The organism is Actinopolymorpha sp. B17G11, assembly GCF_040196095.1.
GTDB lineage: Bacteria > Actinomycetota > Actinomycetes > Propionibacteriales > Actinopolymorphaceae > Thermasporomyces.
The window spans coordinates 115,343-197,384 of sequence record NZ_JBEFTW010000010.1 but is presented as its reverse complement, the minus strand read 5'-3'; the positions used below and the strand labels follow the sequence as shown (position 1 = coordinate 197,384).

74 protein-coding genes and 1 pseudogene (1 of these 75 only partly in view) are annotated in these 82,042 nt (G+C 69.2%); 54 read left to right on the top strand and 21 right to left on the bottom strand.

From position 1 onward, the window contains the following. Nucleotides 1–517 precede the first annotated feature (517 nt). Both ABN028_RS13665 and ABN028_RS13660 read left to right on the top strand, forming a co-directional pair. Complete coding sequence (locus ABN028_RS13665) at nucleotides 518–1,396, top strand: type III pantothenate kinase (RefSeq protein WP_349330003.1); 879 nt, start codon at nucleotides 518–520, stop codon at nucleotides 1,394–1,396. 102 nt (nucleotides 1,397–1,498) lie between these two features. Beyond that, on the top strand, nucleotides 1,499–2,266 hold the full coding sequence (locus ABN028_RS13660; RefSeq protein WP_349330004.1) for an SDR family NAD(P)-dependent oxidoreductase: 768 nt from the start codon (nucleotides 1,499–1,501) through the stop codon (nucleotides 2,264–2,266). Nucleotides 2,267–2,352: 86 nt separating this feature from the next. Here ABN028_RS13660 and ABN028_RS13655 read toward each other — a convergent pair whose 3' ends face one another. Continuing rightward, complete coding sequence (locus ABN028_RS13655; RefSeq protein ID WP_349696854.1) at nucleotides 2,353–3,078, bottom strand: glycerophosphodiester phosphodiesterase; 726 nt, start codon at nucleotides 3,076–3,078, stop codon at nucleotides 2,353–2,355. A gap of 284 nt (nucleotides 3,079–3,362) precedes the next feature. Between ABN028_RS13655 and lysS the strand changes: the two genes are divergently transcribed. From lysS to ABN028_RS13640, 3 genes are all read left to right on the top strand, one after another. After that, nucleotides 3,363–4,874, top strand: coding sequence for a lysine--tRNA ligase (lysS, locus tag ABN028_RS13650; RefSeq protein WP_349696853.1), 1,512 nt, complete (start codon nucleotides 3,363–3,365; stop codon nucleotides 4,872–4,874). A gap of 303 nt (nucleotides 4,875–5,177) precedes the next feature. Further along, the gene (locus ABN028_RS13645) at nucleotides 5,178–5,516 is read left to right on the top strand and encodes a histone-like nucleoid-structuring protein Lsr2 (protein WP_349330007.1); all 339 of its coding nucleotides are present in this window, start codon (nucleotides 5,178–5,180) and stop codon (nucleotides 5,514–5,516) included. 550 nt (nucleotides 5,517–6,066) lie between these two features. Further along, nucleotides 6,067–8,571 carry an ATP-dependent Clp protease ATP-binding subunit gene (locus tag ABN028_RS13640; RefSeq protein ID WP_349330008.1) on the top strand — a complete coding sequence of 835 codons (2,505 nt, stop codon included), beginning with the start codon at nucleotides 6,067–6,069 and terminating at the stop codon, nucleotides 8,569–8,571. A gap of 99 nt (nucleotides 8,572–8,670) precedes the next feature. On the opposite strand, the gene ABN028_RS13635 is transcribed toward ABN028_RS13640, so the two are convergent. Then, nucleotides 8,671–9,633 (bottom strand): iron-sulfur binding domain-containing protein, encoded by a 963-nt coding sequence (locus ABN028_RS13635; RefSeq protein ID WP_349330009.1) that lies wholly within the window; start codon nucleotides 9,631–9,633, stop codon nucleotides 8,671–8,673. Between the two features lie 114 nt (nucleotides 9,634–9,747). Here ABN028_RS13635 and ABN028_RS13630 point away from each other — a divergent pair, with 114 nt between their 5' ends. The 3 genes from ABN028_RS13630 to ABN028_RS13620 all read left to right on the top strand — a co-directional run bounded on the left by ABN028_RS13630 (nucleotide 9,748) and on the right by ABN028_RS13620 (nucleotide 12,766). Then, a complete protein-coding gene (locus ABN028_RS13630; RefSeq protein WP_349330010.1) occupies nucleotides 9,748–10,482 on the top strand; it encodes a hypothetical protein in 735 nt (244 codons plus the stop codon). A gap of 270 nt (nucleotides 10,483–10,752) precedes the next feature. Then, complete coding sequence (locus tag ABN028_RS13625) at nucleotides 10,753–11,913, top strand: Gfo/Idh/MocA family protein (RefSeq protein ID WP_349330011.1); 1,161 nt, start codon at nucleotides 10,753–10,755, stop codon at nucleotides 11,911–11,913. 400 nt (nucleotides 11,914–12,313) lie between these two features. Next, entirely contained in the window at nucleotides 12,314–12,766 is a 453-nt protein-coding gene (locus ABN028_RS13620) for a lamin tail domain-containing protein (protein ID WP_349696852.1), read from the top strand. 257 nt (nucleotides 12,767–13,023) lie between these two features. On the opposite strand, the gene disA is transcribed toward ABN028_RS13620, so the two are convergent. Next, nucleotides 13,024–14,109: a DNA integrity scanning diadenylate cyclase DisA gene (gene disA, locus ABN028_RS13615; protein ID WP_349330013.1), complete on the bottom strand. Its 1,086-nt coding sequence runs from the start codon at nucleotides 14,107–14,109 to the stop codon at nucleotides 13,024–13,026. A gap of 231 nt (nucleotides 14,110–14,340) precedes the next feature. Here disA and ABN028_RS13610 point away from each other — a divergent pair, with 231 nt between their 5' ends. Then, on the top strand, nucleotides 14,341–17,112 hold the full coding sequence (locus ABN028_RS13610; RefSeq protein ID WP_349696851.1) for a family 78 glycoside hydrolase catalytic domain: 2,772 nt from the start codon (nucleotides 14,341–14,343) through the stop codon (nucleotides 17,110–17,112). On the opposite strand, the gene ABN028_RS13605 is transcribed toward ABN028_RS13610, so the two are convergent. The 5 genes from ABN028_RS13605 to ABN028_RS13585 form a co-directional block, all read right to left on the bottom strand. Beyond that, a complete protein-coding gene (locus ABN028_RS13605; RefSeq protein ID WP_349696850.1) occupies nucleotides 17,113–17,628 on the bottom strand; it encodes a GNAT family N-acetyltransferase in 516 nt (171 codons plus the stop codon). A 2-nt stretch (nucleotides 17,629–17,630) separates the two neighbouring features. Next, nucleotides 17,631–18,341 (bottom strand): hypothetical protein, encoded by a 711-nt coding sequence (locus ABN028_RS13600; protein ID WP_349696849.1) that lies wholly within the window; start codon nucleotides 18,339–18,341, stop codon nucleotides 17,631–17,633. A 167-nt stretch (nucleotides 18,342–18,508) separates the two neighbouring features. Further along, a complete protein-coding gene (locus ABN028_RS13595) occupies nucleotides 18,509–19,117 on the bottom strand; it encodes a DUF6318 family protein (RefSeq protein WP_349696848.1) in 609 nt (202 codons plus the stop codon). 120 nt (nucleotides 19,118–19,237) lie between these two features. Continuing rightward, nucleotides 19,238–19,639 carry a type II toxin-antitoxin system VapC family toxin gene (locus tag ABN028_RS13590; protein WP_349696847.1) on the bottom strand — a complete coding sequence of 134 codons (402 nt, stop codon included), beginning with the start codon at nucleotides 19,637–19,639 and terminating at the stop codon, nucleotides 19,238–19,240. Further along, nucleotides 19,636–19,866, bottom strand: coding sequence for a hypothetical protein (locus ABN028_RS13585; RefSeq protein ID WP_349696846.1), 231 nt, complete (start codon nucleotides 19,864–19,866; stop codon nucleotides 19,636–19,638). Before ABN028_RS13585 ends, ABN028_RS13590 begins: the two co-directional genes overlap by 4 nt. Nucleotides 19,867–20,016: 150 nt before the next feature. Between ABN028_RS13585 and ABN028_RS13580 the strand changes: the two genes are divergently transcribed. Continuing rightward, complete coding sequence (locus tag ABN028_RS13580; protein WP_349696845.1) at nucleotides 20,017–20,415, top strand: hypothetical protein; 399 nt, start codon at nucleotides 20,017–20,019, stop codon at nucleotides 20,413–20,415. 834 nt (nucleotides 20,416–21,249) lie between these two features. Here ABN028_RS13580 and radA read toward each other — a convergent pair. Further along, nucleotides 21,250–22,620, bottom strand: coding sequence for a DNA repair protein RadA (gene radA, locus ABN028_RS13575; RefSeq protein ID WP_349330019.1), 1,371 nt, complete (start codon nucleotides 22,618–22,620; stop codon nucleotides 21,250–21,252). A gap of 273 nt (nucleotides 22,621–22,893) precedes the next feature. On the opposite strand from radA, the gene ABN028_RS13570 reads away from it, so the two are divergent. After that, the gene (locus tag ABN028_RS13570) at nucleotides 22,894–23,379 is read left to right on the top strand and encodes an SAM-dependent methyltransferase (RefSeq protein WP_349696844.1); all 486 of its coding nucleotides are present in this window, start codon (nucleotides 22,894–22,896) and stop codon (nucleotides 23,377–23,379) included. Nucleotides 23,380–23,416: 37 nt separating this feature from the next. On the opposite strand, the gene ABN028_RS13565 is transcribed toward ABN028_RS13570, so the two are convergent. Then, nucleotides 23,417–24,115 carry a class I SAM-dependent methyltransferase gene (locus tag ABN028_RS13565; RefSeq protein ID WP_349330021.1) on the bottom strand — a complete coding sequence of 233 codons (699 nt, stop codon included), beginning with the start codon at nucleotides 24,113–24,115 and terminating at the stop codon, nucleotides 23,417–23,419. A 73-nt stretch (nucleotides 24,116–24,188) separates the two neighbouring features. Then, nucleotides 24,189–25,025 (bottom strand): DUF3109 family protein, encoded by an 837-nt coding sequence (locus ABN028_RS13560; RefSeq protein WP_349696843.1) that lies wholly within the window; start codon nucleotides 25,023–25,025, stop codon nucleotides 24,189–24,191. 314 nt (nucleotides 25,026–25,339) lie between these two features. Between ABN028_RS13560 and ABN028_RS13555 the strand changes: the two genes are divergently transcribed. The 5 genes from ABN028_RS13555 (at nucleotide 25,340) to ABN028_RS13535 (ending at nucleotide 30,355) form a co-directional block, all read left to right on the top strand. Beyond that, nucleotides 25,340–26,281 carry a Ppx/GppA family phosphatase gene (locus ABN028_RS13555; protein WP_349330023.1) on the top strand — a complete coding sequence of 314 codons (942 nt, stop codon included), beginning with the start codon at nucleotides 25,340–25,342 and terminating at the stop codon, nucleotides 26,279–26,281. Nucleotides 26,282–26,336: 55 nt separating this feature from the next. Beyond that, entirely contained in the window at nucleotides 26,337–27,347 is a 1,011-nt protein-coding gene (locus ABN028_RS13550; protein WP_349330024.1) for an N-acetylglucosamine kinase, read from the top strand. Next, a complete protein-coding gene (locus tag ABN028_RS13545; protein ID WP_349696842.1) occupies nucleotides 27,344–28,228 on the top strand; it encodes a sugar isomerase domain-containing protein in 885 nt (294 codons plus the stop codon). The genes ABN028_RS13550 and ABN028_RS13545 overlap by 4 nt, the downstream gene beginning before the upstream one ends. Before the next feature lie 248 nt (nucleotides 28,229–28,476). After that, entirely contained in the window at nucleotides 28,477–29,316 is an 840-nt protein-coding gene (locus tag ABN028_RS13540; protein WP_349330117.1) for a sugar phosphate isomerase/epimerase family protein, read from the top strand. 193 nt (nucleotides 29,317–29,509) lie between these two features. After that, complete coding sequence (locus tag ABN028_RS13535; protein WP_349330026.1) at nucleotides 29,510–30,355, top strand: SGNH/GDSL hydrolase family protein; 846 nt, start codon at nucleotides 29,510–29,512, stop codon at nucleotides 30,353–30,355. Between the two features lie 228 nt (nucleotides 30,356–30,583). Here the strand turns inward: ABN028_RS13535 and aceA are convergent, their stop codons facing one another. After that, a complete protein-coding gene (gene aceA / locus ABN028_RS13530) occupies nucleotides 30,584–32,104 on the bottom strand; it encodes an isocitrate lyase (RefSeq protein WP_349696841.1) in 1,521 nt (506 codons plus the stop codon). A 145-nt stretch (nucleotides 32,105–32,249) separates the two neighbouring features. Between aceA and ABN028_RS13525 the strand changes: the two genes are divergently transcribed. The 3 genes from ABN028_RS13525 to proC all read left to right on the top strand — a co-directional run bounded on the left by ABN028_RS13525 (nucleotide 32,250) and on the right by proC (nucleotide 35,963). After that, a complete protein-coding gene (locus tag ABN028_RS13525) occupies nucleotides 32,250–33,695 on the top strand; it encodes a helix-turn-helix domain-containing protein (protein ID WP_349330028.1) in 1,446 nt (481 codons plus the stop codon). A 322-nt stretch (nucleotides 33,696–34,017) separates the two neighbouring features. Then, nucleotides 34,018–34,950, top strand: a complete 933-nt coding sequence (locus tag ABN028_RS13520) for a proline dehydrogenase family protein (RefSeq protein ID WP_349330029.1) — start codon at nucleotides 34,018–34,020, stop codon at nucleotides 34,948–34,950. 194 nt (nucleotides 34,951–35,144) lie between these two features. Beyond that, nucleotides 35,145–35,963 (top strand): pyrroline-5-carboxylate reductase, encoded by an 819-nt coding sequence (gene proC / locus ABN028_RS13515; RefSeq protein WP_349330030.1) that lies wholly within the window; start codon nucleotides 35,145–35,147, stop codon nucleotides 35,961–35,963. A gap of 88 nt (nucleotides 35,964–36,051) precedes the next feature. Here proC and trpS read toward each other — a convergent pair whose 3' ends face one another. Next, nucleotides 36,052–37,095: a tryptophan--tRNA ligase gene (gene trpS / locus ABN028_RS13510; protein ID WP_349696840.1), complete on the bottom strand. Its 1,044-nt coding sequence runs from the start codon at nucleotides 37,093–37,095 to the stop codon at nucleotides 36,052–36,054. A gap of 222 nt (nucleotides 37,096–37,317) precedes the next feature. On the opposite strand from trpS, the gene ABN028_RS13505 reads away from it, so the two are divergent. Together ABN028_RS13505 and ABN028_RS13500 are read left to right on the top strand one after the other, a co-directional pair. Beyond that, entirely contained in the window at nucleotides 37,318–37,878 is a 561-nt protein-coding gene (locus ABN028_RS13505) for a GNAT family N-acetyltransferase (protein ID WP_349696839.1), read from the top strand. A gap of 75 nt (nucleotides 37,879–37,953) precedes the next feature. Next, entirely contained in the window at nucleotides 37,954–38,538 is a 585-nt protein-coding gene (locus ABN028_RS13500; protein ID WP_349696838.1) for a GNAT family N-acetyltransferase, read from the top strand. A 70-nt stretch (nucleotides 38,539–38,608) separates the two neighbouring features. Here the strand turns inward: ABN028_RS13500 and ABN028_RS13495 are convergent, their stop codons facing one another. Next, nucleotides 38,609–39,205 (bottom strand): NUDIX domain-containing protein, encoded by a 597-nt coding sequence (locus tag ABN028_RS13495; RefSeq protein ID WP_349696837.1) that lies wholly within the window; start codon nucleotides 39,203–39,205, stop codon nucleotides 38,609–38,611. Nucleotides 39,206–39,372: 167 nt separating this feature from the next. Between ABN028_RS13495 and ABN028_RS13490 the strand changes: the two genes are divergently transcribed. From ABN028_RS13490 to ABN028_RS13470, 5 genes are all read left to right on the top strand, one after another. Further along, nucleotides 39,373–40,296: an ROK family protein gene (locus tag ABN028_RS13490; protein WP_349696836.1), complete on the top strand. Its 924-nt coding sequence runs from the start codon at nucleotides 39,373–39,375 to the stop codon at nucleotides 40,294–40,296. Between the two features lie 79 nt (nucleotides 40,297–40,375). Then, nucleotides 40,376–41,605: an acetoin utilization protein AcuC gene (locus ABN028_RS13485; protein ID WP_349696835.1), complete on the top strand. Its 1,230-nt coding sequence runs from the start codon at nucleotides 40,376–40,378 to the stop codon at nucleotides 41,603–41,605. Nucleotides 41,606–41,970: 365 nt separating this feature from the next. After that, nucleotides 41,971–42,072, top strand: a complete 102-nt coding sequence (locus tag ABN028_RS13480; protein WP_081683056.1) for a 30S ribosomal protein bS22 — start codon at nucleotides 41,971–41,973, stop codon at nucleotides 42,070–42,072. A gap of 76 nt (nucleotides 42,073–42,148) precedes the next feature. Continuing rightward, nucleotides 42,149–43,198 carry an NAD-dependent epimerase/dehydratase family protein gene (locus ABN028_RS13475; RefSeq protein ID WP_349696834.1) on the top strand — a complete coding sequence of 350 codons (1,050 nt, stop codon included), beginning with the start codon at nucleotides 42,149–42,151 and terminating at the stop codon, nucleotides 43,196–43,198. Next, nucleotides 43,191–44,216 (top strand): lysophospholipid acyltransferase family protein, encoded by a 1,026-nt coding sequence (locus tag ABN028_RS13470; RefSeq protein WP_349696833.1) that lies wholly within the window; start codon nucleotides 43,191–43,193, stop codon nucleotides 44,214–44,216. The genes ABN028_RS13475 and ABN028_RS13470 overlap by 8 nt, the downstream gene beginning before the upstream one ends. 65 nt (nucleotides 44,217–44,281) lie before the next feature. Here ABN028_RS13470 and ABN028_RS13465 read toward each other — a convergent pair whose 3' ends face one another. From ABN028_RS13465 to ABN028_RS13455, 3 genes are all read right to left on the bottom strand, one after another. Beyond that, the gene (locus ABN028_RS13465) at nucleotides 44,282–45,718 is read right to left on the bottom strand and encodes a DUF5667 domain-containing protein (protein WP_349696832.1); all 1,437 of its coding nucleotides are present in this window, start codon (nucleotides 45,716–45,718) and stop codon (nucleotides 44,282–44,284) included. Between the two features lie 160 nt (nucleotides 45,719–45,878). Continuing rightward, nucleotides 45,879–46,751, bottom strand: a complete 873-nt coding sequence (locus ABN028_RS13460; protein WP_349330040.1) for an ECF subfamily RNA polymerase sigma factor, BldN family — start codon at nucleotides 46,749–46,751, stop codon at nucleotides 45,879–45,881. Nucleotides 46,752–46,902: 151 nt separating this feature from the next. Continuing rightward, nucleotides 46,903–47,916 carry an HAD family hydrolase gene (locus ABN028_RS13455; RefSeq protein WP_349696831.1) on the bottom strand — a complete coding sequence of 338 codons (1,014 nt, stop codon included), beginning with the start codon at nucleotides 47,914–47,916 and terminating at the stop codon, nucleotides 46,903–46,905. A 324-nt stretch (nucleotides 47,917–48,240) separates the two neighbouring features. On the opposite strand from ABN028_RS13455, the gene ABN028_RS13450 reads away from it, so the two are divergent. The 14 genes and pseudogenes from ABN028_RS13450 (at nucleotide 48,241) to ccsB (ending at nucleotide 64,530) form a co-directional block, all read left to right on the top strand. Beyond that, a complete protein-coding gene (locus ABN028_RS13450; protein WP_349696830.1) occupies nucleotides 48,241–49,881 on the top strand; it encodes an AMP-binding protein in 1,641 nt (546 codons plus the stop codon). A gap of 267 nt (nucleotides 49,882–50,148) precedes the next feature. Then, entirely contained in the window at nucleotides 50,149–50,382 is a 234-nt protein-coding gene (locus tag ABN028_RS13445) for a glutaredoxin family protein (RefSeq protein WP_349330043.1), read from the top strand. A 431-nt stretch (nucleotides 50,383–50,813) separates the two neighbouring features. Further along, nucleotides 50,814–51,491, top strand: a pseudogene (locus ABN028_RS13440) (redox-sensing transcriptional repressor Rex); the annotation flags it as partial. Nucleotides 51,492–51,685: 194 nt separating this feature from the next. Continuing rightward, nucleotides 51,686–53,125, top strand: a complete 1,440-nt coding sequence (locus ABN028_RS13435; RefSeq protein ID WP_349696829.1) for a glutamyl-tRNA reductase — start codon at nucleotides 51,686–51,688, stop codon at nucleotides 53,123–53,125. After that, a complete protein-coding gene (gene hemC, locus ABN028_RS13430) occupies nucleotides 53,122–54,051 on the top strand; it encodes a hydroxymethylbilane synthase (RefSeq protein WP_349696828.1) in 930 nt (309 codons plus the stop codon). The genes ABN028_RS13435 and hemC overlap by 4 nt, the downstream gene beginning before the upstream one ends. Further along, on the top strand, nucleotides 54,048–55,688 hold the full coding sequence (locus ABN028_RS13425; protein WP_502879180.1) for a bifunctional uroporphyrinogen-III C-methyltransferase/uroporphyrinogen-III synthase: 1,641 nt from the start codon (nucleotides 54,048–54,050) through the stop codon (nucleotides 55,686–55,688). The genes hemC and ABN028_RS13425 overlap by 4 nt, the downstream gene beginning before the upstream one ends. A 266-nt stretch (nucleotides 55,689–55,954) precedes the next feature. Further along, a complete protein-coding gene (gene hemB / locus ABN028_RS13420) occupies nucleotides 55,955–56,935 on the top strand; it encodes a porphobilinogen synthase (RefSeq protein WP_349696827.1) in 981 nt (326 codons plus the stop codon). A gap of 19 nt (nucleotides 56,936–56,954) precedes the next feature. After that, nucleotides 56,955–57,320 carry a nuclear transport factor 2 family protein gene (locus ABN028_RS13415; RefSeq protein WP_349696826.1) on the top strand — a complete coding sequence of 122 codons (366 nt, stop codon included), beginning with the start codon at nucleotides 56,955–56,957 and terminating at the stop codon, nucleotides 57,318–57,320. 860 nt (nucleotides 57,321–58,180) lie between these two features. Then, on the top strand, nucleotides 58,181–59,470 hold the full coding sequence (hemL, locus tag ABN028_RS13410) for a glutamate-1-semialdehyde 2,1-aminomutase (protein ID WP_349330119.1): 1,290 nt from the start codon (nucleotides 58,181–58,183) through the stop codon (nucleotides 59,468–59,470). Between the two features lie 91 nt (nucleotides 59,471–59,561). Further along, a complete protein-coding gene (locus tag ABN028_RS13405; RefSeq protein ID WP_349691302.1) occupies nucleotides 59,562–60,218 on the top strand; it encodes a histidine phosphatase family protein in 657 nt (218 codons plus the stop codon). 86 nt (nucleotides 60,219–60,304) lie between these two features. Further along, entirely contained in the window at nucleotides 60,305–60,889 is a 585-nt protein-coding gene (locus ABN028_RS13400) for a TlpA disulfide reductase family protein (protein WP_502877606.1), read from the top strand. An 89-nt stretch (nucleotides 60,890–60,978) separates the two neighbouring features. Further along, nucleotides 60,979–61,698, top strand: a complete 720-nt coding sequence (locus ABN028_RS13395) for a cytochrome c biogenesis CcdA family protein (protein ID WP_502879181.1) — start codon at nucleotides 60,979–60,981, stop codon at nucleotides 61,696–61,698. Nucleotides 61,699–61,753: 55 nt separating this feature from the next. After that, entirely contained in the window at nucleotides 61,754–63,439 is a 1,686-nt protein-coding gene (gene resB, locus ABN028_RS13390; protein WP_349696825.1) for a cytochrome c biogenesis protein ResB, read from the top strand. Further along, nucleotides 63,436–64,530, top strand: a complete 1,095-nt coding sequence (gene ccsB, locus ABN028_RS13385; RefSeq protein WP_349696824.1) for a c-type cytochrome biogenesis protein CcsB — start codon at nucleotides 63,436–63,438, stop codon at nucleotides 64,528–64,530. The genes resB and ccsB overlap by 4 nt, the downstream gene beginning before the upstream one ends. Before the next feature lie 66 nt (nucleotides 64,531–64,596). Here the strand turns inward: ccsB and ABN028_RS13380 are convergent, their stop codons facing one another. Beyond that, nucleotides 64,597–65,835, bottom strand: a complete 1,239-nt coding sequence (locus ABN028_RS13380) for a hypothetical protein (RefSeq protein WP_349696823.1) — start codon at nucleotides 65,833–65,835, stop codon at nucleotides 64,597–64,599. A gap of 48 nt (nucleotides 65,836–65,883) precedes the next feature. Further along, on the bottom strand, nucleotides 65,884–66,258 hold the full coding sequence (locus ABN028_RS13375) for a PLD nuclease N-terminal domain-containing protein (RefSeq protein WP_349330053.1): 375 nt from the start codon (nucleotides 66,256–66,258) through the stop codon (nucleotides 65,884–65,886). A 119-nt stretch (nucleotides 66,259–66,377) separates the two neighbouring features. Here ABN028_RS13375 and ABN028_RS13370 point away from each other — a divergent pair, with 119 nt between their 5' ends. From ABN028_RS13370 to ABN028_RS13355, 4 genes are all read left to right on the top strand, one after another. Next, complete coding sequence (locus tag ABN028_RS13370) at nucleotides 66,378–67,361, top strand: threonine ammonia-lyase (RefSeq protein WP_349330054.1); 984 nt, start codon at nucleotides 66,378–66,380, stop codon at nucleotides 67,359–67,361. 109 nt (nucleotides 67,362–67,470) lie between these two features. Next, nucleotides 67,471–67,722: a DUF4229 domain-containing protein gene (locus ABN028_RS13365; protein WP_349330055.1), complete on the top strand. Its 252-nt coding sequence runs from the start codon at nucleotides 67,471–67,473 to the stop codon at nucleotides 67,720–67,722. Nucleotides 67,723–68,395: 673 nt separating this feature from the next. Beyond that, nucleotides 68,396–69,499: an L-cysteine desulfhydrase Cds1 gene (cds1, locus tag ABN028_RS13360; protein WP_349696822.1), complete on the top strand. Its 1,104-nt coding sequence runs from the start codon at nucleotides 68,396–68,398 to the stop codon at nucleotides 69,497–69,499. A gap of 185 nt (nucleotides 69,500–69,684) precedes the next feature. Continuing rightward, nucleotides 69,685–69,909 (top strand): hypothetical protein, encoded by a 225-nt coding sequence (locus tag ABN028_RS13355; protein WP_349330057.1) that lies wholly within the window; start codon nucleotides 69,685–69,687, stop codon nucleotides 69,907–69,909. A 174-nt stretch (nucleotides 69,910–70,083) separates the two neighbouring features. On the opposite strand, the gene ABN028_RS13350 is transcribed toward ABN028_RS13355, so the two are convergent. Next, on the bottom strand, nucleotides 70,084–70,968 hold the full coding sequence (locus ABN028_RS13350) for a 1,4-dihydroxy-2-naphthoate polyprenyltransferase (RefSeq protein WP_349696821.1): 885 nt from the start codon (nucleotides 70,966–70,968) through the stop codon (nucleotides 70,084–70,086). A gap of 102 nt (nucleotides 70,969–71,070) precedes the next feature. Between ABN028_RS13350 and ABN028_RS13345 the strand changes: the two genes are divergently transcribed. From ABN028_RS13345 to ABN028_RS13330, 4 genes are read left to right on the top strand one after another with little or no spacing between them, the layout of a single operon-like run. Then, on the top strand, nucleotides 71,071–71,949 hold the full coding sequence (locus tag ABN028_RS13345; protein ID WP_349696820.1) for a GNAT family N-acetyltransferase: 879 nt from the start codon (nucleotides 71,071–71,073) through the stop codon (nucleotides 71,947–71,949). Next, nucleotides 71,946–72,809 (top strand): arylamine N-acetyltransferase family protein, encoded by an 864-nt coding sequence (locus ABN028_RS13340; protein ID WP_349696819.1) that lies wholly within the window; start codon nucleotides 71,946–71,948, stop codon nucleotides 72,807–72,809. Before ABN028_RS13345 ends, ABN028_RS13340 begins: the two co-directional genes overlap by 4 nt. A gap of 52 nt (nucleotides 72,810–72,861) precedes the next feature. Then, entirely contained in the window at nucleotides 72,862–73,122 is a 261-nt protein-coding gene (locus ABN028_RS13335) for a hypothetical protein (protein ID WP_349330061.1), read from the top strand. Next, nucleotides 73,119–73,553, top strand: a complete 435-nt coding sequence (locus tag ABN028_RS13330; protein ID WP_349696818.1) for a type II toxin-antitoxin system VapC family toxin — start codon at nucleotides 73,119–73,121, stop codon at nucleotides 73,551–73,553. The genes ABN028_RS13335 and ABN028_RS13330 overlap by 4 nt, the downstream gene beginning before the upstream one ends. 118 nt (nucleotides 73,554–73,671) lie before the next feature. On the opposite strand, the gene ABN028_RS13325 is transcribed toward ABN028_RS13330, so the two are convergent. Next, nucleotides 73,672–74,871 carry an AMP-binding protein gene (locus ABN028_RS13325; protein WP_349696817.1) on the bottom strand — a complete coding sequence of 400 codons (1,200 nt, stop codon included), beginning with the start codon at nucleotides 74,869–74,871 and terminating at the stop codon, nucleotides 73,672–73,674. A 97-nt stretch (nucleotides 74,872–74,968) separates the two neighbouring features. Here ABN028_RS13325 and ABN028_RS13320 point away from each other — a divergent pair, with 97 nt between their 5' ends. From ABN028_RS13320 to ABN028_RS13295, 6 genes are all read left to right on the top strand, one after another. After that, the gene (locus ABN028_RS13320; RefSeq protein ID WP_349696816.1) at nucleotides 74,969–75,931 is read left to right on the top strand and encodes an o-succinylbenzoate synthase; all 963 of its coding nucleotides are present in this window, start codon (nucleotides 74,969–74,971) and stop codon (nucleotides 75,929–75,931) included. Beyond that, nucleotides 75,928–77,700, top strand: coding sequence for a 2-succinyl-5-enolpyruvyl-6-hydroxy-3-cyclohexene-1-carboxylic-acid synthase (gene menD / locus ABN028_RS13315; protein ID WP_349330065.1), 1,773 nt, complete (start codon nucleotides 75,928–75,930; stop codon nucleotides 77,698–77,700). Before ABN028_RS13320 ends, menD begins: the two co-directional genes overlap by 4 nt. Nucleotides 77,701–77,808: 108 nt before the next feature. Next, on the top strand, nucleotides 77,809–78,723 hold the full coding sequence (locus tag ABN028_RS13310) for a GNAT family N-acetyltransferase (protein WP_349330066.1): 915 nt from the start codon (nucleotides 77,809–77,811) through the stop codon (nucleotides 78,721–78,723). Between the two features lie 366 nt (nucleotides 78,724–79,089). Further along, nucleotides 79,090–80,733: a ribosomal protection-like ABC-F family protein gene (abc-f, locus tag ABN028_RS13305; protein WP_349696815.1), complete on the top strand. Its 1,644-nt coding sequence runs from the start codon at nucleotides 79,090–79,092 to the stop codon at nucleotides 80,731–80,733. A 160-nt stretch (nucleotides 80,734–80,893) separates the two neighbouring features. Beyond that, the gene (gene trhA / locus ABN028_RS13300; protein WP_349330068.1) at nucleotides 80,894–81,577 is read left to right on the top strand and encodes a PAQR family membrane homeostasis protein TrhA; all 684 of its coding nucleotides are present in this window, start codon (nucleotides 80,894–80,896) and stop codon (nucleotides 81,575–81,577) included. A 154-nt stretch (nucleotides 81,578–81,731) separates the two neighbouring features. Continuing rightward, on the top strand, nucleotides 81,732–82,042 hold the beginning of the coding sequence (locus ABN028_RS13295; RefSeq protein WP_349696814.1) for a hypothetical protein. The gene runs 1,399 nt beyond the window's last position; 311 of the gene's 1,710 nt are visible here — the first part of the coding sequence; its start codon is at nucleotides 81,732–81,734; its stop codon lies off the right edge, out of view.

The window sequence follows — 82,042 nt, the reverse complement described above, 5'->3', positions numbered from 1 at the left end:
GGCCGGAGCTGCGCGATGGATGGTGCGTTGGAAGCCAGTGATCAACGCATTCGCCATCACCTTCGGTGACCGCTGGCCGGTGACCGAGACCTACTAACACCAACCGCCGGAAACACCGTTCGTGTTACGGACCCGGCCCGGGACATGATCGGTCGACCGGTGATGACCGGATGACCGCCGGAGCTGGAGGACCGCGGTCGGCAGAGGTGCCGGTGGTGGCAGAGGGACGAGTGGTGGCAGAGGGACGAGTGGTGGCAGAGGGACGAGTGGTGGCAGAGGGACGAGTGGTGGCTGAGGGACGAGTGGTGGCTGAGGGACGAGTGGTGGCTGAGGGACGAGTGGTGGCTGAGGGACGAGTGGTGGCTGAGGGACGAGTGGTGGCTGAGGGACGAGTGGTGGCAGAGACGCCGGCGCTTTGCCCGGGGACAAGTAGGGTGGCGGAGCCGGGGGCAGCCGTATGCGCCTTGTCCCTCGTACCGCCCCGACTGGACACTCACGCGAGGAAAGGCGACGGCCGATGCTGTTCGCGATCGACGTCGGCAACACCCAGACGGTGCTCGGCCTCTTCGCCGGCGCCGAGCTGGTCGATCACTGGCGGGTGGCCACCGATGACCGGCGTACGGCCGACGAACTGGCCGTGTTGGTCGCCGGGCTGCTGGCCGGCCGGTCGGGCACGGCCGCGGCTTCGGCCGCAACCTCCGCCGCGCCGCCGGGTGCGGCCCCAACCTCGGCCCCAACTTCCGCGTCAGCCGAGAGATCCGGTGTGGGGCCGGGCGGTGTGACCGGGGTCGCGGTCTGTTCCACCGTGCCGGCGGTCCTGTACGAACTCCGCGAAATGCTGCGCCGGTACTACGCGGACGTGCCCGGTGTGGTGGTCGAACCGGGCGTACGTACGGGCGTCCCGGTCCTCATGGACAATCCGCGGGAAGTGGGCGCGGACCGGATCGTCAACGCACTTGCGGTTTTCGAACGCCACGGCCGACCCTGCATCGTCGTCGACTTCGGCACCGCCACCACGTTCGACGTCGTGAGCGCGCGGGGAGAGTACATCGGCGGCGCGATCGCGCCGGGCATCGAGATCTCGCTCGAAGCCCTCGGCCGCCGTGGCGCCCAACTGCGTCGGGTAGAGCTGCTCCGTCCCCGCACGGTGATCGCCAAGAACACGGTCGAAGCCCTGCAGTCCGGCGCCGTCTACGGTTTCGCCGGCCAGGTCGACGGACTTGTCGAGCGTATGGTTGCCGAACTCGGACTCACCCTCGACGACGTCACGATCGTCGCCACCGGCGGGCTCGCTCCGCTCGTGATCGAGCAGTGCCGCACCGTCGATCACCACGAGCCCTGGCTGACCCTGCATGGACTCCGTCTGGTCTATGAGCGCAACCGACCTGGAGAATGAGTCGCCCGTCGATCCGAGTCGAACCGACCTGAGTCGCCCAACCGAATCTGACTGGCCCGCGACTCCCGGCGGGACCACGGATCTCTACCTGGAGGTGCGAGAGTGAGCGTTCTGAAGGCGTTCGACCTGTCCGGCAAGACCGCTCTGGTCACGGGCGGCAACCGCGGCCTGGGGCGGGCATTCGCGCTCGCTCTCGCCGAGGCCGGCGCAGACGTCGCGATCGGCGCGCGTGATGCCACCCGGTCGAGCAAGGTCGTGGCGGAGATCGCCGAACGGTCTGTCCGCGGGTTCGCGGTGCCCGCCGACATCACCCAACGCGCCGACGTCGAACGCATGACAGACGCGGTGATCGCCGAGTTCGGCAGGATCGACATTCTCGTCAACAATGCCGGTGACTGTGTTCATCGCGCGGCCCTCGACGTGCCCGACGAGGAATGGCACCGGGTGATCGACGTCAACCTGCACGGTGTCTGGTTGTGCAGCACGATCGCCGCGCGCCACATGATCGCGTCCGGTGGTGGAGCCATTGTCAATATCGGCTCGATCTCCTCACTCATCGTCAACCGCCCGCAGTGGCAGCCGGCCTACAACGCGTCGAAGGCGGCGGTGCACCAGCTCACCAAGTCTCTCGCCGCCGAGTGGGCGCCGCACAATATCCGGGTCAATGCGTTGGCTCCCGGATATGTCAAAACCGAGATGGCTCCCGTCGACCGGCCGGAGTTCCGCCGGCACTGGATTGAGGACGCTCCGATGCAGCGGTACGCCGTACCGGAGGAAATCGCGCCGAGTGTCGTCTATCTCGCGAGCGACGCGTCGTCGTTCATGACCGGAACCGTCCTCGTCATCGACGGCGGCTACACGCTCTGGTAAATCGCGCCGTGCCGCGGTGAATGCGTACGTCCCGCCAGGGCTGGGCGGGCGGGTTCGTGCCGTTTCCGGGCCGCCCGTGGTGCTGCTCAGGACGTGGGTGCCCGGCCGGCGAGGAGATCACGTACCTCGGGAACGTGCCGCGTGGCGTTCACGAGTACGTCGGGAAAGTCCGTCGTCACGGCGTCGGCACCCGCACGGAGGGCGCGGAGCAGCCCTTCGGCGTCGTTGACCGGCCAGGTGTAGACCTCGAACCCTTCGGCGTGGCACGTCCTGGCGAATTCCTCGTCCAGTTCGGCCAGTCCGGGACACACCGCGCTGACGCCGAGGGAGCGGCCCTTTTCGACGAGTTCGGGGCGCGCGTGGGACGCGATGAGCCCCGTCTTCATGGTCGGGAGATAACTGCGCGTCTCCTGGATGGTCTCGGCGGAGAACGACGTCACCGTGATCCGGTCGGCGAGGCCACGTCCGCGGATCATGTCGAGGGCCGGACGGCATGCCTCGGCCGCCTTGATCTCCGCCTGCAGCGGTAGGTCGATCTCGTCCAACACTTCAGCGAACGTGGGAATCTTCTCGCCCGCTCCCGCGTCAAGCGTCTTGACCTCGTCGAGGGTCATGGCCGCGATCGGCCCCTTTCCGTCGGTCGTCCTCTCGACATCGGCGTCGTGCAGGATCACCAGGTGTTCGTCACTGGTGAGGCGCAGATCGAGCTCGACCGCGTGGGCTCCTTCGGCGACCGCCCGCCGAAAGGAACGAAGAGTGTTCTCGGGTTCGAGTCCCAAGGCGCCGCGGTGTCCGACGAGGGCGAAGGTCACTGGTGGCCTACCTACTTCTCGAGTCGGCGTTCGGAGTGGACATTCGTTCCGGCAGGTGATGAGCCTCTCACAGCCGCGTGGCCATGTGCGCAACCGGCCGGGAGGCCGACGGCGTACCATCGGCTCCGATTGTGGTGACCCTGATTGTGCTGACCCCGATTGTGGCGGCCCGGCGTTGTGGGCCACCCGGCATTGTGGGCCACCCGGCATTGTGGTGGCGAGCTTCGTTCGCCGGGCCACCCCGATAAGCACAGTGTTGTTCGTACCTAATAATCTGGGAAGCCATGACCGATACGCCTGCGGCTGATCCTGCGCGAGAAGACGATCTTCCGGAGCAGATGCGGATCAGGCGCGACAAGCGTTCCCGGTTGATCGAACGCGGAATCGATCCCTATCCGGTCTCCATCGCACGTACGCATACACTCGCCGAGCTTCGCGCGACGTTCCACGACCTTCCGCCGGACCACTCGACCGGTGAAACGGTGACCGTTGTCGGCCGCGTCATCTTCCTCCGGATCACCGGCAAGCTCTGCTTCGCGAGGCTCCGTGACGGCGACGGCACCGAGGTGCAGGCCATGGTCTCTCTCGACCGGCTAGGTGCTGAGTCGCTCGCCGACTGGAAGTCCCAGGTCGATATCGGTGACCACGTGGGTGTCGAGGGGGAAGTCATCACCAGCCGGCGTGGTGAGCTCTCGGTTGCCGCCACGCGGTGGTTCATCGCCGCCAAGGCTCTCCGGCCTCTTCCGGTCGAACACAAGGAACTGTCCGACGAGCACCGGGTCCGGCAGCGCTATCTCGACCTCATCGCCCGGCCGGAAGCGCGCGAGCAGCTGCTCGCCCGGTCGGCCGCGACCGCGTCCATCCGGAACACTCTCACCGCACGTGGCTATGTCGAAGTCGAAACCCCTGTGCTGCAGGCCATCCACGGCGGTGCCGCGGCCCGGCCGTTCGCCACCCATTTCCATGCGTTCGACCGGGAGTACTACCTGCGGATCGCGATCGAGCTGTACCTCAAGCGACTGGTTGTCGGCGGCGTCCACAAGGTTTTCGAGATCGGACGCAACTTCCGCAACGAGGGCCTCGACAGCACGCATTCGCCGGAGTTCACGATGCTCGAGGCGTACGAAGCATATGGCGACTATCACACGATGGCCGAACTCGTCCGCACCCTGATCCTCGATGCCGCCAGGGCGCTGGGGTCCACCGTCGTACCAGACGGTGAGGGTGGAGAGATCGACCTCGAGTCCGAATGGCGCTGGCTTCCCGTCCATGAGGCGGTTTCCGCGGCGGTCGGCGAAGAGATCACGCCGGACACGAAGGAGCCGGAGCTGCGGCGGTACGCCGACCGGCTCGATGTCGCCCTGCAACCCGGCTGGACATCGGGCGAGATCGTGCTGGAGCTGTTCGAGAAGCTCGTCGAGCACACGATCGTCGAGCCGACATATGTCTGCGACTATCCAGCCGACGTACGCCCGCTCGCCCGGCCACATCGAAAGGACCCGCGCCTCGCCGAGGCTTTCGACCTGATAGCGGCGGGAGTCGAGCTGTCACCGGCATATTCCGAGCTCGTCGATCCGGTCGAGCAACGCGAGCGACTCCTCCAGCAGTCGATCCGGGCGGCTGGCGGCGATCCGGACGCGATGCAACTCGACGAGGATTTCCTGCGTGCCCTCGAATACGGCATGCCACCCACTGGCGGCATGGGCCTGGGAATTGATCGGCTGGTCATGCTGCTGACCGGCACCCGCTCCATTCGCGACACCATCCTCTTCCCCCTGGTCAAGCCCGAGTTCTGAGGAAGCTCCGGGAGCTCAGGTGGTGCCGCACTCGAAACGCAATGGATCGGCTGCATTGCGTCAGGACCCATTGCGGACGTGTTTCGGCGATGTCGCCACCTCGATTGAACAGGGACACCACGGTCGGCAGGTTTGGCGGCGTCGCATTGGGCGGCAGCTTTCCGAGGTCCCTGTCATTCGCTGGTCGCTTCCCCGATGTCACCTGAGATAGTGCAATGAAGTAGCTATTCCCCGTTTGCCCGAGCCCCAATTTGGCTCTATTGTTGTGCCAGCCCGCGAGTATTCGAGAAGGGAACCCCCGTAGTGGCGACAAAGACTAACGTCGTTCTTATCGACGACCTTGATGGGTCGGAGGCCGAGGAGAGCGTGAAGTTTGCGCTTGACGGTGTCTCCTACGAGATCGATCTCTCCGCCAAGAATGCCGCGAAGCTGCGGAAGGAACTTGGCTCCTACGTCGGCTCCGCCCGCCGGGTTGGTGGACGCGCTGCTCGAGGTCGGGCCGCCAAGCCGGTTCGTGGTGCGGCCCGCAAGCCCGAAACCGCGGACATCCGCGCTTGGGCCAAGGACCAGGGTTATGACGTGAGTGACCGTGGTCGGATTCCGGCCGAGATCATCGAGGCTTACCAGAAGGGTCGCCGATAGGGCGGCAAGTGGTTCCGCCCGGTGGCGTCGCTCCACGGCCTGAGCCGGGCAGATCCTGACGACGGTTTGCTTCCCACTTCCTGAGATCACCTAGGATGCGCCGCACCATCCGCTTCCGACGATCCCAAGATGCCTGGGGGGATTGAGTGGATGAAGGCGGGATCGTAACAAGGCGTCATTGATGTCTACGCTGAGTGACATTCCTTGGTAAGACGCGAAGGCCCCTGAGGATCGTCCTTGGGGGCCTTGTCGTACCTCCCTGAACGTTCATGTGAGGGACGTCGGCTTACGGAGCGTTACGCCATCCGCGACATGCGGGGTACTTCCGGTGTTCGCTTCGGGCGTAACACCTCGTCAGATGCGGCACCCAGGGAACAGAGTAGGAAGACCTGACAGTTGCATGTTGCGTACCGTTCACAGCCCGCAGCCGATTGATCTCATGTCGAAACCTGGTGGGATCGGGATAGGTCGTCGGTGGGGTCTAGCATGAAACGCAGGGGCCGGGGATTCGTCCCGACCCCTCGAGCCGTCTCCAGCCCGGGGAGCAAAGATGTTTGAGAGGTTCACCGACCGCGCGAGGCGGGTTGTCGTCCTGGCCCAGGAAGAGGCCCGGATGCTCAGCCACAACTACATCGGCACCGAGCACATCCTTCTGGGTCTGATCCACGAGGGCGAGGGCGTCGCCGCCAAGGCGCTCGAGAGCCTCGGTATCTCGCTGGAGGCCGTCCGCGCCCAGGTCGAGGAGATCATCGGCCAGGGTCAGCAGGCGCCCAGCGGGCACATCCCGTTCACGCCGCGGGCCAAGAAGGTCCTCGAGTTGTCCCTTCGCGAGGCCCTCCAGCTCGGCCACAACTACATCGGCACCGAACACATCCTTCTCGGTCTGATCCGCGAGGGTGAGGGCGTGGCTGCCCAGGTGCTGGTCAAGTTGGGTGCCGACCTCGGTCGGGTCCGCCAGCAGGTCATCCAGCTGCTCTCGGGCTACCAGGGCAAGGAGACCGCGAGCGCCGGTGCGAGTGGCAGTGGCGAGGGTTCGCCGCAGGGTTCGCTCGTCCTGGACCAGTTCGGACGCAACTACACACAAGGTGCACGCGAGGGCAAGCTCGACCCGGTGATCGGCCGGGAGAAAGAAATCGAGCGGGTCATGCAGGTGCTGTCCCGACGCACAAAGAACAACCCGGTGCTCATCGGAGAGCCAGGCGTCGGCAAGACCGCGATCGTCGAGGGCCTCGCCCAGCAGATCGTCCGCGGCGACGTGCCCGAGACGCTCAAGGACAAGCAGATCTACAGCCTCGACCTGGGCGCCCTCGTCGCCGGGTCGCGTTACCGCGGTGACTTCGAGGAACGCCTGAAGAAGGTCCTCAAGGAGATCCGCACCCGCGGCGACATCATCCTGTTCATCGACGAGCTGCACACCCTCGTGGGTGCCGGCGCCGCCGAGGGCGCGATCGACGCGGCGAGCATCCTCAAGCCGATGCTGGCCCGCGGCGAGCTGCAGACCATCGGTGCGACCACACTCGACGAATACCGCAAATACCTCGAGAAGGATGCCGCGCTCGAACGCCGGTTCCAGCCGATCCACGTGCAGGAGCCGTCCATCGCCCTGACCATCGAGATGCTCAAGGGCCAGCGCGACCGGTACGAAGCGCACCACCGGGTGACGATCACCGACCAGGCGATCGTGGCCGCGGCGGAGCTCTCCGAGCGCTACATCTCCGACCGTTACCTCCCCGACAAGGCGATCGACCTGATCGACGAGGCCGGCTCGAGGCTGCGGATCCGGCGGATGACCGCGCCGCCTGACCTGCGGGAGTTCGACGAGCGGATCGCCAACGTCCGTCGCGACAAGGAAGCCGCGATCGACGCTCAGGACTTCGAGCGTGCCGCCTCCCTGCGCGACGAGGAGAAGAAGCTCATCGCGCAGAAGGCCGAGCGGGAGAAGCAGTGGAAGGCCGGCGACATGGACGTCGTGGCCGAGGTCGACGAGGAGCTCATCGCCGAGGTCCTCGCGATCGCCACCGGCATCCCCGTCTTCCGTCTCACCGAGGAGGAGTCGCAGCGCCTGCTCCGCATGGAGGATGAGCTGCACAAGCACTACATCGGCCAGGAAGACGCGGTGCACGCTCTGGCGAAGTCGATCCGGCGGACCCGGGCGGGCCTGAAGGACCCGAAGCGGCCGAGCGGTTCGTTCATCTTCGCCGGACCGTCCGGTGTCGGTAAGACCTACCTGTCGAAGACGCTCGCGGAGTTCCTCTTCGGTGACGAGTCGGCGCTGATCGCACTCGACATGAGCGAGTACTCCGAGAAGCACACCGTCTCGCGGCTGTTCGGTTCGCCTCCTGGCTACGTCGGCTACGACGAGGGCGGCCAGCTGACCGAGAAGGTGCGGCGCAAGCCGTTCTCGGTCGTCCTCTTCGACGAGATCGAGAAGGCCCACCCCGAGATCTTCAACTCGCTGTTGCAGATTCTCGAAGAAGGCCGGCTCACCGACGCCCAGGGTCGGGTCGTCGACTTCAAGAACACGGTCATCATCATGACGACCAACCTCGGTACGAAGGACATCGCCAAGGGTGTCCACCTCGGGTTCTCGCAGGCCCAGGACAACCGTGGTTCGTACGAACGGATGAAGAACAAGGTGCAGGAAGAGCTGAAGCAGCACTTCCGGCCGGAGTTCCTCAACCGGGTCGACGAGATCATCGTCTTCCCGCCGTTCACCGAGGACGAGGTTCTGGAGATCGTCGATCTGCAGATCGCCGAGGTCGAGAACCGGCTGAAGAACAAGGACATGGGCATCGAGGTGACCCAGCCGGCGAAGCAGCTGCTGGCCAAGCGTGGTTGGGACCCGGTGATGGGCGCCCGGCCGCTGCGCCGGACGATCCAGCGCGAGATCGAGGACGCACTGGCCGAGAAGTTGCTGTTCGGCGAGCTCACGCCTGGCCAGATCGTGTTGGTCGACGTCGAAGGCGAGGGCAAGGCGGCGACGCTGACCTTCCGCGGTACGCCGAAGGCTGCCGTGCCTGACCTGCCGACGATCACCGCCACGACCCAGGAGTAGTCACCCACACTGCTCACACGCAGAGAGGGGCGGCCACGGTCATCCGTGGCCGCCCCCTCCCTTTTCCCTACGCCGCGCGTCCCATGATCATGATCGTGATCACGAAGCGTATGGGGAACTATGGCCCCGTTTCCCTTCATGGCTCTGTTTGCCTTCATGATCATTGGCGGGCTCGGCTCGCTCTGATCGGGCCGGGAGTTGGAACGCGTCACTGGTCACGGGCTCGACGAGACCGTCGGCGACGAGGCTGTCGAGGGCCCGTTCGCGTTGGATCGAGTCGGACCAGGCGGCGTCCAGCTCCGGTCTGGCGACCGGGCCGGGTGCTTCACGGAGGACCCTCAGCAGCCGGCCCCGGCACTGGCGGTCTGTGCCCTCGTACGTCTGTCGCCGCCGCGCGGGTCCGTCGTACGCCGGCCGACCGGCGATTCGCCAGGCGCACATCCGGCTGAGCGGGCAGGCCGCACACCGCGGCGACCGCGCCGTGCACACGAGCGCGCCGACCTCCATGACGGCGACCGCCCAGGATGCGGCTGTCTCGGCCTCGTCCGGTAGCAGGCTCGCAGCGGTCCGGCGTTCGCCCGCAGTGGTGGCTGTCGGCGGGTATTCCACCCCTTCGACGACCCGTCCGAAGACGCGCCGGACGTTCGTGTCCAGCACGGCATGCCGCTGCCGGAAGGCGAACGACGCGACCGCGGCCGCGGTGTAGTCGCCGATGCCGGGGAGCGCGCGAAGATCGTCGTACGCCGCCGGGACGTCGCCGTCGTGGCTGCGCGCGATCGTTGTCGCGGCCGCGTGCAGTCGCAGCGCCCGACGCGGATAGCCGAGCCGACCCCACTGCCGCACCGCCTCGCCGGGAGCGTCGTCGGCGAGCGCACGCGGCTCTGGCCAGCGTCGCAGCCATGAGTCGTACGCCGGAAGGACGCGGTTCACGGGAGTCTGCTGGAGCATGATCTCGCTGACGAGGATGCCCCACGGGCTGGCTTCGGGCCGTCGCCAGGGCAGGTCGCGGGCGTTGGCGGCGTACCAGCGCAGGACCGGCGCGTGCAGAGGTGACGTCGGCATGACAAGACCGATCTTCCCACGCGCTGGTATCGGTGTCGGGTTAGCGGTCTCCGGCCGTGAGGAGTACGGCGTGGGGGCGGGATATCGCGCGGCCGGCTCGTTACGCTCCGTGTCATGGGCTCGCTGCTCCGGCCGGTCGGGCCGCTGCCGGCGTGGGTCTACTGGGCACGGCGGGCGGTCCTCTTCGTCCTGCTCGCACTCCTCATCTGGCTCGTCGCCAGCTCGCTGACCCCGAACGATCCGAAAGGTGCCGCCGCGCCCGCCCGCGGCGACGGGGCGGGTCCCACGTCGAACGCATCTGATCGGCCGCAGTCGCGGAACACCCCGTCGGCTCCGTCGGCCCCGCGCCCAACCTCCGGCGGGGGGAAGGAGTCGCATATGCCAGAAGTGAAGGTGCCAGCGACCTCACCCGCGCACACGAAGCAGCCGGGTGCGCGACCGGTGGCGAGTCCGAGCGCCTGTCCCGCGAGCTGGCTCGAGGTACGTACGGACGCCGCGAAGGACGGCCCGGCGATGGCCGGATCTGAGGTGGATGTCGTCGTCGAGATCGTGAACGACGGTGCGGATCCGTGCGTCCTTACCGTCGACGCGGAGTCGTTCCAGGTCCAGGTCACCTCTGGGAACGACCTGATCTGGGACACGAGTCACTGCCCGTCGGTCGTACCTTCGGGCACGTTCACCCTCGGCCCGGCGAAGGCGCAGAGGGTCGCGATCGCGTGGCCGGGGATGCGTTCGCGCGAAGGGTGCCCCTCCGGGCAGCCGAAGGCACTGCCCGGCTACTACGCGGCGGGTGCCTCCGTGCACGGTCGGGCTTCCGCGACCGATCGCTTCCAGCTGACCGCCATCTGACCGCAGCATTCACTGTCGTCGCCGTGCCCGAGCGGTTCGAGTGGTGCTCAAGCGGAACCGCTGACCGGGAGCCCCGGGCCGGCTCTCAGGACGTGAGATGGCCGATTCCGCACCGTGACAGCGCTCGCGGCGAGGGACTAGCGTGCGAGCGGTGCTTGCGTAGATGCGACCGTCGTTCCGGGGTTTCAAGCACCAATGGGCACATCGTCGTGCGCTGGTTCAGGCCAACCTCGCCACCGGAGCGACGGCATGCGAACGGAGCGGCTCTCGATGACAGATCTGGCGATCGGCGTGATCGGATACGGCCTCCGCGGTGGGCTGTCGAGGCATGCGCACCGGCCCGACGAGGGCTCCAGGGTCGTCGCCCTCTACGACCCGGACACCTCGGCGCATGACCGGTTCCGCAACGATTTCGGTTCAGGCGTACGCACGACAAAGGATCTCGACGAGTTCCTCGCGTACGGTCTGGACGCGGTGTTTGTCGTGAGTCCCGACTACCTGCATGAGGAACACGCGCTCGCCATGCTGGGCGCCGGAATTTCGATCTACCTGGAAAAGCCGATGGCGATCACCACCGAGGGCTGCGACCGGATTCTCGCCGCGGCCCAGAAGTCGGATGGCCGGCTTTACCTCGGGCACAACATGCGCCACATGCCGTTCGTACGGGAAATGAAACGGCTGATCGACGACGGCGCCATCGGCGAACCGAAGGTGGCGTGGTGCCGGCATTTCGTCGGGAACGGCGGCGACTTCTACTTCGCCGACTGGCACGCCGAACGACGGTATGGTACGAGCCTGCTGCTCCAGAAGGGCGCGCACGACATCGATGTGCTGCACTGGCTGTGCGGGTCGTACGCCCAAGAGGTGACGGGTATGGGCGACCGCATGGTGTATTCGCCGGAGCAGGGCGGTGGCGAAGCCACGGCGTGGTGGAAGAGTGCCGATCGCCTGAAGCGCTGGCCGCCGAAATCGTTGACCGGGCTCAATCCGGCCATGGATGTCGAGGACGTGTCGATGCTGACGATGCGGCTCGGCAACGGCATTCTCGCGTCGTACCAGCAGTGTCATTTCACGCCGGACTACTGGCGCAACTACACGATCATCGGTACCGAGGGGCGGATCGAGAACTTCGGCAATGGCGAGCCCGGCACGGCGATCCGGGTGTGGAACCAGCGGCACGACTACCACGCCGAGGGAGATGTCGCGGTTCCGCTGGAGCCGGAGACCGGTGGTCACGGTGGTGCGGACCCGCGGATCGTGGGGGAGTTCCTGCGGTACGCCCGCGAGGGTGGTGACACCGAGACGTCGCCGGTCGCGGCGAGGTACGCGGTGGCGGCCGGATGTGCGGGAGCGGAGTCGCTGCGGTCCGGCGGGGTCCCGGTGCGGGTTCCTGACGTGGACCCGGCGGCTGCGGCCCACTTCGGCGGGTGAGCTCAACCCACTGAGAGGTCGCTCCGCCGGCCTGCGTTGTTCGTCGCTCCGCGGGGGTCCGTGGCTCGGGCGGGACTCGCCGGGTTTCCCGCGTTCGTCGCGTGCGCGCAACGGGGATTTCTGACGCTGGATGGTCCGGCCCGTGGTGAATCTGATGGCCTTCCAGCCGACCTGCGTAATCTATTGCGTATACGCAATACTCAATGGCGCACGCGCACCAACACGGGGATGTAGGAGCTCGCGTGCCGGGTCCATCACCGCGGACTCGGACTCGTGGGCCGGGCACACGCACGTCGGCGGTCTTCCTGCTTCGGAGGGGGCGGCAGGACGACCGTCGGCGGTGCCGTCTACCAGCTTCGCCGACGCCGCTGTCATCGCAGGAACGCAATGAGGGGGAGAGGTGAAGGCAAGGTTCATCGGATTCGTGTCGGCGTTGGCGCTCGCGGCAGGGGTTGCGCTCTTCGCCGCTGGCCCGGGTCACGCGGCAACGCCCGCCGTACAGATCACCAAGGTCTACTACAACTCGCCGGGCACGGACACCCGGTCGAACAAGAGTCTGAACGCGGAGTACGTACGCCTGACCAACCGGCGGACGTCCGCCATCAAGCTCAAGGGCTGGACCCTGCGAGACAAGGCGAATCACGTCTACACCTTCGCCACCTACACGCTCGGCGCCGGCAAGAGTGTCTACATCCACACTGGGAAGGGCACCAACACCACCTCCCACCGGTACTGGGGGCAGGGCGACTACGTCTGGAACAACACCGGCGACACCGCCTACCTTCGTACGCCCGCACGGACACTCGTCGACAGCTGCTCGTGGGGAAGCAAGGGCAGCTACACCACCTGTTGACGTCATACGTTCACCGGCCGGTGGCGTCGGCACTTCTGAAGCGGTTGGTCAGGGGCGCCCTTCATGCAAAGCATCTTTGTATGAAGGGCGCCCCTGATGCGTCCCTATGGGATCAGGGTGCCCATCATGTGAAGGCTCCCTGGGTGGGGTGCCCCTCACGCAAAAGGCTCCCTGGGTGCTGATGCCTTTCATGCAAAAGGCTCCCGGGTGCTGCCTTGCATGCGTACGTACAAACCAGCAAGGGCGCCAGTGCAGGCTCAGACGTAGCGTTCGAGGATGCTCGACTCGGCGAGCCGGGACAGTCCTTCGCGGACCGAGCGGGCGCGGTGTTCTCCCACCCCACCCACCGCCTGCAGGTCGTCGATGCTCGCAGCGAGCAGCTTCTGCAGGCTGCCGAAGTGGTCGACGAGCCGGTCGATGACCGCACCGGGGAGGCGGGGCACCTTGGCCAGGAGCCGGTAGCCGCGCGGGCTCACCGCCGCGTCGAGGGCGTCGCCACCGTGGCCGAGAGCGCGGGCGACCGAGCCGATGTCCAACAGATCCGTGGCGGAGATGGCGTCCAGCTCGTCGAGGGCTTCGTTCACGTTGCGGGGTCGCCGGCTGGGAGCGGCGGGGAGATAGTCGCGCGCGACGAGTTCGCGCTCCGGCCCGACGCCTGCGACGAGCTCGTCCAGCTGGAGGGACAGCAGCCGGCCGTCGACGCCGAGCTCGACGACGTACCCCTGGATCTCGTTGGCGATCCGGCGCACCATTTCCAGCCGCTGGGCGACCGCGGCGACGTCGCGAACGGTCACCAGGTCCTCGATCTCCAGTGCGGACAGCGTGCCCGACACCTCGTCGAGCCGGAGCTTGTAGCGCTCGAGCGTCGCGAGGGCCTGGTTGGCGCGGGACAGGATCTGGCCGGTGTCCTCGAGGACGTACCTGATGTCATCGACGTACAGCCCGATAATCCGCATCGACTGTGACACCGAGACGACCGGGAATCCGGTCTGCTTGGCGACCCGCTCGGCGGTGCGGTGGCGGGTGCCCGTCTCGACCGTCGGGATCGAGGAGTCGGGCATCAGGTGGACGGCGGCCCGCAGGATCCGGGTGCAGTCGCGGTCGGCGATGATCGCGCCGTCCATCTTGGCGAGCTCGCGGAGCCCGGTGGCACTGAACTCGACATCCAGAGCGAAGCCGCCGGTGCACAACGTGTCCACGGTGCGGTCGTATCCGAGCACGATGAGGGCGCCGGTACGGCCGCGGAGGACGCGCTCGAGCCCGTCGCGCAACGCCGTTCCCGGCGCGACCGCGGCGAGCGTCGCCCGGAGTCGGGCGTCCGGGCCCTTGTCACTTGCAGCCACAACTCTCCAGGATTGGTCAAGCCTGCTCTGCAGCAGTCTACGTGGGGGGCCCCGGCGTCGGCGCCGCACGCCATGCCCGGTGCCTTGCGTGAGTGGTAAGTCAGGAGTCTGACGGTGTTGGGCCCCTGCCGGAGGCCAAAAGTCGCTCAACGTGACCGGTAGTGGACACAGCGGTGCGGCTGGGCGGGCGAGACGGCATCTTCGTACCCGCTCAGACTCTGGGAGGGGCCGATGACCGCAGCTGTCCGACCACACACCCTGCGCACGGAGTACGCCGAGAACCCCGTGGGCCTCGAGGAGCCGGCCCCGAGGTTCTCCTGGCTCCTCGCGACCACACCTGCGGCGACCACACCCGCGGCGACCGGGACGAGGCGCACCGACTACGGCTCCCAGGAACGAGGTTCGCGGGGTTCAGCGGCCGGTCAGTCGGCGTACCAGATCAGGGTGGCGTCCTCGGTCGACGTGCTCCTCGCCGGCGGGTCCGATGTCTGGGACTCCGGGCCCGTCGAGTCGAGGCGTTCGGCGCAGGTGGAGTACGCAGGTCAGCCCCTCCGGTCGGCCACGCCGTATCTCTGGACGGTCCGTGTCTGGGATGCGGCCGGCGAGGCGTCGGAGTGGTCGGATCCGGCGTCGTTCGAGATGGGTCTGCTCTCGCCCGACGACTGGGGCGGTGCCACGTGGATCGGACACCCGGCGAGCTGGTCGGCGGGCGGCCTGCCGAACGGCGGAGCGGCCGAAGCCCTGCCCGCGCCGCTCCTGCGTACGGCGTTCAGGTTGTCGCGTGGGGACTCGACCGGCAGCCCGCCTGTGCGGGCGCGGCTCTACGCCTGCGGGTTGGGATATGGCGAGTACTACCTCGACGGCCACCGGATCGGGCGTGCGGTGCTGGACCCGGCGCCCACCAACTACGACGCCACCGTCCTCTACTCGACGTATGACGTGACCGACCTCCTCGCGGCCGGGCCGCCCGGCGCCGAGCACGTACTCGCCGCCCACCTCGGGCGGGGCCGGTACGGCGAGCCGACGACGAGCGTGTGGTACTGGGAGCAGGCACCCTGGTGGGACCACCCGAAACTGCTGGCCCAGTTGGTCGTGTCGTACGCCGATGGCCGTGTGCAGCGGATCGTGACCGACCCGACCTGGCGCAGCATCGACGGTCCGGTCCGCGTGGACTCGCTGTTCGCCGGTGAACGCTACGACGCCCGCCACGAGCAGCCGGGATGGACCGAGCGCGGCTTTGACGACTCCGGGTGGTCGCCCGCGGCCGCGGTGGCGCCGCCGAAGGGTGCGCTGCGCGCGCAGCAGGTCGAACCGATCGAGCCGGTGGCAGAGATCGCACCAGTCGCGCTCACCTCGCCGCGGCCAGGGGTGTTCGTCTTCGACGTGGGCCAGCAGATCGCCGGGTGGGCCCGGCTGCGCCTGTCGGGGCCGGCGGGTACGGAGGTGACGATCAGCTACGGCGAGAAGCTGCGTGCCGATGGCACGGTCGAAACCGACCAGCAGTTGCGGCTGATCGATGCCGATATCCAGACCGACGCGTACGTTCTCCGGGGCGGTGACGTCGAAACGTACGAGCCGCGCTTTTCGTACAAGGGATTTCAGTTCGTCCAGGTCGAGTATCCGGTGGATGGCGTCGACAGCCACGGCAAGGGCAGCGAGCCTTACCGGCCCGCGCTCGCGGACCTGCGCGCTATCGTCGTCCACACGTCGGTCGCGTCGACGGGCGAGTTCTTGTGCGACGACGAGTTGGTCAATCGACTGCATTCGGCGACCCGCTGGGCGATTCTCAACAACCTGCACGGCGTGCCGACGGATACGCCGGTGTTCGAGAAGAACGGCTGGACCGGTGACGCCCACCTCACTGCCGGCGCGGCCGCGCACAACTTTCACATGCCGCGCTTCTATACCAAGTGGCTGCAGGACTGGGTTGACGCGCAGATGCTGAGTGGCGAGTTTCCTCCCATCATTCCGACCAGTGGGTGGGGCTATCACGGCGACTCGCGGTCGGCGATCGCCGGTCCGATTCCGGCGTGGGAAGTGGCGTACGTCGAAATCCTGTGGACGATGTACATGTCCTACGGTGATGAACGGATTCTCTCCCGACACTACGATCACGCGCGACGCTATCTCGACTATCTGGTCGACGGTTACGTCGACGATGATGTCGTCCTGGTGGGACTCGGGGACTGGCTGCCGCCGGATGTGGGTGGGGCACCGCCGGAGGGTCCGGGCATCTATGAGACGGCGTACACCTGGCGTTACGCCGCACTGCTCGCCGCCATCGCCGCGGTGATCGGCCGGGACGGCGACATTCCTGCGTACGAAGAGCTTCAGGGCAGGTTGAGGTCCGGATTCAACCGCGCCTTCTTCGATGCCGCGGCGGGGATCTATCACGGCGAGAAGCCGGCGGGGTACCGTCAGGCGGCCAATGTCATCGCGCTGTCGTTCGGCCTGGTGCCGCACGACGTGCGTCCAAGAGTGTTCGGCAATCTCGTCGCGGACATCCATGCCCGTCAAGATCACCTTGACACCGGTGTGATCGGTACGAAGCTGCTCTTTCCGTTGTTGACCGCGAACGGCGAGGTGGACCTGGCATTCAGGGCGGCCACCCAGCGTACCTACCCTGGTTACGGTTTCTGGATCGAACAGGGCGCGACCTCGCTGTACGAGCACTGGGGTGCGGACTCGCGTTCGCGGAACCACCATTTCTTCGGCCATGTCGACCAGTGGTTCGTCGAGGACCTCGCCGGGCTGTCACCGTCCGCGCCCGGGTATGCAACGGTGCGGGTCCGGCCGGTGCCACCCCAGGCGCTCGGTCATGCGTACGCCTCCATCGACACCATCCGCGGCAGGGTGGCGACGTCATGGCGGCGGCGTGACGACGGATACGAACTCCGCGTGGAACTTCCACCCGGCGTAACCGGCGAGGTGTACCTCCCACGAGCGGCAGGTGGCCACGAAGACGCCCGCGAGTGCGGCGAAGGCGTCCACATCTTCACCTGATCAGGTTGGCCGATCATGGAGGGCGCGAGAGAGGAAGAGCAGGGCTCCCTTGTCGTCGTCCTCGCGGCGGTCGAGTTCCATACCGATCCGCTGCAGGACCCGCACCGATGCCAGGTTGCCCGGACGGACCGTTGCCCACACACGCCCCAGCCGGGCACGGGCGCACTCCGCGAGGACCTCCTCCGCTGCCTCGGTGGCGTATCCGAGACGTTGGCTGTCCCGCCTGATCATGTAGCCGATCTCTGGTTCGTTCGCGCCGGTCCGTCCGACAAAGATGCCGCAGTTGCCAACGAGCCGGCCCGTCGCCTTCAGCCGCACTCCGTACCAACAAAGACTCAGGTCTGTTCGGGTCGCGATTCGACGCTCGACCCATGCTTCGGTCTGCTCGATCCGGGTGAACGGACCACCGCCGATCGTGTGTGTATGCGGATCGGCGAAGATCTCGTGTAACGCCGGTGCGTCATCGCGCCGAAATGCCCGCAGGCGCAGGCGTTTCGTCGAAAGGAAAGGCCGCATCGCTATCGGCGGAGGACTGGGCTGAGTTCGACGACGTCGAGGGCGATGTCGTAGGGGCCTTGGGTGGCGGGGGTTTCGATGTCGTACGGGCCGCGGTCGCCGATGGTGAAGCTGCCCCACCAGCGGGTGGTGAGCGTGATGGTGCGTGGGCCGGTGGTCTCGTAGGTGTGGACGACCTGCGGGTTGGGGTCGGTGTAGGTGTTTCCCGGGATGTTGAACTCACGCGTGAGTCCGGGTTCGAAGGTCCATTCCCACTCGCCGCGAGCCGTCACGGTGACCTCGAAGTTGAAGACGGGAACGGTGGCGGCGGGCATGAGCCGTGGCTGGCCGGAGTGGAAGAACGTGGGGAGTTCGGTGACGGCCTGACCATCGGGTGGCTGCAGCTTGGGTGCCTGGGCGGGTACGAGTGTGCGCCAGCGGGTCTGGACCTGGTTCCAGACGTCGTCGGGAGTGAGGGCATCGTCGGGATCGCCGAGGCACAGGGTGCCGACCTGGTTCCAACCGCCTCCGCCCGGTCGGAGCAGGAACACGTCGTGGACCCAGCGGGGCGATCCGTCGTCGTTGTCGCCGCATCTCATGAGCTCGTGGCAGAGGACGTTGCCGCCGAGTTCGCAGGTCTTCTCGAGCCGCCATTCGCATCCCGGGCAGGAGGAGCCGCCGGAATCGACAACCTGGCCGTCCTGGTTGAACAACGCGGCCTGCCCGACAAACACATCACCCTCACCGCGAGGCTCCGGATCCGGCGGCGGCGGCGGAGGCGGAGGAGGGTCCCCACATCCTCTACAGGGGTCGTCGCTCTGATCGGCGTAGGCATAGTTTGCCGTTGAGATACTCAGGGCAAGGCACAGGATCGTCAGCACTACGACAGCAGTGCGCAGGACTATGAGACTTGACGTTGCCTGAGTACCAGCCATAGGTCCCCCTTTTTCTGGAATTCGACGCGATACCTCCAGGAATCCGGCGGAAACTTCTCGGCGGCCTTCCCGTTCCCGTCAACTTCAGTCGCGCCAGCGTCCATCAGCGTGAACGTTGCGGATTCGAACTGATCATCCGCATCGCGTGGATCTAATTTGAAGTTGCGAACTGTGAGGCCCTCGCCAACTATCTCGAAGCGGCGGCCCTTTGACTTCACGGACTCGATGTAGTCGATGTAGCGCTGGCCGGCGCCTGAACCAGGAACCGTGAGCGCTTCGATCGGCGCGGAGTCCAGCGTCTCGTATGCCTCGTTGACCGCGTCGTAGAAGGCGACTGTCGCGGCGTGGATCTGCTCCTCGACTGATCCGGCGGCAGCGGACTGGCTCGGCGAAGGGCTGGGTGTCTCGGACGCGGCCGGCGACTTGCTGGTGGGCTCCTTCGACGCGGTGTCGACGGGCGTGGGCTCAGGGTTGTTCGCGCATGCGACCGGCATGACGGCGAGGAGAAGACCCGTGCAGGCGAGCGCGATCCGATGCAGGGGTGGCGGTGTTCCGGCACGACCAGGCGTGAGCATGGGAGTACATTAGGCGATTCGCCACATTTCGGAAGTCCTCATCCACAGGCCGTTCGGCATGGCGCGAGCGGAATCGTCTGTCGTCCGAGTCCGACGGGAGCACACCGGATCCGCACCCCATCACATGATCAGGTCGATGTGGCATCTCGCCTCACCCGCGTGCGCGAGCTTGGCGTCGCAGGTCATGAGGGTGCATCCGAGCCCTTCGGCCAGGGCGACATAGGCGGCGTCATACGGGGTGACGTTGTTGCGGAGCTCCCACATTCGGTCCAGCAACGGCGCGAGTGGCATACGCCGGATGGGGAAGCTCGCCAAATGGCGCAAAGCGCCCGGCACAGCCTCGGTCAGGGCTGCACTGTGCCGGCTCATCCGTCGTAGTGCGGAGACGACCTCGGCATCAAGGTGCGCCGGAGCGTAGAGCGCACTTCCCGACGAGATCCGCTCCACCGTCTGCTGGCGTCGCGCATCATCGGCAGCGTAGAAAGCCGCAAGGACAGATGCGTCGATGACCGCCAGGCTCACGACGCCTCGCGCACGTCTCGTACGGCGGCAACCGCGTCGTCAAGGCTGATCCCGGTCCCGTGCGGCGGTTCGTACGTGGCGGCATAGTCCGCCAGGTCCAGAGTCCGAGCCAACTCCTCTAGACGTTCGACGACGAACGCGTTGAGCGACTGGTGGCTGGCATCCGCGCCTCTGCTGAGTCTGGCGTAAACGTCGTCCGGCACATCCCTGAGATTCATCCGCCTCATGGCACCATTATGGCACCGTCGAGGGCGTGTGCGGTCCGCCGTCGGCCCTTTGTCTGAAATGCACGGGTTATCCACAGTTGGGCCGTCTGACCCACTGATCTTGCCTAGAGTCGGCCGAAGATCGTTACGCGTTGGCCACGGGAGGGGCGTATGGCGAAGGAGTACAACCCCGATGTGATCCGGTTCATGGTAGGTCAGCTGGAGATGGCCGCCGGCGAGCTCGACGAATCTGGCAACTCGCTGCCCGCCGAGGTGGACGCGAGCGTCCTCGGCCCGCCGATCCGAGACCTGGTCGAGAGCGTGGCCGCGAACGTGACCGCACTGGTAACGGGCCTTGATGCCGTAGCTGGCGAGCCGAGGGAGGCGGCACGTCAGTACTACGCTACGGAGGCTGCCAACCAGGAACGGATGAACGAGCTGGCCCGGAACCTGTTCCAGATCGATCCGGACGCAGGACTCCAAGCGACATGCTCGGGACCTGCGTGGGCGGCGACCTGGGGGTCGATCGATGCCCTGAAGCAGTGGTCCACCGAACATCCGTCACGGTGAGCGATGCCACTCGGACGATGCGGGGAGTCCAGGAAGGCACCGAGGAGTCCTGGACTGACGACGCGGGTGAGTTGTTTGCCGCGAAGCTGGAGCTCGGTGTGGCTTACGCCCGGAGGCTGGCAGATGCACTCGATCGGCTCGAGCGCTTGCTGGATGACTGTCGGGGCAGTGTTGCGCGCGCCCAGGAACTGATGGCCGATGCCGAACGAATCGCTGACGACGGTGGTCTCGCGATCGTCGACCACCGGATCGTGCCGCCTACCAAGGGAGAGAGAGGTGCGCTTGGATCTGCGACGACGATGTTGTGCGCGAGAGGTCCTGGGTTTGTGTTTTACGGCGTTTACCTGTCCTTGGCTATACCGCTAGCACTGGCGCCGTTCCTCGCCCCGAGGATCCCGGATGACGGTACCCGGTGGAGCGCATGGTTTCATTTGTGGGCTCCGTTCATGCCAATCGCTGCGATGGTCGCTCTGGCATATCGTTCTAGACGTCCACGAGCCTGCGGGGCGACCCGCCAACGAGGGAGGAAAACTGGATCGCCGACCTTGACTTCTTTCGTAAGAAGCGCCGCGTACTTACGGCTGGCTACCTCGCGGTGAGTCCTGTGCTTCCATATCTCGCGTTGAACTTCTATCTACGGCATCCCGAATTCCGCAAGGAGCTGGGCACCGAGTTGGCATCAGATCGGATGAAGCGACTGGACTTTCCCGATGTCATTTCGGAAAGTGCGCCGATTCGGTGCAGTCCGGCCGGTGGATTCCCCGCGAGGTCAGTCAACCTGAGGAACATCGCGCGCCGACCGGTCCCAAGGTCGACCCAGGCCTCACCTTCAGGTCATTGAAGCTGGCGGGCGGCGAGGAGGGCGACGCCGAGGTCGGCGGCCTCGGCAACCCGGATGCCGTCTGGCACGGGTCCGCTGTCAGGCGGTACGACGGCCTCGGTGAAGCCGAGCCGCACCGCCTCGGCCAACCGCCGCTGGACGCCCGTCACGCGACGCAGTTCGCCAGCCAACCCGACCTCGCCGACGGCGATCATCCGCGGCGGCAGGGGAATGTCCGTCATGGAGCTGGCAACAGCGAGGGCGACCGCGAGGTCGGACGCCGGCTCGCGCAGGCGTACCCCACCCACTGTCGAGGCGTAGATGTCCTGCTTGCCGAGCGGAAGTCCGCCGCGCCGCTCCAACACCGCCAGCACCATGGACAGCCGGCTCGAGTCCAGACCGGACGTCGCCCGACGCGGGCTGGCCAGGCTCGAGGCGGCCACCAATGCCTGTACCTCGGTGAGCAACGGCCGCTTGCCCTCGACAGTGACGGTCACGCAACTACCCGGAACGGGCTCCGGCCGCTGGGTCAGGAACAGCCCACTCGGATCGGGCAGGCTCTTCAACCCGCCGTCGGCGAAGTCGAAGCAGCCGACCTCATCGGTGGGACCGAACCGGTTCTTCACCGCGCGGACCATGCGGAGCCGAGAGTGCCGGTCGCCTTCGAAATGCAGGACGACGTCCACGAGGTGTTCCAGGACCCGCGGGCCGGCGATCGAGCCGTCCTTGGTGACGTGACCGACCATGAGGACGGCGATGCCGCGTTCCTTCGCCACCCGGATCATCGCGGCCGCGACCTCGCGGACCTGGGTCACGCCCCCGGCCGCGCCCTCGACGGAGGCCGACGCCACCGTCTGAACGGAGTCCAGCACGATCAGGTCCGGGCGTACCTCATCCACATGGCTCAGCACCGCCGACAGGTCGGTCTCCGCGGCGAGATACAACCGCGGCGCGAGGGCGTCGATTCGCTCCGCCCGCAACCGGATCTGGGCCGCTGACTCCTCGCCTGAGACGTAGAGGCTCCGCGCCTGCGTCCGGGCGCGTTCGGCGGCGACCTCGAGAAGCAAGGTCGACTTGCCGACGCCCGGCTCGCCGGCCACCAGGACGACTCCGCCCCGGACGAGGCCGCCGCCGAAGACCCGGTCGAGTTCGGAGATGCCGGTGGGCTCCGCGCGCGCTGCCTCGACGTCGACCTGGTCGATGGGCACGGCGCGCTGAGTGACCGGGCCGGCGGAGGTCACCGCCACCCGCGGCGCGCCGACCTCCTCGACCGTGCCCCACGCCTGGCACTCGCCACAACGACCGACCCACTTGGTCGCCTGCCAGCCGCACTCGCCACAGCGGTAGGCCGGCTTGAGGGCACGCGCTGCCGTCGCTCTTCCCATGTGCCGAGACGGTAGTAGCCGGCACCGACAGCGGCTGGGTTCGCCGCGCCAGGCCGGCGAACTGGCCGTCAACCCAGCCTTGGCAGGCGTACGGACAAGATCCAGGACGGGGTAGCTGAACCGGTCGGCGGCTGACGTGCGTACGGCACAAAAGAGGAGTCCTTCGACGAAGGTCGTGAGGCAGCGGCCATCGGGGGCGAAGGACACTTCCGGCCAGCCGTTGCGACTCATCGGCTGTGTCGATGTCCGCGGCGCGACCTAGGCTGGGCAGACGTGAGCACACAGATCAGTACGGATGCGAGAACCGCCATCCAGATGGTGCCCCTCGGCGTCGTGGTCGGTGGGCGGCACGACGTACGCGAGGATGGCTGGGCCGACGAGATCGCCCGCATCGTCCTCGACGGTGAGCAACTCGACCCCGACGCCACGCTCGGGTTGGTGGCCTACTCCCACCTCGAAGTGGTGTTCTATTTCCACCGGTCAACCCGGCAACGGTCAGGGGCGGCGCATCCGCGGAGCAATCCGCACTGGCCGCGCGTCGGGATCCTCGCCGATCACAGTCCGCACCGCCTCAACCACATCGGCGTTTCCTGCTGCGAGATCGTCGCCGTCGACGGGCTCACGCTGACCGTACGCGGGCTGGACGCGCTGGACGGGAGCCCGGTGCTGGACGTGAAGCCGTACGTCGAGGAGTTCGGGCCACGCGGTCCGGTCCGGGAGCCTGCCTGGATCCGTGAACTCATGCGGACCTACTACTGACGCCGCCGGGCATACGCCGACCGTCCAAGACTCCGGGTCAGAACGTCCGCCACCACAGGTTGACGGCGTAGTCGACGTCGAGGGCCGGCCACGCCGCGAGGACCCGTTCGGCGACCTCGGGACGGAACTCGATGCGTACGACCGACTCGAAGTCCTCGCGTCGTTCGAATTGCCAGCGGATGTCGAGAGGTGCGCGGCGCCAACCGCGGCGGGTCCAGAAGGCTTCGACCGCATGTGGATCGTGAGTGGGGAAGGCCGCCCTGAACCAGCCGCCGAACGTACTCCGCGTCGCGTCGTTGTCGATGATGAACGCGGCCCCGCCCTTCCGCGTGACCCGGCTGATCTCGCCCAGACCCGGCTCACATCCGGGCCCGAAGAAGTACGCCCACCGCGCATGCACCACATCGACAGAGGCGTCCGGGATGGGCAGGGCCTGGGCCGTGCCCTGGCGGACCTCCACGTGCGGGATGGCTCGGCACCGTCGGCGCGCGTGCTCGACGAGGCCCCCGTGCGGTTCGACGCCGACAACCCTGGCGGCGTGCTCGGCGAATCGGGGGAGATGGAAGCCGGTGCCGCAGCCGATGTCGAGAATGGTCGCGCCGTGCCAGGGTCGGCGTTCGATCATGGCCTGCTCGAGTACGCCGTCGGGGTCGGCGGCGCGGTTCTCGAGCTCGTAGCTGCCGGGGGCGTTCCAGATGTTGGGGCTCGGTCGGGCTCCCGTGGCGATGCGTGGCACGCACCTGAGGGTAGAAGATTGGCGCCCGCACCGGCACGGCTGGCGGCGCCGGCACCGGCACCGGTGGCGGCGGTCAGCGGCGGCGGGCGCCCTTGCTCTTGCCCTTCCCCGCCGTGACGCGGACCTGGCCGGCCTGCCCGTTGGATTGCGTACGCGCCCGCGGTCGGCGTACAGGATCGGCCGGATGCGGCGCGGTGCGGACGCCACGGGCGAGGTGCGCTTCGCAGTGCTTGACGAGTTCGTCGTAGCCCGCCTGTCCCATCAACTCGACCAGCTCGGGACGGTTGGACACGTAGACGGGATCGCGGGCGCCGTGCGCCTCGGTGTTGCCGGTGCAGTACCAGTCGAAGTCGTGGCCGCCGGGGCCCCAGCCGCGCCGGTCGTACTCCGTGATCGTCACCTCGGTGTACGAAGTGCCGTCCGGCAGCTCGACCTCACGGTAGAGCCGCCGGATCGGAAGCTGCCAACACACGTCTGGCTTGGTCTCCAACGGGTGGACGCCGATCCGGAGCGCGTGCTTGTGCAGGGCACAGCCGGTCCCGCCCGCGAACCCCGGACGGTTGTGGAAGATGCACGCGCCGTCGACGACGCGGGTCTTACGTTCGCCGTCATCGTCCTTCTCGATCCAGCCGGCTTTGTTGCCTTCGGCGCGGTACTGCCAGTCGTCGTCGGTGAGCTTCTTGACCCAGCCGCGGACCCGCTTTTCGTCGGCTTTGTCGGCGAAGTGTGCTCCCATGACGCAGCACCCGGCATCGGGCTCCTCGGCGAAGATGCCGTGGCAACCGGATCCGAAGATGCAGTTCCAACGAGAGGTCAACCAGGTCAGGTCCGCGCGGAACACCTGGTCAGAGTCATCCGGATCGGTGAACTCGACCCAGGCGCGCGGGAAGTCAAGAGAAACCTCGGGCATCTACGAAACCCTACGCCTCGTACGCCGTGCGACACGCGACGCCCGCCGGTGTGGTGGTGGACCAGTTTCGCGGGGTCCCGCGTACGGCCTGGGTTTGGCATACGACCTGGGTCCGGCGAACGACCGGGGTCTTACGTACGACCTGGTTCCGGCGTGCGCAGGTGCTGGTCCCGTGATCATGAAGGAAAAGCGGCAATATCGCCGAAGAATCTTCATGATCACGATCATGATCACGGGATGGGGACCGACCGGGTCGCGCGGGGAGAGGGCGCGGGTGCGCTGCCAGGTCGGGGCGGACCAGCTAGCCTCGGATCATGCGGCTCGGCGTCCTCGACGTGGGTTCGAACACCGTCCACCTGCTCGTCGTCGACGCGCGCCCGGGTGCTCGGCCGGTTCCTGCGTACTCCCACAAGACCGAACTCCGGCTCGCCGAGCATCTCGACTCCGCCGGCGAGATCTCCTCCGCTGGCGCGGCTGAGCTCAAGCGCCTGGTCGCGGAGGCGCTCGAGATCGGCGAGGACAAGGGCTGTCAGTCGGTTCTCGCGTTCGCCACGTCGGCGGTTCGAGAAGCGACCAACGGCGACGCCGTGCTGAGGGACGTCATGGCCGCGACGCGCGTCGACCTCAGCGTGCTGTCCGGCGACCAGGAGGCCCGGCTCACCTTCCTCGCCGTACGCCGGTGGTTCGGCTGGTCCTCCCGCCGGCTTCTGGTCTTCGACATCGGCGGCGGCTCGCTCGAGATCGCGACCGGTCTGGACGAGGATCCGGACGCGGCGATGTCGATGCTGCTCGGTGCGGGCCGGCTCACGCGGATGTGGTTCACGTCCGACCCGCCGCCGGCCGACGAGGTGAGGGCGCTGCGCAGGCACATCAGGGCGGAGATCGCGAAGTACGCCGGCCAGGTGCTGAGGTTCGGCGCGCCGGACCATGTGGTGGGTACGTCGAAGACCTTCCGGCAGCTCGCCCGCGTCTGTGGCGCGGCCCCCTCGTCGGAAGGCCCGTACGTCAAGCGGACGATGCAGCGGTCCGTCCTCAACCAGTGGTTGCCGAAGCTCTCCGCCATGTCGGCTGGCGAACGCGCGGACCTCCCCGGCGTTTCGGCTGGGCGCGCGCCGCAGCTGCTGGCGGGAGCGATGGTCGCGGAGGCGGCGATGGACCTGTTCGAGGCGGACGAGCTCGAGGCCTGTCCGTGGGCGCTACGCGAAGGAGTCATCCTGCGTCACCTCGACACGATGGAACCGGAGGACTTCGCGTGAGGACACCGGGGACCGCGACGAGCACGCCGGACCGGACGAGTACGCAGGGAACCAGATGAGCACGGCGAGGAATACGGAGGGGCAAGGCGTACGGCTGGCGGTCGATGGCGGAGCGACCAAGCTTCTCATGGGCGTGGTCGACCGGTCCGGTCCGACGCCGCGGCTGGGCGAGCAGGTGTCGGTGCCGGGCTTTCAGTGGACGACGGGCGAGGACCCGATCGACCAGCAGTGCCGGCGGGTGGTGTCGGCATGGGTCGCCCTCGGCCGGCCCGCGCCTGTCGAGGTGGTGGCGCTCGGCCTGGCCGGTGGTGCCTACGACCGGCCCAGCCGCGAACGTCTGGCTCCCCTCCTCGCCGAACAGCTCGGCGCCCGCACCGTCCTGCTGACCGGCGACGACGTGACCGCTCACCTCGGCGTGCTCGGCGGCGACTCCGGCGTCGTCGTGACGGCCGGAACCGGCGTGAACTGCCTGGCGGTGACGCCGGGCGGCGAGCTGACCAACATCGACGGGATGGGCTACCTCTTCGGAGACGCCGGCGGCGGCTTCTCGCTCGGCCTGGCGGGCCTGCGCGCTGCGGTGGCGGGGTACGAAGGACGCGGAGCCACCACCGCCCTGACTGCCCGGGCCGAGGAGCGCGTCGGTCGCCCCCTGCGGGAGGCGGTCAAGGCCTGGTACCGCTCCCCGTCGCTCATCGCCGACGTCGCCTCCTTCGCCGCGGAGGTCGCAGTGTTGGCCGCGTCCGACCCGGTGGCGCGAGTTCTGTGCCTCAGTGCGGGCGAGGAGTTGTCCGTGTGTGCGTCCGCTGCCGTACGCAAGGCGTTCCCGACCGCAGCAGACGGTAGCGTGCCGGTGTCGTGGGCGGGCAGTGTCCTCGGTGGCCCGGTGATCTTCGACGCGTTCGCCGCCGGACTGGCGCAGCTGTGCCCCGCCGCCGAACTGCGCGATCCGCGCGGTGACTCACTGGCGGGCGCTGCCCGGCTGGCAGTGGACCAGGATGTTCCGCACCTCGCCGGCGTGGTCGTCCACTCTGCCGGCGCTCCGACCACCACGACGGCGAAGTCATGAACGCAGAGCGGACAGGTGGCGCACACGCGGAGGCAGTGGTCCGGGACGCACGGCAGGAGGACGCAGCGCGGACGGACGGCGGGCGCCTGGACAGAGGTGCCGCTGGGGACGGTCCCAGCGGGGCGCGGATCGACGACGATGCCGCAGTCCGTGTCCTCCGCACGGCGATCGACCGGGTGGTCAACACCCAGCGCGAACCCATCGCGGCGGTCGCCGACCTGATCGCCGACGCCATTCCCGCGGGTGGCATCGTCCAGGTCTTCGGCACCGGGCACAGCCGGGCGTTCGCGATGGAGATCGCCGGGCGGGCGGGTGGTCTCGTACCGGCGAACATGTTGGCCGTCAAGGACCTGGTCTTCCGCGGCGGCGAGGATCCCGCCGCGATTCTCGACCCGCTCGTCGAACGCGATCCGGCCCTCGCCGCGCGGATTCTCCCCCTGCACGATCTCCATCCCCGGGATGTGTTCCTCGTCGTTTCCAGTTCGGGTGGCAATGGCAGCACGGTCGAGATGGCTCGGCTCGCCAAGGAGCGGGGCCATCCGGTGGTTGCGGTCACGTCGTTGGAACACAGTCGGGGGATCACTTCGCGGCATCCGTCCGGCCTGCGGTTGTTCGAGGTGGCCGACGTCGTGATCGACAACTGTTCGGCGTACGGCGATGCGGAGCTGGCGATACCTGGCGCCAGCCTGACGATCTGTCCGACCTCCTCGGTGACCGGCGCGGTGATCGCGCAGATGATCACGACGCAGGTGTGCGCGCGACTCCTCGCGGCCGGGCACGAGGTACCGGTCTACGTGTCGGCCAACGTCCCCGAAGGTGACGCACACAACGAACGCATGGAAGCCCGGTACGGCACCCGGGTCACGCACAGCGAACCCTGACCCGCCCTGAGCATGCCGGAAACGCCCGACAGGTGGCCTCTCACCGATGATCATGATCACGGTCGTGATCACAGGCGGGAGTCGCTCGCGGAGCCTCACCGGATGAGAGGGAGCCGGTCACGGGCTGTCTTCACGACGTACGGTCGGGACGGAACCCCCCGGGCCGTACGCTGGACGCCGTGCAGCCACCAGGTGCCACCACTCGGGTCCGCGGCAAGGACGTCGTCGTACGCGTCCCCGACGCCCGGATGGCACTCTCCACCGCCTCGGTCTACCCGGAGTCGACGGCGACGGCGTTCGAGCTCGCCGCCCGCCTGGGCTACGACGGTGTCGAGGTCATGGTGGGTGCGGATCCGCTGAGCCAGGACATCGACGCGCTACGCCGGCTCAGCGAATACCACCAGCTGCCGATCGTCTCCATCCACGCGCCGACGCTGTTGATCACCCAGCGGGTATGGGGCACCGAGCCGTGGGGCAAGATCGACCGCAGCGCGGAGGCGGCCAAGGCCCTCGGCGCCAAGGTCGTCGTCGTACATCCGCCATTCCGTTGGCAGCGCGACTACGCCCGCGACTTCGTGGCTGGCATTGCGCGCCGGCAGAAGGAGACGGGGATCAGCTTCGCGGTCGAGAACATGTTCCCCTGGAAGGCCGCAGGGCAAGGACTTCAGGCGTACCTTCCCGGCTGGGATCCGCGGGACTTCGACTACGCCGAGGTGACACTGGACCTGTCTCACACGGCGACGGCGGGCGTCGACGCCTATGACATGGCGTACGACCTGGGTGAGCGGTTGACTCACATCCACCTTGCCGACGGCTCTGGTTCGAACAAGGACGAGCACCTGGTGCCGGGCCGGGGGGGCCAGCGGTGTGCGGAGGTGCTCGAACTGCTCGCCCGCCGCGGATTCGGCGGCAGCATCGTGCTGGAGGTCAACACGCGCCGCGCCGCCGGTCGGGCCGAACGTGAGGCGGACCTGGTCGAGGCGCTCGCGTACGCCCGGCTGAACTTCGCCGCGCCCGTCGTTCCGTCCTACGCCGTCACCGCCGACGGAACGATCGAAGCCATCGGCCCCGCCGCACCGTCCCAGTAGCCCCGTTCCTCGTGATCATGATCGTGATCACGAAGGGTTTGCGGCGATACTGACGATTTCCTTCATGGTCACGGCGCCCATTGAGCGGTCCGCTCGACTCTCGTGATCCATTTCCGGTCGTTCACTTGATCCGCACGTAAACCTTCACGCACCCTGAGTGCGACATCCGGCCTAAAGCCCGCTTTATCTCTGCATGAGCCGGCTTGTGGCCTTCGCCTCAGGCGTGGAGGAGTCCGCGATGCGCGGGATTCGGCAGCAGGCGGGCAGGATCTTCGTCGTTCTCGGCTTCGCGGTCGGTTCCGTTCTGGTGGGCGGTTCTCCGGCACACGCCGCGCCCGCCTACACCGCGCTCGGCGACTCGTACTCCTCCGGCGTGGGCACGCGGTCCTACTACGACGACGGCACCACCTGCAAGCGTTCGCCGTACGCCTACCCGGTGCTCGACGCGGCCCGGCTCGGTGCGGCGCTGACATTTGCCGCCTGCTCTGGTGCGAAGGTCTCAGACGTACGAAGAAACCAGCTTGGCAGCCTCAACGCCTCGACCCGCTACGTGACGGCATCGGTCGGAGGCAACGACGCGGGGTTCGCCCCGGTGATCATCAAGTGTGCGCAGCCCTGGCCGACCACGTGCTGGGGGGCGATCGACAACTCACAGGCATTCATCCGAAACACCCTTCCCGGCCTCCTCGACGGGCTCTATTCGGCGATCCGGAACGCCGCACCCAACGCGCGCGTGGTCGTCGTGGGTTATCCGCGGCTGTTCAACGGCGAGGAGTGCAATCTCGCCGCCCGGATCAGCCCTGGCGAGCAGGCCGAGCTCAACGCCACCGCCGACCTGTTGGCCACCACCATCAGGGCCAGGGCGGCCTCCCATGGCTTCGCGTTCGCCGATGCGCGCAGCGCCTATACCGGCCACTCGGTCTGCGACGACGTCGAGTGGATCAACGGCCTGTCCAACCCGATCGGCGAGTCGTACCATCCCAACCGCGCCGGACAGCAGGGTTACGCCAACCTCGTCGAGCCGGCTCTGCGCGGCTGAGTGACCGACCTGTCGCGTGAGGGGGCCGTTCACGCGAACGCCCTCGGAGGCGGGACGCATAACGCAGTCCGCTGCTGCTGCGGGAGGGCGCCCCTCACGCTGGTCGCCGTTGGATGAGGGCGCCCCTCATGCTGGTGGCCGTCGGATGAGAGGGCCCCTCACGCGAACCTAGTGGACGAACGAAGGGCCCCCTCATGCGGGCGCGAAGCGGGCGACCGCCACGCCACATCAGGCGGTGTTCTTGAACTGCTCCTCTTCGGTCGACCCAGTGAGGGCGGTCGTCGACGAGTCGGGAGAGATCGCGGTGCTCACCAGGTCGAAGTACCCGGTGCCGACCTCCCGCTGGTGCCGCGTCGCGGTGTAGCCGTCGGGCTCGGCCGCGAACTCCCTCTCCTGCAGGGCGACGTACGCCGGCATGCCGGACTCCGCGTATCCCCGCGCCAGGTCGAACATCGACTGGTTCAGCGCGTGGAATCCTGCCAGCGTGATGAACTGGAACGCGTACCCCATCGCACCCAGCTCCCGCTGGAACGCCGCGATCGTGTCGTCGTCCAGGTGTTGCTTCCAGTTGAACGACGGCGAGCAGTTGTACGCCAACATCTGGTCGGGGTACTCCGCCTTGATCGCTTCCGCGAACTTCCGCGCCACCTCGAGGTCGGGCGTGGACGTCTCCATCCACAACAGCTCGGAGTGCGGTGAGTAGGCCAGTCCGCGGGCGATGCAGGCGGCCAGGCCGTTGCGCACCCGGTAGTACCCCTCCGCGGTCCGCTCGCCCGTCACGAACTCCCGGTCCCGCTCGTCGACATCGCTCGTCACCAGTGTCGCCGCGTGCGCGTCGGTGCGGGCGATGACGAGGGACGGCACCCCACACACGTCGGCGGCGAGCCGGGCCGCCGAGAGGGTACGGATGTGCTGCCCGGTCGGGATCAGCACCTTGCCGCCGAGGTGGCCGCACTTCTTCTCCGAGGCGAGCTGATCCTCCCAGTGCACCCCCGCGGCACCGGCGGCGATCATCGCCTTCATCAGTTCGTACGCGTTGAGGACCCCGCCGAAGCCCGCTTCGGCGTCGGCCACGATGGGCGCCAGCCAGTAGGGCGCGCTGCCGTTCTGGTTCGCGGGCGCGTCCGCCTTGCCGTTGCCCAGATGGCGAAGGCTCTCCGAGACGCTGATCTGGTCGGCCCGCAGCAGGGCGTTGTTGATCCGGCGTACCACCTGGGGAACGGAGTTGGCGGGATAGAGGCTCTGGTCCGGATACGTCTGCCCGGACATGTTGGCGTCGGCGGCGACCTGCCAGCCGGACAGGTAGATGGCCTGCAACCCGGCCTTGACCTGTTGAACCGCCTGGTTTCCGGTCAGCGCACCGAGCGCGCGGATGTAGTCCTCGGTCTGGAGCAGCTGCCAGAGACGTTCGGCGCCGAGGCGGGCGAGCGTGTGCTCCTCCTGGATCGAGCCGCGCAGGCGTACGACGTCCTCGGCGGAATAGAGGCGCTCGATCCCGTGCCACCTCGGGTCGGTCTCCCACTGGCGGCGTAGGTCGTCGGCGGCCCGGCGGGCGGCGCGGTCGCGTGCCTGCTGACTGTCTGCACCCGCACCATTCGTCGAGGCGACCGACCTCATCGTGGCCGGCAGATCTGAGGTCGAGGGCTTTGCCGTGCGTTCCCGGCGCCGCTTGGGCGGCTCGGGCTCGTGCGCGTCGGATCCTCGTCCGCGCGCGGTGGACTTGCTCGATGTCGTCTCGCGTGGCGTCATCGTGCGTTCCCCTCCTTCGGGTGTGCTCCTGTCCTGAGTCTGGAAGGGGCAGACACAAAGGGCAGGGCATCTGGCCTGGAAACTTCTGCAGTTCTTCTCGTAGTATCAAGTTGTTCAGGACATTCGGTGTGAAGGAAGCCGCACATTGCCAGATGATCTGCATCTAGCGACCTTTGGGCAACGACTACGGCATCTCCGGCGAACGCGCCGGATGACCCTCGCCGACCTCGGTGCCCGGGTCGGTCGGGCGCCCTCCCAGCTCTCCCTGCTCGAGAACGGCCGCCGCGAGCCGAAGCTCTCCCTCATCACCCAGCTGGCGGAGGCCCTCGAGGTGGGAGTGGACGAGCTCCTGTCCGCCGCGCCGCCGAGCCGGCGGGCGCAGCTGGAGATCGCCCTCGACGACGCCCAGCGCGACCCGCTCTACCAGCGGCTGGAGCTGCCGCCGCTCAAGGTCGGCCCACGGGTGCCGTCCGAGGTCCTCGAACACCTGGTCGGGCTCTACGACGAGCTCAAGCGCCGCGACACCAAGCCGACGGCGACGCCGGAGGAGGCACGGATCGCCAACGCCGAGCTTCGCCGGCAGATGCGCGAACGCGGCAACTACTTCCCTGAGATCGAGAAGATCGCCGTCCGCACCCTGGCTGCGGTCGGCTACCGGGGCGGCACGTTGTCCGACGCTCTCGTCGCCGCGATCGTGTTGCACTGCGGGTTCACCGTGCGGTACGCCGAGGACCTGCCGCGTTCGGTCCGGTCGATCACGGACCTGCGCAACCGGCGGATCTACGTTCGCCGGGAGTCTCTCGGCATGCACACCCCGCGCGGGATCCTGCTCCAGACGCTCGGCCACTTCGTTCTCGACCACGAGCAGCCACGCGATTTCGCCGACTTCCTGCGCCAGCGGGTCGAGGCCAACTACTTCGCGGCGGCCGTGCTCGTGCCGGAGAAGGTCGCGGTTCCGTTCCTCCATCAGGCCAAGGCCGATCGTGATCTCGCGGTCGAGGACCTGCGCGACGTGTTCTCCGTGTCGTACGAAATGGCCGCGCACAGGTTCACCAACCTCGCGACGAAACACCTCGACCTGCGGTGCCACTTCGTCCGCAACGACGAGGCCGGCATCATCTACAAGGCGTACGAGAACGACGGGTTGCTCTTCCCCGCGGACGCGAGCGGCGCGATCGAGGGGCAGCGGATGTGCCGGCGCTGGGCGGGTCGGGAGGTCTTCACCTCGCCAGACAGGTATCCGACGTACTACCAGTACACCGACACGCCCGACGGCACCCATTGGTGCGTTTCCCACGTCGACCCTGGGCGGGAGCGACACTTCGCGGTGACACTGGGGGTGCCGTTCGAGTCGTCGCGGTGGTTCCGCGGGCGGGAGACGACCAACCGGGCGACGTCGCGGTGTCCGACGGGGCCGTGCTGTCTGCACCCGCCGGCGGAGCTGTCGACGCGCTGGGAGGGGCGCGCGTGGCCGTCGACGCGGGCCCACTCGCACGTGCTCGCCGTCCTGCCGCCGGGGGTGTTTCCCGGGGTGGACGAGACGGATGTGTACGCGTTCCTCGAACAGCACGCCCCAGCCGACAGTGCATGACGACTCCGGGTGAGCCGCGACGGTTGAGCGCGTCCGGGGCACCCTCATGTGGCGGGGCCGTCTTGGCGCAGGGCGCCCCTCATGCGAAGGTCGGCCCCCGCCCGCCACTCGCGGGACTGACGTGCGAACCACCCGTGGCCGCTGACATGCTGGTCCCGGCAGGGTGAGTCCAGGGCAGGGCGAGCCCACGGTCGGGCGAGCCCACGGCAGGACCAGGCCAAAGGCAGAACCAAGGCAACGGCAGGACCAGGGCAACGGCAGGACCAGGGCACGGCAGGACCAGGCCACGGCAGGGCGAGGGCACGGACATGGGAGGGCCAGCGTGGTACTACGGCAAGGGCTGCTGACCGCCGCGCGGAGCCGCCGACTGAAGAAGTTCGTGTCCACCATGCCGGTGTCGTCGGCCATCGTGACGCGGTTCGTCGCGGGCGAGACGGCCGACGAGGCGGTCGAGGCGGCTCGCCGGTTGATCGCCGACGGGCTCACGGTGTCGCTGGACCGGCTGGGCGAGGACACCCGCGACCGTGAGGATGCCGAGCGTACGACCAAGGCGTACCTCACGGTCCTCGACCGGCTCGCCCGGGCCGGTCTCACCCGCGGCACCGAGGTGTCCCTCAAGCTGTCGTCGATCGGCCAGGCCCTCGGCGTCGATGGCGACAAGATCGCGGTGGACAACGCCCGCACCATCGCCCTCGCCGCCCAGAATGTCGGCACCACCGTGACCTTCGACATGGAGGACCACACCACGGTCGACTCGACGCTGGCGATCCTGCACGAGGTACGCCGCGACTTTCCCCAGACCGGCGCGGTCCTGCAGGCGTACCTCCATCGCACGGAGCGGGACTGCCGCGACCTCGCCCACCAGGATTCGCGGGTACGCCTGTGCAAGGGTGCCTATCATGAGCCGCCCTCGGTGGCGTACCAGAAGCGGATCGACGTCGATCGCGCCTACGTTCGCTGTCTGAAGATCCTGATGGCCGGGCAGGGCTATCCGATGGTCGCGACGCACGACCCGCGGCTTGTCGAGATCGCCGGGGCGCTGGCGATGCGCCATGACCGGTCGCGCGGGAGCTATGAGTTCCAGATGCTGTACGGCATCCGGCCGGACGAGCAGCGCCGGTTGGCTGGTCTCGGTGACACCGTGCGGGTCTACGTGCCGTACGGCGACCAGTGGTATCCGTACCTCATGCGGCGGCTCGCGGAACGCCCCTCCAACGCCGGGTTCTTCCTGCGCTCCCTGGTCACCCGCTCATGATCACCGTCATGATCAGGTTCATGATCACCGTCATGATCATGGTGCCCCGCAGTACCCGCCGTTCCCCGTGATCATGATCGTGATCATGAAGCTTTGGGGGTCATACTGCCGAATTTCCTTCATGATCACGGGGCGCGGCTCACGATCGGCGACCGAACCACGATCGAGATGTACGAAGTGAGGACGAGAAGAGCATGAGTGTGGGACAGCACACGATCGCCGTCATCGGCGCAGGAAAGATGGGCGAGACGATCCTGTCCGGACTCCTGCGCGCGGGCTGGCCGGCTTCCGCTCTGGTCGCGACCGTACGCCGGCAGGAGCGGGCCGACCAGCTGGCCACGCAGTACGGCATAAGGATCGTCGCCAACGATGAGGCCGTCTCCGCCGCCGACGTCCTCGTGATCGCCGTCAAGCCGCAGGATGCCGCGGTCCTGATGGCCGACCTCGGGCCCAAGGTGCCGCCGGGCAAGCTTGTCGTCTCGATCTGTGCGGGCCTGCCGACGTCGTTCTTCGAGCGGCGCCTGCCGGACGCGACTCCGGTCGTCCGCGTGATGTCCAACACGCCGGCCCTGGTCGACGAGGCGATGAGCGCGATCTCGGCAGGTTCGCACGCAACCGGTGCCGACCTCGCCCTCACCGAGGAGATGCTGAAGCCGCTCGGCAAGACGCTGCGGGTACCTGAGTCGCAGCAGGACGCCGTCACCGCCCTCTCTGGCTCGGGTCCTGCGTACTTCTACTACCTCGTCGAAGCGATGACCGACGCCGGCATCCTGCTCGGCCTGCCCCGCCAGGTGGCGCACGACCTCATCGTGCAGGCGGCAGTCGGCGCGGCGGTGATGCTGCGCGACTCCGGTGACCCGCCGGTGATGCTGCGGGAGGCCGTGACATCGCCCGGCGGTACGACGATCAGCGCGATCCGCGAGCTCGAGAGCCACCGGGTGCGGGCGGCCGTGCTCGACGCGATCGAAGCCGCCCGTGACCGGGCCCGCGAACTCGCCGCCGCAGCCGACTGACCGGCCCCGCCTCCGCCCCGTCCGCGAGCTGTTGGAGGTTCGTCGCCTGATCCCGACGAACCTCCAACAACCCCGTGGCGGCTGGCGGCTACAGCCCGATCGCGGCCTTGGCGGCGGCGAGCGTCGGAGCGGCCATCGCCCGCGCTCGCTCGGCACCGAGCCGCAGCGTCTCCTCGACGTACCCCGGATCGGCCGCCAGCTCGGCATACCGCTCCTGCAGCGGCGCCACCACCGCCACCACCGCGTCGGCGACCTCGCGTTTGAGTGCGCCGTACGACGAATATCCCCCCGCGAGGCCAGCCGGATCGGTGCCGCCTCGGCAAGCCGCGAGGATGTCGAGCAGGTTCGCGACACCGGGCTGGCGCTCCACGTCGTACCGCACCTCCCGGCCGGCGTCAGTGACAGCGCGCATGACCTTCCGCCGTACGACATCCGGCGGGTCGAGCAGCCGGATCGTCCCCATCGACTCCTCCGGGGCGTCCTTGCTCATCTTGGTGGTCGGCGTCGCCAGATCCCTCACCCGCGCGGCCACCACCGCACGACTCAGCTCCGGTACGACGAACACCTCGCCGTAGGTCCGGTTGAACCGCATGGCCAGGTTCCGGGTCAGCTCCAGATGCTGCGTCTGGTCGTCGCCGACGGGTACCTCGGTGCTGCCGTAGAGCAGGATGTCCGCCGCCATCAGTGCCGGATAGGTGAGCAGCGACGCGCGGGTCATCGGCCGGCCACGGCCCTTCTCCTTGTACTGGATCATCCGGGTGAGCTCACCGACATACACCGTCGACTCGAGGAGGTACGCCAGCTCGGTGTGGGCCGGCACGTCACTCTGCCGGACGATGATGCACGCCCGCGGATCGAGCCCGGCGGCGAGGAAGAGCGTCGCGACCTCACAGGTGAGCCGCCGGAGCCGTTCCGGATCATGCTCGACGGTCAACGCGTGCAGGTTGACGATGGAGAACACGCATCTCGCCTCGTTCTGGACGTCGACGAACCTGCGAAGCGCACCGTAGTAGTTGCCGAGCGTCAGTCGGCCGGTCGGTTTGATGCCGGAGAAGATGGTGCGCGTCGCGGGCAGGCTCGAAGACACGAAAGTACTGGGCGAGGCGGTCGGCATCGCAGTCGTGATGGACATGAAGGCTCCTTCGGAAAGTGGGAGCCGCCCCCGCGGGGTCATCAGCGCTGTCACACACGACAGATCGGCCGCCCGCGCGAGGGGCGGCCGTGGACGAGATCTCTTACGTACGCACGGATATCGGGCCGCCCTGGGCGGCCCGCCAACCAAGGAGTCGTGGCGTACGCACGTCCCCACGATAACCGATGGCTCGCCCCCAACCCGGCTGGAAAGATGCCCCGCATGACCGAGGTGGAGGTGGGCGCGGCGACCGGCGACCGCGCGGAGACATGCGCGGCTGCGGTGCGGGTTCGCCGCCTGACGCCCGACGACTGGCGCGTGCTGCGGGACATTCGCCTGGCGGCCCTGCGCGAGTCGCCATCGGCATTCGGGTCGACGTACTCCAGGGAAGCAGCCTTCACCGAGAGCGACTGGCGTGGTCGGCTGGAACCGGAGTCCAACCGGAGCGCGACGTTCGGCGCCGCCCTCGCCGGGTCCGACCGCTCACTTGCCGGGCTGAGCGGTGGATTCGTCGACGACCCGTCCGCGCACACTGTGGAACTCGTGTCGATGTGGGTGAGTCCGAACGCGCGAGGGCGCCGGGTGGGCGAAGTGCTGGTGGAGCCGGTCCTCGCCTGGGGACGTACGGTCGGTGCCGATCGCCTTCACCTCTGGGTGACCGAGGGGAACCTTGCGGCGCTGCGGCTGTACGAGCGCTGCGGTTTCGTGCGTACCGGTGAGCGGGAGCCACTTCTCTCCGATCCGAGCCTGACCGTGATCGGGATGGTCCGCCCACTCCAGTGAGCGCCACATTTGGTGGTTGCCTGTACGTAATATCCGGTGGCCGTGGTTCGGTTGCCTCCTGCCATGATGCCGGCCATGGCCAACCTGGAGACCAGCTCGGCCGGGGCAGACCCGGTCGACGTGATCATCCGCAGGCTGCTGCCCGATGAATGGCGTGCACTCCGGGAGATCCGCCTGACGGCGCTGCGTGAGGCGCCGTCGGCGTACGGTGCGACGTACGAACAGACCGCGGCCCTGCCCGATCGCGAGTGGCAGCGGTGGTTGGAGCGCGACTCCGCCCGCAGCGCGATGTTCGGCGCCAGGTTCGGAGCCGACCGCCCCGGGACCGACCGCACCCTGGTGGGCCTGTGCGGCGGATGGGTCGACCAGGCAGCGGAGTCGGGGGAGGACTCGGCCGCCTCGGTCGACCTGGTTTTCATGTGGGTGAGCCCGAGTGCGCGGCGGCGCGGACTCGGTGTCGCCCTGGTCGAGGAGGTTCTCGCCTGGGCGCGGACCCAGGGCGCCGAACGGGTCCATCTCAGGGTGACCGACGGCAATGTTCCGGCCGAACGTCTCTACGCGCGCTGCGGCTTCGTGCGTACCGGCGAGCAGGTTCCTCACCCGTCTGATCCACGCCTCGTCAAGGCCGACATGGTTCGCCCGCTTCGCTCATCAAGCTGATCACGCTGGCCGCCCGCTTGGCTGATCACGCTCGCCGGAAGCCGGCCGTGGGCTGCGTGCTTTGACTGCTCTACGTCGTTCGGCGAGGGATCTCCGACAGGTCAGTGTCATCGCAGGGTCGCGTCGTCGCGGCGCGGATCTCGCAGGCCAGCGCGAGGAGTTCGGGATACCAGTCCTCGTTGCGGCGGAGCAGGTCGGACGCGTCGTAGACGGTCGCGGCGCGTACCTCCACGACATGCTCACCGTCGGGTGGGTTGGTGGGCGAGGAGTCGAGGACCACCTCGGTCAGGCACCACAGCCAGGCCTTCTCCGGGTGCGGCAGGTGCGGCCGGTAGGGCTCGGGTCCGTCACCGACGCAGTGGTGGGCGCCGAACCAGTGCAACGCGCCGATCCGCCGCGCGCCCGCCTCCTCGGCGATCTCCCGGTCGACGGTCTGTACGACCGACTCGCCGGGTTCGCGGGTGCCGCCGGGCAGGAACCAGTCGCCGCCGTCCGTCCGGCACACCACGACCATCTCGCCCACGAAGCCGACGATGTGGATGCTCTGGACCAGCCCGTCGGGCGGCAACTCCGTGGAGAACTGCGCGTCGAGCCCCGCCCATGCCCAGCGCTGGGGGGCGTGCAGCAGGGGATAGCGGGATGCGGGGCTCGTCGGCGGCTGGTCCATGAGCCCGGACTATAGGACCCACCGACGACCTTCCCGCCCGGACCACCACGCCCGCTGCGGTCGCCCGTCCGTGGCCGTTTCGCCCGCCTGCTGTCCCGCCCGCCTGCTGTCTCGGACCGAGCCCTCCGGGGTCGCCGGCGTCGGCGTCCGCCGGCAGGATGGCCGGCGTGAGCGTGGTTGGTTCGTACGAAGGGGTCATTGGGGTCGACGTCGGCGGTACGCGCATCAAGGCGGCGCTGGTGGACGACGCCGGGCGGATCCTGGCCAGGGCCGGGTGTCCGACACCTGATCGCAGCGACCCTGAAGCCGTCCTGTCCGCTGTCGCCGAGATCGTCGAGGCACTGCGCCAGGATGAGCAGATCGGTGGCCTCGGCGTCGCCGTACCCGGGATCATCGACGAACCCCGCGGCGTCGCCGTCCTGGCCGCCAACCTCGGCTGGCGTGACACCCCGGTGCGGGACCTCCTCGCCGCGCGGACCGGGCTACCGGTGACGCTCGGCCACGACGTACGCTCCGCCTGCCTTGCCGAATGGCAGGTCGGCGCCGGACGTCGCAGCTCCGACCTGCTTCTGGTGACACTCGGTACCGGCATCGGTGCCGGCGTGGTGGCCGACGGCCGCCTGCTTCGCGGTGGTGGGTACGCCGGCCAGTTGGGACATGTCGTCGTCGACCCCGATGGTGACGCGTGCGGATGCGGGCAGCGTGGCTGCCTGGCGACGGTCGCGTCGGCGACGTCCCTTGTACGCCGCTACCAGGAACGAACCTTGACGGCAGACCTGTCGGCCGCGGCGGTCATGCGCCGGGCCGCGGCCGGCGATCCCGCTGCCGTCGCAGTGGTCGCCGACGCCACGCACGCACTCGCCGGAGCACTGGCGAGTGCGGTGACCGTCTTCGGGTCCGACACGGTCGTCGTCGGCGGTGGCCTCGCACTCGCCGGTGAGCAACTCCTGGCGCCCGTACGTGCCGCGCTGCGCGAGAGCCTGACGTTCCAGCGGAAGCCCACGGTCGTGGCCGCGGAGCTTGGCGACGAGTCCGGCGTTGTCGGTGCGGCACTCCTCGCCCGCACCTGGCCTGACACCGCGCAACCCTGACGCCGCACAGTCCTGACCCCGCACGGAAGTACCGGGGTCACCTCGCGCACCGGCGGGGTACTGGGGCAGGCTGGACACCATGACAGGATCCGCGCGACTGGTCTATGACGAGGACTTGACGGCCTACAACTTCGGGCCCATGCATCCCCTCGCACCGATCCGCGTCAAGCTCACCGTCGCCTTGTCGAGCGAGCTGGGACTCATCCACGGCCCGGGCAGCTCCGGAGGCGGCGACGGTGCCGGCGAAGGGGCCGACGGGCTCAGGCGGGTGGCCGCACCTGTCGCGTCGGAGGACCTGCTCGCCAGGGTTCATGCACCGGCGTACATCGAGGCAGTCAGACGCAGCAGTGTCAACCCGGACTTGACAGACCTGGACGCGGGCCTCGGCACGTCGGACAACCCGACGTTCACCGGAATGCACGAGGCGTCGGCCCACATCGCCGGCGCGAGTGTCGAGGCGGCGCGGATTGTCTGGACCGGCGAGGCGTTGCACGCGGTCAACGTCGCGGGCGGCCTGCATCACGCGATGCCCGCCGCGGCCAGCGGGTTCTGCGTCTACAACGATCCTGCGCTGGCGATCGCGTGGCTGCTGGACGCCGGATGTCCGCGGGTCGCCTATCTCGACCTCGACGTGCACCACGGCGACGGCGTACAGGAGATGTTCTACGACGACCCCCGGGTCCTCACGATCAGCCTGCACGAGACGCCGCGGACGCTGTTCCCGTGGTTCAGCGGATTTCCCACCGAGACGGGCGGTCCGGACGCGGAAGGGTCGGCTGTCAACGTCGCCTTGCCAGGGGGTACGGATGACGCCGGCTGGCTGCGGGCGTTCCACGCGGTCGTGCCGCCGCTGCTACGTGCGTTCGCGCCGACGGTGCTCGTGAGCCAGCATGGCTGCGACAGCCACCGGCTGGATCCGCTCGCCCACCTCGCGCTGTCGGTCGACGGTCAGCGGGCCGCCGCTCTCGCGGTGCACGCACTCGCGCACGAGCTGTGCGAGGGTCGGTGGGTGGCGACGGGCGGTGGGGGGTACGCCCTGGTCGACGTCGTGCCGCGGACCTGGAGCCACCTGCTCGCCATCGCGGGTGGGAGTCCACTCGATCCGAAGACCGAGACGCCAGCCACCTGGCGAGAACAGGTGGCCGTCGAGTGCCGGCGTACCGCCCCCGTGGTGATGACGGACGGCGAGTCCGCGTCGTACTCCGACTGGTCCGCCGGCTACGACCCGGGCGACGAGATCGACCGGACGATTCGTACGACCCGACGAGCGGTCTTTCCCCTCCACGGCCTCGACGCCGACCACCCCTGACCCGCACCATCGCTGCCCTGCGCGCCATCGACCTGACCCGCGCCATCGACCTGACCCTGGGCCCGGTCCATGATCATGAAGGAAAGTCGGCGATGGACCCGCAAGACCTTCATGATCACGATCATGATCACGGGTTGGTGGCGGGCCGGGGTGGGTGAGGACGTAGGACCCGGGCGGCGGCGCGGCCGGGACGGGCCAGGGCCGTACGTCGACACCAGGCAGCGCGGGGGAGCGGCCAGACGGTGAGCTGTACCCTGTGAGGGCGCGTCGGTCCACCTCCCGCATACGCCGGTCGGAAACGGTCCGGAAGTCCTGCGTTCGGGTGCGCAATCGTCGGGGTACGAAACAATCCGAAAGGGTTCCGCGTGGGTTCTGTCATCAAGAAGCGTCGCAAGCGAATGGCCAAGAAGAAGCACCGTAAGCTCCTCAAGAAGACCCGCGTCCAGCGTAGGCGTCTGGGGAAGTAGCAACTCTTCGTGCCGCAGCAGGGATTGATCGCGTGCACCGTAAGGTCGAACCTGTCCACCACGGGGTGAGGCGCAGATGGCGCGCGTTGTATTGGTAACTGGTGTCTCCCGCGACCTCGGGAGCCGGTTCGCGCGCCTGCTCGCCGCCGACCCGGAGGTCGACCGCGTGCTCGGCGTCGACGTCGTACCCCCAAGGCATGACCTGGGCACGGCCGAGTTCGTCCGCGTCGACCTGCGCAGTCCCGTGGTCTCGCGGGTGCTCGCCCGCGAGGACGTCGACACGGTGGTTCATCTCAACGTCCTCGCCGCACCGGCACACGCCGGTGGTCGGGCGACGATGAAGGAGATCAACGTCATCGGAACGATGCAGCTGCTGGCGGCCTGCCAGCGGCTGCCGTCCGTACGCAAGGTCGTCGTGAAGTCCTCGACCGCCGTCTACGGCGCCTCGCCCAACGATCCGGCGATGTTCACCGAGGACATGGAACCCCGCGGCCTGCCAAGGTCGGGATTCGCCAAGGACGCGGTGGAAGTCGAGGGCTACGTGCGCGGGTTCGCCCGGCGGCGGCCCGACGTCGTCGTGAGCATGCTGCGGTTCGCCAACGTGGTGGGCCCGCGCGTGCGGACCCCGATCACCCGCTACTTCACCCTCCCGGTCGTTCCCACCGTGCTCGGGTTCGACGCGCGGCTGCAGTTCGTCCACGAGGACGACCTGCTGGAGGCTCTGCGGCTCGCCACCATCAGCGACGTACCAGGCACCTTCAACGTCGCCGGCGACCGGATTCTCATGCTGTCGCAGGCGATCCGGCGGATGGGACGCCCGTCGGCGCCGGTTCCGGCGTTCGCTGTGGCGACCTTCGGCCAGGCATTTCGGGCGGCCCGGGTCGCCGACTTCACGCCCGAGCAGTTGTCCTACCTCACCTACGGCCGGGGGGTCGACACCACGCGGATGCGTGAGGAGCTGGGCTTCAAGCCCACCTACACGACGCCGGAGGCGTTCAACGCCTTCGTCGCAGCGCACGAGGCGGGCATGCTGAGCGCCCGGCGGATTCGGAACGCCGAAGAGCAGGCCGCAGAGTTCCTCGGTGTGCGGGAGCGAGTAAACGGGGTACCACAACGCCATGGCTGACTCGTCCGAGGCGAAGGTTATCCCGATCAGGACGCACCACTCCGATGGTGACGGCGACGGCAGGCGGTCCCGATCAGGCACGCAGGACTCCGCGGGCGGTGGCGAATCGCGGTCCGCGTCCGGTGTCATCGCGGAGACTCTGAGCCTGCTCGCCCAGGACGTGGCCGCCCGGGCTCTGGGTGACGACTGGCAAGCCAAGGTCTCGTCCGGCCTGGAGTTCGCCCGGCGCCGGCTGACCGGCGACTACGAGGTCGACGAGCTGGGATTCGACCCGGATCTCACGGAGAACGTCCTCCTGGCCATCCTCCGGCCGCTGTACCAGACCTGGTTCCGCGCCGAGGTCCGCGGCATCGAGAACATCCCATCGGTCGGCGGTGCCCTCGTCGTCGCCAACCACTCGGGAACACTGCCTCTCGACGGCCTCATGACCCACGTCGCCGTCCACGACACCCACCCGGCGCGCAGGCACATCCGCATGCTCGGTGCCGACCTCGTGTTCCGTACGCCGTTCATCTCCGAGCTCGCTCGTAAGGGCGGGACGACGCTGGCGTGCTCCGAGGACGCGGAGCGGCTCCTGCGGTCGGGCGAACTCGTCTCGGTGTTCCCCGAGGGTTACAAGGGTCTCGGCAAGCCGTTCTCCGAACGCTACAAACTCCAGCGGTTCGGTCGCGGCGGCTTCGTGGCGGCTGCGCTACGGTCCGGCGTGCCGATCGTGCCGTGCTCGATCGTCGGAGCCGAAGAGGCCTACCCGATGCTCGGCAACATCGAACCGCTCGCCCGACTGCTCGGCGTCCCGTACTGTCCGGTCACCCCGACGTTCCCGTGGCTGGGCCCGCTGGGCCTGGTGCCGTTGCCGTCCAAGTGGATCATCGCCTTCGGCGAACCCGTCCCCACCGATGGGTACGACGCCGAGGCCGCCGACGACCCGATGCTGGTCTTCGACCTCACCGACCAGGTACGCGAAACCATCCAGCACACGCTGTACGCATTGCTCCTCGACCGTCCAGAGGCCTTCTGACCCGGCGGAGTCCGACCCAGCCCGGCCCCCGACCCAGCCCGGCCCTCGGCCCGGAACGCTCAGGCTCAGCCGGGCAGCAGTGGGCCGAACAGGTCGTCGAAGATGCTGCCTCCCGACGTGGGGGTTTCCTCGTCGTCGGGGGACGGCAGGATCGGTGGCACCTCGGACGGCAGCTCGGTCCGGCCCGGCGTCGGCGAATCGGTCGGGTTCGGTTTTGTGGGAGTGGGGCCTGGAGTCGGCGTCGCGGACGTACTCGGATCCGCTGTCGGCGCGGGCTGCGGCGCACCGGTGGGCAGCAGCGGCTCGGGTATCCCGCCAGGCAGCAGCCAGGGCAGCGACACGGTCCGCACGGGCTCCGCAGGCAGTTCCAACGGCAACGACGCCGGCTGTGGCTGCTCAGCAGGGAGCGGCAACGGCAACGACGTCGGATTCGGGAGCGGTATCGCTAAGACCTCGGTTCCTTGGCCAGGTGCCGGTGGTCCCGGCAGGCCGACGCTGATGGTCGGGCCCGGCCGCGGGTCGATCGGCCACGGAAGTGGCAACTGCAACCAGTGTCGGTTGGCCCTGGTCGGTTCTGGAGCTGGCTCACCCGTTGCGGTGGAGCCAGGCTCCGTCGACGCTGTGGCGGTGTCGTCCGGCGTCGAGTCGGTGTCGCCGCCGGCCGGCCCGGTGTCGGTCGAACCTCCGCCGGCCGGCCTGCCGAGCACGCCGTCAGGATCATCCGCGCCGGGTTTGCACTGCGGGCAGAGCTCGAGCGCCCGCTGGTCGAGCTGGTCCAGGACGGCCAGCGCGTCGGAATATGCGGCACCGGCCTCAGCGGGTAGCGCCTCACGGATGAGTTCGAGCTGCGGCCGGGAGGCGGCCACGAACTCGCGGAGCCGGACGAGCGGCTCTGGGCTGTCGTTCAGCTGAGAGGCTTCGACCAGGAGGTTGCCGCCCTGGCGGGCGTCATGGGCGAAGTCGTCCAGGGTCGACTGGCTCAGTGCGAGGCGGTCGGTGTCGCCGGGGCGTACGGACTGGTCGGTGAGGCTGGAGATCTCGGTCAGCCGCGTGGTGGCCTGGCCGAGGTACTGCCTGCCGCGGGACTCGGAGTTGGTCGTGACCGCCGCCTCGCTCTGCTCCAGTCCGCGCTTGAGGGTGTAGAGGAACTCGCCCGGCAACGCGTGGCGGGCGGCCGCGGCAGTACCCACCATGCCCCCGGCCAGGGCGACCGATACGGCCACCGCCACCACCCGCAGGCGGGTGGGCGTGCGTACCGCAGACCGGGCGGCAGGGATGGGCAGGGCGTCCGGCATCGCATCCTGAGGGCGTTCGGCCGCCACGGCGAGCAGTCGGTCCCGCAATGAGGTACGAAAGCCCTCCGAAGGCTGGACTCCCGCCGGCCGCAACATCGCCACCAGCTCGAGGAGCGGGGCGACGTTGGGGTCATGAGAGCGCCTCGACCCCTCGACGAGGCGCGCGAATGCCTCAGCTCGCCGGCGAGTGGCCAGGAGAGAGGTCATCGGGGGTCTCCTCGGAGCAGAGGTTGAAGCGTTGAGAGGGCGATCTCAACACTTCGCACCTCAGACGTTCCGGACATCTCGCTCAACGAGCAGCGGCCTCGAGAGTTACGACCTGATACGCATCGTGTGCATATGTTCACAACCTGTTCTCGGTGGCCGGTCATCGGATGCCCTCGGGAAGCAGCTTGGCGAGGTTACGGACCGCACGCAGCTGGAGTTGTTTGACGGCGCCCTCGCTCTTGGCCAGCACCTGCGCGGTCTCCGCCACCGACAGCCCGTTGAGGAACCGCAGGACCAGACACTCCTGCTGGTCGGCACCCAGCTTTTTGAGCGCCTGGACGAGCGCTTCGTTGGTGAGTCGGGAGAGAACGTCGTCTTCGGGGCCGTCGGCGGCGGAGTCGTAGTCGAGGATCTCGCCGGTCGCGACCTCGAGCCGGAACCGCCCGGACTTGTAGTGGTCGGTGACGAGGTTGCGGGCGATCGTGACCAGCCAGGCGCCGAAGTCGCGGCCCTGCCAGCGGAAGGACGACAGGGCGCGCAGAGCCCGCAGGAAGGTCTCGCTGGTGAGGTCCTCGGCGAGCGCGTGGGTGCCGACGCGGTAGTAGATGTAGCGGTAGACGGTGGAGAGGTAGTGGTCGTAGAGCTGCCCGAACGCCTCCGCGTCGCCCTTCTTGGCGAGCTCGACGAGAGCGATCATCCGCGTGGTGTGGGCGTTCTCCTCCGCCTCGCGTGCACCCGCGTCACGTACGCCGGAACGCTGGAAAGCCAGCTGGCCCCGCCGGGTGCGCGCCTTCGCCGCCTCGCCATGGGAGGCCTGCAGCATCCAGCCGTGGTCGCCGGGGGCGTACGACGAGGAGGAGGATGCCCACCTGAGCGCGCTCGACCGACCTGCGGCGGACGAGCCCTCCGCGGCGGGGACGGGCACCGGGCGCAGGCCCGGGTCCAGCGTCTCTGCCAGCACCGTGCGGACGAGTGCGAGAAGCTCGGCGACACCCGCTCGATCGGCACGAGTCGGTCGTTCGGTGTGCGGCATCAGTGTGTGCTCCCGCCCCCCGAGCAGGGAAAGTTTCGGCCTACGCAGCGTTCGTTCAAACCCCCCACGAGCTCCGCTCGCCGGAACCCGTTCCTGCCACCACGCATCGTAGGGAAGTTCCGGCGTGACGGGAACATTCTGTAATGCACGATCACCCTCGGGAGGTAGTTCGGCGGTCTGAGCGGCTTCTTCCTCCCGTACGACGCACGCTGCCGCGTTTCAGTGCCGCCGCAGCCGCAGCGGCTCCGCCGATGGCGCCGGCGAGTGCGGCGGCGACGAGCCCGGCCCTGGCAGCGCGACGAGCCCTCCGGAAGTCCCGGATCCGCCAGCCGCGGGCGCGGGCGTGCTTTCGGAGTCGCCGGTCGGGGTTGATGGCGTACGGCGTGCCCACCAGCGACAGCATGGGCACGTCGTTGGCCGAGTCGGAGTACGCCGAGCAGCGGCTGAGGTCAAGGCCTTTCTCCTCGGCGAGCGCGCGGACCGCGTCGGCCTTGGCTGACCCGTGCATGAGGTCACCGACCAACCGGCCGGTGTAGAGACCGTCGACCGACTCCGCCACGGTGCCCAACGCGCCGGTCAGGCCGAGCCGGTCGGCGATGAGCTGCGCGATCTCTACCGGCGCGGCGGTCACCAGCCAGACCGGTTCGCCGTGGTCGAGGTGACGCTGGGCGAGTGCGGCCGTGCCGGGCCAGACCTTTGTCGCCAGTCCCTCGTCGAAGATCTCGGCGCCGAGCTCGAGAAGCTCCGCGACCGGCCACCCGGCGATGAACGCCAACGCCTGCTCGCGGACGCGCTGCATGTGGTCGGGATCCTCCGATCCCACGACCCGGAACCGCAGTTGTTGCCAGCCGGCGGTGAGGATCTCGCGGGTAGAGAAGAACCGGCGCGTGTGCAGTCCGCGGGCGAGATAGAACAGTGACGCCCCGCGCATCAACGTGTTGTCCACATCGAAGAACGCCGCGCCGGCAGGTGGCTCGTTCAGCGGCTGGACCAGCCCCTCAGAGCTGGATGACTCCGGTGACGTGGACCCGGCTGACGTGGACCTGCGTGTCTTGCCGGACCTGGCTGGCTTCGAACTGGGTGACTTGGGCCCAGGTGGCTGCGAACCGGGCAGGTCTGTAGGGCCGGTGGACGAGGCGTTGCGCGCATCCTCCGCGGGCGTCATGTGGACTGAGCTTAGAGCGTCCGGCTCCGCGATGTCGGCCGGCTCCGCGTCGGCCGGCCACGGCGACGTCGGCGGTCCGGCGTCGGCGACGTCGGCCGTTCGGCCTCGGTCAGTCGCGGCGTCGCAGGTCCGGTCCGCCTCGGTCCGCCTCGGTCCGCCCGGCATGGTCCCGCACGGCCGTTCGATGTATGCCAGACTCGCCGACGTGGTATCGGAACGAGCCCACCGAGGCTGCCTGACAGCGGCGGTAACCATGTGGGAGCCCGCGAGTGGGGAAGTCCTGCCCGGCGAGGCGGCCGGGCACTTCACGACGGGGGCACGTCGGTGACCAACCTCGCCGCGCTGGTCTGGCAGTCAGCCGAAGCTCACCCCGATCGGGTCGCCCTCGTCTGCGGGGCCCGGCGGATGACCTGGGCCGAGCTCGACGCCGCCGTCGACGCTGCCGCGGCCGCGCTCACCGGCGCTGGTCTGGTCGCCGGGTTCCGGGTCGCGCTGGCCCTCGTCAATTCCGTGGAGTTCGTCTCCGCCTACTTCGGTGCGTTGAGAGCGGGCCTGGTCGCTGTCCCGATCGACCCGACCAGCGGCGCCGACGAGGTGTCCGCCGCGCTCACCTCGGTGCGAGCCCGCATGGTGCTGACCGACGCGACCAGCATCGCCGCCGTCCGCACAGCGGTGCGTGACCGCGATCCTGCCCACGACGCGGACCCGACGTTGGTGGTCCCTGTCGGTACCCCCGCCGAGGCGGGCGAGCGCCACTACGACGAGCTTCTCGCCTCCGCGTCGAGCGCGCCGGTCGTGCCGCCCGCAGACCCGGAGACCCTCGCCGTCGTGCTGTTCACGTCGGGTACGACCGGGGCGCCCCGGGCTGTCATGCTCACCCATCGCGCCCTACGCGCCAACCTCGACCAGATCGCCGCGATCGAACCGCCGCCGATGCGCCACGAGGACGTGGTTCTCGGGCTGATGCCGCTCTGTCACGTCTACGGACTCAACGGCGTGCTCGGACTGGTGGCACATGCCGGAGCGACGCTCGTCCTCGTCGACCGGTTCGATCCCGCGGCCACCCTCGACCTCATTGCCCAGGAGAAGATCACCCAGCTTCCGGTGGTGCCGCAGGTGCTGGCCAGCTGGGCCCGCCAGGAGGACCTGGCCGGACGACTCGCCGGCGTACGCCTGGTGGTGTCGGGCGCCGCGCCCCTTGCTCCGTCCGTACGCCATGACATCGAGGAAAGAACCCGGCTGGTCGTCCAGGAGGGCTACGGCCTGACGGAGGCGGCGCCGACGGTGACGAGCACGCTGTGTTCGGCCGGAGCCGGCGCTGCGGCCGGAGTGAAACCCGGGTCGGTCGGCGCCCCACTACCGGGAATCGAGCTGCGGATCGTCGACGACGCGGGCAACGACGTCGAGCCCGGCGAACCCGGCGAGATCCTGGTACGCGGTGACAACCTCTTCTCCGGCTACTGGCCCGACGGTGCCGGTGCACCGGGTGAGAAGGGCTGGTTCGCCACCGGCGACGTCGGCTATCTCGATCCCGATGGCGACCTCGTGCTGGTCGACCGGCTGAAGGAGCTCATCACCGTCTCCGGGTTCAGCGTCTATCCCCGCGAGGTCGAGGACGTCATCGTCGAACTCGACAGCGTCGCCGAGGCGGCCGTCGTCGGGATGCCCGACCCGTTGACCGGTGAGGCGGTGAAGGCGTACGTCGTGCCTCGGGTGGGCCGCCAGGTCACGCCGGAGGAGGTACTCACCTATTGCGACAGCCGGCTGGCGCGGTTCAAGCGGCCCAGCGTTGTCGCGGTGGTGGACGCGCTGCCGAGATCGGTGTCCGGCACCGTGGCGAAGGCGCGGCTGCGGTTCGTCCAGCCGGCTTCGGAACGCCCCGATCCGGAACGCCCCGATATGGGGGCGGAGGCAGCGGGTCCGGACGACGCCGCCCACGGGGGACCAGCGTCGGCTGAGGCCTGAGCACGGTCTCGACGCCGGTCGCCGGAACGGGGCGACCCCGGCATGACCTGGCAGGCTGGAACGGGCGTCAGGTGGAACGGGCTGCAGGCGGAGCGGGCTGCAGGCGGAGCGGGCTGCAGGTGGAACGGGCTGCAGGTGGAACGGGCTGCAGGTGGAACGGGCTGCAGGTGGAACGGGCTGCAGGTGGAACGGGCTGCAGGCGGAGCGGGCGCCAGGCTGGGACGGGCGCCAGGCAGGAACAGGCGACGGCATGGAACGGACGACCTAGTGGCGAGAGTGACGCTCTATACCAAGGCGGGCTGTCACCTGTGCGACGATGCGCGGGCCACGATCGAGGCTGTGTGTGGCGATCTCGGTGTGGACTGGGCGGAGATCGACATCACCAGCGACGACGAGCTCTACCAGCGCTGGTGGGAGCAAATTCCCGTCACCCTCGTCGACGGCCGCCAGCACGACTTCTGGCGCGTCGACGAGGCCCGACTCCGCGCCGCACTCGCCTGACCTCGGCTGGGCTCGATCTCTGACGTCGGCTGGGCTCGATCTCTGACGTCGGCTGGGCTCGATCTCTGACGTCGGCTGGGCTCGATCTCTGACCTCGGCTGGGCTCGATCTCTGACCTCGGCTGGCCTCGGCCTCTGACCTCGGCTTGGCCCGACCTCTGTTGACCATGGTCGCGGCAGTCGTCGTTACGGAGGCCGGTTCATGATCAACAGGCAGAAATGGGGGCCTTCCGTCCCGGAAAACCCCCATTTCTGCCTCCTGATCATGAACCCATGCTCCTCGAGCATCAGCTAGCCCGCGCGCTCGATTTTGTTCGCACGTTCACAAAGTCCTAGGCTGGGCAGTGCAATCGGGCTGGCGCCGGCCGGGGCAGTCCCGATCAGCCGGGGCGTCGCCCCGTCGTCGCGGCGCCCGCCGACCACAGGAGTGAAGTGAGTTCGCCTCGTCCCCCTCGTCCACACGGCACCGGGGCCCGCCCGAGCCGTGGGATACCCGATGCAACCGTCGCCCGGCTTCCGGTCTACCTGCGCGCCCTCACCGCACTCGCCGACCGTGGCATCGCGACCGCATCCAGTGAGGAGCTCGCCCGGGCCGCCGGCGTCAACTCCGCGAAGCTGCGCAAGGACCTTTCCTACCTGGGTTCGTACGGCACTCGCGGGGTGGGGTACGACGTGGAGTACCTCCGCTACCAGATCGCCCGCGAGATCGGGCTCACCCAGGACTGGCCGGTCGTGATCGTCGGGATCGGGAACCTCGGTCACGCCCTCGCCAACTACTCAGGCTTCGCCTCCCGTGGGTTCGGGATCGTCGGACTGCTCGACGCGGACCCCGCGCGGGTGGGAGAGCGGATCGGCGAGCACGTCGTCAAGGCGTACAACGAGCTGGAGTCGGTCGTCCAGGACTACGGCGTCGCGATCGGCGTGATCGCCACGCCGGCCACCGCGGCCCAGGAGGTGTGCGACCGGATGGTCGCGGCGGGGATCACGAGCGTGCTCAACTTCGCACCGACGGTGCTCACCGTCCCGCCCGGTGTGGACGTACGCAAGGTCGACCTGTCCACCGAGCTGCAGATCCTCGCCTACCACGAGCAACGCAAGGCCCTGTCGACGCCGGGACGCCTCGCGCGGATCGACGGCGTACCGCTGGACAACGGGCGGGCCCCCAGCCAGGGTGTGTCCGCTGCCGAACGCTCCACTCTGCCGACCGACGCAACGACCGGCCTCGCGGCAACCGGTAAACGTACGGGGGACAACGAACAACCGCCCGAGAACGAACTCTCTGCCGAGAGGGGACCCCTCATCCCATGAGCATCCTTGTCGTCGGCCTCTCCCACCGGAGCACACCCGTAGCCCTCCTGGAACGGGTGGTCCCGGCGCCGGAGCTGCTCGACAAGCTCCTCGCCGACGCGGTCGCGTGTCAGCACATCGCCGCGGCGGCGGTGCTGTCCACCTGCAACCGGATCGAGGTCTACGCCGAGGTCGAGCGGTTCCACGGTGGCGTGGAGGAGCTGGCGGAGCTCCTCGCCCGGCACGCGGACCTGTCGGCCGCTGACCTCACCCCCCACCTGTACGTACGTTATGAGGACGGTGCGGTCAGCCACCTGTTCTCCGTCGTGTGCGGGCTGGACTCGATGGTGGTCGGCGAGACTCAGATCCTCGGCCAGGTGAAGGCCGCGCTGCGCTCCGCGCAGGATGCCGAGACGATCGGCTCGACCCTGAACACCGTCTTCCAGCACGCCCTCCGCGTGGGCAAGCGTGCGCAGACCGAGACCGACCTCGGCCGGGCGGGGCGGTCCGTGGTGACCGCGGCGCTCGACCAGGCCGCCCAGGTGCTCGCGGATCTCAGCCGGCGCCGGGCGCTGGTGGTCGGTGCCGGTTCGATGGCCGCGTTGGCGGCGACCACGCTCTATCGCGACTACGACGCTCGCGTCGTGGTCGCCAACCGTACCCCCGAACGCGCCCATCGGCTCGCCGGCAACGTCGCGGGCCAGGCGGTCGGCATGGGTGAGATCGCCGCCGAGCTCGCGGCCGCCGACATCGTGGTCTCCTGCACCGGAGCGGTGGGCACGGTGCTGCCCGCCGACGCGCTCCGCGCCGCACTCGCGGAGCGGCCAGGACGGCCTCTTGTCGTGTGCGACCTTGCGATGCCGCGCGACGTCGAGCCCGCCGTCGCCGACCTGCCCGGGGTCACGCTCGTCGACCTGGCCGGCCTCGCCGGTACGCAGGCGGGAGCCGGAAGCCCCGTTGACGTCGATGCCGTACGCGCGATCGTCGCGGCCGAGGTCGCGGAGTTCGTCACGAACCGGCGCGCGACGGCGGTCACACCCACTGTCGTGGCGTTGCGGAGCATGGCCGCGGACGTGGTCGAGAGCGAGCTGCGGCGGCTGGCGCTGCGGATGCCCGACCTCGACGACACCGCGCGTTCCGAGGTCGCCTGGGCCGTACGCCGAGTGGTCGACAAGCTCCTGCACGTCCCGACGATCCGGGTGAAGGAACTCGCCGAGCGTACGGTCGAGACGTCCTACACCGAGGCGCTGCGGGAGCTCTTCGCCCTCGACTCCGCAGCCGTGGAGGCGTTCACCAGTGCGGAGCCGGTCGAGCCGGCCGAGGTCACCGAGCACTCAGCGTCTGCCGGGACCGCCACCTCTGCCGGGACCGCTGCGTCTGCTGAGGCGGCCGCGCCCGCCGGGACCGCCGCGTCGGTCGAGGCAGGCGCGTCCCAGGACGAGCAGGGGACGCCATGACGGCCCTCCGGATCGGGACCCGGCGCAGCGCGCTGGCGCTGGCGCAGACCCGCACGATCGCAGCCGCGTTGGAGCGGACGGGTGTCGCCGCGACGCTGGTGGAGGTCACCACCGACGGCGACCGCGATCGCACGAGCCTGCTCAGCCGGATCGGCGGTCAGGGTGTCTTCGTCGGCGCCCTGCGCGATGCGCTGCTGCGGGGCGAGATCGACGTCGCCGTCCACTCGCTGAAGGACCTGCCGACGCAGTCGATCGGCGAGATCGCGATGGCCGCCGTACCCACCCGGGAAGACCCCCGTGACGCACTCGTCGCGCGCGACGGGCTGACGCTCGCGACACTGCCGCCTGGTGCCCGCGTCGGCACCGGCTCGCCCCGCCGCCTCGCCCTGCTCCGATCGAGCGGCAAGGATGACCTCGAGCTGGTGGAGATCCGGGGGAACGTCGACACCCGGATCGGCAAGGTACGTAGTGGCGAGCTCGACGCCGTCGTTCTCGCTCGCGCCGGTCTCACCCGGCTCGGCCGCGCCCACGAGATCACCGAAACGTTCGACCCGACCGAGTTCGTCCCGGCCCCCGGGCAGGGCGCACTCGCGGTCGAGTGCCGGAACGCCGACGAGGATGTGGTGCGCGTCCTCGCCGGTCTCGACGACCCGCGCACCCGGGCCGCGGTGACGGCCGAGCGCGCAGTGCTGGCAGCACTGGGTGCGGGCTGCAGCGCGCCCATGGGAGCATTCGCCGACACCATCGCCGGGGCGGACGGAGACAACCTCTCCCTCCACGCCGTCGTGGCGGCCGTCGACGGCTCCGCAACCGTCCGACTGTCCACATCGGGGCCTCGGGAAGAAGCGGAGGAGCTCGGGCGTGCCCTTGCGGCCGCTCTGCTCACCGAGGGTGCCAACCGTTTGATCGAGGAACGCGTCACGTGACCGCGAAGAAGCAGACCACAAAGAAAACTCAGAGGGCCCAGGGGGTCGATCCGGTGGGCAAGCAGGGCCAGGGCTCGGTGTCGTTCGTAGGTGTCGGGCCGGGTGATCCGGCGCTCGTCACTGGGCGGGCCAAGGAGCTGCTCGGGCGGGCGGATGTCGTCGCTGGTGAGCTGGAAGCGCTTGACGCGCTTGTCACGGCTCATGTCAGCTCCGACGCCGAACGCATCGAGCTGACCGAGCACGCCGTGACTCCGGCGGAGGCCGGCCGCGTGCTGGCCAAACACGCCAAGGACGGCAAGCACGTCGTACGCATGTACGCCGGTGACCCGTTTCTCGACGGGCACGCGGCCGAGCACGTGGCGGCGTTCGTACGCCATCATGTGCCGTTCGAGGTGACGCCGGGCCTGCCGATCGCGACTGCCGTACCCACCTATGCGGGCACGCCGCTCACGACGGCGAAGGTCCGGGAGGCACGGGTCGTCGACGTCACGGCCGGCGAGCCGGACTGGGAGCTGTTCGCGGAGGGCTCGGCGACATTGGTCCTCACCGGAGTCACCGAGGGACTCAAGGACATCGCCGGGCTGCTGATGAAAGCCGGCCGCGACGCGTCGACGCCGGTGTCGGTGACGACGAGCGGTACGACGACGGACCAGCGGACCGTCGAGGCGACCCTGGAGACCCTCGCGTCAGAGGTGAAGGCGTCCCGGTTGGTCGGTCCGTTCGTCATGGTGGTTGGCTCGGCGGTGGCGCTTCGCGACAAGCTGTCGTGGTTCGAGACGAAGCCGCTGTTCGGGTGGCGGGTGCTGGTGCCGCGCACACGCGAGCAGGCCGGCGTGTTGTCGAAGCTGCTCCGCCAGTACGGCGCGGTGCCCGAGGAAGTGCCGACCATCTCCGTGGAGCCGCCGCGCAATCCGCAGCAGCTCGACCGCGCCATCACCGGACTCGTCACGGGTCGCTACCAGTGGGTGGCGTTCACGTCGGTCAACGCCGTCCGCGCGGTGCGGGAGAAGTTCGAGGAGTACGGCCTGGACGCCCGGGCGTTCGCCGGCCTGAAGATCGCCGCGGTGGGGGACAAGACCGCCGAGTCGATCCAGGCGTGGGGCATCAAGCCCGACCTGGTGCCGACTGGCGAGCACTCAGCCCGTGGGCTGGTCGAGGAGTGGCCGCCCTACGACCGGGTGCTCGACCCGATCAACCGGGTCTTCCTGCCGCGGGCCGACATCGCGACCGAGACGTTGGTCGCGGGCCTGGTCGAGCTGGGCTGGGAAGTCGACGACGTGACGGCGTACCGGACTGTGCGTGCGGCGCCTCCGCCGGCACCGATCCGGGAGGCGATCAAGACCGGGAAGTTCGACGCGGTGGCGTTCACGTCGAGCTCGACGGTACGCAACCTGGTCGGCATCGCCGGCAAGCCGCACGCCACCACGGTGATCGCGGCGATCGGCTCGCAGACCGCGGCGACGGCCGGCGAACACGGCCTCCGGGTCGATGTGAAGCCGGAACAGCCGTCGATCGAGGCTCTGGCCGAGGCGCTTGCGGAGTTCGGTGCCGCGCGCCGAGCGGCGCAGATCGAGGCCGGTGACCCGGTGACGAAGCCGTCCGAGCGCAAGTCCGGAGCCCGCCGCCGGCCCAAGTAGTGCACGTAGCGGCGCGACCCGGCTCGGCGCGGCGCGGCGCGGCCCGGCCCGGCGCGGCCCGGCTCGGCTCGGACGAAGACGAGCAGAGCTTGTCTGGGCCGGGACAACGCGCCCGCTATCGCCGCAAATGACCACGCTGCCCATGCCTGTGGAACCCGGGCGCGGTGTCGATGCCTCTCCGGTTGCCACAGGCATGGGCCGCGTGGTCATTTGCGGGCCGACGTCTGACACATTGGACGAAACAGACGGGCGCTAGCCTCGTAGGTATGGGATTCCCCGAGATCCGTCCGCGGCGGCTTCGTACGACCCCCGCGATGCGTCGGCTGGTCGCCGAGACCGACGTCGATCCGCGGTCGCTGATCCTGCCGCTCTTCGTCCGTGAGGGTGCGGTCGAACCGATGCCGATCCCGTCGATGCCGGGCGTCGTTCAACACACGCTCGACACTCTGCGCAAGACCGCCGTCGAGGCGGTCGAAGCCGGCGTCGGTGGGCTGATGCTGTTTGCCGTTCCCGAACGCAAGGACGCCATCGGCAGCGGCGCGACCGACCCGAGCGGCATCCTCAACGTCGCGATCCGCGAGCTCGCAGCCGAGGTGGGTGGCGCCACCGTCGTGATGGCCGACCTCTGCCTCGATGAGTTCACCGACCACGGCCACTGCGGGGTGCTCACGCCGGACGGTCAGGTCGACAACGACGCCACCCTCGAACGCTACGCCGAGATGGCTCTTGCCCAGGCCGCCGCCGGGGTCCACCTGGTGGGTCCGAGCGGCATGATGGACGGCCAGGTCGGCGCGATCCGTTCTGCTCTCGACGACGCCGGCCACACAGACGTCGGCGTGCTGGCCTACACCGCGAAGTACGCCTCGGCGTTCTTCGGCCCGTTCCGCGATGCCGTCGAGTCGAGCCTGCAGGGTGACCGCAAGACCTACCAGCAGGATCCGGCCAACGCCGTCGAGGCGTTGCGCGAGGCCGCGCTCGATGTCGCCGAGGGCGCCGACATGCTGATCGTCAAGCCGGCGTTGGGATACCTCGACGTCGTACGCCGGGTGAAGGACGCGGTGCAGGTTCCGGTCGCTGCATACAACGTCTCCGGCGAATACTCCATGGTCGAGGCGGCGGCCGCCCAGGGCTGGATCGAGCGGGAGCGGGCGATCCTCGAGATCCTCACCTCGATCCGGCGCGCCGGCGCCGACGTCGTGCTGACGTACTGGGCCGTCGAGGCCGCCCGCCTGCTGCGTCGGGTGTAGTGGGCCGATGGCGCGGGGCATGCCCGAGCGGCTCGTCCGGGCGTACTTTGACGGTTGGCTCGCCGCCGACCGCGACGCGATTCTCGCCACCCTCCACCCCGCGTGCGTGGTGATCGAGTCGTACGGGCCTGTCTACCGTGGCATCGACCAGGTGGCCCGGTGGATCGATGGGTGGCTCGCCCCCGGCAACCGGGTCACCCGGTGGGACATCACTGCGCTCGACGCCACGAGCGACGCCTGTTTCGCCGAGTGGGACTTCCAGTGCCGCTACGACGGTGAGCTCGGCGGCTTCGAGGGCGCCACCGTCGCCCGCCGGAGCGGCGACAAGCTCGCGTATCTGAGGGAGTACGCCATCACGGCGCCCCGCTATGACTGGCAGGGGTAGCCGGTCGGCGCCCCGAGAATGACCACGCTGCCCATGCGTGTGGACCTTCGAACGGTGTCGACACCTGTTCCGGCTCCTACAGGCGTACTCAGCGTGGTCATTCTCCGCGGCTGCACCGGGAAGAGCCGGGAAGAGCCGGGAAGAGCCGTGAAGCCGAGCTGACGCCGCTCCGCCGACGTGGAGTGGGTCCGCACGGGTGACGTGCGAGGAGCCGGTGCGGCTGCATGGAGAAGTTTGGTGCGGCTGATCGGACGGGGCCGGTTGCGGTTGACGCGAACGGGCTAGGTGCGGTTGACGCGGAGGAGTCCTACCCCGGACATGGAGGGGCCGCCACGGCGCCCGGTCGGGGGGGAGGTAACCAGGCGCCGCGGCGGCCGAGGAGGCCCGGCGCGCCCGGGGGGGTGAGGGCGCCGAGCCAGTCGCGGGACCGCGGCCGTGTGGCCTTACGGACTACGAAAGGCGTTTTTGGGTGTGGTCGAGCTCGTCGACGAATTCGAGGTTGACATAGGTCGATCCGTCATCGAGACGATAGCGGCTGGTGGGCCGACAACGTAATACGGCCGCACGCTGCACCGCCGGTGCCCTTCAGCGGTCCCCCGTGTCATCCTGACCTCCCGTAGCTCACGACTCACCATACGTCGCGGCCACGCCTCTTTGAACCCCGAACCCATCGCCGATTCAACGACGGGAACGGCGAGTGGTTACGGCCGAGATCACATACGGGTCGACGCCCTTGTCGGCGAAATTTTCGGAGGAGAGACAATGACGCGGTGACCGAGCCTCGTACCCCTGTCCCGGGCGCCACTGCCCCAGCTGAAACCCCAGCTCAGACCGCACAGGAGCCGCTCACGTCGCGGTCGTTGTTCGAGCGCGCACAGGCAGTCACGCCCGGGGGTGTCAACTCCCCGGTGCGCGCGTTTCGGGCCGTCGGCGGCACCCCGAGGTTCATCACCCGGGCGTACGGCCCCTATCTGGTGGATGCCGACGGGCGTGAGTACGTCGACCTCGTGGGCTCGTGGGGGCCGATGATTCTCGGCCACGCACACCCGGAGGTGGTCGAGGCGGTGACCGCGGCTGTGGCTGCCGGCACGTCGTACGGCACGCCGACCGTGCCCGAGGTGGAACTCGCGGAGGAGATCGTGAGTCGTACGCCGGTCGAGTCGGTGCGGTTCGTGTCCTCAGGAACCGAGGCCACCATGTCGGCGATCCGGTTGGCGCGAGGCGTGACGAACCGCACCAAGATCGTGAAGTTCGCGGGCTGCTACCACGGCCATGTCGACGCACTCCTCGCTTCGGCGGGTTCGGGTGTCGCGACCTTCGGCCTCCCTGACACACCCGGTGTCACGCAGGCGCAGGCCGCGGACACCGTCGTCGTTCCGTACAACGACCGTGCGGCCGTGCGTGCGGTGTTCGCCGAGCACGGCGACGAGATCGCGGCCCTCATCACCGAGGCGGCGCCGGGCAACATGGGAGCGGTTCCACCCGAGGAAGGCTTCAATGCCTTCCTCGCCGAGACCTGCCGCGGACACGGGGCCCTGTTCATCTCCGACGAGGTGATGACGGGCTTCCGGGTCAGCCGGTCCGGTTGGTACGGAATCGACGGTGTGACACCCGACTTGATGACGTTCGGAAAGGTCATGGGTGGTGGCTTCCCGGCCGCGGCGTTCGGCGGCAGGGCGGACTACATGGCGCAGTTGGCGCCGGCCGGCCCGATCTACCAGGCGGGCACGCTGTCCGGCAACCCGGTGGCGACGACGGCCGGTCTCACCACGCTCCGGCTCGCGACCCCTGACGTCTACACCCGGCTGGACGACACCGCCGCCGCCGTGGGCGAGATCGTCGGCACCGCCCTTGCCAAGGAAGGCGTTCCGCACCTCGTGCAGTACGCCGGAAATCTCTTCAGTGTCTTCTTCGTCGACCCGGACGAGTTGCCCCGGGTGCGCAACTTCGCGGAGGTCCGCAGCCAGGCGGCGTACCGGTTCCCCGCGTTCTTCCACGCGATGCTCGAGGGTGGCGTCCATCTGCCGCCGAGTGTCTTCGAGGCGTGGTTCGTGAGCGCCGCGCACGACGCCACCGCTCTCGACCGGATCGCGGCCGCGGCACCGGTGGCCGCCCGCGCGGCGGCGGCTGCCCAAGCCCCTGAGAAGTAGCTGGACCAGCCAGCTTGAGAAGTAAGAGCCGCCCGAGAACCAGCTGTCCGAGGAACCACGAGCCGACCAAGAAGAACGGGTGGGAGCGCCGGTGACGCCACCACGTACGCTCGTCCATGTGCTGCGGCATGGCGAGGTGGACAATCCAGGCAAGGTTCTCTACGGCCGGTTGCCGGGCTACCGGCTGTCCGAACTGGGCCGGAAGATGGCCAAGCGGGTGGCGGACACGCTCGCCGGCAGAGACGTCGTACATCTCCGGTCGTCTCCGCTGGAACGCGCACAGGAGACGACCGAGCCGCTGGCCGCGGAGTTCGGGCTGTCCGTCACGGTTGACGATCGGCTGATCGAGGCGGCCAACGTCTTCGAGGGCCGGACGTTCGGCGTCGGTGACGGCTCGTTGCGCCGACCGTCGTCCTGGCGGCATTTGCGCAATCCGTTCCAGCCGTCGTGGGGCGAACCGTACCGCGCGATCGTCGTACGCATGCTGGGTGCGTTGGGCGATGCCCGGCGGGCGGCGGAAGGGCATGAAGCGGTGCTGGTCTCCCACCAGCTGCCGATCTGGACACTGCGGTCTTATGTCGAGGGACGCCGGCTCTGGCACGATCCTCGCAAGCGTCAATGCACCCTTGCCAGTCTCACGACCTTCACCTATGACGCAGATCGGCTTGTGTCCGTTGACTATTCCGAGCCGGCGGCCGACCTGTTGCCAGTGACCGCCACGCCGCGGAAGTTCGTCGCGGGGGCATGAGAGTGTTGCGTTACCCAGCCCGCGTCCGCACGGCCTTGCTCCGGCTGTGCCCCTCACGGAAGGCAATCGGTCCGGCGGTGCCTGTCCTGGCCCGGATCGTCGCCGCGGCCATCGGGCTGGTTCTGCTGGTGGGCTGCACAGGTGGCGGGAGTGACGACGGCACCGGTGGCGGTTCCGCAAACGCCAACGCCCGGTTCGTCTCCGGCAGTGGGACGGTCACCACCATCCCGCCGGCAGAGCGTCAACCCGCGCCTGCCCTCGCCGGAAAGACCCTGTCCGGCAAGCGGATCAGCCTCGCCGACTTCGACGGCAAGGTCGTCGTGCTCAACGTCTGGGGCTCGTGGTGCGCGCCGTGCCGGAAGGAGGCGCCGGATCTCGTGGCGGCGGCGAGGACGCTGAAGCCCACCGGCGTGGAGTTCCTGGGCGTCAACACCCGCGACAACGACCCGGGACCGGCGCGTGCGTTCGTGCGGACGTTCAAGGTGACGTATCCGAGCGTCTACGACCCGAACGGCGAACAGCTGTTGGGGTTCCGTGAGACGTTGCCACCCAGCGCGATCCCGTCGACGCTCGTGATCGACCGTCAAGGCCGGGTTGCGGCCCGCGTCCTCGGCACCCTCAGCCAGCGGACCCTGGAACAGCTCGCCACCGATGTCGAGGAGTCCGGGTGAATCCCGCCACCGTCGTTTCCGTCGGGGCTTCCGGGTTCAGTATGGGACCAGTGGCCGGGTCGGTAGGTGACGGCTTCGCCAACGTCGCGATGAACGGCTCGCTCATGCTGGCGATCCCGGTGGCGCTGCTTGCCGGGTTGGTGTCGTTCCTCTCCCCGTGCGTGTTGCCGTTGGTGCCGGGCTACCTGTCCTATGTCACCGGTCTCTCCGGCGCCGACCTCGCCTCAGGTGCGCGCGGACGGATGGCAACTGGGGCGCTGCTCTTCGTTGCTGGGTTCGCGATCGTGTTCGTGTCGGCGGGTGCGTTGTTCGGAGCGTTGGGGACGTTCCTGGCCGGCAACGCCGGTGTGCTGACGGCGGTGCTCGGTGTGGTCACGATCGTGCTCGGGTTGGCCTTCCTGGGGCTCGTCCCTTGGCTGCAGCGGGACTGGCGAGTCCATAGTGTGCCAGCCGTCGGGCTCGGCGCGGCACCCTTGCTGGGCGTGCTGTTCGGCCTGGGATGGACGCCGTGTATCGGGCCGACGCTCGGTGTCGTCGCGACGCTGGCGGTCAACGAGGCGACCGCCGGCAGGGGTGCCTTGCTCATGGCTGCGTACGCGGCCGGGCTCGGGGTGCCGTTCGTCCTGGTGGCCGTGGGGTTCCGCCGGTTGCTCGGTGGACTGTCGTTCGTCCGCCGGCACCATGTCTGGGTGACCCGCGCCGGCGGTGCGTTGCTCGTCGTCGTCGGACTGCTGATGGTCACCGGGGCCTGGAACGGCGTGATCGGGCCGATGCGGCAGTGGATCAGCGACTTCTCGACGGTGCTGTGAGGTTGGCCCGTGGAGGATGCGGCCATGCGTGGGACGGAGCGGAGGTGAGGCGCGGATGACGCAGACGCAGGTGCGAGACGAGACGGCGCGCAATGACGCTCCGCCGCCGCTGCGTCCCTTCGAGCTGTCCCGGTGGGCATGGCGGCAGCTGACGTCCATGCGTACCGCCTTGTTGTTGCTCTTCCTGCTGGCGCTCGCGTCGATACCGGGCTCGATCATCCCGCAGCGGCAGGTGAACCCGGTCGCGGTCGCGGACTTCGTGCGTGCCAACCCCGGACTGTCCCGATGGTACGAACGCTTCGAGCTGTTCGACGTCTTCGGGTCGGCGTGGTTCGCCGCGATCTATCTTCTGCTGTTGGTGTCGTTGCTGGGATGCGTGATCCCGCGGGCAGCGCTGCACTGGCGGGTGGTGCGGTCGCGACCGCCGGGGGCTCCGCGCCATCTCGACCGGCTGCCGGAGCATCGCAGCTGGACAACCAGCGGGGCGCCCGACGACGTGCTCGCCGCAGCCGCGAAGGAGCTTCGTGGGTTGCGCTATCGCGTCGACCGCGGCGCCGACTCGGTGGCGGCCGAGCGAGGGTACCTGCGCGAAGTGGGCAACCTGGTCTTCCACGTCGCGATCGTGGTGGTCCTGGTCGGTGTCGCGGTCGGCAGTCTCTTCGGCTTCCGCGGGACCGCACTGGTGGTGGTCGGAAACGGTTTTGCCAACACGGTGACGCAGTACGACGGCTACCAGAGTGGCGGACTCTTCCGGGACAACCAGCTGCCGCCGTTCGCTCTGACCGTCGACGACTTCCGGGTGCGCTTCGAGACGCGGGGCGAACAGCGCGGCTCGGTCCGGGCGTTCAACGCCGCCCTCACCTACACCGAGCGGCCGGGGGCGCCGAAGCAGTCGTACGACCTGAGTGTCAACCATCCGTTGCGGGTCGACGGTGCACAGATTCACCTGATCGGGCACGGCTACGCACCGCGGTTCACCGTGCGCGACGGTAACGGCGAGGTGGCGTTCTCCGGCCCGGTGCCGTTCCTGCCGCAGGACGGGCGGTTCACCTCGACCGGGGTCGTGAAGGTGCCCGACGCCCGGCCCGAGCAGCTCGGCTTCCAGGGCTTCTTCCTTCCGACGGCGGTGGTGGACCCGCAACGCGGCCCGGTGTCGGCGTTCCCGGATGCGCTGCGGCCGTCGGTGTTCCTCACGGCGTACAGGGGAGACCTCGGACTGGACTCTGGCGTGCCGCAGTCGGTCTATCGGCTCGAGACCAGGACGTTGACGCAGTTCCGGTCGGCGCCCGGTGAGCCCTTCCGGCTGGCGCTGACGCCCGGCGAGCGGGCGGAGCTGCCGGATGGGGCGGGCAGCATCACGTTCGACGGGTACGCCCGCTGGGTCAACCTGCAGGTCAGCCGTAACCCCGGCGAGCCGGTCGCGCTGGTGGGCGCGGTGCTCGCCCTCGGCGGCTTGCTACTATCCCTTGTAGTACGTCGCCGCCGGGTCTGGGTCCGGTTGACCGAGGACGGCGGGCGTACGGTGGTCGCGGTCGCCGGGCTGGATCGAGCCGAACCAGGCCTGGGGTCGCGCGGAGCCGGCGCTGCCGGTGCGGGGGGCGACGGCGCGGACGGTCGAAGGGCCGTCAGCGACGGCGGCGCCGACAGTGGGGGCACCGCCAGCGACCTCGCGATCGAGATCGACAAGCTCGCCGCCGGACTTCAGGCTCGCGCGGCACCGGTCAGGGAGGAGCAGGAGTGAGCGCGCTCGCTGCTTTGTCGGACAACCTCGTCCACTCGGCGACAGTCGTCCTCGCGCTGGCGATGGTGGCGCACGCGGCGGAGTGGGCGTTCCTTCGCGAACGCCGTACGGCACCGGACGCCGCGACCAGCCGCTCCGGGGCAAAGCGCCGCGCGGCCGAGTCCTCGGGCGCCGCCCTCGCGACGGAGACCGACGCCAGGGGCGGCGACACCGTTGTTGCGGTGCTCGAACGCCCGGACGCTGGTCGCTCTGGCGAGGGTCCTGGTCCCGCTCACGCCGGTCCCGCCGACACCGGTCCCGCTCACGCTCATGCTGGCGGTGGAGACGGAGCGGCGGGCGCTCAGTCGCTCCGTACGGCGATGTTCCACCGGATCGGCCTCGCGCTCACCATCCTCGGCACGATCCTGCTGGGTGGGGGCGTGGTGTCGCGCGGCGTGGCGGCGGAGCGGGTTCCGTGGAGCAACCTGTACGAGTTCGCGATCACCGGCAGCCTGGTCATCGCCGTCACCTACCTCGTGACGCTGCGGCGGCTCCGGATCGGGTTCCTCGCCCTTCCGCTGGTGGGGTTCCTCCTGGTCGTGCTCGGCATCGCCATCACCGTTCTCTACCTCCCGGTCTCGGGCCTCATCCCCGCGCTCCAGTCGTACTGGCTGGTCATCCACGTCTCCGCGGCGGTCACCGCGACCGGCGTACTCACCCTCGGCGCGGTGGCGAGTGTGCTGCAGATCGTCAAGGCCAGGCAGGAACGCAGGGGAGGGGGCGGCTATGTCGCGCAGCTTCCCCCGGCGGCCACGATCGAGCGGACGGCGTACCGTCTGAACGCCTTCGCGTTCCCGGTCTGGACGTTCGCCCTCATCGCCGGCGCCATCTGGGCCGCCGCGGCGTGGGGACGCTACTGGGGCTGGGACCCCAAGGAAACCTGGATGTTCATCACCTGGGTCTGCTACGCCGCCTACCTGCACGCCCGGTCGACGGCCGGCTGGCGGAGCCGCGCGTCGTGGATCGCGCTCGTGGCGTACGCCGCCCTGCTCTTCAACCTGATCGGCGTCAACTTCCTGATCAGCGGCTTCCACTCCTACACAGGCAAGTAGCGGTTCGCATCGCCGTCGCCGTCGCCGTCGCCGTTGCTGGCGCGGGGGGAGCGGACGCGGCCGACGCTACGTCTTTCCACCCGCGAACGCAGGGTAGAGCGGGAGCGGATCGACGACCTGCCAGGCACGCCGGGCGGCGGCACGGGCTGGATCGGCGAGGCGGCTGCGCAGGGCCGCAAGCTCCGGTTGACGGTCCGCCGCGTCGGCGAGTTCGGCCAACCGCTGCAGGAAGATCTGCCGGCGCGAGCCGAAGGTGAAGTCGTACGCATCCCAGTGGGACCGGTCGGCGCCGGTGGGTTCCAGGGCGGCCTCGAGATGCCAACTGGCGTTGAGCAGCGCCCAGAACGCCGCGCACGCGTTGAGGGCGGTGTGGAAGTCGGCGTCGGAGGTCGCCCGCCCACCCGCCGCCAGCCGGTCGCGGTAGCGCTGCACGAGGTCCTCGGCGAGGTCCGGCAGGAGCCGTCGTACGCACCAGCAGGTCGGCATCGTCGTGCGCAGGTAGGCCACGTCGAGCAGGGCGTGCCGGGCGTCGGCGAACTCCACGTCGAACAACCGCAGCCTGCCGTGCTCGTCGACCCGGTTGTTGTCGGGGCAGCAGTCGTTGAGGCTGAACGCCCGCCACGGTCCCGGATCGTCCAGGATCGCGTCGATCCACGCGATCGCCGCGGCGACGTCGCCGTCGAGGTCGATGGTCGGATCGAGGGTGCCGAGTGGTGTCGTCAAATCGCCGAGGCACTTGGCCGCCGAGAAGCCGTGATGCGCCGGGGCCGTTGTGCCGAGGCGGGCGCGGAGGTCGTCGTAGGCCTCGGTGCGTCCGAAGGTCGCCAGGTGGACCTCCGCCAGCGCGTCGACATATCCGTCCAGTCCGGCACGCGCCTGCTCGGCCGAGGTCCCCAGCAGGAGGTTGGCGAGGCTCGGCCCGGCGCCGAGGTCCTCAATCACCACGAAACCCAGCGCGGCATCACCGCCGTAGAACGCGGGTACGGCCGTGCACGGCGTGGGCAGGGACGACAGGAACTCCAGGCCGGCCCATTCGTTCCACAGTCTTGCTGCCGGGCCGTAGGGATCCGCGTCGTCCTTGTCGAACTCGTCGTTGTCACCGCGGTGGGCCATCTTCACGACGGCGCTGGCGAGCGGCGATCCGTCGTCGAGCAGAACCCGGGCGACGAACGCATGGCCGTCATGGTTGAGGATCTGCTGGCCGACCACCGCGGCGGTTTTGCCGACATGTCGGCTGAGAAGCTCGGCGGCGCGGGTGCACACCTTCTCCGGAAGGGTCGGCCGCGCGACATGCTCGCCAGTCATCCGGTGAGAGTAGAGCGCCCGACCCGAGGTGTCACCTGTGATCCGTGGTCAGCCCGCCGGGTCGCTCGGGTCGCTCCTGTCCTCGCGAGGGTCCAGGTCGCGCTCGCGGCGTTCGAGATCGGCCTGCCACTGCCGCAGGCGTTCGTCCTCGGCCTCGAGGCGGCGTTCCTTGAGGCGGCTGAGGAACTCGGGATTGTCATCGGGCGCGACCATGGTCGGCGACGTCGGCCGCGACTGCGAGCCCGCCCGTGGTCGGCCGGCGAGGAGCCAGCCGAGCGGACCGAGGAACGGTACGCAGACGATGACAAGCGCCCAGAGCGGGCGCGGCATGGTGCGCACGTCCTCGCGGCGGCTCTGCACCAGGTCGACCAGGCAGAAGACCACCAGGACGATGGCGACCAGGACCGGCAGCACTCGGGGCACCCGGAACCCTCCTCACATGCGGCGTACGACAATGCCTGCGCACGAGCGTAGCCGCCATCCCGCGGTGGGGTGAACCTGTCCAGCGCGCCGCCCTGCGGCGCGGCCGGTAGCGTCACGACATGGGCGAAAGACAGGATTTGGTGGGGCTTGCCGAGGTTCGTGCCGCCGCCGAGCGGATCGATGGCAGGGTCGTCCGGACCCCCCTGGTGCCGGCGCCCTGGGCCGACCGCGACCCCACCCGGCCGCTCTGGCTGAAGCCGGAGAACCTCCAGGTCATCGGGGCGTTCAAGATCCGCGGCGCGCTCAACGCGGTCGGCACGCTTGCCGAGGCGGAGCGGGCGCGGGGGATCGTCACGCACTCGTCGGGCAACCACGCCCAGGCGGTGGCGATGGCGGCGCGGCTCTTCGGGGCCAGGGCGTACGTCGTCATGCCCGACACCAGTCCGCCGGTCAAGGTCGCAGCGACCCGGGCGCTCGGCGGAGAGGTGATCCTCGTGCCCCCCGCCGAGCGGGAGTCACGGGTGGCGGAGCTGGTGGCCGCGCACGGGTATGCGTACGTTCCCCCGTTCGACGATCCGCGGATCATCGCCGGGCAGGCCACGATCGGGCTGGAGATCATGGCGGACCTGCCCGAGGTCGCCACGGTGCTCGTGCCGGTCGGTGGCGGTGGTCTCGTGTCCGGCATAGCGACCGCGGTCAAGGCGCTCCGGCCGGACGCGCGAGTCGTGGCGTGCGAACCTGAGCTGGCCGGCGACCTGGCCGAGAGCATGCGGGTGGGCGAGCGGCGGACATGGCCGGTCGAACGTACGTACCGGACGATCGCCGACGCACTCCGCGTCTGCGTCGGTGAGCTCGCCTGGGAGCACGTCCGCGCGCGGGTCGACGGTGTGCTCACGGTGTCCGACGACGCGATCAGGGCGGCGGTCGGGGCCCTGGCGGTGCGGTCCCGGCTGGTCGCGGAACCAGGTGGTGCGGTGGCCACCGCGGCCTACCTCGCGCATGCCGCGGATCTGCCGGCCGGCCCGGTTGTCGCGGTCGTGTCGGGAGGCAACATCGAACCGAGTCTGCTCGCGGAGCTGGTCGGCGCCGTGGGTACCGGCTGATCGCCGGCCCGGGACCTCGGTGGACCGGGGATCGGCGCCGGCCGCGGTGCGCCTGTGGAACGGGGCCCTCAGCGGGCGCGATGAGCGGCTGACGTACGCTGCGACTGTCGTGCGTACCTTCCTCGTCTACACACTTCTCCGGCTCGCCATCTTCGCGGCGTGCTTCGGGATCCTCTACCTGCTCTTCGGCAGCGAGACCTCACCGTGGTTGGTCGCGCTTCCGGCCCTGCTGTTCACGTCCGGATTGTCCTGGTTGCTGCTGCGACGGCAGGGAGTCGAGGCGGGGCGGGCGCTCTCCGGCGGGATCCGTTCGGTGCGGGGACGCATCGATGCCGCCACCCGCAAGGAAGACATCGACTGAGCCCGTCTCGAAGCGCCGCGCGGGATCAGCGGGAGCGGTCGACGGCGCCGAGGAGTCGGCGGGTGAGGGCGTCGCGGTCGGAGAGAAGTTCGTCGCAGGCGGTTCGCATGCGGTACGCAGGTCCGCACCTTTTGGAGGTGCCGCGCCACTTCGATCCCGTCCATGCGGCGGCTGGTCGAGGTCGGTCGGCTGGGTGATCTCGCCGGAGGTGAGGTCGACGCCTAAGAGGTTCGTCCGGTTGCCACGGTCGGAGCCGAAGAGCAGCTTCCGCCCGTCGTCGTACCACCCCGGGTTGGTGAAGTAGGGGTGATGGCTGTGGCCCTTGTGGTGGGTGAGCTGGCGCACCTCGACGCCGGTCTCGTTGTCGGTGAACGTCCGCCATTCGGCCGGGAAGGTGTCGCCGCGTGCCACCGGAGCTCCCATCGCTCGAGGGGGTCGGGTCGCATTCCTACGCTCGTGCGTACGAAAGCCGCCGCCTTCATCCTCGGCTGCGGGCGGACGAATCGGGCGAGGGCTTTCCGGAAGCGGCCCGGAGCACCTGGGCTCGACGGTTTGGCGGGGTGGCGACGGGTTGGCGGGGTGGCGACGGCGTGGCTGACGCGCCGCAGGCATGCTCAGCGTGGTCATTTGCTGGAGTCCCGGCGGGCACCGGCCCCGGGGTTAGCCTGCTGACATGTCATGTTTCGGCGTACGGACGGCGAAGCGCCCGCCGCCCGACCGCGCCTGGGTCGCCGAGGCGATCCGCCGGGTAGAGGCCGACGCCAACCGCAGCGCCGACACGCACCTCCACGTGTTCCCGCTGCCGCCGGAGTGGGGCATCGAGCTCTATCTCAAGGACGAGTCGGTCCATCCCACCGGCAGCCTCAAGCACCGGCTGGCGCGGTCACTGTTCCTCTACGCGCTCGCGAGCGGCTGGATCGGGGAGGGGACGACCGTCATCGAGGCGTCGAGCGGCTCGACCGCCGTGAGCGAGGCGTACTTCGCCCGCCTTCTGGGGCTGCCGTTCGTGGCGGTGATGCCGGCGTGGACGAGCCCGGAGAAGATCGCCCTGATCGAGTTCCAGGGTGGGCGCTGCCACCTGATCGACGACCCGCGCGGGATCGACGCCGAGTCGCGCCGGCTCGCCGACGAGTGCGGCGGCCACTTCATGGACCAGTTCACCTACGCCGAACGCGCCACCGACTGGCGGGGCAACAACAACATCGCCGAGAGCATCTTCGAGCAGCTGAGCGCGGAACCGCACCCCATCCCTCGGTGGATCGTCGTCGGGGCGGGCACGGGTGGCACGAGCGCGACGATCGGGCGGTACGTGCGGTATCGCCGCTACGCCACCCAGGTCTGCGTCGTCGACCCGGACGGCTCGGCGTTCTTCCGCGGCTGGTGTGAGGACGACCCGTCGTGCACGGCGGAGGGGTCGCGGATCGAGGGGATCGGGCGGCCGCGAGTGGAATCCTCGTTCGTGGCCGATGTGGTGGACACGATGATGCGGGTACCCGACGCGGCGTCGCTTGCGGCGATGCGGTATCTCGCGGCGGTGACGGGGCGGCGGGCGGGCGGGTCGACGGGCACGAACCTGTGGGGCGCGCTGGCGCTGGTCGCGCGGATGCTCCGGGACGGGGACCGCGGCAGTGTGGTGACGCTGATCTGCGACGGCGGGGACCGCTACGCGCACACGTACTACGACGACTCGTGGGTGGCGCGGCAGGGCCTCGACCTCGAGCCGTACGCCAAGGTCTTGGAGAGGTTCGGCGCCACGGGCGAGTGGATGACGCCGTAGGCGATGTGCCGTGCGGGTTGGGTAGCTGTGCGGGTCGGGTAGCTGTGCGGGTGGGCTCTCCGGTGGGCGGGCAGGGGCAGCTGTGCGTCGCCGGGGGCGGGTTGCGGCGCCGAGGTCTCCCAGACGCTCCGCTCCGGTGTCCCCACCGCCGGTTATCCCGGCGCTCCTCGGGGTACCGATCGTTTATGAACGACAATCCCCGTCACGACCCCGAAGGCACCGACAGGTGGACGAAGGAGGACGCGACCCCCGGCGAGGATCCGCGCGAGATCGACCGCGAACAGATCAATCCGGAGTACGTTCGCCGCCTCCAGGAGCATCGGGCCGTCACCCACGCCGACGAGGAGACCGACGCTGCGGACGAGATGGGGACCAGCGCGACCACTCACGACCCGACGGAGCGCGACTGAGCCTGCATCGTCTCAACGGCGGGAGCTGCGCCTTCCGCGCGGGGCTGCCTCCCTGTTCCGACGCCCATGATCATGAAGAAATCGGGCCCATGCGCGCATCTCTTGTGTCTTGAGATCGGTGACATCTATGTCTTGGGCTCTACGTACGCAAATCCTTCATGATCACGATCATGATCACGGGGTGTTGGCGGACAGGGCGAGAGCCAGGGTGAGCAGGAGGGCGAAGACGAGTTCGGCGAGACCGGTGTCACGCAGGACTGCCACCAGGTCCCGCCCGCTGGTCCCGCGGAGGACCTGACGGAGGGGCCGCCGCGCCAGTCCCAGCGCCAGCAGGGCGAGAAGTGCCCACGGTGTCGTGGTGAGCGCGAGAACGACGACGACGGCGTACGCCACGACGTGCAGGCCGGCGTACAGCAGTCGGGTCCGGCGGTCACCGAGCACCACCGCGAGCGTGCGTTTCCCGCTCGCGGCGTCGGTCGGGATGTCGCGCAGGTTGTTCGCGACCAGGATCGCGCACGTGAGTGACCCGATCGCGATCGCTCCGCCGACCGCCGGCCAGGTGACGCGGAGCGTTTGGACGTACGCCGTGCCGACCACCGCCATCAGCCCGAAGAACACGAAGACGCTGACCTCGCCGAGCGCGTGGTAGCCGTACGGGCGTCGGCCGCCGGTGTAGAACCACGCCGCCCCGATCGCCACCGCGCCGAGGGCGAGGAGCCACCACGCGGTCGTGAGGGCGAGTACGAGTCCGCAGACTGCCGCCACCGCGAAGCAGGCGTACGCCGCTGCCTTGACCGCAGCCGGTGCCGCCGCTCCGGAGCCGACGAGGCGTTGTGGGCCGACCCGGTGGTCGTCGGTGCCGCGGATCCCGTCGGAGTAGTCGTTGGCGTAGTTCGAGCCCACCTGCAGCGCGAGAGCCACCGCCAGGGCGAGAACCGCCTTCCAGCCAACGAACGAACCCGCCGCCGCGGCCGCTCCGGAGCCGACGAGGACTGGCGCGACGGATGCCGGGAGGGTACGCAGTCGTGCGCCTTCGAGCCACTGAGCGGGGGTCGCCACGAGGAGCGAGTCTCTCAGCCGATCTGTGCCTCTCCCCTCCCGGGTCAGAGAGCGCTGGTCGAGATCCGCTGCCTGCATGAAATTGTCGAATAAGGTATGTTCATGCAGATGTCGCACGAGATCACCTCGATGGCCGAACTCCGGCGCAGTTGTTCAGGCGACGGACTGCTGCTGTGGGCGAGCCAGGGCCTGCCACCGGGACGGCCAGGTCGACGGCCAGGTCACGGCGTGCGGCGGGTGCGTGCCTGGCGGCGCGGTGACGCCGTCGCGGTCGCGGCCCCCTTCCTTTCCTGCCGGGACCGGCTCGCGATCCACGGCCCGGCCGACCAGGTGGCCCCGCTCGTCCGTGACGTACTGGCTGAGGTCGGCACGACGTTCCGGCTGATCGGTTCGGAGGATCTCGTGGCCGCGGTCGCCGACCGGATCGACGAGCTCGCTCTCCTTCGTACGTTCGGCTGGATGGAGACCGACCGCCCGGCGATCCGGACGGCGGGCGGCAGCCGGCAACCGGCCGAGGTCGCGCGGTGGCTCGACTGGTCGTGGTCCGCACCGGTCGCCGAACTCCTGGCCGAGACCTATCCGGGCTCGTACGCCCGACCGGGGCTCGCGGGGGTACGCCGATGGGCGGGTGCGGTCCCGTCCGACGGCATCCTCGCCGCTGTCGCGGCCGATGCGTGGTCGGCGCCGGACGTGGGCTACATCGCCGGAGTCGTCGTGCGTACGCAGCTGCAGGGGCAGGGATACGCGGCCGCTGCGTTCCGACTGGTGCTCGACACACTCGTCGCCGAGCACGGCAGGGCCGCCCTGATGGTCGCCGCCGAGAACGCGCCAGCGGTGCGGCTGTATCGCCAATGCGGTCTGAGCTGGCGATCCCTCGCCGCGGCCGGCGTGGTGTCCGGTCACAGCGTCATCCGAGGCGACCGCGCCCCCGTCGCCGAGAGGATCAGCGACCAGGCGTGTATGACAGGCTCGGGCACGTGAAACTCCAGGCGTTCGACGTCGATCTCCGCGACCGCTACCTGCGCCACCTCGGCTTCGCGGCCGGTGAGCTGCCCGGACCACCCTCGTCCGCGCTGCTCCGGCGGCTGCACCACGCGCAGCTCGACCGGGTGCCGTACGAGAACCTCGAGATCCAGCTCGGCCGGCCGACGACGATCGACCCGCGGGAGTCGGCGAATCGGATCGTCACCGGACGAGGCGGCTACTGCTACCACCTGAACGGTTCCTTCGCGGCCCTCCTGCTGAGCCTGGGGTTCGACGTCGCGTTGGCGCGAGGCGCGCCCATCGACCCGAGCGTGGACCCACCGGCGTGGGGCGCGCACATGGTGCTCCTGGTCAGGATCGGCTCCGAGACGTGGATCCCCGACGTCGGCCTCGGGGACGGATACCGCGACCCCATCCCGCTGGTGGCGGGAGGCCCGCTGGTGCAGGGGCCGTTCGCGTACCGGCTCGAGCAGGTGGGTGGGCCGTTCTGGCGGTTCCACCATGATCCGCACGCGTCGATCGCGGGGTTCGACTTCGACGTGACGCCGGTTCCGCTCGGGGCCTTCGCGGCGATGCACCGGTACCTGTCGACGTCGCCGGAGTCGTCGTTCGTCCAGAAGCTCGTCGTCCAACGTCGGTGGGCTGAACATGCGCTGACGCTGCGGGGTTGCGTACTGACCCGGGCTGATTCCGGCGGGCGGTCGAGCCGGGATGTCGTGAAGGAGCGGGAGTGGACGGCGCTGCTGCACGAGGAGTTCGGGCTTCGGCTGTCCGACGTCGACGAGGACGTGCGGCGTGCGTTGTGGACGCGGGTGCGAACGGCCCACGAGGCATGGGACCGCGCCGGCCGCCAGTGATGCCGCATCGCGGTCATCATGACAGCACAACGCCGACAGCTATGATGCTGGCATGCGTACGACGGTCACTCTGGACGACGACGTCGCGGCCGGACTGCGACAATTCGCCCGGGAGCATGGCATTTCGTTCAAGGAAGCGGTCAATGCTGCCGTGCGTCGTGGGCTTGCTCCGCGACAGCGCTCGCAGGAGCCCTACGAGCTGCCGTCCTTCGCCCTCGAGGTCCGACCTGGGATCAACCTCGACAAGGCAGGAGCCCTCGCTTCCGACCTCGAAGACGAGGCGATTTTCGCCAAGCTCGAGCTACGCAAATGAAGCTCGTCGACATCAACGTGTTGATCTATGCGATCGACAAGGCGTCGCCGCAGCATGAGCGCGCTCGCCACTGGCTGGGGGCAGAGCTCAACGGTGCCGACGTCCTGGGGTTACCGTGGCTCGTCCTGCTGGGATTCGTACGACTTGTCACGAAGCCGCAGGTGTTCGCACACCCGCTCCCGGTCGAGACGGCGATGGACCTGGTCGATGGTTGGCTCCAGCGGGAGAACGTAGTCATTCCGCAGCCCGGCTCGCGGCACGCCACCATCCTGCGTGGTCTGCTCGACGACCTGGGAACTGGTGGAAACCTCGTTTCCGATGCACACCTTGCCGCGCTCGCCATCGAGCACGGCTTCGAGCTGTGCTCGTGCGATGCGGATTTCAGCAGATTCTCAGGGCTGCGGTGGCGGGACCCGTTGCGGGACAGGTGACCCGCGCCGGCCGCCCGTGACGCGTGTGAGGCCGCGTCGCCAGGAAGCGTTCCATGATCATGAAGGAAAACGGGGCCCATGTGCCGAAAGACCTTCACGATCACGATCACGATCATGATCACGGGAGCAGGGCGGCGCGGTCGAGCTTCCCGGACGGGAGCAGGGGGAGAGCGTCGACGACGATGACCTCGCGAGGGGCGTACGCCCGGGGATGCCTCGCCGCCACCACGGCCCGGACGTCGGCGAGCGAGGGAGGCGTGGCGCCGGGACGCAGGACGACGTACGCCACCACCCGCGTACCCCACTCGGGATCCGGCAGCCCGACCGCGGCGACCTCGGCGATGCCGGGCACGGACGCGACGGCCCGCTCGACCGCGAGCAAGGGCACGTTGACACCGCCCGAGACCACCACGTCGTCGAGCCGGCCGAGAATCTCGAGCCGGCCGTCACCGCCCCACCGGCCCAGGTCATCGCTCAGGTGCCAGCCGTCGGCCAGAGCTGCGGCCGTGAGGTCGGGACGCAGCCGGTAGCCCGCGAACACCACCGGTCCGCCGATCCGCACCCGCCCATGTCCCCCAGCCGCCAGCGAGAGGTCGACCCGCACACCGTCGAGCGGGCGCCCGTCATAGACGCAGCCGCCGCAGGTCTCGGTCATCCCGTACGTCGTCACCACCCGCACCCCAGCGTCCCGCGCCCGCTGCAGCAGGGCAGGCGCACTCGCCGCACCGCCGAGGAGGACCGCGTCGTAGGTCCGGAGCGCGTCGACCGCCACGGGACCCGCGTCGAGCAGGCGTACCAGCTGGGTCGGCACCAACGCGGTGTAGCGCCGGACCGAACCCACTGCCGGCAGCGCGGCCGTCGCAGCACGGAAGGCCTCCGGCGTGAACCGCCCCACCAGCGGGACAGGCATTGTCCCCGCGGCCAGCGACCGCACCAGTACCTGGAGACCCGCGATCCGGCTGACCGGCAACGCGAGCGTCCACACACCCGGACCACCCAACCGCTCCAGCGTTGCCCGCGCCGAGTGCAACAACGCCGACGCGGGCAGCAGCACGCCCTTCGGCTCCCCGGTGGAACCCGACGTCGGTAGGACGACCGCGATGTCGTCGCGTTCGAGGGGTTCGTCCGTGCGAAGCATCGAACGGATCTGTTCCACGCCGCCACAGGCCGACACCGGGGCGACGGCCGGGCCGCCGCCCGCCAGCGCCGCCGCGAGGGCGTCCTGCAGGTGGGTTACGGACGCGCCGCTCCGGGCCGCGTCGCCCACATCGCCCGCCTCGTCGACGACGACCAGCCGGAATCCGATCTTGGAAATCACAGGGCTAGGCTACGAGCCACTCCCGTGACACTCCGTCACAGGTTTCGCGGAGCCGTCCGGCGCGACAGATGCGCGACAGATACGGAGGGTACGTTTCATGATCATCCGTGGAGACGGCGCCATCCACGTCTTCGCGGTGGCGATGCGCGCGAAGTTCCGCGGAATCGACGTACGCGAGGGGCTCCTGGTCCAGGGCCCGGGAGGTTGGGCCGAGTTCAGCCCGTTCTGGGACTACGACCACGCGACCTGCGTTCCGTGGCTGCGCGCGGCGCGTGAGGCGGCCTACGACATCTGGCCGAAGCCGCTCCGCGACCGGATCCCGGTCAACTGCACGGTTCCCGCGGTCGATCCCGCCCGTGCGCGGGCGGTGGTGGCCGCCAGCAACGGCTGCCGGACCGCGAAGGTCAAGGTCGCCGAGCCCGGCCAGACCGAACACGACGACCTCGCCCGGGTCGAGGCTGTCCGCGAGGCGCTGGGTCCGGACGGCCACATCCGCGTCGACGCCAACGGTGCCTGGGATGTCGACACGGCCGTCACCATGATCGGACGCCTGGACAAGGAGGCGCGCGGGCTGGAGTACGTCGAGCAGCCGTGCGCCAGCGTCGAGGACCTCGCGAAAGTACGCCGGAAGGTCGGCGTACCCATCGCCGCCGACGAGTCGATCCGCCGCGCCGAGGACCCCTACCGGGTAGCCCGACTGGACGCCGCCGACGTCGCCGTCCTCAAGGTGCAGCCGCTGGGAGGGATCCGGGCCGCCCTTCGGATCGTCGAGCAGATCGGGCTCCCGGTCGTGGTGTCGAGCGCGCTGGAGACGTCGATCGGACTCGCCACCGGCGTGGCGCTGGCGGCGGCGCTGCCGGATCTCCCGTACGCCTGCGGACTGGCCACGACGCAGCTGTTGTGCGCCGACGTGGTGGCGGACTCGTTCGTACCGGTCGACGGTGAGCTTTCGGTCGTGCGCCCCGTACCCGATCCTGACCTGCTCGGAGCCGTAGCCGCCGACGCCACGACCCACGCCCGATGGATCGACCGGCTGGCCGCCGTGGAGGCCCTGGCATGAACCCCTCCACCGCGCTCGCTCGGGTATTCGTCGACGAGCTCTGGCGCAGTGGGGTCCGCGAGGCTGTGCTGGCACCGGGTTCGCGCAACGCGCCGCTCGCGTTTGCGTTCCACGCCTCCGACGCCAGGGAGCAGATCCGCCTGCACGTCCGCATCGACGAGCGGGCAGCCGGCTACCTCGCGCTCGGCCTCGCGAAGGTGAGCCGCCGGCCCGTGCCCGTCGTGTGTACGTCGGGAACCGCCGCCGCCAACCTGCATCCGGCGGTGCTGGAGGCGCATCACTCCGGTGTTCCGCTGGTCGTCCTCACCGCCGACCGGCCGGTGGAGCTGCGTGGCGTCGGGGCGAACCAGACGACCGACCAGGTGAAGCTCTACGGCTCGGCGGTCCGGATGTTCCACGAGGTCGGGGCACCGGAACTCCGGCCCGGCCAGAATGCGTACTGGCGCGGGCTCGTGGCGCGTGCCCTCGCCGTCGCCCGCGGCTTTCGCGACCGCGACCCGGGGCCGGTCCACCTCAACCTGGCGTTCCGGGAGCCGCTCGTCCCGGATCCGGGCGATGATGCGACTGCGGCCGATCCGGGCGCCGTCGCCGACTGGCCGGAGTCCCTGGAAGGGCGGGCGAACGGTGGTCGTTGGACCCGGATCGAACGCCTCGCCACCGAACAGATCGCCTGGCTCGAACGCGGCCCGCGCACCGTCGTCGTCGCCGGTGACGGTGCCGACGCCCAGGCCCGCTGGCTCGCCGAGACCGCCGGGTGGCCCCTGCTCGCCGAACCCACCAGCGGCGCCCGCTCCGGACCGAACGCCCTCGGCCCGTACCGCCTGCTGCTCGACGCGGGCACCCCACTGAACCAGGCGATCGAGCGCGTTGTCGTCTACGGTTGGCCGACCCTCTCCAGGGCGGTGACGAAGCTCATCACCCGTGATGACGTGATGCTCGTCGTGGCCGGCCGGCGTCCGGCGTGGCCGGATCCTGGCCACCAGGCGTACCGCGTCAGCGCGGCGGTCGCCCTCGAAGGCACCGTCGACGGGGCCGGACGTCGCGAGCCGGACGACTGGCTGACGGCGTGGCTCTCCGCCGACCAGTGCGCACGGGTCGCGGTGGAGGAGGTACTCGCCCGGGAGCCGGCCTTCAGTGGCCTGCACGTGGCCCGCGACGTCGCCGCCGCGGTGCCCGGAGGCGGACTGTTGGTGGCCGGGTCGTCCAGCCCGGTCCGCGACCTCGACCTGGCGGGCGCGCCGTGGACGAACCGGCTGGTGGACGAGGGAGGCCGGATCGCGCATCGGGACCACCGGAAGGTGATCGGCAACCGGGGGCTCGCCGGCATCGACGGAACGCTGTCGACGGCGATCGGTGCGGCGCTCGTGCACCGGACCGGACCCGCGTACGCGATCGTGGGGGACCTGACGTTCCTGCATGACGCGAACGCGCTCGTGCGAGGGTCGTACGAAGCACGCCCCGACCTCACCATCGTGGTGGTGAACGATGACGGCGGCGGCATCTTCACCACCCTCGAGCAGGGGCAGCCGGCCTACGCGGATGCGTTCGAGCGGGTCTTCGGCACCCCGCACGGCGTGGACCTGGAGGCGCTCGCCGACGCGACGCGCACGCCGTACACGCTGGTGCGGACCCGGCGCGAGCTCCAGGCCGCGATGTCGCGGTCGCGGGGCCTGCGGATCGTGGAGGTACGCACGGACCGGTCCCGGACCCGCGACCTGCACACCCGCCTCGCCCAGGCCGTCCGGACGTCCGTCGCCAGCCTCCGCTGAATCCCGCCCCGCCTCTCCGCCCGCCTCGCTGGCTCCGCTGGCTTCGCCGGCTACGCCGACGAAGAACCTGGTTGATCGACACCGCGATCCCAGGTCATGCTTCGGCGTATGCGCTGCGAGACGACATCGGACCCTGGAGAGTTCTGGGCGGCCGCCTCCGAGTTCCTCAGTGCCGATCCGGTCCTCAACAGCGTGATCATCACCAATGTCCTCGGCCGGCGGTCAGGTGCGGTGACCGATCCCGCGCCCGCGACCTACCTCACCGTCCTCGACGACACCGGCGCGGTCGTCGGGGCAGCCATGCGTACGCCTCCGTTCGCGGTGACTGTCTCCTCGCTGCCGCCTGGCGCTGCGGAGTTGGCCGTCGACGCGCTGTTGGCGGCCTGCCCCGACGCGTCGGGAGTGATCGGGCCGTCGGCCACCGCCACGGCCTGCGCGACGGAGTGGGAACGCCGGACCGACGAGATCGTGACGGTACGGATGCAGCAGCGCATCTACCGGCTGGACGTCGTACGCCCGCCGGTGCAGCCGACCGGGTCGATGCGCCGCGCGACCAAGGCGGACATCGACCTGATCGCCGCGTGGGGAGAGGCGTTCCACCTCGAGGTGGAGGCCGGGTCGGTGGGGGCTGGTCCGGCGGAGGCCGGTCCGGCGGAGCGACACGCGGTCGGGCCGCTTTCGGAGGAAGAACGAGCGCTGGAGCGACGCCGGGCCGAGCTGCGGGTGGGCGAGCGACGTGCATACCTGTGGGAGAACGGCGGCGAACCGGTGTCGTACGTCGGTGCCACCAACCCCGCAGGCGGCGTCGTCCGGGTCGCGCCGGTCTACACGCCGCCGGACAAGCGCGGTCGTGGCTATGCGAGTGCACTCGTCGCCGGTGTCAGCCAGGCCGCGCTCGACGCCGGCGCGACTGCGTGCTCGCTCTACACCGACCTCGCCAACCCCACGTCGAACAAGATCTACGCCGCGGTCGGCTATCGCCCGGTCTGTGACGTGACCAACTACCGCTTCGGCGATCGATAGACAGGCCCTGGTCTGCCATCCGTTCATCGCCACGCGGCGGCCATGATCATGAAGGAAAATCGGCGCATACGTACGAAAAACCCCTCATGATCACGATCATGATCACGGGACAGGCGGCGGTTCGTGAGTGGGGCAGGCTAGGCTTGGCGAGGCTGACTCACCGACAACGGAGGCCCTCCGACCGATGGATGATTGAGCGACGCGGGCACCTGTCCGTCTCCCGCACTCCGGGAGAACCCCTGCGGCCACACGCAGGTGGCTTGACAGGAAGTCCGCCGACGCCTGGCCGCCTCAGCCCTGGCTCGGATCCGCGTGTACCAGACCATCGCGTCGATCCGGCCGCGTCGCCTTCCGGAGTCGCTCCGCATGTCTTCTCTCGTCGTACGCGATGTTCAGCTGCACCTTGGACCGCAACTCGTCCTTGACGCCATCTCCGCCAGCATCGCACCCGGCGCCCGGGTCGCTGTTGTCGGACCCAACGGCGTCGGCAAGACGACCCTGCTGCGGATCATGGCGGGCGAGCTCGCGCCCGACACCGGTTCGGTCGTACGCCAGCCGGCCGCTGCCACCGTCGGCCTCCTTCCCCAGGAGCGGGACGCGCGCCAGGGCGAAACCGTCCACCGCTACCTCGCCCGGCGGACGGGCGTCGCCGACGCCGAAGCCGAGCTCACCGCGGCCACCACCGCACTCGCCGCGGGCGAACGAGGATCCGACGACAGGTACGCCCTCGCCCTCGACCGCTACCTCGCCCTGGGTGCCGCGGACCTCGACACAAGAGCGCCGGCGGTCCTCACCGAACTCGGGCTCGACCCCGACCGGTTCGACGATCCCGTCACCGCCCTCTCCGGCGGGCAGCTGGCGAGGCTGGCGCTGGCGTCGGTGCTGCTCGCCCGCTTCGACGTACTCCTCCTCGACGAGCCCACCAACGACCTCGACCTGGCCGGCCTTGCCCAGCTCGAGGACTTCCTGAGCCGCCGGCAGGGTGGCCTCGTCGTCGTGTCCCATGACCGGACGTTCCTCGAGCGGATCGCGACCGACGTTCTGGAGATCGACGAGTTCACCCGCCAGGGCCACCTCTACGGCGGCGGGTTCGCGGCGTACGTCGAAGAACGCGAACGCGCCCGCACCCAGGCCCAGGAGGCATACGAGAAGTACACCGCCCAGCGTGACAACCTGCTCGACGAGGCGCGCCGGAAACAGGAGTGGGCCCGGGCCGGGGCCGCCAGCGCACAACGCCGACCACGTGACAACGACAAGTACGTCAAGCACTTTCACGTCCAGAAGAGCCAAGCGACCGGCGCCGGCGCGGCCCGCGCGCTCAAGGCCGCCGAGCGGCTGGAGGTCGTCGAGGAACCGCGGACGCCGTGGGAGCTGCGGCTCACCCTCGACCAGCAGACCCGCAGCGGCGATCGGGTGGCTGAACTCGCGGGCGTGGTCGTCGAGCGGGGCGCGTTCCGGCTGGGTCCGGTCGACCTCGACGTCCGCTACGGTGACCGGCTGCTGGTCGTCGGGCCGAACGGCGGCGGCAAGTCGACCCTCATCGCCGTCCTGCTGGGCACCCTCGCGCCGACCATCGGCGAACGCAGCCTGGGCCGAGGCGTGGTCGTCGGCGAGATCGACCAGGTGCGGCGGGGAGTGGCGGCCGATGCCGGCCTGCTCGACGCATTCCGCCAGGCGGCCGGCGGGCTTGACGAGACCGAGGCGCGGAGCCTGCTGGCGAAGTTCGGTCTGGGGGCCGACGACGTTCTGCGTGAGACCGGATCACTCTCGCCCGGCGAGCGGACCCGCGCCGACCTCGCGCTTCTCGCGGCCCGGCAGGCCAACCTGCTCGTGCTCGACGAGCCGACCAACCACCTCGACCTGCCGGCCGTCGAGCAGTTGGAACAGGCGTTGACGGCGTACGACGGAACCCTCCTCGTCGCCACCCACGACCGGCATCTCGCGGAGACGATCGCGCCCACCCATATGGTCCGAGTCCAGGATGGGCAGGTTTCAGTGGAACGCAGGTGAGTAAACATTCGTTGGGGCCCGTAGTGTCGGTACGGACCCGGTGGCTCCGGACGCTCGGCGTTCAGGCAGGCTCGCGGGTGGAGTAGGACACGGGTCTGTCTGGGCGTGCCGCGTCCGGATCAGGAGCGACAGGATCAGCGCGCAACGCAAGGAGGCCCGCATGCACCTGCCCGACATCAGTGGCGCAGTCCACGACGTCGCGCATACGGTCAAACCCAAGCTTCGCGGGTGGTTGCACGCCGGCACGTTCCCGCTGGCGGTGGCGTCCGGAATCGTCATCGTGCTGCTCGCGCCGACGGCCAAGGCGAAGATCGCGTCGGCCATCTTCGCGGTGACGGCGGCGCTGTTGTTCGGGGTGAGTGCCCTCTACCACCGCGGCCACTGGTCGCCGCGCGCTCTCGCGATCCTGCGGCGGCTCGACCATGCCAACATCTTCCTGATCATCGCGGGCACCTACACGCCGTTCACGTTGCTGCTGCTGGACCGCCCGAGTGCCCAGCTGCTGCTGACGCTGGTGTGGGCCGGCGCGCTGGTCGGCGTGGCGTTCCGGGTGCTGTGGCTTGGCGCGCCGCGCTGGCTCTACGTACCCGTCTACGTCGCGCTCGGCTGGGCGGCGGCGTTCTGGCTGCCGGCCTTCTTCTCCCGCGGCAACGCCGCGATTGTCACGATGATCGTCGTGGGTGGTCTGCTCTACTCGGCGGGCGCCATCATCTATGCCACCAAGAAACCGAACCCGTCGCCGCGTTGGTTCGGGTTCCATGAGGTGTTCCACGCCTGCACGATCGCGGCGTTCATCGTGCACTACGTCGGGATCTCGCTGACGGTCTACACCTTCGCGGCATAGGGAGTACGCGTCTGCCGCGGCACCCGAGCGCCCGTCCACGCGTCCATGACCGCGTGCTCTCGAGCGCACGGGTGCGACCGACACGGGATCGGATCGCGCTCGCTGGTGTCTGGGCGCTGATCATCGGCTGACCACCTGTGTCACGCTGTGCGCCATGCCGGACTGGACCTACCATCCCCTGCGTACGATCGCCGCCTCACTGGGACTGCGGCGGTCGCAGCGTGCGGCCCTTCGGGGCCTGGCGACGCTGACGACGCTGCCGGGTGGCGCCTGGCTGGTCGCGAGGATGGTCGACCGCAGGCCGCCACCGCCGGACATGGCCGGACGGCTGGGCGCCGTTGTCCCACCAGAAGTGGCTCGGGACGCCCTCAGAGCGCTGCCAGTGTTGGGCGCGGACGTGATCGAGATCGGCTCGGTCGGTCCAGACGACCTGCCGGTGGTACGCCGTGCCGTGGCGGATGCGAC

Bases quoted from the DNA above. Each gene is read 5' to 3' on its own strand.
- ABN028_RS13665 (WP_349330003.1), top strand. From the start codon at position 518: ATGCTGTTCGCGATCGACGTCGGCAACACCCAGACGGTGCTCGGCCTC.
- lysS (WP_349696853.1), top strand. From the start codon at position 3,363: ATGACCGATACGCCTGCGGCTGATCCTGCGCGAGAAGACGATCTTCCG.
- ABN028_RS13640 (WP_349330008.1), top strand. From the start codon at position 6,067: ATGTTTGAGAGGTTCACCGACCGCGCGAGGCGGGTTGTCGTCCTGGCC.
- ABN028_RS13635 (WP_349330009.1), bottom strand. From the start codon at position 9,633: ATGCCGACGTCACCTCTGCACGCGCCGGTCCTGCGCTGGTACGCCGCC.
- ABN028_RS13630 (WP_349330010.1), top strand. From the start codon at position 9,748: ATGGGCTCGCTGCTCCGGCCGGTCGGGCCGCTGCCGGCGTGGGTCTAC.
- ABN028_RS13625 (WP_349330011.1), top strand. From the start codon at position 10,753: ATGACAGATCTGGCGATCGGCGTGATCGGATACGGCCTCCGCGGTGGG.
- ABN028_RS13610 (WP_349696851.1), top strand. From the start codon at position 14,341: ATGACCGCAGCTGTCCGACCACACACCCTGCGCACGGAGTACGCCGAG.
- ABN028_RS13605 (WP_349696850.1), bottom strand. From the start codon at position 17,628: ATGCGGCCTTTCCTTTCGACGAAACGCCTGCGCCTGCGGGCATTTCGG.
- ABN028_RS13595 (WP_349696848.1), bottom strand. From the start codon at position 19,117: ATGCTCACGCCTGGTCGTGCCGGAACACCGCCACCCCTGCATCGGATC.
- ABN028_RS13585 (WP_349696846.1), bottom strand. From the start codon at position 19,866: ATGAGGCGGATGAATCTCAGGGATGTGCCGGACGACGTTTACGCCAGA.
- ABN028_RS13580 (WP_349696845.1), top strand. From the start codon at position 20,017: ATGGCGAAGGAGTACAACCCCGATGTGATCCGGTTCATGGTAGGTCAG.
- radA (WP_349330019.1), bottom strand. From the start codon at position 22,620: ATGGGAAGAGCGACGGCAGCGCGTGCCCTCAAGCCGGCCTACCGCTGT.
- ABN028_RS13560 (WP_349696843.1), bottom strand. From the start codon at position 25,025: ATGCCCGAGGTTTCTCTTGACTTCCCGCGCGCCTGGGTCGAGTTCACC.
- ABN028_RS13555 (WP_349330023.1), top strand. From the start codon at position 25,340: ATGCGGCTCGGCGTCCTCGACGTGGGTTCGAACACCGTCCACCTGCTC.
- ABN028_RS13550 (WP_349330024.1), top strand. From the start codon at position 26,337: ATGAGCACGGCGAGGAATACGGAGGGGCAAGGCGTACGGCTGGCGGTC.
- ABN028_RS13545 (WP_349696842.1), top strand. From the start codon at position 27,344: ATGAACGCAGAGCGGACAGGTGGCGCACACGCGGAGGCAGTGGTCCGG.
- ABN028_RS13540 (WP_349330117.1), top strand. From the start codon at position 28,477: ATGGCACTCTCCACCGCCTCGGTCTACCCGGAGTCGACGGCGACGGCG.
- ABN028_RS13535 (WP_349330026.1), top strand. From the start codon at position 29,510: ATGAGCCGGCTTGTGGCCTTCGCCTCAGGCGTGGAGGAGTCCGCGATG.
- aceA (WP_349696841.1), bottom strand. From the start codon at position 32,104: ATGACGCCACGCGAGACGACATCGAGCAAGTCCACCGCGCGCGGACGA.
- proC (WP_349330030.1), top strand. From the start codon at position 35,145: ATGAGTGTGGGACAGCACACGATCGCCGTCATCGGCGCAGGAAAGATG.
- trpS (WP_349696840.1), bottom strand. From the start codon at position 37,095: ATGTCCATCACGACTGCGATGCCGACCGCCTCGCCCAGTACTTTCGTG.
- ABN028_RS13505 (WP_349696839.1), top strand. From the start codon at position 37,318: ATGACCGAGGTGGAGGTGGGCGCGGCGACCGGCGACCGCGCGGAGACA.
- ABN028_RS13500 (WP_349696838.1), top strand. From the start codon at position 37,954: ATGGCCAACCTGGAGACCAGCTCGGCCGGGGCAGACCCGGTCGACGTG.
- ABN028_RS13495 (WP_349696837.1), bottom strand. From the start codon at position 39,205: ATGGACCAGCCGCCGACGAGCCCCGCATCCCGCTATCCCCTGCTGCAC.
- ABN028_RS13485 (WP_349696835.1), top strand. From the start codon at position 40,376: ATGACAGGATCCGCGCGACTGGTCTATGACGAGGACTTGACGGCCTAC.
- ABN028_RS13475 (WP_349696834.1), top strand. From the start codon at position 42,149: ATGGCGCGCGTTGTATTGGTAACTGGTGTCTCCCGCGACCTCGGGAGC.
- ABN028_RS13470 (WP_349696833.1), top strand. From the start codon at position 43,191: ATGGCTGACTCGTCCGAGGCGAAGGTTATCCCGATCAGGACGCACCAC.
- ABN028_RS13465 (WP_349696832.1), bottom strand. From the start codon at position 45,718: ATGACCTCTCTCCTGGCCACTCGCCGGCGAGCTGAGGCATTCGCGCGC.
- ABN028_RS13460 (WP_349330040.1), bottom strand. From the start codon at position 46,751: ATGCCGCACACCGAACGACCGACTCGTGCCGATCGAGCGGGTGTCGCC.
- ABN028_RS13455 (WP_349696831.1), bottom strand. From the start codon at position 47,916: ATGACGCCCGCGGAGGATGCGCGCAACGCCTCGTCCACCGGCCCTACA.
- ABN028_RS13435 (WP_349696829.1), top strand. From the start codon at position 51,686: ATGAGCATCCTTGTCGTCGGCCTCTCCCACCGGAGCACACCCGTAGCC.
- hemC (WP_349696828.1), top strand. From the start codon at position 53,122: ATGACGGCCCTCCGGATCGGGACCCGGCGCAGCGCGCTGGCGCTGGCG.
- hemB (WP_349696827.1), top strand. From the start codon at position 55,955: ATGGGATTCCCCGAGATCCGTCCGCGGCGGCTTCGTACGACCCCCGCG.
- ABN028_RS13415 (WP_349696826.1), top strand. From the start codon at position 56,955: ATGCCCGAGCGGCTCGTCCGGGCGTACTTTGACGGTTGGCTCGCCGCC.
- ABN028_RS13395 (WP_502879181.1), top strand. From the start codon at position 60,979: ATGAACGGCTCGCTCATGCTGGCGATCCCGGTGGCGCTGCTTGCCGGG.
- resB (WP_349696825.1), top strand. From the start codon at position 61,754: ATGACGCAGACGCAGGTGCGAGACGAGACGGCGCGCAATGACGCTCCG.
- ABN028_RS13380 (WP_349696823.1), bottom strand. From the start codon at position 65,835: ATGACTGGCGAGCATGTCGCGCGGCCGACCCTTCCGGAGAAGGTGTGC.
- ABN028_RS13370 (WP_349330054.1), top strand. From the start codon at position 66,378: ATGGGCGAAAGACAGGATTTGGTGGGGCTTGCCGAGGTTCGTGCCGCC.
- cds1 (WP_349696822.1), top strand. From the start codon at position 68,396: ATGTCATGTTTCGGCGTACGGACGGCGAAGCGCCCGCCGCCCGACCGC.
- ABN028_RS13355 (WP_349330057.1), top strand. From the start codon at position 69,685: ATGAACGACAATCCCCGTCACGACCCCGAAGGCACCGACAGGTGGACG.
- ABN028_RS13345 (WP_349696820.1), top strand. From the start codon at position 71,071: ATGCAGATGTCGCACGAGATCACCTCGATGGCCGAACTCCGGCGCAGT.
- ABN028_RS13335 (WP_349330061.1), top strand. From the start codon at position 72,862: ATGCGTACGACGGTCACTCTGGACGACGACGTCGCGGCCGGACTGCGA.
- ABN028_RS13330 (WP_349696818.1), top strand. From the start codon at position 73,119: ATGAAGCTCGTCGACATCAACGTGTTGATCTATGCGATCGACAAGGCG.
- ABN028_RS13320 (WP_349696816.1), top strand. From the start codon at position 74,969: ATGATCATCCGTGGAGACGGCGCCATCCACGTCTTCGCGGTGGCGATG.
- menD (WP_349330065.1), top strand. From the start codon at position 75,928: ATGAACCCCTCCACCGCGCTCGCTCGGGTATTCGTCGACGAGCTCTGG.
- ABN028_RS13310 (WP_349330066.1), top strand. From the start codon at position 77,809: ATGCGCTGCGAGACGACATCGGACCCTGGAGAGTTCTGGGCGGCCGCC.
- abc-f (WP_349696815.1), top strand. From the start codon at position 79,090: ATGTCTTCTCTCGTCGTACGCGATGTTCAGCTGCACCTTGGACCGCAA.
- trhA (WP_349330068.1), top strand. From the start codon at position 80,894: ATGCACCTGCCCGACATCAGTGGCGCAGTCCACGACGTCGCGCATACG.